The 115,343-nt window shown below is 37.8% G+C and carries 108 protein-coding genes, 1 pseudogene and 1 riboswitch (1 of these 110 only partly in view); of the genes and pseudogenes, 52 read left to right on the forward strand and 57 right to left on the reverse strand.

The window, feature by feature from the left end; genetic code table 11:
- Nucleotides 1–70 precede the first annotated feature (70 nt).
- The 10 genes from OK18_RS06185 (at nucleotide 71) to OK18_RS06230 (ending at nucleotide 7,375) form a co-directional block, all read left to right on the forward strand.
- Nucleotides 71–328: a phosphopantetheine-binding protein gene (locus OK18_RS06185; RefSeq protein ID WP_050019739.1), complete on the forward strand. Its 258-nt coding sequence runs from the start codon at nucleotides 71–73 to the stop codon at nucleotides 326–328.
- A gap of 97 nt (nucleotides 329–425) precedes the next feature.
- Nucleotides 426–1,625: a beta-ketoacyl-[acyl-carrier-protein] synthase family protein gene (locus tag OK18_RS06190; RefSeq protein WP_050019740.1), complete on the forward strand. Its 1,200-nt coding sequence runs from the start codon at nucleotides 426–428 to the stop codon at nucleotides 1,623–1,625.
- The gene (locus OK18_RS06195; protein WP_053327460.1) at nucleotides 1,622–2,683 is read left to right on the forward strand and encodes a beta-ketoacyl synthase N-terminal-like domain-containing protein; all 1,062 of its coding nucleotides are present in this window, start codon (nucleotides 1,622–1,624) and stop codon (nucleotides 2,681–2,683) included. The genes OK18_RS06190 and OK18_RS06195 overlap by 4 nt, the downstream gene beginning before the upstream one ends.
- 69 nt (nucleotides 2,684–2,752) lie before the next feature.
- Nucleotides 2,753–3,505: a polysaccharide deacetylase family protein gene (locus OK18_RS06200; RefSeq protein WP_050019742.1), complete on the forward strand. Its 753-nt coding sequence runs from the start codon at nucleotides 2,753–2,755 to the stop codon at nucleotides 3,503–3,505.
- On the forward strand, nucleotides 3,502–4,128 hold the full coding sequence (locus tag OK18_RS06205; RefSeq protein WP_050019743.1) for a LolA family protein: 627 nt from the start codon (nucleotides 3,502–3,504) through the stop codon (nucleotides 4,126–4,128). Before OK18_RS06200 ends, OK18_RS06205 begins: the two co-directional genes overlap by 4 nt.
- Complete coding sequence (locus OK18_RS06210) at nucleotides 4,094–4,732, forward strand: hypothetical protein (RefSeq protein ID WP_053327461.1); 639 nt, start codon at nucleotides 4,094–4,096, stop codon at nucleotides 4,730–4,732. The genes OK18_RS06205 and OK18_RS06210 overlap by 35 nt, the downstream gene beginning before the upstream one ends.
- A gap of 9 nt (nucleotides 4,733–4,741) precedes the next feature.
- Nucleotides 4,742–5,341: an outer membrane beta-barrel protein gene (locus OK18_RS06215; protein WP_053327462.1), complete on the forward strand. Its 600-nt coding sequence runs from the start codon at nucleotides 4,742–4,744 to the stop codon at nucleotides 5,339–5,341.
- Nucleotides 5,342–5,345: 4 nt separating this feature from the next.
- Complete coding sequence (locus OK18_RS06220) at nucleotides 5,346–5,717, forward strand: hotdog family protein (RefSeq protein ID WP_082129150.1); 372 nt, start codon at nucleotides 5,346–5,348, stop codon at nucleotides 5,715–5,717.
- Between the two features lie 4 nt (nucleotides 5,718–5,721).
- Nucleotides 5,722–6,198 carry a hypothetical protein gene (locus tag OK18_RS06225; RefSeq protein ID WP_050019745.1) on the forward strand — a complete coding sequence of 159 codons (477 nt, stop codon included), beginning with the start codon at nucleotides 5,722–5,724 and terminating at the stop codon, nucleotides 6,196–6,198.
- 4 nt (nucleotides 6,199–6,202) lie between these two features.
- Nucleotides 6,203–7,375, forward strand: a complete 1,173-nt coding sequence (locus OK18_RS06230; protein WP_053327463.1) for a DUF2062 domain-containing protein — start codon at nucleotides 6,203–6,205, stop codon at nucleotides 7,373–7,375.
- Between the two features lie 53 nt (nucleotides 7,376–7,428).
- Here OK18_RS06230 and OK18_RS06235 read toward each other — a convergent pair whose 3' ends face one another.
- The 9 genes and pseudogenes from OK18_RS06235 to OK18_RS06275 all read right to left on the reverse strand — a co-directional run bounded on the left by OK18_RS06235 (nucleotide 7,429) and on the right by OK18_RS06275 (nucleotide 17,324).
- The gene (locus OK18_RS06235; protein WP_228377703.1) at nucleotides 7,429–8,682 is read right to left on the reverse strand and encodes an alpha/beta hydrolase; all 1,254 of its coding nucleotides are present in this window, start codon (nucleotides 8,680–8,682) and stop codon (nucleotides 7,429–7,431) included.
- A 6-nt stretch (nucleotides 8,683–8,688) separates the two neighbouring features.
- The gene (locus OK18_RS06240; protein WP_053327465.1) at nucleotides 8,689–9,054 is read right to left on the reverse strand and encodes a DUF1648 domain-containing protein; all 366 of its coding nucleotides are present in this window, start codon (nucleotides 9,052–9,054) and stop codon (nucleotides 8,689–8,691) included.
- Nucleotides 9,051–10,736, reverse strand: coding sequence for a C45 family autoproteolytic acyltransferase/hydolase (locus OK18_RS06245; RefSeq protein ID WP_082129151.1), 1,686 nt, complete (start codon nucleotides 10,734–10,736; stop codon nucleotides 9,051–9,053). The genes OK18_RS06240 and OK18_RS06245 overlap by 4 nt, the downstream gene beginning before the upstream one ends.
- Before the next feature lie 12 nt (nucleotides 10,737–10,748).
- Nucleotides 10,749–12,266 (reverse strand): phytoene desaturase family protein, encoded by a 1,518-nt coding sequence (locus OK18_RS06250; RefSeq protein WP_053327466.1) that lies wholly within the window; start codon nucleotides 12,264–12,266, stop codon nucleotides 10,749–10,751.
- Nucleotides 12,267–12,431: 165 nt separating this feature from the next.
- Nucleotides 12,432–13,316 carry an LpxL/LpxP family acyltransferase gene (locus tag OK18_RS06255; RefSeq protein WP_053327467.1) on the reverse strand — a complete coding sequence of 295 codons (885 nt, stop codon included), beginning with the start codon at nucleotides 13,314–13,316 and terminating at the stop codon, nucleotides 12,432–12,434.
- 99 nt (nucleotides 13,317–13,415) lie between these two features.
- Nucleotides 13,416–13,670 carry an acyl carrier protein gene (locus OK18_RS06260; protein WP_053327468.1) on the reverse strand — a complete coding sequence of 85 codons (255 nt, stop codon included), beginning with the start codon at nucleotides 13,668–13,670 and terminating at the stop codon, nucleotides 13,416–13,418.
- Nucleotides 13,671–13,675: 5 nt separating this feature from the next.
- The gene (locus OK18_RS06265; RefSeq protein ID WP_050019749.1) at nucleotides 13,676–14,896 is read right to left on the reverse strand and encodes a beta-ketoacyl-[acyl-carrier-protein] synthase family protein; all 1,221 of its coding nucleotides are present in this window, start codon (nucleotides 14,894–14,896) and stop codon (nucleotides 13,676–13,678) included.
- Nucleotides 14,897–14,998: 102 nt separating this feature from the next.
- Nucleotides 14,999–15,729 (reverse strand): annotated as a pseudogene (gene fabG / locus OK18_RS06270) (3-oxoacyl-ACP reductase FabG).
- Nucleotides 15,730–15,803: 74 nt separating this feature from the next.
- Entirely contained in the window at nucleotides 15,804–17,324 is a 1,521-nt protein-coding gene (locus tag OK18_RS06275; RefSeq protein WP_050019751.1) for an HAL/PAL/TAL family ammonia-lyase, read from the reverse strand.
- Between the two features lie 98 nt (nucleotides 17,325–17,422).
- Here OK18_RS06275 and OK18_RS06280 point away from each other — a divergent pair, with 98 nt between their 5' ends.
- Nucleotides 17,423–18,679, forward strand: coding sequence for an NAD(P)/FAD-dependent oxidoreductase (locus OK18_RS06280; RefSeq protein ID WP_053327469.1), 1,257 nt, complete (start codon nucleotides 17,423–17,425; stop codon nucleotides 18,677–18,679).
- 46 nt (nucleotides 18,680–18,725) lie between these two features.
- Here the strand turns inward: OK18_RS06280 and OK18_RS06285 are convergent, their stop codons facing one another.
- Together OK18_RS06285 and OK18_RS21890 are read right to left on the reverse strand one after the other, a co-directional pair.
- Nucleotides 18,726–20,018: a phenylacetate--CoA ligase family protein gene (locus OK18_RS06285; RefSeq protein ID WP_053327470.1), complete on the reverse strand. Its 1,293-nt coding sequence runs from the start codon at nucleotides 20,016–20,018 to the stop codon at nucleotides 18,726–18,728.
- Nucleotides 20,019–20,102: 84 nt separating this feature from the next.
- Nucleotides 20,103–21,791 carry a M23 family metallopeptidase gene (locus OK18_RS21890; RefSeq protein WP_053327471.1) on the reverse strand — a complete coding sequence of 563 codons (1,689 nt, stop codon included), beginning with the start codon at nucleotides 21,789–21,791 and terminating at the stop codon, nucleotides 20,103–20,105.
- Nucleotides 21,792–22,215: 424 nt separating this feature from the next.
- Between OK18_RS21890 and ileS the strand changes: the two genes are divergently transcribed.
- The 7 genes from ileS (at nucleotide 22,216) to trpS (ending at nucleotide 29,081) form a co-directional block, all read left to right on the forward strand.
- Complete coding sequence (ileS, locus tag OK18_RS06295; RefSeq protein ID WP_053327472.1) at nucleotides 22,216–25,611, forward strand: isoleucine--tRNA ligase; 3,396 nt, start codon at nucleotides 22,216–22,218, stop codon at nucleotides 25,609–25,611.
- 58 nt (nucleotides 25,612–25,669) lie between these two features.
- Complete coding sequence (locus tag OK18_RS06300; protein WP_050019754.1) at nucleotides 25,670–26,050, forward strand: TraR/DksA family transcriptional regulator; 381 nt, start codon at nucleotides 25,670–25,672, stop codon at nucleotides 26,048–26,050.
- Between the two features lie 78 nt (nucleotides 26,051–26,128).
- A complete protein-coding gene (locus OK18_RS06305) occupies nucleotides 26,129–26,374 on the forward strand; it encodes a DUF6576 domain-containing protein (RefSeq protein WP_050019755.1) in 246 nt (81 codons plus the stop codon).
- 16 nt (nucleotides 26,375–26,390) lie between these two features.
- Nucleotides 26,391–26,585, forward strand: coding sequence for a DUF2683 family protein (locus OK18_RS06310; protein WP_053327473.1), 195 nt, complete (start codon nucleotides 26,391–26,393; stop codon nucleotides 26,583–26,585).
- Nucleotides 26,585–27,223, forward strand: a complete 639-nt coding sequence (locus OK18_RS06315; RefSeq protein WP_050019757.1) for a lipoprotein signal peptidase — start codon at nucleotides 26,585–26,587, stop codon at nucleotides 27,221–27,223. The genes OK18_RS06310 and OK18_RS06315 overlap by 1 nt, the downstream gene beginning before the upstream one ends.
- A 10-nt stretch (nucleotides 27,224–27,233) precedes the next feature.
- A complete protein-coding gene (locus OK18_RS06320; protein ID WP_053327474.1) occupies nucleotides 27,234–27,878 on the forward strand; it encodes a SanA/YdcF family protein in 645 nt (214 codons plus the stop codon).
- Between the two features lie 234 nt (nucleotides 27,879–28,112).
- The gene (gene trpS / locus OK18_RS06325) at nucleotides 28,113–29,081 is read left to right on the forward strand and encodes a tryptophan--tRNA ligase (RefSeq protein WP_050019758.1); all 969 of its coding nucleotides are present in this window, start codon (nucleotides 28,113–28,115) and stop codon (nucleotides 29,079–29,081) included.
- Between the two features lie 88 nt (nucleotides 29,082–29,169).
- Here trpS and porY read toward each other — a convergent pair whose 3' ends face one another.
- The 8 genes from porY to OK18_RS06365 all read right to left on the reverse strand — a co-directional run bounded on the left by porY (nucleotide 29,170) and on the right by OK18_RS06365 (nucleotide 37,134).
- Complete coding sequence (gene porY, locus OK18_RS06330) at nucleotides 29,170–30,453, reverse strand: sensor histidine kinase (RefSeq protein ID WP_053327475.1); 1,284 nt, start codon at nucleotides 30,451–30,453, stop codon at nucleotides 29,170–29,172.
- Complete coding sequence (locus OK18_RS06335; RefSeq protein WP_053327476.1) at nucleotides 30,453–31,124, reverse strand: response regulator transcription factor; 672 nt, start codon at nucleotides 31,122–31,124, stop codon at nucleotides 30,453–30,455. Before OK18_RS06335 ends, porY begins: the two co-directional genes overlap by 1 nt.
- 428 nt (nucleotides 31,125–31,552) lie before the next feature.
- Nucleotides 31,553–32,002 (reverse strand): PepSY-like domain-containing protein, encoded by a 450-nt coding sequence (locus OK18_RS06340; RefSeq protein WP_050019762.1) that lies wholly within the window; start codon nucleotides 32,000–32,002, stop codon nucleotides 31,553–31,555.
- Between the two features lie 414 nt (nucleotides 32,003–32,416).
- Nucleotides 32,417–33,112 carry a YjjG family noncanonical pyrimidine nucleotidase gene (locus tag OK18_RS06345; RefSeq protein ID WP_050019763.1) on the reverse strand — a complete coding sequence of 232 codons (696 nt, stop codon included), beginning with the start codon at nucleotides 33,110–33,112 and terminating at the stop codon, nucleotides 32,417–32,419.
- A 202-nt stretch (nucleotides 33,113–33,314) separates the two neighbouring features.
- Nucleotides 33,315–33,905 carry an RNA polymerase sigma factor gene (locus OK18_RS06350; protein ID WP_053327477.1) on the reverse strand — a complete coding sequence of 197 codons (591 nt, stop codon included), beginning with the start codon at nucleotides 33,903–33,905 and terminating at the stop codon, nucleotides 33,315–33,317.
- A gap of 191 nt (nucleotides 33,906–34,096) precedes the next feature.
- A complete protein-coding gene (locus OK18_RS06355; RefSeq protein WP_082129152.1) occupies nucleotides 34,097–34,588 on the reverse strand; it encodes a hypothetical protein in 492 nt (163 codons plus the stop codon).
- Nucleotides 34,589–34,669: 81 nt separating this feature from the next.
- Complete coding sequence (metK, locus tag OK18_RS06360; RefSeq protein WP_053327478.1) at nucleotides 34,670–35,950, reverse strand: methionine adenosyltransferase; 1,281 nt, start codon at nucleotides 35,948–35,950, stop codon at nucleotides 34,670–34,672.
- 233 nt (nucleotides 35,951–36,183) lie between these two features.
- Entirely contained in the window at nucleotides 36,184–37,134 is a 951-nt protein-coding gene (locus OK18_RS06365; RefSeq protein WP_050019765.1) for a LysR substrate-binding domain-containing protein, read from the reverse strand.
- A 133-nt stretch (nucleotides 37,135–37,267) separates the two neighbouring features.
- On the opposite strand from OK18_RS06365, the gene OK18_RS06370 reads away from it, so the two are divergent.
- The 5 genes from OK18_RS06370 to OK18_RS06390 all read left to right on the forward strand — a co-directional run bounded on the left by OK18_RS06370 (nucleotide 37,268) and on the right by OK18_RS06390 (nucleotide 41,529).
- Nucleotides 37,268–38,755, forward strand: a complete 1,488-nt coding sequence (locus OK18_RS06370) for a catalase (RefSeq protein WP_053327479.1) — start codon at nucleotides 37,268–37,270, stop codon at nucleotides 38,753–38,755.
- Nucleotides 38,756–38,860: 105 nt separating this feature from the next.
- Nucleotides 38,861–39,628 (forward strand): enoyl-CoA hydratase-related protein, encoded by a 768-nt coding sequence (locus OK18_RS06375; RefSeq protein WP_053327480.1) that lies wholly within the window; start codon nucleotides 38,861–38,863, stop codon nucleotides 39,626–39,628.
- 48 nt (nucleotides 39,629–39,676) lie between these two features.
- Nucleotides 39,677–40,099, forward strand: coding sequence for a deoxycytidylate deaminase (locus OK18_RS06380; RefSeq protein ID WP_053327481.1), 423 nt, complete (start codon nucleotides 39,677–39,679; stop codon nucleotides 40,097–40,099).
- Nucleotides 40,100–40,105: 6 nt separating this feature from the next.
- Nucleotides 40,106–41,020, forward strand: a complete 915-nt coding sequence (gene xerD, locus OK18_RS06385) for a site-specific tyrosine recombinase XerD (protein ID WP_050019767.1) — start codon at nucleotides 40,106–40,108, stop codon at nucleotides 41,018–41,020.
- Nucleotides 41,017–41,529, forward strand: coding sequence for an NUDIX hydrolase (locus tag OK18_RS06390; protein WP_053327482.1), 513 nt, complete (start codon nucleotides 41,017–41,019; stop codon nucleotides 41,527–41,529). Before xerD ends, OK18_RS06390 begins: the two co-directional genes overlap by 4 nt.
- Nucleotides 41,530–41,657: 128 nt before the next feature.
- Here OK18_RS06390 and OK18_RS06395 read toward each other — a convergent pair whose 3' ends face one another.
- From OK18_RS06395 to OK18_RS06430, 8 genes are all read right to left on the reverse strand, one after another.
- Nucleotides 41,658–42,116, reverse strand: coding sequence for a heme-binding domain-containing protein (locus OK18_RS06395; protein ID WP_053327483.1), 459 nt, complete (start codon nucleotides 42,114–42,116; stop codon nucleotides 41,658–41,660).
- 4 nt (nucleotides 42,117–42,120) lie between these two features.
- Nucleotides 42,121–43,896 (reverse strand): Ig-like domain-containing protein, encoded by a 1,776-nt coding sequence (locus OK18_RS06400; RefSeq protein ID WP_053327484.1) that lies wholly within the window; start codon nucleotides 43,894–43,896, stop codon nucleotides 42,121–42,123.
- Between the two features lie 25 nt (nucleotides 43,897–43,921).
- Nucleotides 43,922–45,184 (reverse strand): serine hydrolase domain-containing protein, encoded by a 1,263-nt coding sequence (locus tag OK18_RS06405; RefSeq protein WP_053327485.1) that lies wholly within the window; start codon nucleotides 45,182–45,184, stop codon nucleotides 43,922–43,924.
- Between the two features lie 224 nt (nucleotides 45,185–45,408).
- Nucleotides 45,409–46,338 carry a 2-hydroxyacid dehydrogenase gene (locus tag OK18_RS06410; protein ID WP_053327486.1) on the reverse strand — a complete coding sequence of 310 codons (930 nt, stop codon included), beginning with the start codon at nucleotides 46,336–46,338 and terminating at the stop codon, nucleotides 45,409–45,411.
- Between the two features lie 140 nt (nucleotides 46,339–46,478).
- Nucleotides 46,479–47,021, reverse strand: coding sequence for an acyl-CoA thioesterase (locus tag OK18_RS06415; protein ID WP_050019772.1), 543 nt, complete (start codon nucleotides 47,019–47,021; stop codon nucleotides 46,479–46,481).
- On the reverse strand, nucleotides 47,009–47,749 hold the full coding sequence (locus OK18_RS06420; protein WP_050019773.1) for a hypothetical protein: 741 nt from the start codon (nucleotides 47,747–47,749) through the stop codon (nucleotides 47,009–47,011). The genes OK18_RS06415 and OK18_RS06420 overlap by 13 nt, the downstream gene beginning before the upstream one ends.
- Before the next feature lie 191 nt (nucleotides 47,750–47,940).
- Entirely contained in the window at nucleotides 47,941–50,061 is a 2,121-nt protein-coding gene (locus OK18_RS06425; protein ID WP_053327487.1) for a TonB-dependent receptor, read from the reverse strand.
- 299 nt (nucleotides 50,062–50,360) lie between these two features.
- Nucleotides 50,361–51,131, reverse strand: coding sequence for a WG repeat-containing protein (locus OK18_RS06430; RefSeq protein ID WP_050019818.1), 771 nt, complete (start codon nucleotides 51,129–51,131; stop codon nucleotides 50,361–50,363).
- Nucleotides 51,132–51,440: 309 nt separating this feature from the next.
- On the opposite strand from OK18_RS06430, the gene OK18_RS06435 reads away from it, so the two are divergent.
- The 3 genes from OK18_RS06435 to OK18_RS06445 all read left to right on the forward strand — a co-directional run bounded on the left by OK18_RS06435 (nucleotide 51,441) and on the right by OK18_RS06445 (nucleotide 58,972).
- Nucleotides 51,441–54,221: a bifunctional aconitate hydratase 2/2-methylisocitrate dehydratase gene (locus tag OK18_RS06435; protein ID WP_053327488.1), complete on the forward strand. Its 2,781-nt coding sequence runs from the start codon at nucleotides 51,441–51,443 to the stop codon at nucleotides 54,219–54,221.
- Nucleotides 54,222–54,269: 48 nt separating this feature from the next.
- Nucleotides 54,270–56,537: an aconitate hydratase gene (locus OK18_RS06440; protein ID WP_053327489.1), complete on the forward strand. Its 2,268-nt coding sequence runs from the start codon at nucleotides 54,270–54,272 to the stop codon at nucleotides 56,535–56,537.
- A 221-nt stretch (nucleotides 56,538–56,758) separates the two neighbouring features.
- Nucleotides 56,759–58,972 (forward strand): outer membrane beta-barrel protein, encoded by a 2,214-nt coding sequence (locus OK18_RS06445; RefSeq protein WP_053327490.1) that lies wholly within the window; start codon nucleotides 56,759–56,761, stop codon nucleotides 58,970–58,972.
- Nucleotides 58,973–59,111: 139 nt separating this feature from the next.
- Here OK18_RS06445 and OK18_RS06450 read toward each other — a convergent pair whose 3' ends face one another.
- From OK18_RS06450 to OK18_RS06500, 11 genes are all read right to left on the reverse strand, one after another.
- The gene (locus OK18_RS06450) at nucleotides 59,112–59,822 is read right to left on the reverse strand and encodes a HesA/MoeB/ThiF family protein (RefSeq protein WP_050019777.1); all 711 of its coding nucleotides are present in this window, start codon (nucleotides 59,820–59,822) and stop codon (nucleotides 59,112–59,114) included.
- 50 nt (nucleotides 59,823–59,872) lie between these two features.
- Entirely contained in the window at nucleotides 59,873–60,991 is a 1,119-nt protein-coding gene (gene thiH, locus OK18_RS06455; RefSeq protein WP_053327491.1) for a 2-iminoacetate synthase ThiH, read from the reverse strand.
- Between the two features lie 10 nt (nucleotides 60,992–61,001).
- Entirely contained in the window at nucleotides 61,002–61,778 is a 777-nt protein-coding gene (locus tag OK18_RS06460; protein ID WP_050019778.1) for a thiazole synthase, read from the reverse strand.
- On the reverse strand, nucleotides 61,775–62,389 hold the full coding sequence (gene thiE, locus OK18_RS06465; protein ID WP_053327492.1) for a thiamine phosphate synthase: 615 nt from the start codon (nucleotides 62,387–62,389) through the stop codon (nucleotides 61,775–61,777). The genes OK18_RS06460 and thiE overlap by 4 nt, the downstream gene beginning before the upstream one ends.
- Before the next feature lie 20 nt (nucleotides 62,390–62,409).
- Entirely contained in the window at nucleotides 62,410–62,997 is a 588-nt protein-coding gene (locus OK18_RS06470; protein WP_053327493.1) for a thiamine phosphate synthase, read from the reverse strand.
- Nucleotides 62,994–64,805, reverse strand: a complete 1,812-nt coding sequence (thiC, locus tag OK18_RS06475) for a phosphomethylpyrimidine synthase ThiC (RefSeq protein WP_053327494.1) — start codon at nucleotides 64,803–64,805, stop codon at nucleotides 62,994–62,996. Before thiC ends, OK18_RS06470 begins: the two co-directional genes overlap by 4 nt.
- 25 nt (nucleotides 64,806–64,830) lie before the next feature.
- Nucleotides 64,831–65,037: a sulfur carrier protein ThiS gene (gene thiS / locus OK18_RS06480; protein WP_053327495.1), complete on the reverse strand. Its 207-nt coding sequence runs from the start codon at nucleotides 65,035–65,037 to the stop codon at nucleotides 64,831–64,833.
- A 57-nt stretch (nucleotides 65,038–65,094) separates the two neighbouring features.
- A riboswitch (TPP riboswitch) is annotated at nucleotides 65,095–65,190 on the reverse strand.
- A 319-nt stretch (nucleotides 65,191–65,509) separates the two neighbouring features.
- Nucleotides 65,510–66,187 (reverse strand): RluA family pseudouridine synthase, encoded by a 678-nt coding sequence (locus tag OK18_RS06485; RefSeq protein WP_053327496.1) that lies wholly within the window; start codon nucleotides 66,185–66,187, stop codon nucleotides 65,510–65,512.
- A 9-nt stretch (nucleotides 66,188–66,196) separates the two neighbouring features.
- Nucleotides 66,197–66,514, reverse strand: coding sequence for a hypothetical protein (locus tag OK18_RS06490; protein WP_053327497.1), 318 nt, complete (start codon nucleotides 66,512–66,514; stop codon nucleotides 66,197–66,199).
- Between the two features lie 3 nt (nucleotides 66,515–66,517).
- Nucleotides 66,518–67,333 (reverse strand): 3-methyl-2-oxobutanoate hydroxymethyltransferase, encoded by an 816-nt coding sequence (panB, locus tag OK18_RS06495; protein WP_050019784.1) that lies wholly within the window; start codon nucleotides 67,331–67,333, stop codon nucleotides 66,518–66,520.
- A 62-nt stretch (nucleotides 67,334–67,395) separates the two neighbouring features.
- Complete coding sequence (locus OK18_RS06500) at nucleotides 67,396–68,109, reverse strand: Crp/Fnr family transcriptional regulator (protein WP_050019785.1); 714 nt, start codon at nucleotides 68,107–68,109, stop codon at nucleotides 67,396–67,398.
- Nucleotides 68,110–68,198: 89 nt separating this feature from the next.
- On the opposite strand from OK18_RS06500, the gene OK18_RS06505 reads away from it, so the two are divergent.
- The 10 genes from OK18_RS06505 (at nucleotide 68,199) to OK18_RS21845 (ending at nucleotide 77,825) form a co-directional block, all read left to right on the forward strand.
- Complete coding sequence (locus OK18_RS06505) at nucleotides 68,199–70,577, forward strand: heavy metal translocating P-type ATPase (RefSeq protein WP_053329306.1); 2,379 nt, start codon at nucleotides 68,199–68,201, stop codon at nucleotides 70,575–70,577.
- 109 nt (nucleotides 70,578–70,686) lie between these two features.
- The gene (ccoS, locus tag OK18_RS06510; protein WP_050019786.1) at nucleotides 70,687–70,899 is read left to right on the forward strand and encodes a cbb3-type cytochrome oxidase assembly protein CcoS; all 213 of its coding nucleotides are present in this window, start codon (nucleotides 70,687–70,689) and stop codon (nucleotides 70,897–70,899) included.
- 21 nt (nucleotides 70,900–70,920) lie between these two features.
- Nucleotides 70,921–73,182: a cytochrome-c oxidase, cbb3-type subunit I gene (gene ccoN / locus OK18_RS06515; protein WP_050019787.1), complete on the forward strand. Its 2,262-nt coding sequence runs from the start codon at nucleotides 70,921–70,923 to the stop codon at nucleotides 73,180–73,182.
- A gap of 19 nt (nucleotides 73,183–73,201) precedes the next feature.
- Nucleotides 73,202–73,402, forward strand: coding sequence for a cbb3-type cytochrome oxidase subunit 3 (locus OK18_RS06520; protein ID WP_027373015.1), 201 nt, complete (start codon nucleotides 73,202–73,204; stop codon nucleotides 73,400–73,402).
- A gap of 8 nt (nucleotides 73,403–73,410) precedes the next feature.
- Complete coding sequence (locus OK18_RS06525) at nucleotides 73,411–74,292, forward strand: cbb3-type cytochrome c oxidase N-terminal domain-containing protein (RefSeq protein WP_050019788.1); 882 nt, start codon at nucleotides 73,411–73,413, stop codon at nucleotides 74,290–74,292.
- Nucleotides 74,293–74,388: 96 nt separating this feature from the next.
- Nucleotides 74,389–75,843, forward strand: a complete 1,455-nt coding sequence (gene ccoG, locus OK18_RS06530; RefSeq protein WP_053327498.1) for a cytochrome c oxidase accessory protein CcoG — start codon at nucleotides 74,389–74,391, stop codon at nucleotides 75,841–75,843.
- 67 nt (nucleotides 75,844–75,910) lie between these two features.
- Nucleotides 75,911–76,363, forward strand: coding sequence for a FixH family protein (locus tag OK18_RS06535; protein WP_050019789.1), 453 nt, complete (start codon nucleotides 75,911–75,913; stop codon nucleotides 76,361–76,363).
- Nucleotides 76,354–77,079, forward strand: a complete 726-nt coding sequence (locus OK18_RS06540; protein ID WP_050019790.1) for a sulfite exporter TauE/SafE family protein — start codon at nucleotides 76,354–76,356, stop codon at nucleotides 77,077–77,079. The genes OK18_RS06535 and OK18_RS06540 overlap by 10 nt, the downstream gene beginning before the upstream one ends.
- 309 nt (nucleotides 77,080–77,388) lie before the next feature.
- Nucleotides 77,389–77,715, forward strand: coding sequence for a hypothetical protein (locus OK18_RS21680; protein WP_228377704.1), 327 nt, complete (start codon nucleotides 77,389–77,391; stop codon nucleotides 77,713–77,715).
- Nucleotides 77,700–77,825 (forward strand): hypothetical protein, encoded by a 126-nt coding sequence (locus tag OK18_RS21845; RefSeq protein WP_262483474.1) that lies wholly within the window; start codon nucleotides 77,700–77,702, stop codon nucleotides 77,823–77,825. The genes OK18_RS21680 and OK18_RS21845 overlap by 16 nt, the downstream gene beginning before the upstream one ends.
- Nucleotides 77,826–77,899: 74 nt before the next feature.
- Here OK18_RS21845 and serS read toward each other — a convergent pair whose 3' ends face one another.
- From serS to OK18_RS06600, 11 genes are all read right to left on the reverse strand, one after another.
- Nucleotides 77,900–79,168 (reverse strand): serine--tRNA ligase, encoded by a 1,269-nt coding sequence (gene serS / locus OK18_RS06550; protein WP_053327499.1) that lies wholly within the window; start codon nucleotides 79,166–79,168, stop codon nucleotides 77,900–77,902.
- Between the two features lie 68 nt (nucleotides 79,169–79,236).
- Nucleotides 79,237–79,758 (reverse strand): hypothetical protein, encoded by a 522-nt coding sequence (locus tag OK18_RS06555; protein WP_053327500.1) that lies wholly within the window; start codon nucleotides 79,756–79,758, stop codon nucleotides 79,237–79,239.
- 39 nt (nucleotides 79,759–79,797) lie between these two features.
- Nucleotides 79,798–81,702, reverse strand: coding sequence for an asparagine synthase (glutamine-hydrolyzing) (gene asnB, locus OK18_RS06560; protein ID WP_053327501.1), 1,905 nt, complete (start codon nucleotides 81,700–81,702; stop codon nucleotides 79,798–79,800).
- A gap of 62 nt (nucleotides 81,703–81,764) precedes the next feature.
- Entirely contained in the window at nucleotides 81,765–83,018 is a 1,254-nt protein-coding gene (locus tag OK18_RS06565) for an MATE family efflux transporter (protein ID WP_053327502.1), read from the reverse strand.
- 4 nt (nucleotides 83,019–83,022) lie between these two features.
- Complete coding sequence (locus OK18_RS06570; protein WP_050019793.1) at nucleotides 83,023–84,159, reverse strand: glycosyltransferase; 1,137 nt, start codon at nucleotides 84,157–84,159, stop codon at nucleotides 83,023–83,025.
- A gap of 96 nt (nucleotides 84,160–84,255) precedes the next feature.
- The gene (locus OK18_RS06575; protein WP_050019794.1) at nucleotides 84,256–84,744 is read right to left on the reverse strand and encodes a hypothetical protein; all 489 of its coding nucleotides are present in this window, start codon (nucleotides 84,742–84,744) and stop codon (nucleotides 84,256–84,258) included.
- A gap of 105 nt (nucleotides 84,745–84,849) precedes the next feature.
- Entirely contained in the window at nucleotides 84,850–85,986 is a 1,137-nt protein-coding gene (locus OK18_RS06580; protein WP_053327503.1) for a hypothetical protein, read from the reverse strand.
- Between the two features lie 12 nt (nucleotides 85,987–85,998).
- Nucleotides 85,999–86,784 (reverse strand): (Fe-S)-binding protein, encoded by a 786-nt coding sequence (locus OK18_RS06585; RefSeq protein WP_053327504.1) that lies wholly within the window; start codon nucleotides 86,782–86,784, stop codon nucleotides 85,999–86,001.
- 77 nt (nucleotides 86,785–86,861) lie between these two features.
- Entirely contained in the window at nucleotides 86,862–88,190 is a 1,329-nt protein-coding gene (locus OK18_RS06590) for a (Fe-S)-binding protein (protein WP_053327505.1), read from the reverse strand.
- A gap of 8 nt (nucleotides 88,191–88,198) precedes the next feature.
- A complete protein-coding gene (locus OK18_RS06595) occupies nucleotides 88,199–89,149 on the reverse strand; it encodes an MlaD family protein (protein WP_050019797.1) in 951 nt (316 codons plus the stop codon).
- Nucleotides 89,150–89,280: 131 nt separating this feature from the next.
- A complete protein-coding gene (locus tag OK18_RS06600; protein WP_053327506.1) occupies nucleotides 89,281–91,431 on the reverse strand; it encodes a peptidylprolyl isomerase in 2,151 nt (716 codons plus the stop codon).
- 260 nt (nucleotides 91,432–91,691) lie between these two features.
- Between OK18_RS06600 and lon the strand changes: the two genes are divergently transcribed.
- The 3 genes from lon to OK18_RS06615 all read left to right on the forward strand — a co-directional run bounded on the left by lon (nucleotide 91,692) and on the right by OK18_RS06615 (nucleotide 95,901).
- Nucleotides 91,692–94,097, forward strand: a complete 2,406-nt coding sequence (gene lon / locus OK18_RS06605; RefSeq protein WP_050019798.1) for an endopeptidase La — start codon at nucleotides 91,692–91,694, stop codon at nucleotides 94,095–94,097.
- Between the two features lie 214 nt (nucleotides 94,098–94,311).
- Nucleotides 94,312–95,424, forward strand: coding sequence for an AI-2E family transporter (locus OK18_RS06610; RefSeq protein WP_053327507.1), 1,113 nt, complete (start codon nucleotides 94,312–94,314; stop codon nucleotides 95,422–95,424).
- 99 nt (nucleotides 95,425–95,523) lie between these two features.
- Entirely contained in the window at nucleotides 95,524–95,901 is a 378-nt protein-coding gene (locus OK18_RS06615; RefSeq protein WP_053327508.1) for a DoxX family protein, read from the forward strand.
- A 105-nt stretch (nucleotides 95,902–96,006) separates the two neighbouring features.
- Here OK18_RS06615 and OK18_RS06620 read toward each other — a convergent pair whose 3' ends face one another.
- Complete coding sequence (locus OK18_RS06620; protein ID WP_053327509.1) at nucleotides 96,007–97,365, reverse strand: acyl-CoA dehydrogenase family protein; 1,359 nt, start codon at nucleotides 97,363–97,365, stop codon at nucleotides 96,007–96,009.
- 206 nt (nucleotides 97,366–97,571) lie between these two features.
- On the opposite strand from OK18_RS06620, the gene OK18_RS06625 reads away from it, so the two are divergent.
- The 9 genes from OK18_RS06625 to OK18_RS06665 all read left to right on the forward strand — a co-directional run bounded on the left by OK18_RS06625 (nucleotide 97,572) and on the right by OK18_RS06665 (nucleotide 106,499).
- Entirely contained in the window at nucleotides 97,572–98,483 is a 912-nt protein-coding gene (locus tag OK18_RS06625) for a DUF4349 domain-containing protein (RefSeq protein WP_053327510.1), read from the forward strand.
- A gap of 325 nt (nucleotides 98,484–98,808) precedes the next feature.
- Entirely contained in the window at nucleotides 98,809–100,449 is a 1,641-nt protein-coding gene (gene pgi, locus OK18_RS06630; RefSeq protein WP_053327511.1) for a glucose-6-phosphate isomerase, read from the forward strand.
- 3 nt (nucleotides 100,450–100,452) lie between these two features.
- Nucleotides 100,453–101,277: a class I SAM-dependent methyltransferase gene (locus tag OK18_RS06635; protein WP_053327512.1), complete on the forward strand. Its 825-nt coding sequence runs from the start codon at nucleotides 100,453–100,455 to the stop codon at nucleotides 101,275–101,277.
- A gap of 21 nt (nucleotides 101,278–101,298) precedes the next feature.
- On the forward strand, nucleotides 101,299–102,183 hold the full coding sequence (locus OK18_RS06640) for a bifunctional 5,10-methylenetetrahydrofolate dehydrogenase/5,10-methenyltetrahydrofolate cyclohydrolase (RefSeq protein ID WP_050019805.1): 885 nt from the start codon (nucleotides 101,299–101,301) through the stop codon (nucleotides 102,181–102,183).
- A 7-nt stretch (nucleotides 102,184–102,190) separates the two neighbouring features.
- Nucleotides 102,191–102,820 carry a 7-carboxy-7-deazaguanine synthase QueE gene (locus OK18_RS06645; RefSeq protein WP_050019806.1) on the forward strand — a complete coding sequence of 210 codons (630 nt, stop codon included), beginning with the start codon at nucleotides 102,191–102,193 and terminating at the stop codon, nucleotides 102,818–102,820.
- Between the two features lie 39 nt (nucleotides 102,821–102,859).
- Nucleotides 102,860–104,230: an exopolysaccharide biosynthesis polyprenyl glycosylphosphotransferase gene (locus tag OK18_RS06650; protein ID WP_053327513.1), complete on the forward strand. Its 1,371-nt coding sequence runs from the start codon at nucleotides 102,860–102,862 to the stop codon at nucleotides 104,228–104,230.
- 106 nt (nucleotides 104,231–104,336) lie between these two features.
- Nucleotides 104,337–105,089 (forward strand): MlaE family ABC transporter permease, encoded by a 753-nt coding sequence (locus OK18_RS06655; RefSeq protein WP_050019807.1) that lies wholly within the window; start codon nucleotides 104,337–104,339, stop codon nucleotides 105,087–105,089.
- The gene (locus OK18_RS06660) at nucleotides 105,089–105,904 is read left to right on the forward strand and encodes an ABC transporter ATP-binding protein (protein ID WP_053327514.1); all 816 of its coding nucleotides are present in this window, start codon (nucleotides 105,089–105,091) and stop codon (nucleotides 105,902–105,904) included. Before OK18_RS06655 ends, OK18_RS06660 begins: the two co-directional genes overlap by 1 nt.
- Nucleotides 105,888–106,499: an outer membrane beta-barrel protein gene (locus OK18_RS06665; RefSeq protein ID WP_053327515.1), complete on the forward strand. Its 612-nt coding sequence runs from the start codon at nucleotides 105,888–105,890 to the stop codon at nucleotides 106,497–106,499. The genes OK18_RS06660 and OK18_RS06665 overlap by 17 nt, the downstream gene beginning before the upstream one ends.
- Before the next feature lie 35 nt (nucleotides 106,500–106,534).
- Here OK18_RS06665 and OK18_RS06670 read toward each other — a convergent pair whose 3' ends face one another.
- A complete protein-coding gene (locus OK18_RS06670; RefSeq protein ID WP_050019810.1) occupies nucleotides 106,535–106,846 on the reverse strand; it encodes a hypothetical protein in 312 nt (103 codons plus the stop codon).
- Between the two features lie 91 nt (nucleotides 106,847–106,937).
- The gene (locus tag OK18_RS06675; RefSeq protein WP_053327516.1) at nucleotides 106,938–107,744 is read right to left on the reverse strand and encodes a M48 family metallopeptidase; all 807 of its coding nucleotides are present in this window, start codon (nucleotides 107,742–107,744) and stop codon (nucleotides 106,938–106,940) included.
- Nucleotides 107,745–107,849: 105 nt separating this feature from the next.
- On the opposite strand from OK18_RS06675, the gene OK18_RS06680 reads away from it, so the two are divergent.
- Complete coding sequence (locus OK18_RS06680; RefSeq protein ID WP_050019811.1) at nucleotides 107,850–108,398, forward strand: DUF4251 domain-containing protein; 549 nt, start codon at nucleotides 107,850–107,852, stop codon at nucleotides 108,396–108,398.
- Here OK18_RS06680 and meaB read toward each other — a convergent pair.
- Entirely contained in the window at nucleotides 108,395–109,387 is a 993-nt protein-coding gene (meaB, locus tag OK18_RS06685; RefSeq protein WP_053327517.1) for a methylmalonyl Co-A mutase-associated GTPase MeaB, read from the reverse strand. The genes OK18_RS06680 and meaB overlap by 4 nt on opposite strands.
- Nucleotides 109,388–109,575: 188 nt before the next feature.
- Between meaB and OK18_RS06690 the strand changes: the two genes are divergently transcribed.
- Both OK18_RS06690 and OK18_RS06695 read left to right on the forward strand, forming a co-directional pair.
- Nucleotides 109,576–109,869 (forward strand): c-type cytochrome, encoded by a 294-nt coding sequence (locus OK18_RS06690; protein WP_050019812.1) that lies wholly within the window; start codon nucleotides 109,576–109,578, stop codon nucleotides 109,867–109,869.
- 19 nt (nucleotides 109,870–109,888) lie between these two features.
- On the forward strand, nucleotides 109,889–110,176 hold the full coding sequence (locus tag OK18_RS06695) for a c-type cytochrome (protein WP_050019821.1): 288 nt from the start codon (nucleotides 109,889–109,891) through the stop codon (nucleotides 110,174–110,176).
- 42 nt (nucleotides 110,177–110,218) lie between these two features.
- Here OK18_RS06695 and OK18_RS06700 read toward each other — a convergent pair whose 3' ends face one another.
- Nucleotides 110,219–112,780 (reverse strand): T9SS-dependent M36 family metallopeptidase, encoded by a 2,562-nt coding sequence (locus tag OK18_RS06700; protein WP_053327518.1) that lies wholly within the window; start codon nucleotides 112,778–112,780, stop codon nucleotides 110,219–110,221.
- Nucleotides 112,781–113,011: 231 nt separating this feature from the next.
- Nucleotides 113,012–113,470, reverse strand: coding sequence for an Lrp/AsnC family transcriptional regulator (locus OK18_RS06705; protein WP_050021878.1), 459 nt, complete (start codon nucleotides 113,468–113,470; stop codon nucleotides 113,012–113,014).
- Nucleotides 113,471–113,569: 99 nt separating this feature from the next.
- Here OK18_RS06705 and OK18_RS06710 point away from each other — a divergent pair, with 99 nt between their 5' ends.
- Nucleotides 113,570–114,451, forward strand: coding sequence for a DMT family transporter (locus OK18_RS06710; RefSeq protein WP_053327519.1), 882 nt, complete (start codon nucleotides 113,570–113,572; stop codon nucleotides 114,449–114,451).
- Between the two features lie 129 nt (nucleotides 114,452–114,580).
- On the opposite strand, the gene OK18_RS06715 is transcribed toward OK18_RS06710, so the two are convergent.
- Together OK18_RS06715 and prfH are read right to left on the reverse strand one after the other, a co-directional pair.
- Nucleotides 114,581–115,087 carry a tetratricopeptide repeat protein gene (locus OK18_RS06715; RefSeq protein ID WP_053327520.1) on the reverse strand — a complete coding sequence of 169 codons (507 nt, stop codon included), beginning with the start codon at nucleotides 115,085–115,087 and terminating at the stop codon, nucleotides 114,581–114,583.
- Nucleotides 115,074–115,343 carry the final stretch of a peptide chain release factor H gene (gene prfH / locus OK18_RS06720; RefSeq protein WP_053327521.1) on the reverse strand. The gene runs 429 nt beyond the window's last position, so only the last 270 of its 699 coding nucleotides appear in the window; the start codon falls outside the window, past its right edge; its stop codon occupies nucleotides 115,074–115,076. The genes OK18_RS06715 and prfH overlap by 14 nt, the downstream gene beginning before the upstream one ends.

Genomic DNA, 115,343 nt, shown 5'->3' on the forward strand with positions numbered 1-115,343 from the left:
GTACCAGTACTACAGTAACAATGCCTGGTAAATTGGTACATTCATATATTGTTACATTAAAATAATATTTATGGAAAATTTAAAAACTGAACTAAAGCACAAAATTATTGATGTCCTTAACCTTGAAGACGTTTCTGTAGAAGAAATCAAAGATACAGATCCTTTATTCGGAGGCGGATTGGGACTTGATTCTATTGATGCCCTGGAACTAATCGTTCTTCTTGATAAAGATTATGGAATAAAATTAGCCGATCCTAAAAAAGGAAAGGAAATTTTTCAATCTATCGACACGATGGCTAAATTCATCGAAGACAACAGAACAAAATAAAATTAATATAACAGTGTACCAATTTAATAATGTACCAATGCTAAAGGAATAATCATTGTAAATAGTACATCGTTAAATTGGCACATTATATAATACCATGAGCCAGAAAATTGCCATAACAGGAATGGGTATCATCTCCTCCATAGGAAACAATGTGGAGGAAAATTTTATTTCACTACAGTCCGGAAAGCATGGAATTTCAGAGATCAACATGTTTGAAACCCGCCATAGAGGATCTATTAAAACAGGTGAAATAAAGTTATCCAATGAAGAACTTGTAGAAAAACTTCAGCTTGATGAAGACAACAACGCTACAAGAACCTCTTTATTAGGAATGATTGCCGCAAAGGAAGCAGTAGAAAATGCCGGAATTCCGGATATCAACCAATACAGGACCGGCCTGATCTCTTCTACCAGTGTAGGAGGAATGGATGTTACCGAAAAATATTTCTACTCCTATGAAGACTTTCCTGAGAAGCAAAAATATATTGATGCTCATGATGCCGGTAATTCTTCTTTAGCCATTGCAGATTATCTGGGGTTAAAAGGAATGGTTTCTACGATCAGCACTGCCTGTTCATCAGCCGCCAATGCCATTATGATGGGAGCCAAACTGATTAAAAACGGCGTTTTAGATCGCGTTATCGTTGGCGGAACAGATTCCCTGTCCAAATTTACCCTGAACGGATTCAATACCCTGATGATTCTTACGGATTCCTATAACACGCCTTTTGACAATGACCGGAAAGGTTTAAATTTAGGAGAAGCCGCCGCTTTTTTAGTTATGGAATCTGAGGAAATTGTGACAAAGGAAAACAAGCCTGTTTTAGCCTATCTTTCCGGATATGGAAATGCGAATGATGCTCATCATCAGACGGCTTCTTCGGAGAATGGGCAGGGTGCTTTTCTCGCGATGCAGCAGGCTTTGAAAATATCCGGTTTAGCCAGGGAAAAAATCGATTATATTAATGTTCATGGAACAGCTACTCCCAATAATGATTTGTCTGAAGGTATTGCCATGATCCGTATTTTCGGGGAAAACCAGGTACCGGAATTCAGCTCTACGAAGGCCTTTACGGGGCATACTCTGGCAGCCGCCGCCGGAATTGAAGCGGTGTTTTCAATTTTAGCTATGCAGCATAATCTCATTTTTCCCAATCTTAATTTCAAAACCAAAATGGAAGAATTTGATCTGGTTCCTGTTACTGAACTAAAGAAAAAAGATATCAGGCATGTACTTTCCAATTCATTCGGATTCGGAGGAAATTGTTCAACGTTAATATTCTCAAAACCATGAGTGCAGTATACATCAACAGTGCATCCTGTATCTCAGCCCAGGACACATTGAAGGAAAATATTTTCCAGAACCTGGTTCCTGAAAATACAGTACAGATTGTAAAAGCTATAGAACCCAAATACAAAGAATTCATTCCTGCTGCTATGATCAGGAGAATGTCTAAAACCGTAAAAATGAGTTCCGTAGCATCACATTACGCACTTCAGGAAGCAGGAATTTCACAGCCGGATGCCATTATTGTAGGAACCGGTATGGGCTGTTCCCAGGATTCTGAAAAGTTCCTGAAAAATGTAATTGACAATCATGAAGAGTTTTTAACACCTACATTTTTTATCCAGTCTACACATAATACCGTTGCCGGGCAGATTGCCCTGGCCTTGCAATGTCATGCTTATAACTTCACTTATGTAAATACTTCTTCTTCACTGGAATTTTCGTTACTGGATGCCCAACTCCAGATCAGTGACGGTGAGGCAGAAAATATTCTTGTAGGATCTACTGATGAGCAGACGGACAGAACCATGGAGCTTTATTGCTTACACAATACGATCAAAAAAGAAAGAGATTTACCCGCAGATTATCTGACTTCTACGACTAACGGTGTCATCTGGGGCGAAGGAGCAAGTTTCTTCGTGGTCGGAAAAAACAAGACCGAAAACACCTACGCAAAGCTCAGCAATATTGAAATTAAAAACAGGATAGAAATCAATGAAGTACAAGATTTTATCCAGGATTTTTTAACCAGAAACAATTTTCAGTCGCAGGATATCGATGCAGTTATTCTGGGGTTTAGCGGAGATGCAGCTTCTGATGGATATTATAATGAAGCCATGAAACTGTTTCCGGAATCATCTTTATTATATTATAAGCATCTTAGCGGAGAATTTAATACAGCGAGTGGCTTTTCTGTTTTTATGGCCTGTCATATTCTGAAGGAACAGAAGATCCCGGAGGTAATGATGATCAATCCTGAGAAAAAAGAAGAGGTAAAAAACATACTTCTTTACAATCATCTGGCTGGCTGTGATCATAGTCTGGTTTTGTTGGAAAGAGCATAACGGAACAAAAATAAAAAGGATGGTTAACAAATTTGCTTTTGCTTATCAACCAATAAACGATACACAACAATGAAACATTACCCATTCGTTTTATTCTATCTTTTTTGCAACGTTTTTATTTATGCGTTTCAAGGAAGTTTTTGGGTATATCTGGCCTGTTTTCTTGCTTTTTCTGCTGTTATCATTTGGGGATCTTTCGATATAGGACTTGGCTATTTTGTCAACAGCATTACTCATAAACGCACAAAAATCAAAGAGGTGGCACTTACTTTTGATGATGGTCCCACTGAGTTTACGCCTCAATTTCTGGATCTTTTGAGGGAGCACCGGGTAAAGGCAACCTTCTTTTGTATCGGAAAACAAATCGAAAAATATCCTGAAACCTTCCAGAGAATTATTGCTGACGGACATACAGTCGGAAATCATACTTTATCTCATTCTCATTCCACAGGCTTTTTATCTACAGCTAAAATGACGGAAGAAATAAAGCAATGTGATGAAGTAATACAGCGGTATGGCAATATAACTACTCCATTATACCGTCCTCCTTTCGGGGTTACCAATCCTAATATTGCCAAAGCCATTAAGAACACTCGTAAAAAAAGCATTGGCTGGAATGTGCGTTCTCTGGATACCATCATCAATGATGAACGGAAAATCTACAGAAAAGTCACCAGAAACCTGAAAAAAGGAAGTATCATCCTTCTTCATGATACTTCGGAAAAAACATATCGTGTCCTGGTAGATTTATTAGTATTTTTGGAGGATAAAAAGTATTCAACATTCACCGTTGATTCCATTACAAATTCAAAGAAAAAATGATTAAAAATATTGCTTTAGGAGCATTTTTATTGGTATCAGGGTTCTTTTTCGCCCAAAATACAGCAATGAGCGGAGCGGAGGCGAAGGCTTTCGTAACAAAAGTTTCTTCTGAAACAAAGGAAATCAAAACGCTGCAAAGTGACTTTACCCAAACGAAAAAAATGGATTTCCTGGATAAAAGTATTGTTACCCACGGGAAAATGTCATTACAAACTCCTAATATGTTGAGCTGGAGGTACACAAAACCTTATCAGTACAGTATTGTTTTTAAAAATAACAAAATTTTCATCAATGACCAGGGAAAAAAATCTTCAGTAGATGCCAAAAGCAAAACCTTTGAAAAGATCAATAAGCTTATCGTAGGAAGTTCAAACGGCACCATGTTCAATGACCCGGAGTTTACCGTAACTTACTTCAAAAGCGGAAATTACAATATTGCCAGGTTTATTCCGAAAACAAGCCAGCTCCTGAAATATATCAAACAGGTTGAGCTTTATTTTCCAAAAAACCAATCTACGGTTTCCCAGGTTAATATGACAGAAGCCTCCGGGGATACTACCAATATTGTTTTCAAAAACACCAAGATCAATGCTTCAATTCCTGCGTCAGAATTTAGTTTATAGCAGTCTTATTTTAGTATTGGCTACTTCCTGCAAAACATATACACTTGCTGATGTAAAGCCTGTTTCAACAGCTGAAAAAGTAGTGGAGAATCTGTATTTCTCTTCTAACGGGGATTATGTGTATAAATGCCAGATTGATATTTATAAAAATCATGTAAGCGGTATCCTGATCATCAAAAAACTGAATGAAACCACTCACCGGGTGGTATTGACGTCAGACTTCGGAAATAAACTGATTGATTTTGAAATTGCAGATAATGACTTCAAACTCAATTACGTGCTTCCCGACCTGGATAAAAAGATTGTTATCAACTTCCTTAAAAATGATTTCCGGCAACTTTTAAGGAAGCAATATCCTGTGAGTGAAAGCTTTGTGAACGACCATTCCAGAATCTATCTTTCCAGAATTGACAACAAAAGCTATTATTTATTCTTTAACAAGGACAACGGCCTGCTGAAACAGATCATCTACACCCGAAATAGCAGGGAAAAAATCGATTTTACTTTTGAGGCAAAAAAACCTATCTTCGCGGACAGTTTAAACCTTCATCACAAGGATTTTAAGATTAATATAAAACTAGTTCAAATAACCGAAACTGAATAATCTATACACATGAAAAAATTATTCCTCCTTTTAATTCTACTGATCTCCGGACTGTCTTTTGCACAGGTAACTTTTAATCCCGGAATAAGATTGGGAGCTAATATTTCCCATTTTTCCAATGGACCGGCTTATGATTATTGGTATTATAATGACAACCAGGGTTACCATTATGGAAGTAATGTATTTGACGTACAGTCAAAGGTCGATTTTTATATAGGCTTCCAGGCGAATATCCGATTTGCTAAATTCTATGCTCTTCAGCCTGAAATCTACTATACCCGCCAGGGAGCAAAATATGAAAGCCAAAATCCGGCAGTAGCTTCCAAAACAGTAACGGTTTCTTATGTGGGAGCAGCAGTAGTGAATAAATTTTATTTTAACCAGTTTAATATCCACTTTGGTCCGACTTTGGAACTCCTTAGTGACCACAAAAATATTCAGTCACCTTCTTCGGCAGATTTAGGAGTATTGCTGGGAGCAGGGTATGACATTACAAAAAATATTGGAGTAGAAGCCAGAATTAAAAAAGGCTTTGTACACATCACCAGCGAACATACGAATGTAACCTTCCAGGCAGGAGTTTATTATACGTTCAATCTTAAAAAATAAGATCATGCAAACCATTCTTACAGACTTTTACACTTTAGAATCTCACGAAAAAACAGACGATGGCATTTTTATTGCCCATATCCGGTTAAATAAAGATCATGATATTTTTAAAGGTCACTTTCCGGGAAATCCGGTAACTCCGGGAGTCTGTATGATGCAGATTGTGAAAGAACTCACTGAAGAATTTACAGGGGCAAAATTATTTTTAAAAACAGCTTCAAATGTTAAGTTTATGGCAATTATCAACCCGTTTGAAACCCCTGACCTGAAGCTCCAGCTTGATATTTCCGAAAACGGAGAAGATGTTAAAGTGAAGAATACCACTTCATTTGGCGAGACTATTGCATTAAAAATGTCAGTAAGCTATAAAAAATAATGTCATGAAACTTATCTTATCATTCGTAGCAGCTTTTCTTTTTTTCTTCCAGTCTGACCTTGAAACGCTAAGAAGCAGCTATGCTAAAGCCAACGATTCCAGTACCAACACGCAAAGCTTTATTGATGCAGCAGAAAAGCAGCCCGGTTCTGATCCTGTTACCCTGGGCTATAAAGCGGCTGCAAAAATCATGGAAGCGAAGGTTACCAAAGGAAACAGAAAAGCACTGGTAAAAACAGGAGCTACAAGCCTTGAAAGTATTATCAAAAGCAATCCGAATAATGCGGAACTGCGACTGATCAGACTGAGTGTTCAGGAAAATATTCCGAAAATAGTAGGATACAGGGGAAGCATGAAAGATGATAAGGCATTTCTTCTGAACAATTACAACAAACAGAATGCAGCGTTAAAAAACTATATCAAAAGGTTTGCGATGCAATCTAAAACCATTACAGAGGCGGAAAGAGCCACTTTAAAATAAAACCATGTCCTTTGCTGAAGTACAGAATGCAATTTCTGAAAAGAAGATCTGCGTTGTAATCCCTACCTATAATAACGAAAAAACTCTGAAAAGAGTCATTGACGGTGTTTTAGACTATACCGAAAGTATTATTGTGGTTAACGACGGTTCTACCGATTCCACTCCGCATATTCTTTCACAATATCCTCACATTACAGTTATTAGCCTTCCTGAAAACAAAGGCAAAGGAAACGGCTTAGAAACGGGCTTCAGAAAAGCAAAGGAATCAGGATATGATTATGCAATCACCATTGATTCAGACGGGCAGCATTATCCGGATGATATCCCTGTATTTGTAAAAGCCTTGATAGAGGAAAAAGAGGATGTCCTCTTGATAGGAAACAGAAATATGTCCCAGGATGGCATTCCTAAAAAAAGCAGCTTCGGAAACCGTTTTTCCAATTTCTGGTTCTGGTTTGAAACCGGAATCAGACTGGAAGATACTCAATCCGGCTACAGGCTTTATCCTCTCCGCAAAATCCCGAAGAAATTCTTTACACCTAAATTTGAATTTGAAATCGAAATTATTGTAAGGACAGCCTGGAGGCATGTTCCTGTAAAGAATGTTCCCATAAAAGTTTTGTATGATCCCGCAGAAAGGGTTTCCCATTTCAGGCCCTTCAAAGATTTCACAAGGATCAGTATTCTGAATACAATTCTGGTGACTATCACTTTATTTTATATTATTCCGAGAAATTTTGTGAATAATTTCAAAAAAAAAAGCTTTAAAAGATTCATAAAAGAAGATGTGCTGGAAAGTGACGGAAGCAACCGTACAAAGGCCTTTTCTATTGCATTGGGGGTCTTTATCGGGCTTTCTCCGTTTTGGGGTTTTCAAACACTGCTTGTCATCAGTCTATCCGTCCTTTTTAAATTGAATAAAGTCCTTGCATTTGTAGCTTCCAATATAAGTCTTCCTCCTTTCATTCCTTTCATCATTGCAGCTTCTTTATTCCTGGGCGGTCCTTTTGTAGAGGGTGAAAGTAATGTTCTCAGCCAAGACCTGAATTTTGACCTTATCAGGAATAACCTGCTTCAGTATGTGATTGGTAGTTTTATCCTGAGCACTACAGTATCATGTCTTACAGGTGTAGCCACTTTTTTGTTTCTGAACAAACTGACCCCGGAGAATAATTAATCTTTACAAAACATTTCCGTCAATCTTCGTTTACTTTTTCAACAATGGTAAGTCTACTTTACAATGAACTGAACCAGATCTTTTAAAAACTGCTCATCCACCTTACCTTTGATTTCATAATCCTTTGGGGAAGGTGTTCCGGAAACCGGAATAAACAAGTGACTCAAATCAGGGTAAAATCTGAATACGGCATTTTTATCATTTTTCAACTCGTTTTTCCAAAGGTTAAAGTCCTTTTCTGTTACCTGGTAATCTTTACCTCCTTGTGCAAAAAACATCGGGGCTTTTATTTTCTTAACTTCATCCAATTGATGATATTCTTTTAAATATTTCCAGTATGCGGCAGATTGCCCCATCGGAAGATCTGAAGCCTGTGAATTTAAGTTGAATTGTGACGAATTTAAAAAGGCAACCTGCTTTTTTATATCCTGAACAGCTTCGGCGGAAACTTTAGTGGGATCAATGCGGTGGATGTACTCAAACTGTTCAACCAATAAGTCCTGTAAAGGTCTTGCATTTCCCGCCATGAAAATATATTTTGAAGCTTGTGCACGCGCTGCAATCTTTGGCATCATATAAGCTCCCTGACTATGCCCCAGCAGGATAATCTGATATCCCTGGTAATCCTTGTTACTTTTGAAATAAAGAGCAGCATTTACGGCGTCATTTACTGTCTCCTGCTCTGCTGTAGACTGTTCATTAAAAGTCTCCGGATTGGAATACGTTCTTTTATCATATCTGTAAGAGGCAATTCCATTCGCAAAGAGGTATTCTGCAATATCTTTAAAGGGTTTGTTTTCTCCAACAGTTTCATCCCTGTCAGAAGCTCCGGATCCATGAACAAAAATCACCAGCTTCTTTTTATTATCGGAAGGAGGGATCAGCACTGTTCCATTCAACTCGATATCATCACTTTTTATTCTAAGAGTGGTTTTTTCGTCTCTTTTTTCAAATGTTCTATGGGGAACTAAAAAGAATCCAATCAGTTTATGATCATCTCCAAAAGTCAGTTGAACATCCAGTTTAGATTTTTCAAATTCAGAATAGTAATAATAAAGATTTCCTTCATTGTTGACTTCGAGAATTTTCTTCAGGCTTCCTAGCTGAGTCTGAAGTTGTTCTGTAAGAGATTTAAGCTGATCCACCGGAATTTCATTGGCAACCGAAGAATCAAAAAACGAATGTGCTTTCTCAGCATTTTTGTCAACAAATAAAGTATTGATAAAAGTTTTTCCAATCTCCTTTCTATCCTGGGAGAATGAGAATAATGATGATACAATTAAAAAGAAGGTTACTAGTTTTTTCATAATCAATTATTTATAAACAACATCAGAAAATGACAAAGGGCCCATCATAATGGTCACGAATATAGCAATAATTACCAGGGCCAATTGGGTTGTATGATATACTTTCGTTCTATCGTTTGCACTTATTTCAAAGGTAAATTTAATTTTATCCGGCCTGCTGATAATTCTCCAGACCAGTATAAGAACCACAATATTCAGCAGTACCGGTAAAAAGAGAAATATTTTATGACCATAGTTATCGGGATTATTTCCATAGCTGTGAATCGGTATGGTTTCCGGAACCGAGCCATATACGGTGCATAAGTAAATGGTATAACACAGAAGCACTGCAATAGGAATACAGAACAATAATTTTATATATCTCGGGATCATTTCAACTTCTTTACGGCTTTTTTCAAATATTTCTCAACTTCTCTCTGATCAGGAACCGTTGTAATTTCCTTATTCATTGCTTTTTCAAGCTCACTCTTTGCTTTTGAATATTCTTTCCGGTAAAAATAGTATTTCCCTGCCAGATAATAGACTTTCCAGAAGTCAGGATTTAAGGATTGATAGTAGTTGATAAAAGAATCAGTGAGAATTTCTTTTTTGTGAAGTGCATCATTGAGCTGTACCGTTAAAGTTCTGTACTCTTCGTAATTTTTAAATTCCCCGGAATCAGCAAACGGATCGCGGGCAATATTCAATGTTGATTTTGAAAGATTGTGTCTCAGGAGACCATTGTCAGAAAATATTTCATTGAGGTCATAACATACAAATTCTCCCAGTTGGTAAGGGTTTGATGATACCCAGGCTAATCTTTTCTGGGGAGAAAATATAACGGCATGATGGGCTAAAAGCTGGTTCAGCGCTTTTTCGTTGCCATACCCTATTTTTTTATCCTTCAATCCTGATCTGTCTCTTAAAATAGCCGCCATTTTTTCAGGAGTGAGCTTCTCATCTTTTTCTAAATGCTCCTGAAGCTTTTCATAACGGTATACCGAGTGGCTTTCTTCAATCTGCTTCCGGTTTCTTGGATCATCTTTATAAACATCTGACTGAAAGTGATTGGTGCAAAGAACTTTGTTTGTATTCCGGACTTTATAAACCCCTGTTTTTTTCGGTGAGACTTCAATGATTACAGCATTTTTATCTTCTGCACTTCCTACCAGAATGGATTCTGAAACAAAAACTTTTCTCTTGCGGGCAATGGCAATTGCTTCATCAATATTTTGGGCATATTGTAAAATCTCCCTGGTCACCAAAGAAATCGGCGTTTTGGCCGTCAACGGGATTTTTGATTTTCCGGCATTGATGGTAACCGTTATTCCTTTTTTATTCATACCGGAAACCACGCCGATCATTCCCGGCCAGCTTACAGACATATAAGGAATTCCGTCTTCCGGTTGTACAAACTCTACCAGTTTATTTTTAGCAAAGTCATCGCCTACATAGAAGTCAAAATTTCTCCCGATCAGCAAGTCACCGTCTTCCGTATTTTCGTTCCATACAGCCAGAGAAGTACAGCCTACCATAGCCAAGTCCTGTAAAGCGTGCCCGATATCATGGGCTCCGTGCAGGTAAAGATTTCTTAAATACCTCGGAGCTATAAAATCATACCGGTCAGAAGAATATTGCGATAATCCGTATAGCTCAGTCTGGTAATCTTCCCGGACATTCAGATACATTTTCCTTCCGTACCATTTTAAAAAGCCGTTCAATAATTTCTGTTTGAATCTGGACGGAACAAATGCTTCTATTTTTGAAAAGAAAATTTCTTCCTGTTCCTGCATTAATTTTTGTGTTAATGCACCATTGTTATACCCTAGTTGCAAAGGATTTCCTTTGATATAAAGCTCCCACAGCTGCTGTTTATTTTTAGTCAGAAAATTTTGATTGTAACTAAAAGTCGTGTCATTGATTTGAGTAACTTTTGGGATCTCCAGTGAATATCCGCTTACATCGGGAAGATGATGAATAGACTTTGATATCCCGCATGAAACAGGAATAAAAGCTAAAATAAAGTAAAGAAGCAGCCTCTTGGAAGAAAGGTAAATGGTAATAGTTTTTTTCACGGTTAGTCTTAATTAGGTCATTTGCCTGAGGCGCTTATCAATCTTATCTTTTCCCAAAATTTCAGAGCACGTGTTAAAAGCTCCGATCGTTACTCCCAGAATCCCGTGCATATTTACAGACTGGCCCGTCAAAAAAAGATTATCAATTTTAGTGCGGGGGGAAACCATTGTTTTCAGGGGATTATCTGAGCTTTTCATGTATCCGTACATGTTTCCTTCAAAACTGCCGATGTAATCGCGATAAGACAATGGTGAGGAAGTATATATTTTTTTGATGGAATGCCTGAGGCCGGGAATCTTTTTTTCCAGTGCATTAAGCATTTTTTCAGTTCTGTCCAGCTTAAACTTCTCATACGCTTCTCCTCTTTCATGCTCGTCTGCTACAGTATTGAAAGTATGGCTCCATTCTTTCACCTCATCAAAATCCATATATGAAATGGCTGTCAGGCTTTCAGCAAATTCAGCATGGGTCTTCGAGGGTGTAGATGAAAGCATATACGTTTCCGGCCATGCGTCCTTTTGATAATGAAAGGCATTCCAAACCAGGTCTTCTGATGAATAATGATAGATGTTGTAATTAAAATTCGGAATAGAATGAGGTTTTAATACCAGATAAACACTAAAGCACGAAGAAACCGGCTCCCAGCTCAAAACCCTGTTTAAAAAAGACTTCTTTAATCTTTCTTCTCCAATGAGTTTTATGGTAGAACGAATTTCAATATTAGAAATAAACTGCCGGGCATTGTATACCTTTCCGTCCCGTGTTTTTACCGAAGCAAGCACATTATTTTCATTGAATATAAATTCTGAAACTTCAGCATGTTTGTGGATTTCCGCACCATATTGCCGGAGCTTTCTGATCAGCAGTTTTGAAATCTGGCTTCCTCCTTTTACACATTTGTAAGCACTCTGGATATAAGAATTCACAGTAAGGGCATGTACGTAAAAAGGAATATTCTCAGAATCACCGGCATATAAAAAGTTAGATCCCAGTAATACAGCCTGAAGTTTTCTATTGGGGGTAACCGATTCAATGAACCTTTTGGTATTCAGGTGCAGAATTTCCTCATTATAGCTTTCTCTTCCTACAACATGATATCTTGGAAACTGGCTGCAGACATATTGGATTTCTTCACAATAATTTTCAAGGTTTTCTCTTTCTTCAGGAAAATATCTGGATAATTGCTCTACAAAATTCTGATAGCCTTGTGCATGTGGATATTCAAAGTCCTCTTCTCCAAAAGAAATTCTGTCATATCCGTCTTCATCCATCTTCTGAAGCTCCAGTTCATCCATGATTTCCAGATAGGAAAAGAACCTGTTCAGATTCTGTCCTTTTGAAAGCCCACCTAAATAATGCACACCGGTATCAAAAATCAGTTTATCCCTTGAAAAAGTCTGCAAATTTCCTCCATATTGATTATTTTTCTCCAAAACACAAACCTTTAGACCTTCTTTCGCCAAAACAAGAGCCGAAACAAGGCCTCCCAATCCGCTTCCGATTACAAGTATGTCATATTCTTTCTTCAAAGGAGCATGTGTTTTTTAATTAAGAGTTGAGGAAATTAAGAAGATTCTGAGATTTTATTATGCAAAGAAACCTTATTGGTGTAACAGCATGTAACGATCTTAAATTCCCAATAAGTCTCAATAGTTTTTAGTTTTTTATTAATTTATGTGGTAAAAATAGAAAAATTAATCAACATCATCCCAAAAATCGAAATAATTAAACCATTGTAAAGGATATTTTTTTACCATCGTTTCAAGATTTTGAACATAAGAATTCAAAAGTCCCTGGGAATCGCGGTTTTTAATATTCTGAGCGACTCTGGCATACAGATGATAATGAAGGTTTTCTTCTTTCATCACATACACATACACTACAGGAACTGCCAACCGGGATGCAATGAGAAAAGGTCCGGCCGGAAATTTTGCACTTTTCCCCAAAAGCTCGGCTTCCAGGTATTTTGATCCTTCAAAATAGCGGTCTCCTGTGAAGCAAATCAGCTCATTATTGGATAAAGCCTGATTAATTTCAAAAATATGAGACATATCTTCCTTGACATAGATAAATTTGATATTGCTCTTTTTTACGGCAACACTTTCAAGGTATTCTTTGATCACTGTAACCTCCTGATCTGTAGTCACCAGATTGATCCGGCAATCAAAATCAATATCGGCAAAAAAATGCTCCGCTACTTCAAAATTTCCGATGTGGGCACTGATCAGTACGCCTCCTTTTTTTGCTGCCAGCAGATTTCTGAGGTTCTCAATTCCATCAAATTCATACGTATACTTCTCTCTCAGTCCTGCAGAAATCGCAGTCTTGTCAATCAATACCTTCCCAAAGGTAAAATAGCTTTTAAATATGGAAAATCTGGACTTCCAATATCCGTAATTGAGCCTCTTCCGGAAATAATAAAGAATATGCAGGTTGCTTTTTTTCTGAAATATAAAATAGTAGGCCGCAACAAAATAAAGCACGAAATATGAACTTCTGATCCCGATATTTCTAATACACCAGACAAATATTTGGTACCCCAAAACCGTCCCTTTAGATTTACCTTTCCACTTGTTCATATGTATAATTTACCGATATAACAGTATACCAATGTATCAATACCATTCGGTATGATTAACAGATTGCTATAGCATTACATTGGTCATTTTAATGTATAATTAAGCGTTCTTTTCCGCAATCTTTGTCTCAATCGTCGTATAGAAATCATCAAATGTCACCATTTTTTTAAAATCGGCTTCTCCTAATTTCACCCCGAAATTAGATTCTATCACAACGACCATATCAATATAATCCAGGCTGTCTAAGCCCAGTGTATTTTTAAGATTGGCATCGTTACTGATTTCGTCCCCGTCTACCTCGAATTCATTTACCAAAAAATCATTAACGATGGCAACAATTTTCTCCCTTTCCATGTTTTTTAATCAAATTTTTTAACTATTAGTGCAGAATTGGTTCCCCCAAACCCGAAAGAATTCGACAAAAATACGTCAATTTTTTGATTTTTTGTTTTGGAGACTAAATTTATCTTTTGCGCCTCATTATCAGGGTTTTCCAGATTGATATTAGGAGCAATAAAATCATTCTGCATCATCAGGATAGAGTAAATAACTTCACTTGCCCCCGCCATCCAGCACTCATGTCCCGTCATCGATTTGGTGGAACTTACCGGAACTTCGCTTCCGAAGATCTCATAAATAGCCTTCGCTTCATTGGCATCTCCAATCGGGGTAGAAGTAGCGTGAGCATTAATATAATCAATATCAGAAGCCTGTAACCCGGATTGTTTCAGGGCCCTGTCCATTGCCAAAGCAGGTCCGTCCACGTTCGGAGTTGAAATATGACCACCGTTCGAAGAGAAACCATAGCCTATAATTTCAGCAATGATGGGAACACCTCTCCTTTGAGCAGATTCCAGGCTTTCCACGATCAAAGTGGCAGCTCCTCCACTTGGGATTAAGCCGTCTCTTCCGGCATCGAAAGGTCTTGAGGCTTTTGCCGGCTCATCTTCTCGCACGGAGAAAACTCCTAAGCCATCAAAACTTGCCATAGAATATTTGTTGGTTTCCTGGGCGCCTCCGCAGATAATCATATCCTGGAAACCATTTTTTATCATCATATAGGCAAGGCCCAAAGAATGTGATCCGCTGGCACATGCCGCACTGATGGTAAGATTGATCCCTTTCAGCTTAAAAATAGTGGAAAGGTTCATCGTCACCGTTGAGTTCATTGATTTAAAGATCGCGCCCGACCCCATCAATGTAGTATCTTTCTTTTCCCTTGCAATATCGATAGATTCTACTACCGCCTGGGAAACACTGTCATTTCCGTATAAAATTCCCACTTCATGGGTGTCCAGAAAAGTTTCATCAAGATTGGCCTGTTTCAGGGCATCCATTGTTGCAAGATAAGCATACTCACTCTCCTCTCCCATACTGACACGCTGACGCCTGTTAAGAAGGTTTTTCAGGTCCGGTTTGGGAACTACTCCGGTAAGTCCCGATCTGAATCCGAATTCTTTTCTTTCTTTGTCTAAAACAATTCCTGATTTTCCTTGATATAGGGATTCCCTGACCTCTTCTAAAGACGTCCCGATGCAGGAATAAATTCCCATTCCGGTAATTACAACCCTATTTTCCATATGTTCCTATTGAATTTAGCAATGTATCATCTGGTAAGTAGCCCTATCTGTTGAGATTAATCAACATCGGCACACTGGTACATTGGTATATTGTTATATTATTTATGAGTAAATCCCTCCGTTAATATTAATTACTTCTCCGGTAATGTATGAAGATTTCTTAGAAGCTAAAAATGCTACTAAATCTGCGACTTCTTCTGCTTCTCCAAACCTGTTGGCAGGAATCATTGCCTTCAGTTCGTCCTCATTAAAATCCTGGGTCATATCTGTTTTAATAAAACCGGGAGCAACAGCATTTACCGTAACGTTTCTTTTAGCTACTTCCTGGGCAAGGGCTTTAGTGGCTCCTACCAGAGCTCCTTTGGCAGCTGAATAGTTCGTCTGGCCGGCAGTTCCTTTTACTCCGGAAACAGAGACCATATTGATGATCCGTCCATATTTATTACGGAGAAGTTTCTGAATAAAGAAATGGGTTACATTGAAAAATCCGTTAAGACTTGTATTGACTACGCTGTTCCAGTCCTCTTTCTGCATCCACATAAATAAGCCGTCCCTGGTAATACCTGCGTTATTGACTATAACTTCTACTACAGCATCGGCATTTCTTTCCTGCCATGCAGTAAGAACATCTTTTGTTTCCTCAGCATTCCCCACATCAAACTTAAGTATTTCTCCTGTAGCCCCAGTTCTTCCACTCTGGACAGGGTTTCTTTTGCTGCGGCTTCATTAGAAGCGTAGTTGATCAGTATATGATAGTTGTTATCTTCAGCCAGTTTTATACAGATTGCTCTTCCGATACCTCTGGAGCCTCCTGTTACGATTGCACATTTCATGCGTTAGTGTTTATGTTGTTGTTAGTTTTTTTAAGTTAGCTTTATTTGCAAAGACAATTAATCTCATTCAGAAATTACACGGTCTTCAAATATTTCTTTACTTCTTCCAGATAGGGATACATCACCATATCATCAGAGAAAGCAGGAATAATTTTTCTGATTTCATCATATAGCTCCTTTGTAGAAGATGAAACCTTATCCTGAAAATCAAGATATTCAATAGCCTGAACGATTGTAATTGCTTCAATTGCCAATACTTCGAAGGCATTTTCAATCACTTTTCTGCAGATAACCGCAGCATTTGTTCCCATACTTACGATATCCTGGTTATCGTTATTATTAGGAATACTGTGAACATACATGGAATTCGACAGCATCTGGCTTTCTGCCGTAGTAGATGTTGCTGTAAACTGGACTCCCTGCATCCCGAAATTGAAACCTAATTTACCTAAATTTACAAAAGGAGGCAAGATTTCATTGATTTTAGCATTTAAAAGATAATTTAATTGTCTCTCCGCAAGCATTGTCAGCTTGGTTACCACAATCTTAAGCTTGTCCATTTCCAGAGAAATATAATCTCCATGGAAATTTCCTCCATGGTAAACATGTTGGTCTTCTACATTGATAATCGGATTATCATTGGCAGAGTTAATTTCATTTTCAAGAACTTTCTCCGTATACTCCAATGTATCCAGTACAGGTCCCAAAATCTGCGGAACACAACGTAAAGAATAATATTCCTGAACTTTTTCTTTAAATACTTTTTCCTGTTCCTCAAAGTGAGTGTAAAGATGATCTGCTCTTTTTCTGATCAGCTTGCTGTCTGCCAGATGCGCCCTCATTTTTTCTGCAACTTTCTGTTGCCCGTAGTGTTTCTTGGTTCCGTTTAAAACTTCTGATAAATGATCGTCATAAGCCTGGACAATCTCATTGATTGCGCAGGACAGTTTAATGGAAATATCTGTTAACTGATTGGCTTTATAAGCATTCACAATACCAATTCCTGACATTACGGAAGTCCCGTTCATTAAGGCAAGGCCTTCTCTGATTTCAACTTTGATAGGCTCCAATCCTTCCAATTGAAAAACTTCAGGGGTTGATTTTCTTTCTCCTTTATAAAAAACTTCTCCTTCTCCGATCAGCACCAGAGCCAGGTGAGCCAGCTGAACCAGGTCTCCACTTGCTCCTACTCCTCCATGTTCAAAAATTAAGGGAACAATATCCCTGTTGATCAGCTCTTTAAGAAGATAAATAACAGACTCATGCACTCCTGAATTCCCTAAAGACAGCGTATTCAATCTTGCCAGCATACAGGCTTTCACTTCCTGTGCAGGTAAAGGATTGCCGATTCCTGAAGAGTGGCTTCTGATCAGGTTGTATTGAAGCTGATGGGTATCTTCGTCACTGATCTTGAATTGGGCCATCGGCCCAAAACCGGTATTCACACCATATATTACTTTATTTTTTGAAAATTCCTTTAAAAACTGAAAACTTGCATTCACTCTTGATAAAAGTGATTCATTCAGTTCGATTTTCTCATTCCCAATGATAATTTTTTGAAAGTCTTTCAGTCCTAAAAAGTTATTTATTTTCATTAATCAAAAGTAATAGTTGATAATTTTGTAAAATATTAATTATTTGTCACTAATTTTGCGGCAAAGATAGAAGTTATTATTAAAATAAAAAATCAAAGATGAGCAAAGAATTTGTTGACGTTCTCGTAATCGGAGCCGGGCCTTCGGGATGCGTATCTTCTTCATATCTAAAGAAGAATAATGTCAACGTAAAAGTTGTCGAAAAGGCAAAATTCCCCAGACTTGTTGTTGGGGAAAGCTTAATTCCAAGAGTAATGGACCACTTTGATGAAGCAGGACTTTTTCCGGCATTGGACAAGATGGGCTTTGAAAAAAAACTAGGAGCACGTTTTCTCCGCGGCGATGAAGTCTGCATTTTTGATTTCAGTAATAAGTTCGGCGAAGGATGGGATTGGACCTGGCAGGTTCCCAGGGCTGATTTTGACAATACACTGGCACAGGAAGTCATTAATAAAGGAATCGATCTTGAATTTGAGACAGAAGTTATTGATATCAGGTTTGACGGAACAGATTCTGTGACCACCGTTAAAAATAAAAATGGGGAAACCAAAGAAATCCATGCCAAATTTGTAATTGACTCAAGTGGCTATGGAAGAGTTCTTCCCAGACTGCTAGACCTGGAAAAACCTTCAAAACTCTCTCCACATTCCGCTATCTTTTCTCATGTAAAAGACATCAACAGAGAAGAAGGAGAAGAGGGAACTTTAATTTCTTTTGATATCATTGAAACGGAAGTATGGCTTTGGGTTATTCCTTTTTCCAATGGGAATACCAGCCTGGGAATTGTAGGCCCTACTGATTATATTGATAAGCTGTCCACCAATGGTGATACTGCTGAAGCCTTAAGAAAAGCCATTTCCCTTTCAGATTATTATGTAAAACGCTTTGGTGATGTAGAATTTTTGTTTGAGCCAAGACACCTGAAAGATTATTCATGTTCTGTAAAAAAATTATTTGGGGACGGATTTGCCCTAACCGGGAATGCTTCTGAATTCCTTGACCCTGTTTTCTCATCGGGAATGGCTTTCGCTACGGAATCAGGGATGCTTGCTGCAAAACTGGCTTTAAGACAATTAAATGGTGAGAAAATTAACTGGCAAACGGAATATACCGATTATATTCTATATGGCGTGGATGTTTTCACTACCTATGTAAAGGAGTGGTACACCGGAAATCTTCAGGAATTATTCTTCCACCAGCCGGAAAATCCGGATGTAAAGAAAAAAATATGTGCTGTATTGGCAGGCTATGTCTGGAATAAAGATAATCCTTTTGTAAAAAAGCATGATACAGTGATTAAAAATCTTGCTAACCTGATCAAATCAGAAAAACAGGAGCAGCAAAGTCAACAATAAAAAAAACGGTCTGAAATTCAGGCCGTTTTTTTATGCTTCTGTTCATTTATCTTAAATCAATAAAAGTAATGGGTTTTCTGCTATTGGGATTGAAAACAACCTTGGAAAGAATATCAAAGTCCACCATTTCAATTTTCGGGCTCACTCTCAGCTTGGCACGGAAATGATCCCTTACTTCATTTACAAAAACTTCACTTTCTTCTTCCGTACTCAATTTGATGATAATCTCATCAAGCCCTATTTCATTAGACCGGATCACAATCTGATAACATAAGATAGTATTGAAATCGTTCAGAATATCATTCATTGCCGGTGGATACAATGTGGTACCCTTATATTTGATCATTTGCTGCTTCCTTCCAATCACGGGGCCGAGCCTCATTGTATTTCTTCCACATTCGCAAGGTTCGTAGTGTGCTTTTACAATGTCCCCGGTTTTAAACCTCAATAAAGGAAGAGCTTCTACTCCCAGCGTGGTGACGGTTAATTCTCCACTCTCTCCTTCTTTTACAGGATTACCTTCATCATCCAAAATTTCTGTGATAATAAGCTCGGGATGATGATGCCCCCCTACCTGATATTCACATTCCGTAAAGGCTGTACTCATTTCAGTGGATGCATAGGTTGAGAACAATCTGATGTCCCATTTTTCTTTGATCTTCTGTGAAAGGATATTATCAGTAAAGTCCTGGTTTTTGATGCTTTCTCCTATACAAACAGCTCCGTATACACTTGAATTTTTATAGTCGATACCATGCTTTTCTGCATAATCAATCATTTTTAGCAGAAAGGAAGGAACTGTGATTAAATATTTGGGCTTATATCTGAAAATGGAGTCCCATTGCAGCTCAGGAATCCCCGGTCCCATCCTGACAACACTGGCTCCCATTTTTCTTAAACCTAAAAAATAAGCAAGCCCTGCCATAAACCTCTTATCTATGGTTGTAATCATCTGTACAACATCTCCTTTTCGGATACCGGCACAAGCAAAGGATATGGCTTCATTATAGGCCAGTCTTTCAAGATCATTATCAGATAATCCAAAAGTAACAGGATCGCCCAACGTTCCGGAAGTAGTACTATAATCTACAATTTTATCCGGTGGAATACAGAAAAAATCGTGGTTGTTCTGCTGCAGATCATTTTTAGTAGTCGTAGGTATTTTCTGCAGATCTTCCAATGTTCTGATTTCTTCAATATTGATTTTGTTTTCTTTGAACAGCTGCTGATAAAACGGAGAATGAGTATCAAGATAGATCAACAGTTCGCGGAGCTTTTCCTCCTGAAAACGTTTGATTTCCTGAATGCCGGATTTTTCGATGGGTGGATAGAATTCCAATGGTGTTTATTTTTAAAGGACAAATTTATCTAAAATTAAAGGATTGAAGTAGTAAAAGATGAAAAGATACTCTTCTTTGTTTATTTATCTCTGAAAGGTAAAAGTTTGTACATTGGTATTCCCTGCTGTATTGATGGTGGTAACTTTTAAGGTATGCAAACCTGAACCTTTCGGGCATTTTTCATCAAAAATATATACAAAATCATTCTTCACCCTGGCGAAACGAAGCCATTTGCCGTCCAGTTCCGCCCGGAATGAAGTGATGTCCCCCACTTTTGTACTGCCTTTCAACCGTAAGGAACTGCTATTGACAACGGATCCTTCCTTCCAGCCCGAAAGAACATACGGCAAAGTATTATCCAAAACCAATCTGACGGTTCCCAGCCTGTTAAACTGTCCTTCCACCCAATCACCATTCCATTTTCCTTTTACGGCATCCGTATCGCTTCCATAATCAAACAAAACGACTATTTTTTCTTTTTCTTCCCTGCTTAATTTCTTATTGGGTTTAATTTTTATCGTATAATTATCATGAACGGGAATATAAGGACTATGTAAAACAACCGTATTGGAGATCACATTAATATCGGATACCTGTTCTTCATAGGCATTAAAATTGACAGCGTCATAAAACGCATTTTTACTGAAACTGATCTCAGAATTCTGTGTAGTGATTATTTTGGATTCATTGGGTTGCACCATATTCCCTGTCGGGTTAATTTTATTTACTGGTGTGCCAAGCTGGACTTTTGTTGTTAACCGGCTTGTATTTCCTTTAACATCTTTTAAAATAATTTCAATCTGATGAACCTCATTATCCTGAAGGTTAATAATCCCAGATAAACCTGGATTACTATAGTTCTGCAATCTCGTTCCCGGCAAGACTGACAGATGTTGAATACTTATTTTATCTCTGGAAAATTTAGTATAATCAATACATCCGTTCTCATAACGGGTGTCACCATAACTCACTTTATCAATAGAAAAACTATAGATTGATTTACCATCCATTATTAATTCCGCCTGATAAACTCCAAGATTGAATCCCTTATTCGCCTTATCCACAGCTTTGATTGCAAAACTTATCAGAGGTGAATTGACTCTGACCACATCAGCAGTATAAGCATTTCCTGCTTTTTTAACAGCAACACTGTTTGCTCCCGGCTCATAGGTACTGAACCTCCGGTCATACCAATACAGCCCGCTGATAATCGGGGCAACATTATCAGGAATCGCAAAGCCAAAGAGCAAGGGATTAAGACATTCTTCCGTTTTTGTATCCCGGATTTCAAAATGCAGATGTGGACCTGCTGATCCGCCGGTATTTCCGCTCAAAGCAATGAGCTGGCCTTTTGTAACCGGAAATTGTCCTGGCTGAAAGGTGATATCCTGTTCCCATTTTTCGTCTTTATATTGTCTTTCTTTTACATACGCGTCAAGTTGATCAAAATATTTGTTCAGATGAGCATAAACAGTTGTATATCCATTGGGATGGGTAATGTATATTGCATTTCCAAAGCCGTATCGTTCCACTTTTATTCTGCTTACATAGCCATCTGCTGCTGCAAGTACAGACAGGTTTTCCTGACTGTTAGTCCGAAGGTCCAGTCCCATATGGAAATGATTGGTTCTTACTGTCCCGAAATTGGCAGCCAGCTGCATGGGAATATTCAGTGGATTGCGGAAATAATTTTGGGGATAGTTATTTTGGGCTTGTGTGATGATTGTATAGATAAAACAGGTCGCAATCATCAGTTTAGAGAAGATTTTCATACAGCATTTGGGTTTAGTTCTTAAATATATGAGATTTCAAGCAATGATCGTGCTATATTGCTTTAGCTGGTTTTATTTTTCCCACAGATCAAACAGATTTTCATAGATGGTTATGGATAAATCTGCGAAATCTGTTTGAGCTGCGAGAAATTATATTTAAGTTTGAGCTAAAGCCAATGGATTGGTTTAATTTTAAGAGGGCTAAAGCCCACTTCTATTGAATAAACAGGCTTCTAAAGCTATTAAAACCTATATTGAAAATCCACTTATTTATCATCATCATTCACTTTTTCCTCTTCTTTTTACTTATATTTCTGAAATTGAACTTTTTAATAGAAATTACCTAAATAAAACATATATTATAAACCGACAAAAATCACTAAATTTGCAGACTTAATTAATCAACGATATTGAGATCTATACAATGAGCCAATTTAAAGAATACAAAAACCTCAACCTTATTGACGTAGCAGAGAATGTAGCAGAATTTTGGAAACAAAATAAAACTTTCAATAAAAGTGTTGAGATCCGTCAGGGAAATCCTGAGTTTGTTTTTTATGAGGGTCCGCCTTCAGCAAACGGTATGCCTGGAATTCACCACGTAATGGCAAGAGCATTAAAGGATATTTTTTGTCGTTTCCAGACTCAGAACGGAAAGCAGGTTTTCCGTAAAGCGGGTTGGGATACACATGGACTTCCTGTTGAGCTTGGAGTGGAAAAAGAATTAGGAATCACCAAGGAAGATATTGGCAAAAAAATCTCTATTGAAGACTATAACAAAGCTTGTCGTGAAGCGGTAATGCGTTATACTGACGTATGGAATAACCTTACTGAAAAAATCGGATATTGGGTAGATCTTGATGATCCGTATATCACGTACAAGTCAAAATACATGGAAACCGTCTGGTGGCTGTTGAAGCAATTATACGACAAAAATTTGTTGTATAAAGGCTACACCATCCAGCCTTATTCTCCAAAAGCGGGAACAGGACTTTCTTCCCATGAACTGAACCAGCCTGGAACCTATCGTGATGTTTCCGATACAACGGTTGTAGCTCAGTTTAAAGTGAAAAAAGATTCTTCCGTTTTGTTTAACGATGTTGACGGAGACGTTCATATCCTTGCATGGACAACCACTCCATGGACGCTACCATCCAATACAGCGCTTACCGTGGGAAGAGATATCGAATATGTATTGGTTAAAACATTCAACCAATACACCTTTGAACCGGTAACAGTTGTATTATCCAGCGTTCTTTTACCTAAAGTATTCGGTAAGAAATATGCGGAAGGCACTGATGAAGATTTTGCCAGCTATACTCCGGAAACCAAAGTAATTCCATACAGGATTTTAAAAGAGTTTACCGGAGAAAAACTTGTTGACACAAGATATGAGCAATTGGTTCCTTGGTTTACACCAAACGATAATCCTGAAAATGCATTCAGAGTGATCTTAGGTGATTTTGTAACTACTGAGGATGGTACAGGTATTGTGCATACAGCTCCTACTTTTGGTGCTGATGATGCTAGAGTTGCTAAAATGGCTCAGCCTGAGATCCCGCCCATGTTGGTAAAAGATGAAAATGACAATCTTGTTCCATTGGTAGATTTACAGGGTAAATTCATTCAGGGAGAAAATGTCCCTAAAGTATTTTCAGGAAAATATATCAAAAATGAATACTACGATGAAGGAACTGCTCCTGAAAAATCCTGGGATGTAGAACTTGCAATCTTGTTGAAAACAGAGAACAAAGCCTTCAAAGTAGAAAAATATGTTCACTCTTATCCACACTGCTGGAGAACAGATAAGCCTGTATTGTACTATCCGCTGGATTCCTGGTTTGTAAAAATGACTGCTGTAAAGGACAGACTGGTTAACTTAAACAAAGAAATCAACTGGAAGCCTAAAGCGACAGGTGAGGGACGTTTTGCCAACTGGCTGGAAAATGTAAATGACTGGAACTTATCCCGTTCAAGATATTGGGGAATTCCGTTACCAATCTGGAGAACGGATGACCTGAAAGAAGAAAAGATCATAGGTTCTGTAGAGGAGCTTTACAACGAAATTGAAAAGTCCGTTGCAGCAGGATACATGAAAGAAAACCCGTTCAAAGGTTTCATTATCGGAAATATGTCTGAATCTAACTATGAGCTGGTTGATCTTCACAAAAATGTAGTAGACAAAGTAATTCTTGTTTCCGATTCAGGAAAAGCAATGAAGCGTGAAAGCGATCTGATTGACGTTTGGTTCGATTCAGGTTCTATGCCATATGCTCAGTTGCACTATCCTTTTGAAAATAAAGAGTTAATCGACAACAATAAAGCATTCCCGGCTGACTTCATCGCAGAGGGTGTAGACCAGACCCGTGGCTGGTTCTATACATTACACGCTATCGGTACAGCTGTTTTTGATTCTGTTGCTTATAAAAATGTAATGAGTAACGGTCTTGTTCTGGATAAAAACGGACAAAAAATGTCAAAACGTTTAGGAAATGCGGTAGATCCGTTCGAAACACTATCTGTTTACGGACCTGATGCCACCCGTTGGTATATGATCTCTAATGCCAACCCATGGGAAAACCTGAAGTTTGACATTGAAGGAATTGATGAGGTGAGAAGAAAGTTCTTCGGAACCCTTTATAACACCTATTCATTCTTTGCATTGTATGCCAACGTTGATGGGTTCAACTATTCAGAGAAAGAAATAGAAAATCGTCCTGAAATTGACAGATGGATACTTTCTGAGCTGAACTTATTAATCAAAGAAGTAAAAGCATTCTATGAAGATTACGAACCAACAAGAGTTGCCAGGGCCATCAGCACATTTGTGAATGATAACCTGAGTAACTGGTATGTAAGATTGTGCAGAAGACGTTTCTGGAAAGGAGATTATTCGGATGATAAGATCTCTGCGTACCAGACTTTGTACACCTGTCTTGAAGTAGTGGCTAAATTATCCGCCCCTATTGCGCCGTTCTTTATGGATCAGTTGTATCAGGATTTAAATAAAGTGACAGGTAAGGAAAATTGTGAGTCTGTACATCTTACCGACTTCCCGGTAGCTGATGAAAGTTTAATCGATCAGGATCTGGTTGAAAAAACCCACCTGGCACAGAATATCACCAGTATGGTTTTCTCTCTCAGAAAGAAAGAAAACGTAAAGGTACGTCAGCCCCTGCAAAAAGTATTGATTCCTGTACTGGATGCTAAAACGGAAGCACAGATTCTTGCTATGGCAGACCTTATCAAACAGGAAGTAAATGTTAAAGAATTACAATTGATCAATGCGGAGGAAGCCGCTCACTTAATTGTAAAACAAATAAAGCCTAATTTCAAAGCTCTGGGTCCTAAACTAGGAAAGGATATGAAGGTAGTAGGAACTGAGATCAGCAATCTTACCCCAGAACAGATTACCGTTCTTGAAAAAGAAGGAAAGCTAGATATCCAGGGATATGAGATCACCCTTGATGATGTGGAAATTTCTACAAAAGACATCCCGGGATGGACGGTAACTACTGATGGAAAAACAACTGTGGCATTAGATTTGACGTTAACAGATGAGTTAAAATCTGAAGGTATTGCAAGAGAATTTATTAACAGAGTTCAAAACCTGAGAAAAGATAAAGATTTTGAGCTGACAGACAGAATTACAATCTTCCTTGAAGAAAATTCACCATTCATGGAAGATATTAAGAAAAATGAGGAATATATTTCTTCTGAAGTCTTGTCAAATAAAATAGAAATTGTATCTTCACTTTTAAATTTTAACGAAATCGAGATAGATGAGGTTAATTTTAAGATAAATATTGAAAAAAATTAACATGTAGTTATTGTATTTCAAATTCCATTTCATAATTTTATTAAAAAAGAGAAAGAATATGTCAGACGAAAGAGTTAGATACAGCGATGCTGATTTGCAGGAATTTAAAGCAGTTATTAAAGAAAAAATAGAAAAAGCAGAAAAAGATCTTCAACTGATCAGAGAAAGTTTCATCAATGATCAAAATAATGGTACAGATGATACTTCTCCTACCTTCAAAGCTTTTGAAGAAGGCGCAGAAACCTTGAGTAAGGAGCAGAATTCTATTTTGGCAGGAAGACAGGAAAAATTCGTGCGTGACCTTAAGAATGCTTTAATCAGAATCGAAAATAAAACGTATGGTGTCTGCAGAGTAACAGGAAAACTGATTCCTAAGGAAAGATTATTAGCTGTTCCTCATGCCACGTTGAGCATCGAAGCGAAAAATATGCAGAAATAGCCGAAAGATTTGTAAAATAATATTGGGTTTATATCGTATTCATGGATACTTTATAAACCTAATTTTTAATGTATACCCATGAACGAAGTATTAATTTTGGTGATCATTGTGGCGGCAGCGTTGGCTTTTTTCAACAGGGAATGGATCAGAAGCAGATTTTTCCCGAAAAAACACACTTACTACACCATTGATGATCAGTTTAACTCTGATAAACGCGAACGGGAGAAGGAAATCGACAAGCTATTGGGTAAGATGGGCAAAAACGGAGTCAATGACCTGTCTGCAAAAGACAGAAAAAGACTTGAAGAATTGTCTAAAATGTAACAATTAAATATAAGAAATGGAATCTATCATAGTACATCCGAAAAATTCTATGGAGCTCAACGCATTGAAAAGCGTTTTGAAAGAAATGAACATCAAGTTTGAAAAGGCTCATGCTAAAAGTTCCTTTAACGGACAAAAAGTAATCAAGAAAGCCAGCGACAATAAAAATGGTAAAGCGTCTACAAAACCCTCTAAACCTAAAGGACAGTAATGAAAAAGATTTTAGCGATAACATTTTTAGTATTATTGATTGACCAGGCTTCAAAAATTTATATTAAAACGCATTTCAACCTGGATGACAGTGTTTCTGTTTTTCCGGGATTTAAGCTCACCTTTGTGGAAAATCCGGGAATGGCTTACGGCCTTCATTTCGGAGGGGTTATCGGAAAATACTTTCTGGTCATCTTAAGACTTTTTCTGATCGGAGGAATGGTTTACATGTTCAGAAAATGGTTGCAGCAAGGCGCTTCCAACTACCTTTTAATTCCAATGTCCATTATTTTTGCAGGAGCAATAGGAAACATTATTGACGGAATGTTCTACGGGATGATCTTCGACAGCGGAACGGTATATGATCCAAGCATAGACCGATGGATCGGCTATGGCGGTATTTCCAAATTTGTTCCGTTCGGACAAGGGTATTCCACCTTCATGAAAGGCTGTGTAGTAGATATGCTTCACTTCCCGCTGGTAGACTGGTATGTTCCTGATAACTGGCCTATCATCGGAGGTAAACATCTTGAATTCTTTAAATATATTTTCAATGTAGCAGACTCTGCTATTACCGTAGGTGCTGCTTTATTACTTATTTTCAGAAAAAAAGCATTCCCGAACGGTCTTGAATTTTAAGAAATATTGAATGAAAAGAATATTCCTAAATATTTTAAAAATTTTCCTGCTTCTTTTTGTAGCAGGAATTATTTTTATTGCCTGGGCTAATTATAGCATTAAAAAAGAAAGCGAGACCTCTGTATCCTATAACATCGCCGATGTTCCTGAAACTAAAACGGCCCTGTTATTGGGAACCGGAAAAACGTTAAATAACGGGATGCCCAACGCCTATTTTTATAATAGAATTAAAGCGGCTGCAGATTTGTACAAGAGTGGAAAAGTAAAATACATCATTGTAAGTGGTGATAACAGCACTAAGGATTATAATGAACCTGAAGACATGCAGCTTGCATTGATCCAACAAGATGTTCCTCAAGATAAGATTATTTTGGATCATGCCGGATTCAGGACGCTGGATTCTGTAGTAAGAGCTAAAGATATCTTTGGGCAAACCAAATTGGTGATTATCTCTCAGAAATTCCATAACGAAAGAGCCGTTTTTTTAGCCCAACAAAATGGAATAGATGCATTCGGGTATAATGCAGAAGATGTGAATAAATATGCAGGGTTAAAAACCAATTTAAGGGAATACCTTGCCAAAGCCAAGGTGTATTGGGATCTTATCTTTGGTGTACAACCTAAGTTTGGTGGTAATAAGATTATAATTCCTTAATTTTTTTGACTGCAGATGATACGGATTTTACAGATGTCCGGAAAAGATTGATCGTTTTTGCTATGTTTTAGCTAAAGCCAATGAAAAAGGTTCTGTATGATGAGGTGGAAAGCTCACCCTATTGATGCAGCTATTGAAATTTAGTCCATAATCTTTTGATCTTTTCAATCATTATTACCATCAAACCTCGTAAATTTGCAATTCATTAATTTTTAAAATATAAATTGTAAACAAATGTCAAGAATTCTTACCGGCATTCAAGCCACCGGAACTCCCCATCTTGGAAATTTACTTGGGGCGATTATTCCTGCTATTGAATTATCCAAGCAGGAAGGAAATGAATCATTTTTATTTATTGCAAATCTTCACACTCTTACCCAGATTAAGGATGCGCAGACTTTAAGACAAAATACCTACGAAATTGCTGCGGCTTGGCTTGCTTGTGGGTTAGATACCGAAAAAACATATTTTTACAGACAAAGTGATATTCCTGAAACCTGTGAACTATCTTGGCATTTATCATGTTTTTTTCCTTATCAAAGATTAACATTGGCTCACTCATTTAAGGATAAGGCAGACCGTCTTCAGGATGTGAACGCCGGTTTGTTTACCTATCCTATTTTGATGGCTGCCGACATTTTATTGTATGACGCAGAGATTGTCCCTGTAGGAAAAGATCAGCTTCAGCACCTGGAATTTGCCAGGGATGTTGCCTCAAGATTCAACAATCAGATGGGAGAGATTCTTGTGCTGCCACAATCTGAGCTTCAGGAAGACACGAAGTATGTTCCGGGAACAGATGGCCAGAAAATGTCAAAATCAAGAGGGAATATCATCAATATTTTCTTACCGGAGAAAGAGCTTAAAAAACAGGTTATGAGTATTGAAACCGATTCCAGGTCTCTGGAAGAACCAAAAGATCCGGAAACAGACAAGGTGTTTGCTATTTATCAGCTGATTGCTACACCGGAGCAAACTGAGGAATTAAGGGCTAAATATCTTGCGGGGAACTTTGGATACGGTCATGCTAAAAAAGAATTGCTGGACCTTATCCTGGTACGTTTTGCTAAAGAAAGGGAAACGTTCGACTATTATATGAACAACCTTGACGAACTGGAAGCAAAACTACAGCAAGGCGCTGAAAAAACAAGACCTATTGCTCATGAAACTTTAAAAAGAGTAAGAACAAGCTTAGGGTTTTAATTCCAAGCTTCAGTTTCAACTATAAGAAATCGGCGGGCTCACTTCGTGAGCCCGCCGATCCTTTTAACACATTTATTTATTCTTACGTTCAGACTTTATTTTTTACCAAGATAAAATAGTGCATATTATCTTCAAACTCATAGGTAACATCCCAGCCGGGATATTGTCTGATAATCGTCTTAATGATAGATAATCCCAGACCGGTGGAACTATGATCAGTTCCCTGCTTGTAAAAACGATTGAAGATTTTGGATTTGTCCAGGGGAGTTTCAGCTCCACTGTTTTGAAACGTGATTCTGTTATTTTCTATAATGATGTTTAAAGTTCCTTCTTCGTGATTATATTTAATGGCATTTTTCAGAAGATTGGAAAGCATAATATCGGCAAGATCCTGATTAAAATCGGCTTCGAAATGTCCCTGTTCAATAATACTGACATTTACTTTTTTAAAATCTATAAAATCCTCATAATTATGAACAAGCTTACTGATAAGGGCATTGAAATCGACGCCGGAGGTTTTATTGAACTGGCTGTTCTCTATTTTAGAAAGCATTAATAAAGATTTATTCAACCCTACCATTCTTCTCAGATCGTTCTTCACTTCAATCAGAAAGTTGAGATTTTTTTTGTCAAGATCATCATTCTGAATAAGGAGGTCTATCTTATTGATAACAATAGCCAATGGAGTCTGAAGTTCATGGGATGCATTTTCAATAAACTGTTTCTGTTGATAAAAAACCAATTCATTCCGGTCGATCATTTCATCAATTTCTATATTCAGTTCTTCAAATTCTTTGATGGGATACTCCTGCTTTTCCTGAGAGAAAGGAATTCCAAACTGGTATTTCTTCAGCTTTTCCAGAATTGAATAGAACGGGCGCATCGCCTTATTAAGCAAATAAGCATTTACTCCCACAATACTTATGACAAGAAGAATATAAAGTACAATCAGGGCTGTGGTCAGATCGTATATCAACTCATCTTCCTCCACGGTAGAAGTTCTTATAACAAGTCGCTGATGGTTCTTGTACTGGTCAATAAAATCAGCTTCAAGTACCCGGTAAGGCTGGTCCTTATCATCATACTCCATATAGTACATTTTATTATAGAGCCTGCTTCTGTTTTTGTATTCTGCTGCCGTTATAGGATTAATTTTAAATTCATTAAATCCGAATTCGTTATTCTTCAGCAACTGCGGATTCAAATAAACCGCTTTGATAATCTGTATCTTCCTATCTCTTAAGCCATCGTCTACATTATCATGTACTTCATCCAGGATATAGGCATAAAATAACCCTGCCCACACTGCAATAACCAGCAGGAGGATCATAATCAGGTATTTTATGGTAAAATATTTTAACGAAACTTTCATCAGACAAATTTATAACCTATTCCGTATACAGCCTGAAAGTCCGCTTCTGCATGAAGTGCTTTTAATTTTTTCCGCAGGTTCTTAATCTGGGAATAAATAAAATCCAGGCTATCCGCCTGATCGATGTAGTCCCCCCAGATCGCTTCTGCTAATGTTGTTTTCTGTAATGTTTTTTCAGGGTGAATAACAAAATAATACAGGAGATCATATTCTTTACGGTTAAGCACCAATTCTTCATCTCCTACCTTTACTTTCCGGATTTCCGGATCTATCACTATGTTCTTATATTGAATCGTATGCTCTCCATCCTGGTGATTTCTTCTGATAACAGACTTAATCCTTGCCATGAGTTCTGCAAGGTGAAAAGGCTTTGCGAGATAATCATCTGCACCAATCTCCAAACCGGTTACTTTATCATCTACCGAATCCTTGGCAGAAAGAATAATCACCGGGTCTTTCTTGTGCATTTTTTTAATTTCTTTCAGCAGATCTATTCCACTTCCATCGGGCAGCATTATATCCAGAAGAATACAATCATATTCATAAGAAATAATCTTTTCCAAACCTGAATTGTAATTGTCTGCCTGTTCCACGATAAAATGCTCTGCTTCCAGAAATTTCCGTACAGTATCTCTTAATTCAGGTTCATCTTCTATTAGTAGGATCTTCATACTTGCTGCTTATTATCTGCTACATGGGCTAGCGTATATCAAATATATAAAATAATGGATTTGTAAGAAAACCGGAGATTCAGGAAAATAGAATCAATAAGAGAGTAATGTGATAGACAATACACAAAAGGTCAATTATCAGTAAATAATCTCCGGTTTTGTTCTCCTGATATTCTTTCATAAGGCTATTAACTGCTTTTTACATAACGGCCGTTGGCGTCAAAAATAAGACACAGCCCATTCAGAAGACGAATTTTATAGGCACTATATTTTTGTTCAATAGAATGAACTACACTGCATGGATAATGCTTTGTCATGAAAAAGACTATGTTTTTTCTAATCGTATGTGAAGAGGCCTTTCCGTTAGCTCTGATTAAATTCCAGTTAACCATAATACTCAATTTATTGTTAAACATTAATCCTCAGAATTAGTCATCAATTCTTTTAAAGTTCCCGTTTCTGTCAAATTCGAGTTCCAATCCGTTAGAAAGATCCGCTTTATAAGACCATCTTTTCTTTTCAATTTTGGTAATATAGGTATTGGGGAAATTACGGGTGCTATAATTTTTAATAGATACGGGAATAAAGCCATAAGGCAGCTTCTGATGCTTCCCATCTGCTTCTTTCCAGTTTCCGTTACTATCAAATTCTATTTTCATTCCGTTACTCAGATACACCTTATATTCATCCACACCATAAATTTCTCTGTCTTCAATAGCGGATGTGACAGGTATTCCTTTAAAATGAGCAGACAGAAAGTTCTTGGCAGTTTTGGGCAACTGATTAGGATGTATTGCCCTGTCCTGTGCAGAAATCAATCCTCCTATTACCATAAAAAATAAAATAAATACCCCTGTGATTTTCTTTACATTTTTCATAATATTAAATTTTTATGTTATGATTATAAGGCAAAGTTCTGAATCAATTTGGGAAAGAATTGGGAATAACTTCATTTGCTAAAACGGATGTTTATATTTTTGAGATGAATGAATACATGATAGTGTATGTCGATAGGTTTTGGCTAAATCCGATGGATGGGTTATATTTTTTGTTTAAGCGGGCTAAAGCCCGCTATTGATGAAACCTAAAATTATTGTGTTTTTCAAGGACATGAGCATTGTCATATTGGATTAGACTAAAGACAAAGAAAATTTAATATCATTTGAGTGGGCTAAAGCCCACCTAAATAATGTTGTATCATAACCCTAGCTGAGATTTAGAAATAATATCTCGATAATAAAAAACCAGTAAGAATTGCGGCTTACTGGTTTTCTATTGTATGGTATTGAATATTATAAGTATTCTTTAATCTGCTGAAGATGGGTGATGGCTTTTAAGCCTTCTTCTTTTCTCCCTTCTTTATAAACATCGAAAAAAATAGCTTCCATTCCGAAGTCTCTTGCTCCCATGGCATCAGCAATCCAGTCATCCCCAATCAGGATGCTTTCTTCCTTTTTTGCTTCAGAAAGACTCAAAGAATATTCAAAAATTCTTGGGTTAGGTTTTCTTACTCCAATAGAATCTGCACTGGTAATGGTTTCAAAATAAGGGGCAATTCCGGATAAGGTACACTTTCTTTCTGTTACTTCCTGGAAACCATTGGAAATAATATGTAACGTATAATTCTTTGCCTTTAAATATTCAAGGACATCTTCTGCACCTTCTACCAGTTCGTTATAGCCGACAATATTATCAAGGAAATTTTCTTCAAAATAATGAGCCAGCTCTTTATCTTCTACACCGAAATGTCTGAATGCATCATAAAAACGGTGTTCTCTCAAATACTCTTTACCTATAATTCCATCTCTGATTTTTTCCCACAAATCTTCATTAATCTCATGGTAAACAGCATGAAATTCTTCAAAGTCAATACTATACTTCGAAGTAATTTCCTGTTTTTCAAATAAATCCTTGATGGTCAGATAGGCATTTTTGCGATGATCCCAGAGCGTATTGTCCAGATCAAAAAATATGTGCTGCATCTTCATACAGCACAAAGTTAATCATTTTAATTTTTCGAAACAGGATAATTCTTGCTCCTGGATTTTACAATTTCCAGGCTTTTAGAAAAATTAAGTAAAAAATCAATGGTTTGTTTCTTAGGTTTCAAAGTTTTCACTTTTAAGGAGTCATTTTTTTTCATAAGCGAAGTATGTTTTCCTTAAAACGTGAAATTTTACTAAATATTATCTATCTGGTTAATATTATATTGTTTTCATCCATGATTTTTCTCAGGTTTATCAGTGCATATCTTACTCTCCCCAATGTTGTATTAATACTCATATCCGTATGATCTGCAATTTCTTTAAAACTCAGTCCGTCAAAAAACCTTAATTTGATTACTTCCTGCTGATTCAATGGAAGGAATTGCAGCATTTTTAATAAGTCTTCCTGAATCTGGTTAGACACAAGCTGGTCTTCAATATTTTCAGAAGGCTCCCTGATTAAATCAAAAATAGAATACTCATCCGTTTCAAAAGTGGTTTCTGAAACTTTGATATTTTTAGATTTGGCTCTGAAATGGTCGATAATTAAATTGTGAGCGATTCTCTTAGCCCACAGAATAAATTTGCCTTCTTCGTTATAGCGTCCTTCTTTCAGCATTACAATAATCTTCATGAATGTATCCTGAAAAATATCGTTGGCTAAATCTTCATCATTAATTTTGTAAAAAATGAATGTAAACAATTCTCTCTGATGGCGATGAATAAGGGTTGATAAAGCCTCTTCCCTTCCTTTCTGGTAAAGCGAAATTAGTAAACTATCCGATTTTGATTCCATAACTCTTCTCAATATAAATTTGCAGACAGGTATTCCTCCAGATTGTCATCTGGTCTTTGCTGTAAATACAAAACAGTTTTAGAGTAAAGTCTCTTCAATAGGCAGTACAATTATATTATGGTGTAAATATAATAATTTTTTAATAACTGTTAAGCAAATATTAATTTTTCATAGAAAAAAAATAAAAAAAATCACTTAAACATGTCATGAATAAAGACTGTAGGGATATTTAATGTAAAATTAATATTCAGCCCTTTCATTTCCTTACCATTCAATAGGGTATCCCCGATAGGAAAAGCATAGCCACCCGTAAGATCTAATAAACCAAATAAGGTAACTCCTATTTTCGGTGCAATATATTTATTAGTACCTTCTGCCCCCGCTAAAAAGTAAAAAGAATGATAAAAATCCACATCCTTCTGAAAATTCAGCAAGACATCGGCCTGTATTTTTGGCATAATGGCAAATTTTGAATCTACGCCTCCCATCATAGCAGAACCTCCCAGCCTGTAAATCACATCATCATTTTTAAGGAAAAGCAATTTACCGCCCACTTCGCCAAAACTCTGATTCTGATAAGTATACCCCACACTGATCATTTTATGCATAGTATATTGTGCTTTTACCAGTGTACCCATAATAAGCACGGACAGGATAGCGATTGCAATTCTAAAATTCATCATCTTTCAATTATTAAGCTGTAAAATTAAAAAAAACTGCCTTATCCAAAGATAAAGCAGTCTATTTATTCTGTAAAGAAAAAATTAAATACCAAAAGCAGCTTTAATTTCTTCTACTTTGTCTAGTTTTTCCCAGGTAAAGAATTCAAGATTCTTCAGGGTAAGTTCATTTTTCTGACCTTTATTGAAGGTCTTATCAGCAATATAATGCTCTTTACCCATGTGGCCGTAAGAAGCCGTTTCCTGGTAAATAGGATTTCTCAGCTTCAGGTTCTGTTCGATAGCATAAGGTCTCAGATCGAATATTGTAGAAACCTTTTTAGCGATATCTCCATCATGAAGATCCACTTTTGCTGTTCCATAAGTATTGATGTATAAACCACATGGTTCAGCAACCCCGATGGCATAAGAAACCTGTACCAACACTTCATCTGCAATTCCTGCAGCAACTAAATTTTTAGCAATATGTCTTGTCGCATAAGCCGCACTTCTGTCTACTTTGGAAGGATCTTTTCCTGAGAATGCACCACCACCGTGAGCCCCTTTACCTCCATACGTATCCACGATAATCTTTCTGCCTGTAAGGCCGGTATCTCCGTGAGGACCTCCGATGACGAATTTACCCGTCGGATTGATATGATATTTAATCTGATCGTTAAATAATGCCTTAATTTCTTCTGTTTGTTGTGCAACTACTCTGGGAACAAGGATATTTTTGATATCCTCACGGATTTTATTCAGCATTTCTTCTTCTGTCCCGAAATCATCATGCTGCGTAGAAACTACAATAGAATCGATTCTGATAGGCTTATGATCATCAGAATACTCAATGGTTACCTGGCTTTTCGCATCAGGACGCAAATAGGTAATTTCCTTATTTTCTCTCCTGATAGCAGAAAGTTCCTTAAGGATCGTATGGGCAAGATCTAAAGCAAGAGGCATATAATTCGCCGTCTCGTTAGTTGCATATCCGAACATCATTCCCTGATCACCTGCACCCTGCGCATTTGCTTTTGCTTCAAAGGACTCATCATTTACCGCCCTGTCAACACCCTGGTTGATATCAGGAGACTGCTCATGAATAGCAGAAATTACCCCACAAGAATCTCCATTGAACATATATTCTCCTTTAGTATATCCGATCCCGTTGATTACTTCCCTGGCAATCGTCTGTACGTCAAGATAGGCATCAGACTTCACCTCTCCGGCCAATACAACCTGTCCCGTTGTTACAAGCGTTTCACATGCTACTTTTGAGCTTTTATCATAGGCCAAAAAATGGTCGATTAATGCATCTGAGATTTGATCGGCAATTTTATCCGGATGTCCTTCTGAAACTGATTCAGACGTAAATAAATAAGACATATTATTCTTTGTTTTTTAGATTAAAAATATTGACGAAGAAAAATAAGAATAAAATTGCCCAGAAAAAAGAATACTGTTTTAGCATTTTTTTATAGAGGTTGCAATCAGGTCAAATTTTTCCTCGTTGTAAACGTCAGCAAATTTAAGCACTATTTTCGTAATACTCAAAAAATTTGTTTACTAATTATAAATTTCTTTAAATTAATGATTTATATCACTTTAAAGCCTTTTAATTACTGTGGCTTTATGCTTACAAATTCTTTCGGACTTTCGTGATAATTCAGCTTAAGTTCCAATGAAGTTTTGATGGAATGTGATAATTCATCAATAATTTTTTGTTTAAAAGTAGGCTTATAATAAATAATACTGATCTCTCTGTACGGGAAAGGTTTTTTGAACCTGAACACATTTTTCTTCTGTTCTTCTGAAAGCTGGCTTAAAGCCAGTTCCGGCAGTATACTGATTCCTCCTACTTTATCTACCATATGCACCAGGGTCTGGATATTGGAAGCTAAAAAGTCCAGGTTTTTAGGTTTCAGTGTATTTTCTTTCAGATGGCAGATGTTTTCAAACTGGTTTCTAAGGCAGTTACCCTCTTCCAGTAACCATACTTTTTCTACGTTCAGTTCTTCCGGGATAATGTAAGAGTTCTTTTTGTTGGCTTCCGTATTGGAGCTGTAGATCATCAGTTCTTCATTGAACAGGAAGTCCTGATAAAACTCGTCAGCAGTATCATAAGGTGTTGAGATAATTCCCGCGTCCAGTTCTCCGGCTTTTAACGCCTTAATAATATTATCCGTTGTCATTTCTTTTACATTCATCTGGATCTTCGGGTTGTCTTCAAGGAATTTAAAGATTTCCGTAGGCAGGATAAAAGAAGAAACAGTAGGAATGATTCCCAGATTGATTGTACCTCCTAAAATATTATTCAAAAGGTTTGCTTTATTTTTCAGCTCATTGACAGATTCTATGATTACTTTCGCCTGATCAATAATCTGAAGTCCTACATCCGTGGTACGGATCGGGTGTGTAGTCCGGTCAAAAACCTTCACATCCAATTCATCCTCAAATTTCTGTATCATGGCACTTAAGGTAGGCTGGGTAATGAAGCAGGCCTGGGCTGCTTTTCCAAAATGTTTATACTTATCAACGGCGATAAGATACTCCAGTTGCTGAATGTTCATTTGATTAATATTATCTATTACAAAGATATGATGTTTTTGCTATTAGCAATTAAAAATTCAAGTAAATTTGATATTCACTACCTTTACACATCGATTTAGAAAGTAAAAAAACAATTATTCAAATCATCAATATATGGATTCTAAAAAATTAACGTTAAGTAACGGCACGCCTTATTTTGAACATCAGGATTCACAGACAGTAGGACCAAGAGGGCCGGTATTGCTGCAAGACTTTGTTCTTCAGGAAAACCTTGCCCATTTCGTTAGGGAAAGAATTCCTGAAAGAATTGTTCATGCCAAAGGAAGCGGCGCTTACGGCACCTTTACTGTAACACATGACATCAGCCAATATACAAAAGCAAAACTGTTTTCAAAAGTAGGAAATTCATGCAGGATGTTTGCCCGCTTCTCTACCGTTGGAGGCGAAAAGGGAAGTGCAGATACGGCAAGAGATCCTAGAGGGTTTGCTTTGAAATTTTATACAGAAGACGGAAACTGGGATCTTGTGGGAAATAATACACCCGTGTTTTTTATTAAAGACGCCAAAAAATTTCCGGATTTTATTCATACACAAAAAAGAGTACCTAAAACCAATTTAAAAAGCGCCACAATGATGTGGGACTTCTGGAGCTTAAATCCCGAATCACTACATCAGGTCCTTATTTTAATGTCAGACCGGGGAACTCCTTATGGATATAGACATATGCATGGGTTTGGGTCCCATACTTTCTCTATGATTAATGAGAAAAATGAAAGGGTATGGGTAAAATTCCATTTTAAAACGAAGCAGGGAATAAAAAACTTCTCCGATGAAGAAGCCGTAAAAATGGCAGGAGAAAATCCGGATTTCGCACAGGAGGACCTTTGCAATGCCATTGAAAATGGTGATTTCCCAAAATGGACCATGTATATCCAGGTAATGACTGAAGAGCAGGCCAAAGATTTCAGATGGAATCCTTTTGACGTGACTAAAGTATGGTTTCATGATGATTTCCCTTTGATCGAAGTAGGAGAAATGGAACTTAATGAAGTTCCTGTTAACTATTTTGCACACGTTGAACAATCTACCTTTTCGCCAAGCAGCCTGATCAATGGAATCAGTTTTTCTCCGGATAAAATGTTGCAGGGAAGATTATTTTCTTATCCTGATGCGCACCGTTACAGAGTGGGAGTCAATTCGCATCAGCTTGAGGTGAACCGATGTCCTTTTGCCGTCAACAATTACCAGAGGGACGGATATATGGCAGATTCCAGCCAATACCAGGACAAGCCTAATTATTTCCCTAACAGCTTTGATGATATCCAGCCTGATCCATCCTACAAGAGTTATGAATATGAACTGGATAGCGCCCATGTTGCCCATTACAACAGGAATGAAAATGACAGCGATCATTATACTCAGCCTGGTCTCCTTTACTCAAAAGCCATGAATGAAGAAGACAGGGATCATCTTGTCAAAAATATTGTAGGAAGTATGAAAGGAATCACCGGGCCAAAAAAGGATGAGATCATCAACCGCCAGCTATGCCACTTTTTTAGGGCAAATATTGAACTTGGCATGAAAGTGGCTTCTCAACTAAATGTTAATATTGATGCAAATATGATGAATCATTCCAAATAATCATATTGAATAATAAATTTAAAAAAAGGAAAAAAAAATAATATTTTTTCCTTTTTTTTGCAAAAAATTCATAATTTGCGAGGGATGATATTTTAAAGTGGAAAAATGAGTTACGAAAATATATTATTAAAAAAGGAAGATAATTTATCTATCATTACAATAAATAGACCTGAGAGTTTAAATGCTTTGAATGCAAAAACTATTCAGGAAATCAGTTCAGTACTGGATGAGCTTGATTCTGATCTGTCTTGTAGGGTTATTATTCTTACAGGAAGTGGAGAAAAGTCTTTTGTAGCAGGTGCTGATATCAAAGAATTCAGTGATTTTGGACAGGAGAGAGCTGAAGAATTAGCCAGAAATGGACAAAACATCCTGTTCAATAAAATTGAAAATATGTCAAAGCCTGTCATTGCAGCCGTAAACGGTTTTGCATTGGGAGGCGGTTTGGAGCTTGCTATGGCATGCCACATCAGATATGCATCGGAAAACGCCCGATTGGGGCTTCCTGAAGTAACCTTGGGATTGATTCCCGGATACGGAGGAACCCAGAGGCTTCCAAAACTTGTCGGAAAAGGTATTGCCAACGAAATGATCTTCTCGGCTAAAATGATCCCTGCCCAAAAAGCAAAAGAGATCGGACTGGTGAATGAAGTATACCCTATTGAAGAATTATTAACCAAAACGAAAGAATTAGCGAGTACTATTGCCCACAATTCACCCATGGCAATATCTAAGGCGATAAGCGCCGTGAATCTATCGGACACAGAAAAAGGCTTTGAAACTGAAATCAGATATTTCGGAGAGCTTTTTGAAATGGACGATAAGAAAGAAGGAGTGACTGCTTTCCTTGAGAAAAGAAAGCCGAACTTCTAACTTTCAAGACTTTTAATCCAAATTATTTCGAAAAACTAATGCTGCGGTATGAATAAGTTTGATAAAGCTTATCTAAAAATGGCCCAGGAATGGGCAAAACTCTCCTACTGTAAGAGAAAACAGGTAGGAGCTCTTATCGTAAAAGATAGGATGATTATTTCAGATGGTTACAACGGAACTCCTTCGGGATTTGAAAACTGCTGTGAAGATGAAGAGGGAAAAACGCACTGGTATGTATTGCACGCCGAAGCCAATGCCATATTGAAACTGGCTGCTTCTACCCAATCTGCAAAGGGAGCAACGTTGTATTTAACGCTGTCGCCCTGCAAAGAATGTAGCAAGCTGATTCTGCAGGCAGGAATTGCAAGACTGGTGTATATCAATGAGTATTCGGACGACGATGGTATATCGTTCCTGAGAAACCATAACATTGAAATAGAACAAATATCGGACTGTGAACTAAAAAAATAAGCACAAATGACTTGGGATGAAAAGATCAAAGATTTTGAAATATTTCTTCGTTTCGAAAGAAATTTTTCAGAAAATACTCTCGACGCTTATGTTCGGGACATTAAAAAGTTAAAAGATTACGCAGAAGAAGATCTGGCAAACGTCGGCCCAGATACTATCGGCTACGAAAACCTGCAGGAATACATTTTCAATCTGTCTAAACAGAAATTCAGCGAGAGATCTCAGGCACGATGGATATCTTCCATAAAAGCCTTCTTTAAGTTTCTGCTTGAAGATGAATTTCGGGAAGACAACCCTGCAGCGTTACTTGAAGGCCCTAAATTGGGGCTATACCTACCGGACACCTTAAGCCTTCCGGACATCAACAGAATTATTGCTGCTATTGAAGTCAATACCGATTTAGGAAAAAGAAACCATTGTATCATTGAGGTACTGTATGGATGCGGGCTTCGCGTTTCCGAATTGATTGACCTGAAAATATCAAATATCAATTTTAAGGAACAATACATTAAAGTGCACGGAAAGGGAAATAAAACCCGTTTCGTTCCTTTGGCTGATTATACAGCAGAATTATTGGACAGTTATATCAAGGAAGTACGTTCTAAAGGAAAAATCAATAAGAAATATGAAGACACCCTGTTTTTAAACAGCCGTGGAACATCTATGTCCCGGGTAATTGTATTTCTTATTATCAAAGAACTTACAGATAAAGCCGGGGTAAACAAAAAAATTTCTCCACACACCTTCAGGCATTCTTTTGCAACGCATTTGCTGCAAAACGGTGCAGATCTGCGCTACATCCAGGAGATGCTGGGACATTCCAGCATTACCACTACGGAAATCTATACGCATTTGAAAACAGAAGAATTAAGGGATGTTATTTTAAGTTATCACCCGAGAAATATTAATATTACTCAATGAAATTATTGAAATATTGCCCAAGCTGCGGCAAAGAATCTTTACATTGGGACGGCGAAAAAAAATGGAGCTGTCCCAATTGTGGTTTTACACTTTATAATAATGTTGCAGGCGCTGTAGCGGTTGTGATCAGATGTGGAGACGAAGTTTATCTTACCAGGAGAAACAGAGATCCTAAAAAAGGAAAACTTGATCTGGCCGGAGGATTCGTTGATCCTAAAGAAAGTGCAGAAGAAACCTGTAAAAGAGAACTTTTTGAAGAGCTTCAGCTGGACATTGATATTTCAAACCTGAAATACCTTACAAGCCTCCCAAACGTGTATCAGTATAAAGAAATTGATTATAATACAATTGATCTTTTTTATGAGTATAATGTTTCGGAAAAGTTTGAGGTAAATCTTGAAACTTCGGAAATTTCAGAGGCAGTATGGATTCCTTTACAGGAACTTAACCTGGAAGATATTGCTTTCGATTCCCAGAAGAAATTTTTTGAAGGTTATAAAAAGAAATAGATTCTCCTATCTGGTATATGCTCTCGCAGATTCTGCAGTCCGGCAGTTGATTATGATTTATAACCTGCTTGATTTGCAAAATCTGCGAGATTTTTTTTTTATTAAAAACAGCTTTAAAATTCTCAGTATTAATAAGTCTTTGACTTCAGCATTCCTTCAAAATACTGAACCAGCAATGATCTTTCCGCTTCAGAAAGATTAGCTTCTTTATGATAAACAATATAGCCCGGCATCGGCATTGTCTTACCCTGGATCGTCTGAACAGATTTAGTAAGCATATTGGCCTTTAAATCTTTGTTATAAGTTTCCCACACAGAGAAATTAAGATGTTCCCTTCCTTCATTGACGTGACTTTTCACAGACCAGGATATTGGAGCAATAAAGGCATACTTGGGATATACCGTTTCATTGGAATGACAGTCGTAACAAGCATTTTTCAGCAATGTTTTAATCTTCTCCGGGGATTTCTTAGCATCAACAAAATTAACAGTATGATCTACCGGTTTATTAATCCTGTCTATAGGAACAAATTGAATCAAGGCAAAACCTACCAATACCCAAAAAATCACTTTTTTTACCGTCTTCATGAGCTTATTTTACCGGTGTTAAAATTGCATTATCAGATTTCAGCTCCTTTTTTACTTCCTGCTTCACCTCATCTTTCTGACCGGTGGCAGGGATTGCCGGTGGCGGTGTTGCAGGTAAAGTCCCTTTAGGGTTATCCAATGTCCTGGTATCATTCAGATCCCATTCTTCATTGGTTTCCCACAATCCCCTCACTATTACTTTTTTATAGAAAATATAAGCATCTTCAGCAAACGTTTCATTGACAAAGTCTGCCTCATCCCAATATTTATTCCCATTATTATCAACCAGTATTCTGACAATATATTCTTCCGGTTTCAGGATATCAAATTTCACACTGTCTCCTTCCGTATATTTCTGATAAATCACTTTTCCTGAAGAATCAAGCAGCTGTATCCAGTATTTGGCAACAGGAGCATTTTGAAGCTTGAACGCAAGGCTGCCAAATTCGTCAATTTTGGCTACATCGAAATCAAAACGATGAGGAGCCGAGGTTTTTTCATAAAAAGAAGAAACCGTTTTACTCGGAACTAAAAGCTGATAATTTTTCCCTGAAACAAAATCAGACTGTACCAGTATCTGATAAGGATTGGTCTCTGAAATTTTCGCTGTAAACGGTATAGTTGTCAAACTATCTCCTTTTACCGTTAATCTCCAGCTTGCAGGGTCTATTTTATCAATGAAATAATTGGAAGTAATTTTAAAATCGGATTTCGGGGCCAGTGAACCTCCTCCATTATCACTGCTGATGGTCATCGTGTTTTTCTTATTGTATTTATAGAAAAGAGAAACACTATACACCGTATCTTTTTTCGGACCAATATTGTGGCTGAAAACCAGTTTTTCCGCAGACTCCTGCCCTACATTATTTTTCACTGCATCAAACCAGATTCTTACTGAATCGGATTTTGGGGTATGGGTTACTTTGATATCTTTGAGCTTGTCATTTAATGATTCTACCTTTACTTCAGAAGGATTCCCTTCGAATGTCATCAGGACTCCCCCGGCTATTTCCTTCATTTCTGCATACTTCAAAGGCTTTTTGGACGGATAAACTTTCAAGTTCAGTCCCGAAATAGATTTCTCCACATCTATCGGCTCTTTTTTAAATCCTATTTTTTCCTTTCCCGGATCATAGATGGAATTTCCGTTTTCATCTTCAAAGGCGATGATTTTATATTTTCCCGGTGTAAGGTAGTTCATTTCATAATACCCGTCATCATCCACCTTAGTGATATAATAAGGCTTTTGTTTATAGTTTATGGTATCTTTTGCCTGATACAGGCCCACCACCAGTTTGTTGTCTGTGGTTCCGGTTTTGCTTTTAATATCTAAGACATCTTTCACTTCACCGCTGATGTACAGATCATCTAATTTCTCTCCTGTAGAAAATGCAAAATTGAAATACCGCAACGGGTTAGACTCATTGTTATCCACTATTGAGTTTCCGAAGTTGAAATTGTATGTTGTGTTTGCCTGTAAGGTATCCGTCCACTGAATCAATACGAATTTGTTGGCAATCCCTGACGGAAGAATCCTTTTGATATTTTTGATCGGCGGGGATATGATCAGGTTTTTATTGATATCCTTCAAGGTAACATATTCATCAAAATCCAGCCGGAGTTCGCGGATATCTCTTTTTACATTGACCCTGGTGGTGTCAATATTAGAACTTAAAAATCTTGGAGCTAATGTATCTTTCGGACCTCCTACAGGAGAGCCTACTCTCGCACAGGAATGCACAAGAAAACAGATAACCAGTAATAAAAGAAACCTTTTCATGAAAATGTTTGAACAAAAGTAAACATTATTCTCCAAAAACTTCGTGTCCTGAATTCAAAGTATCTTTATTGTCATTCATCACGGAATGAAGTTTTTCTTTTTGTAAAGGGAAATCTTCAAACAATCCGGACAAAGCAAGGGCTGTATATACTTTGTTGGAATATTTGTTTCCAATGGCAACAATCGTCACTTTTGATTTTAGAAGGTGTGCAAATACTGAATTGGTCCCGTGCCACCATCCGTTATGATAGGTCAGCTTTTCACCGTTATCAAATATTTTCATTCTAAACCCTAATCCATAATTGTTCATACCGGCTTTTTCATTACTATAAGGGGTAAATACCATCTGCATCAGTTCCGGCTTTAAGAAATCCTTTGAAAACATAGCCTTTGAAAAATTGTATAAATCCCTGGGGGTTGTATACACATTTTTATCCCCGTAAATAAGATCCAATCTGTCCAGCGGATATAACCTGTTCCCACCATAATAAAATGACTGTGAAGCTGTCGGAATATCCTTTTCCTGAAAGATGTAACTGTTGTTCATTTTCAGCGGAGTAAAGATCATTTCCTTCATAGCTTGTGGAAAAGGGATCTTTGTTATTTTTTCAATCAACAACGCCAGCAGGGCAAAATTGGTATTACAGTACATAAATCCTGTGTCTGTATCTCTTGCCAGGTCAGGCTTATATTGAATGATCATATTCAGGATATCCTGATTGGTAATAAAAGGCTTGGCAAGTTCTGCAGGTGCAGGCTGTATTTTGGTAATAAAATATTCGTATTTCGGAAGTCCACTCCTTTGATCCAATAAAGTCTGAACCGTCACATTAGGATAAGGAAATCCGGGAAAATATTGCGTAAGCGGATCAGAGAGTTTAACTTTTCCGGCTTCTACCAGCTTCATCATCGCCATTGCTGTTAATGTTTTCGATACAGAAGCTACATGTAACGGTGTATTTTTATCAATCGGCATTTGGTTTCCTTCTCTTCCAAAGCCTCTATAGTTTTCAAACAAAATATCGTCTCCTTTAGCAACCAGTATTCCTCCGCTCAGATCTCCTCCTTCCCAGATTTTCGTATAATACTGGTCAATATACCTTACCATTGATTGTTTATCTGAAAGATATCCGTCAGCTTTCGTAAACACGTTTCCCAGATCTACATTTCCATAATTGGGAAGAGTGGTAGTATTTTCAGCTGAAACTTCTTTAGCTTCAGATTTTTTTTTGCAGGAAAAAAGGGATAAAAAAACAGTTACAATGAGTACAAAATTACGCGTCGTCATGAGATTCAAAAATGAGCGGCAATTTAATAAAACTCAAAAATAAATAGTAAATATGAGAGGGATATTATGAATTATTTAACACAAAAAGGCGAAAAGGCGAAATTGCAAAAGGGAAAGACACAAGAAACGCCTGGAAGAAAATGGACTAAACAAAAAAGCCAGAAAGATATCATTAATTTTTCTGGCTCTATTTCGTCAATTATTTTATACAGCTTAGTATTTATCTAGCAGTAAGAGGCTACAATTTTATCTACAATAAACTGAGCCAGTTTTTCTTTACTCTGATGTGTCCAGCCGGCAATATGGGGTGTTACAATTGTTTTTTCAGAATGCAGCAAATAATTCAGGTCTTCATTTTCTGTTTCAAGATTTTCAAAGGAAGATTTTTCATATTCAAGTACATCCAGACAGGCTCCTCTTACCTTTCCTGATTTCAACGCGTTAACTAAACTTTTAGTTTCAACATTTTTCCCTCTTGCTGTATTAATGAAATAAAAGTCTCTTTTCATCCCATTAATAAAAGCTTCATCAATAAGGTAGTGGGTTTCCGGAGTTAAAGGAATATGTAAACTCAGAATGTCTGCAGACCTTTTCAATTCTTCTACACTGACCTGGGTAGCAAATTCATCAGAAAGCCCTGGAAGAATATCGTGGAAAATCACTTTACACCCGAAACCAGAAAATCGTTTTGCAGTAGCTTTTCCCATATTTCCATACCCAATCAGTCCTACGGTTTTTCCCAGTAATTCATCTCCCCTGTTTTCCTCCCGTTTCCAGATACCGTTCTTTACTTCCTGGGAAGCAATAAAAAGCCTGTTCATGATCACCAGCAGCATTCCCAATACATGTTCTGCCACAGAATCTCTATTTCCTTCAGGAGAATTAATCAGTTGAATGCCCAGCTTTTCAGCTACAGGAATATCAATATTCTCCATTCCGGCCCCTACTCTGGCAATAAATTTCAGGTTTCTTCCCTTTTCGAGAAAGTTTTTATCTAAAGGGATTCTGCTTCTGATGATAACGCCATCATAATTTTGAATCTTATGACAAACCTCATCGTAAGAAGACGTGAAATCTTCCTCCAAAATAAAGTTTTTTGCTAAAAGCTGTTCGGTAATAAGGGGATGGTTTTTATCTAAAAGAAGGATTTTCATTTCTGTTTAAATTTTGAAATTGAATAATTGTGATTATTGCAACACGATTCTCCCACAGATTTATAAATAAAATGCTTTTAAGCTCGCGGAGGTATTAACACTCAGCAAAGTTAAAAGCATTTATTCTTATACAATAATTTTTACTTTTTGTCTTTCTTAGACTCCTGTGGTTCCTGAAAAAGCTTCTTAAGCTCTACAGATTCCAGCGGCTTCATCCTTCCGGAAAGAATTAATGAGAGTTCTTTTCTACGGAATGCTGCTGCATAGCGTTCTTTTTCTTCTTCAGTTTCGGGAATCATTTCAGGAATAGGAATCGGACGGTTGAATTCATCTACCGCAACGAACGTATAGATTCCGGAATTCGTATGAATTTTCTTCTGATTGATCGGATCGTCTGACCAAACATCCACATATACTTCCATAGAGGTGGAAAATGCTCTGGAAACTTTAGATTCCAAAACGACAACTCCTCCTTCCGGAATCGGATGATTAAAAGAAACGTGATTTACAGACGCGGTTACCACCCTTCTTTCACAGTGCCTTGCCGCAGAAATAGACGCACAACGATCCATTTTTGCTAATAGTTCACCGCCAAAAAGGTTTCTTAAAGAATTCGTTTCGTTCGGAAGAACGATATTGGTCATGATAGTCAGTGATTCTGACGCTTTTTTTACTTTTGCCATTTATTCTTAGTGTTGTTTGGGACAGCCGGACCTGTTTTCTTTTGTTGTACAGCCGGCTTTACTAATGAATCTTTTTTCAGAGAATCTGAAACAGGGGTTTCATGCACCATTACTTTGATGGTATCCTTTTCAATTCTGTGAGTAGAAGTTTGCACAGCATTAAAGGATTTCTTTCCAAAAAGGGTTTCTTTCTGAGTAAAAACAAAGTACAGAATTCCTAAAACAGGAATTATTAAAAGGAATATCCACAGAATCGATTTATTGAGCTTATAATCTTTTTCACGGTTTTCCGAAGTATTTACTTTTTCCCCGTTATTGATATCCGAAAACCGGATCTCTTCCAGCCCGTAAAAATCAGGACGGCCCGATTCTACCCTTTTTCCTTTAAAATGGGAATGCCCTTCCTCCATGAAAATGGTTCCAAGATTCTGAATTTCCAGAACCTGTTCTGCCTGCAGTTTTTTCTTCCAGAAATCAGTCTGAATTTTCAGATCACTTCGGGAAGCTTCTAAAGACATTTGCTTTTGACCTGCAATGAAGGCCGTCAGTTCTTCTGATTTCACTTCATAATCAATTGTAAAATCGATCTCACTTGCGGGAGGCAGAATACTTCCGTTTTCAGAGTTAATAATTGCCTTGGAATTTTTCAGGGAAAACACACCAAAACCTGGAACTGTGGCAGTTCCAAATTGTTTCAAGTATTCTAAAATGTATGCTGAAATATTCATTTGGTGGCAAATTTATAACTTTTTCATGACTTTTAAGATATTTAACCTTTATAAAAAAAGACTGCCGGAACAGTCTTTTGATGATTCCGAATAAAAACAGGAATCCATTTGTTTAAACTTCTTTTAAGCTTAGCGACAAGTGCAGGTTTGTAAACCAGCTTTTTGTATCTTCTGCATTTTACCGTTGCCAATTATTGGATCTTCCAGCTGATTCCAAACATAAAGTTAGTTCCTGCTTGTGAAAAATAGTAAGGAGCTCCGTCATAAACCGCTCCATTATTGACATACTTTTTATTGAACAGGTTATTCACCAGCAACTTCAGTGCAATATCATTATTGGCTATTTTAAATTGGTACTGGGCATTAAAATCGGTGAGAAAATAATCTTTAAGCTGAAGGTTTTTATCTTCGGTATTGTCCAGATACTGCTTACCTACGTATTGATTCATCAGGGCAAACTGGAAGCTCTCCGAAGGACTGAATCTTACTCCCAGGTTGGCAATCACATCCGGAGAAAATGAAATCTGGGTATTTCCAAGATTTTTAATCTCCTTCTTGTTATTAATATTAAAATCCAGATTCCTGTTCTGACTTACACTCAGGTTTCCGGACAACTCCCATTGTTTTGAAAGTTTTGCCAATGCCCCAATTTCAACTCCTCTTCTGTAGCTTTTACCGGAATTTGTCCGGATGAACGCTCCCACGTTATTAAGCTCACCATTTAAAACCAGCTGATTAACGTAATACATATAGTATACATTCGCTGTTACGGACAATATTCCGAACTGCTTTTCAATACCCGCTTCAAAGTCATGGAGTTTTTCCGCTTTTACATTATTATCACTCATGAGGTCATCCCTGTTTGGCTCCCTCTGTGCATGGGCATAAGAAAGGAAAATTTTCCCACTTCCTATTTTATAGTTAATTCCTGCTTTCGGGTTGAAAAACAGCCAGTTTTTATCAAGGTTCCCTCCTTCCCCATCGCCTTCGGTAAGGATCTTTGTATCATAGTCTATATTTCTGATCTGAAGATCCCCAAACAATTCAAAACGGTCGCCTACTCTCCATAAAGCTTTTGCAAAAGCAGCCAATTCATTTTTTACAGAGCGGTTTCTGTAATATTCATGCTCATCAATTTGTGGAAAAAACACGCCGGTAACATTTCCGAAATGCCTTCCATAGTATTGATTGGCAACCACACCAAAATTAAGGTCAACGGATTCAAGTTTACCATAAAGAGTGGAAACAATTCCGTAAAAATCGTTATTCAGCCATTTTTTCCTGATAAAATCAGATGATTTGGTCATCTGCCCATTGACATTTATATCGGGTAAATTATACCTGGCAAAGGGATCATCCTGTTTATAATTTTCGTAATATCCTTTCCCTTTGGTGTAATGCAGAGTAGTTTCCAGGCTCCATTTATCGTTGAAACCTTGTTCCCAAAGCAACTGATAATGGTTTTGCCTGTAATTATCCGTTTCATTATTGTAAAATCCTATAATATTCTTCCAGTCTGCATCATAAATTGCTCCTGAATAATTAAACTTCGGATCTGTCTCCCATGTTTTCCGGTCAATTCCATTCCAGGCCTGATAAGTCTTTTCCTTACCTCCAAAAGCCATAAACCGGATTTTCGTTCTCTTTTCTTCAAATAAGGCAGTGAAATTATAAGAGTTCAGTCTTGAGGAGGCCCTGTCAATATATCCGTCCGATTGAATATGGGTATACCGTCCCATTACTGAAAGCCTGTTTTTCCAGAACTTACCGCTTCCCATCTCAGCAGAGTATTTGTAGGTATTGAAAGACCCATAGCTGTCATCAGTTTTGAAATACATTTTCTCTTCGGGCTCTTTAGAAATCACATTGATACTTGCTCCAAAAGCAGAAACTCCGTTGTTGGAAGTCCCTACCCCTCGCTGAATCACAATTTGTGATGCCGAGCTGGTAAGGTCCGGAACATTGACAAAAAATGTTCCCTGGCTCTCAGAATCATTGTAGGGAACACCATTCATCATTACATTGATGCCCCTTCCGGCTACTCCACGAATTCTGAATCCTGTATATCCCACCCCATTTCCAGCGTCTGAAGTAGAAATAACTGATGTCTGATTTTTTAATAAAACAGGAAGATCCTGCCCAAGATTTCTACTGTCTAAATCTTTCTGAACATTGATGACTTCTTTAGCCACCGGAAGCCTTTTGGTAAAATTGACCGTTTCAATTTCCCTGATGCTTAACGAATCTTTATTTTGAGCCTGGATAAAAGCTACAGAACCTACACTAAGTCCTAAAAAAAATAAACCTTTCATTCTATAAATTTTAAAATTTAATGAATAAAAGGGGTGATTATGAATATAATTGATACATGATGAATGATAATTGATGCACTGATCTTTTATCGCGATCTATCAGTTATTTTTAAATATGTCCCTAAACAGCATTACCCGTTCCAGGTTCATTGGGTATAATCTCAGCCTGTTAAAGCACCCCTTTATTTCAGCCGCAAAATTACAAAAAATATGTGAGATATCGGGGCTGAATTCGGTCGCCAATAAGACAAAAACCTGATATTAAAATATGAGTTATTAATCATAACCCGTATTTACCTTTAATAGGTTTTATTATTCGCGTCAATATAGTAGTAGTTTGTTCCGTCTTTTGTGACTTCAAACATTTTACCTAATTTCCAGCTGAAATTTCTTTTAATATTGGAATATTCAAAAGGAATGATAATCTTGTTATTCACATCAATCACTCCGAATTTATCATTGTTGGAAGCTACAATCATGGGATCTGTGACATCGTCTCCCTCCATAATGTATAAGTACTGATATTGAGGATAGATCTGATATTGCCTGTAATCTGCAGCATTCACAAATTTTGATTTTTCGATAATCCCGTAAAAACCATTCAAAATATAAGCCTGGAACGGTTGCTGTTTGTATTCTTCAAACTTGCATTTCCCTAAATCAGAGTCTTTGAACTGATATACTCTTTTTCCGGCATGATCAATCCGGTATGAAATCATATCTTTTTCCACCGTTGCATATTCTTTCGTCCCGAATTTTCTTATTTTTTCATTCGGAGAATTCAGGAGATTACAATCTTCATAAAAAAATACGGCAATATGATATTCCGGTTGAATAATGAATTTTCCTCTTTGATTCACATACCCGAATTTCCCATCTTTTTTCTTTGGAATCAGCACCGGAAGATCTTTGTTGATTATTACCAGATCAGGGTTTGCCTTAGGAGCCACGGTCCCTTTTTTCACTGTAGTTTTGGTTGTATTTTTAACCGTTATTTTTTTCACAGATCTGGTCTGTGAGAAAACGAAAACCGGAATAAAAACGCATAAAACTTTCAGGATATTTTTCATATTCATCATTTGCCTGCAAAATTACGGCCAAAAATAGAAATTATCAAATACATATTTATAAAGAATCTAAATAATTTCACTCTTATAAAATAGTAAAATTTCGTAATTTTGGGGAACATTTCGAATTGTTTAATAAATTTAAAACTTTTAAAAAAGTGTAGATTATACAGCCTTTACCCCGGTTTATTATCACATTACAGGATGTGGGAATAAGCGCCGGCAGTTGCCCATTTGTACAGCCGGTAAAGAGTAAAATAAAAAACAACAACTGCTTTATAGATCTACCTTTAAGAGAGAAAGACTTCTATTATGAATATTTATAAGGATTACATCAAAGAGATTGAAGAAAGAAAAAACCAGGGGCTTCATCCAAAGCCAATTGATGGTGCTGAATTGCTAAGCGAAATCATCGCGCAGATTAAAGATTCAGGAAATGCAGACCGATCAGATTCTCTTAAATTCTTCATTTATAACACGCTGCCGGGAACAACAAGTGCAGCAGGTGTAAAAGCTAAATTTTTAAAAGAGATCATTCTGGGTGAATCCGTAGTAGAAGAAATATCTCCTGCTTTTGCCTTCGAATTATTATCCCATATGAAAGGGGGGCCTTCCATCGAAGTATTGTTGGATCTTGCTTTGGGTAACGATCCTGCCATTGCTCAGGAAGCGGCAAAAGTTCTTAAGACACAGGTATTCCTTTATGAAGCAGATACCAACCGTTTGAAAGAAGCTTTCAACAGTGGTAACGAAATCGCAAAAGAGATCCTTGAAAGTTATGCAAAGGCTGAGTTTTTCACGAAACTTCCTGAAGTAGCTGAAGAGATTAAAGTCGTAACATATATCGCAGGTGAAGGAGACATCTCCACAGATTTACTTTCTCCCGGCAATCAGGCTCACTCAAGATCTGACCGTGAGCTTCACGGTAAATGTATGATTACGCCTCAGGCACAGGAAGAAATCAAAGCTTTACAGGTGCAACATCCTGATGCAAGCGTTATGCTTATTGCTGAAAAAGGTACGATGGGTGTAGGTTCATCCAGAATGTCAGGAGTAAACAATGTAGCTTTATGGACCGGTAAACAAGCCAGCCCATATGTACCATTCGTTAATATTGCTCCGATCGTAGGAGGTACCAACGGTATTTCGCCGATTTTCCTTACAACAGTTGATGTTACCGGAGGTATCGGTATTGATCTTAAAAACTGGGTAAAGAAAGTAGATGAAACCGGAAACCCGGTTCTTAATGAAAACGGGGATCCGGTTCTTGAACAGGTTTATTCTGTAGCTACAGGAACTGTCTTAACGATCAATACTAAAAAGAAGAAATTATATAACGGGGATAAAGAATTAATCGACCTTACGAAATCTTTTACTCCTCAAAAGATGGAATTCATCAGAGCCGGCGGATCTTACGCCATCGTATTTGGTAAAAAACTCCAAACCTTTGCTGCTCAGGTTCTGGGCATTGAGGCTCCGGCTGTTTTTGCTCCGTCAAAAGAAATTTCCCACGAAGGGCAAGGTCTTACAGCTGTAGAAAAAATCTTTAACAGGAATGCTGTTGGTATAACACCAGGAAAAGTATTACATGCCGGTTCTGACGTCCGTGTAAAAGTCAATATCGTAGGTTCACAGGACACTACAGGTCTTATGACGGCTCAAGAACTTGAATCAATGGCAGCTACAGTAATTTCTCCAACCGTTGACGGTGCTTACCAGTCAGGATGTCACACGGCTTCTGTCTGGGATAAAAAAGCTCAGGCCAATATTCCTAAGCTTATGAAATTCATGAACGATTTCGGTCTGATCACAGCGCGTGACCCGAAAGGAGAATATCATTCCATGACGGATGTTATCCACAAAGTTCTTAACGATATCACGGTAGACGAATGGGCAATCATCATTGGTGGTGACTCCCATACAAGAATGTCTAAAGGAGTAGCTTTCGGAGCTGACTCCGGGACGGTAGCCCTTGCATTAGCTACAGGAGAGGCTTCTATGCCAATTCCTGAATCTGTAAAAGTAACCTTCAAAGGGGAGATGAAGCCACACATGGATTTCCGTGATGTAGTTCATGCTACCCAGGCTCAGATGCTAAAACAATTTGGAGGAGAAAATGTATTCCAGGGAAGGATCATTGAGGTTCATATCGGAACACTTCCTGCGGACCAGGCATTTACCTTTACAGACTGGACAGCGGAAATGAAGGCAAAAGCTTCTATCAACATTTCTGAAGATAACACCTTGATCGAATCATTGGAGATCGCAAAAAGCAGAATCCAGATTATGATCGACAAGGGCATGGATAACAAAAACCAGGTTCTTAAAGGGCTTATTGAAAAAGCCGATAAGAGAATTGCTGAAATCAGATCTGGCGAAAAACCGGCTCTTACTCCGGATGCTAACGCCAAATATTATGCTGAAGTAGTAGTAGACCTTGACGCTATCATAGAACCTATGATTGCTGACCCGGATGTAAACAACGAAGATGTTTCCAAAAGATATACCCACGATACCATCAGGGATCTTTCTTACTATGGTGGTGAGAAAAAAGTAGATCTTGGGTTTGTAGGATCATGTATGGTTCACAAAGGAGACCTTAAGATTGTTTCCCAAATGCTTAGAAACCTTGAAAAACAACAAGGAAAAGTAGAATTCAGTGCTCCGCTTGTAGTAGCTGCCCCAACCTACAACATCATCGATGAACTAAAGGCTGAAGGAGATTGGGAATTGCTAGAAAAATATTCCGGTTTTGAATTTGATGACAATGCTCCTAAAGGTGAAGCCCGCACAGAATACAAAAATGTAATGTATCTTGAGCGTCCCGGATGCAACCTTTGTATGGGTAACCAGGAAAAAGCAGCCAAGGGAGATACGGTATTGGCAACTTCAACCCGCCTTTTCCAGGGCAGAGTTGTTGAAGATTCCGAACGTAAAAAAGGAGAGTCTTTATTAGCTTCAACGCCGGTAGTTGTTTTATCAGCTATTATCGGGCGTATTCCTAATATTGATGAATATAAAGCAGCCGTTGAAGGGATTGACCTAACAAAATTTGCACCTCCTATTAAAGAGCTTGTGCAGGTAGGCCACTAATATTCAACTGCGATAAACATAAATGTATAAACATTAATTCTAAGAGATATGACTTTTGATATTGATATGATCAAAAAAGTGTATGAGCGCTACCCTGAAAGAATTGCTGCGGCAAGACAAATCGTGGGAAAACCTCTTACCCTTTCAGAAAAAATCCTTTACACCCACCTTTGGGAAGGAAATGCTACACAAGCACATGAAAGAGGAAACTCTTACGTAGATTTTGCACCGGACAGGGTTGCCATGCAGGATGCAACAGCACAAATGGCACTTTTGCAATTTATGCAGGCAGGAAAAGCTAAAGTAGCTGTTCCTTCTACCGCTCATGCTGATCACCTGATCCAGGCAAAAGTAGGTGCTGATAAAGATTTACAGGAAGGTATCAACAAAAATTCTGAGGTTTTCAACTTCCTGAGTTCTGTATGTGATAAATACGGAATCGGATTCTGGAAGCCGGGAGCGGGTATCATCCATCAGGTTGTATTGGAAAATTATGCTTTCCCGGGTGGAATGATGATCGGTACTGACTCTCACACCGTAAATGCCGGCGGACTGGGAATGGTGGCTATTGGTGTAGGAGGTGCTGATGCAGTAGATGTAATGGCAGGAATGCCCTGGGAGCTCAAAATGCCTAAGCTTATCGGGGTTAAATTAACCGGTAAAATGAACGGATGGACTTCTGCTAAAGATGTTATTTTAAAAGTAGCAGGAATCCTTACGGTAAAAGGCGGTACAGGATGCATCGTAGAATATTTCGGGGAAGGGGCAGAATCTCTTTCTGCAACCGGTAAAGGTACCATTTGTAATATGGGTGCTGAGATCGGGGCTACCACCTCTACTTTCGGATATGATGATTCTATGAGAAGGTATTTATCTGCAACGGGAAGACAGGATGTGGTAGATGCTGCTGATAAAATTGCCGAACATTTAACAGGTGACCCTGAAGTATATGCCAACCCTGAACAATATTTTGATCAATTAATTGAGATTAATCTTTCTGAACTGACTCCGCACTTAAACGGACCTTTTACTCCGGACCTGGCAACACCGGTTGCTGAGTTCAGGGCTAAAGCTGAAGCTAACGGATGGCCGTTAGAAGTGGAATGGGCCCTTATCGGTTCTTGTACCAACTCTTCTTATGAGGATTTATCAAGAGCTGCTTCTATTGTAGAAGATGCGGTATCAAAAGGTGTAAAACCTAAAGCAATTTTAGGAATCAACCCGGGTTCTGAGCAGGTGAAATTCACTGCAGAAAGAGACGGTTTCCTGAATTCTTTCAGAAAATTTGAAAACGCAAGAATCTTTACCAATGCTTGTGGACCATGTATCGGACAATGGGACAGAGAGGGTGCAGAAAAAGGAGAGAAAAACTCTATTATCCACTCCTTCAACAGAAACTTTGCCAAAAGAGCAGATGGTAACCCGAATACCCATGCATTCGTGGCATCTCCTGAAATGGTAGCTGCTGTGGCAATCTCCGGCAGATTAGATTTCAACCCGATCACAGATACATTAACCAACGAAGCTGGTGAACAGGTAAAACTTGACGAGCCTAAAGGGTTCGAGCTTCCTGCAAAAGGATTTGCTGTAGATGATAACGGATATCAGGCTCCATCTGAGGACGGTTCCAATGTTGTTGTGAACGTAAGCCCTACTTCAGACAGACTTCAGTTATTAGAAGAATTCCCGGCCTGGGATGGCAAAAACATTACAGGAGCAAGAGTATTGATTAAAGCTTTCGGAAAATGTACTACCGACCATATTTCTATGGCAGGACCATGGTTGAAATACAGAGGTCATTTAGATAATATTTCAAACAACATGTTGATCGGGGCAGTAAATGCCTACAACATGGAAACCAATAAAGTTAAAAATGAATTAACCGGTGAATACGGTGAAGTTCCTGCTGTACAAAGAGCTTATAAAGCCGCAGGTATTCCTACTATCGTTGTGGGAGACCAAAATTATGGTGAAGGTTCTTCAAGAGAACATGCTGCTATGGAACCAAGACATCTTGGTGTAAAAGCTGTATTGGTAAAATCATTTGCAAGAATCCATGAAACCAACCTTAAAAAGCAAGGGATGTTGGGAATCACATTTGCAAATGAGGCAGATTATGACAAAATTCAGGAAGATGACATAGTGAACTTCCTTGATCTTGACCAGTTTGCTCCTGGAAAACAACTGACTTTAGAATTCATTCATACAGACGGGACCAGAGATATCATCATGGCCAACCATACTTATAATGATCAGCAAATTGACTGGTTCAAAGCAGGTTCTGCACTGAACTTGATTAAACAACAGGAAAAATAAGATTAATTGTTAGATCGATTAATATAAAGGCGGCTTCAATTGAAGTCGTCTTTTTTAAATTCAATAGGAGTGGGCTTTAGTCCACTTTACTTTCATAATCATTCCAAGACTTTAGCGAAAACCTGATTTTATAGAATTTCCATCAATGAAAGAATAAATTACACCTTTTTTTGTAACAAAGTTTCTTTTTTGGCGTCTAACCGGATATCAGTAAAAACATTATGAAAAAAACTATATTCGCTTTGTCACTCTTGAGTTCTGTATTTGCTTTTTCACAGAAAAAAGAGGACAATACGTCTAAAGAGAAACAAATTGAAGGTGTAGTCATCACCAAAACTAAAAAAGCCGTTGAACAAAAAGCAGATCGTACTATTTTTGATTTCTCTGAACAGCCTCAACTTAATAACGGCAATGTTCTGGAAGGGATCAAAAAGCTTCCCGGGCTTGTCGCTACAGATATTGCCGGGATGATGTATCAGGGAAAGATGCTGGATGTTTATCTCAACGGAAGACCTTTAAATATCACTTCCAATGAGCTGAACTCTTTTCTTGAAGGAATGCCGGCCAACTCCGTAGAAAGGATTGAAGTGATTACCCAGCCAGGAGCAGAATTTCCTGCAACATCCGGAGGAGCCATTATGAATATCATTACGAATAAAAACGCCAATAAATATTTAACGGCTACTTATTCCGGGAATTATTCGTTTAGCAACTATGATAAGTACAGAAGCAGAACAACCAATTCCATTAATTTGAATGCCAGGAATAAATATTTTGGATGGCAGCTGAATGTGGGACAGAATTATCGTGAAAGCATGATGAATACCCAGCAGGATAATCTGTTGGAAAGCAATACGGATCGTTACGGGAGAGGTTATTTTGCAAAATCAGGGATCACTTTTGAACTTGGTCAGGACAGATTACTATTGAACTACGATATTTATCACAATAATAATGACAACTATACTTCAAGTAATGGGATAGCAGATATTCTTGTAGCTCCTCCAAAAACGTATAGGGAAGCTCAATTTGAATCTTTTGATGCTGCCCGTACCAATTCTCTCAGACAGGAAGCTGTGGTAACCTATCAGAAGCGATTTGCAGACAAATCTCAAAAACTGGATTTTCAACTGGGCTATACAAAATCCAACAGCAGGTTTTCCCAGGATAACTTCTATCGTTCAGGATATTATACAGATGGTGGGGATGTATTTTTCCAACCCGGGATAAACGGACTTCTGAGCAATGAATCGGATATGAGGGTGGCTAACTTTAAAGTAGACTATTCACAGCCGATAAAACTGCTCGATGGAGGTAAAGTAAGTGCCGGAGGTTTATATGAAAGGCAGGATTATGATACGGAAAGCAAGGGACTTACCAACCTGGAATACCACAGACAGACGGCTTCCACCTATCTGGAATTCCAGGCAAAATTGAAGAAATTTGATTTTACTTTAGGAGCCAGAGCAGAAAACTATGATATTTATGGTATTACCAGAAAGGATAGTTTAGGTACTGTTGTACAAAAAGATCTTATCCCTTTTAATAAATTCAAATTATTTCCCAATGCAAGTGTACAGTATAACCTGATGAACCAGGTATATGTTGCTGCCAACTATAACAGGAAGATCAGCTTACCAAGCATTTCAGCCTTAAACCCGAATAATACTACTTTTGCAGGTCCTAACACCCAGATCAGTGGTAACCCGAATCTTCAGCCCACTATTTTTGATAATTACGAGCTGAAAGTTTCCGCTTTTGATTACGCATTTATCGGATATAGTGTAAGTTCTGCCAATAACCAGGTGGCGCAGCTCATCAGAAGAGATGGTAAGAATCTTTACAACGAGCAGATTAACATTTCCAATATGCGAATTCATAATTTCAATGTTGGATTACCTGTTCCGTTTTTGATTTTCACCAAATCCATAAGTGAAATCATGAAGTCAAACTTCAATCCTGATAAGATGAATTTTATGTACATCTATGCAGGATATCAGAAACACGAAATTGATAACCTCAACAATAAAGGGTTCTGGATTTTCAATATCATGACTCAATTGCTTCTTCCAAAAGATATCAAGCTGACGGCTAATTACAGTTATCTTACTCCTAAAGCAGGCTACTTTTATTTTACAGCAGAAAAACCGTTCAATAATAATTTAGACATTACATTGACGAAGAAATTTATGAACAATCGCCTTACAGTATCTGTTTTTGCTAATGATATTTTCAACGGACAGGTCATGCAGGTACGTTCTAATCCCCCTTCAGGAGAAAGTGTGATGCTAAGGTCCAAATATGATTCAAGAAACTTCGGAATTTCCATCAATTATAAAATTCCTACCAAGAATAAACTGGCTAAGGAAGATCCAAATATCTTAAACCAGACGAAGAAAGAGGATAACGGAGGAGTAATGCAACAAGGACAATAATGTAAAATACAAGGCAGTAATAATTTTTTACTGCCTTCTTTTATTCTGAAAAATTGAAAACATTTTTTGGCTAAAGCCAATGGAATATTTTTATAAGGAGGAAACGGGCTAAAGCCCGTTGTATTAATAATCATTTCTATTAAAAATCCAGCGTCTGGAATCTCCAATCCAGAGTATCCATAAGGGTAATCTGATTAGGTTTCACCGGAAGCCCTGCAATAACCTTTAAGGTTTGAAGCGCCATCATACTGCCAATTATTCCCGGTAAAGCTCCCAAAACACCAAGACTGTCACAATCCGGTAGGTCTTCATCAAAAGGAGGTTCGGGGAATATGTCTCTTAAATTTTTACTACCTTTATGATTGAAGATGGCAATCTGACCCGAGAATCCTGAAATGCTTCCGTAGATTAAAGTCTTTTCCAATTTAACACACGTATCATTTACTAAATATCTGGTTGAAAAGTTATCAGAACCGTCAACAATTACATCATAAGGCCGCAGAATCTCCTCCACATTATCCGGATCAATCTTCTCTTCAATTCCGATATAGTTTACCTGATGATTCAGGTTTTGGACAAAAAGCCCGGCGCTCTTTATTTTTAAAGTTCCAACACTATTTTCATTATGAATAATCTGACGGTTTAAGTTATGAATTTCCACATGGTCAAAATCTGCCACGGCCAAAGTTCCTATTCCGGCGGCTGCCAGATATTGAACCACCGGACTTCCCAGACCTCCGGCACCTACAACAAGCACTTTGGCAGACAGTATTTTTTTCTGTCCTTCCATTCCTATTTCTTCAATAAATATCTGACGGCTGTATCTTTCAAAAATATCCTCTTTTTTCATGGTATATTATAGGCCAATAACAATGGCATTAATCTCTTTAAGATTAAAATTTAAAACCCGCTATACACTGACTCCCAATCTTTCATTACCGGGTCATAGCCTGCTTTTTTAATCATACTTCTGATCTCATCCATACTCCGCTCATCGCTTGTTTCAAATTGCTCCAAAGATTCTTTATCTACAGAATATCCGCCGGGATTGGTTTTGGAACCCGCACTCATGGTTGTTGCTCCTAATCTTACAACATGATCCCGGAATACTTCACTTTCTCTTGTAGAAATTGAAATTTCCAGATCTTCATTCCAAATTCTGTAAGCACAGATTAATTGCAGCAAATCTTTATCTTCCATAATAAAATTGGGTTCAATAATCCCTTCCGCAGGTCTGAGCCTTGGAAATGAAACCGAAAACCTGCTTTTCCAGTATTGTTTCTGAAGATAGTCTATATGAAGGGCATTAAAGAAGCTGTCTACACGCCAGTCTTCCAATCCTAAAAGAACACCTGAACCTATTTTATGAACGCCTGCTCTTCCAATTCTGTCCGGTGTGTCCAACCTATAATGAAAATTCGATTTTTTTCCTTTCGGATGGTATTCTTTGTAAACCTCCTGATGATATGTTTCCTGATATACCAGCACGGAATGCACCCCTTCCTCGTGGAGCAACCTGTATTCATCTTCTTCCAATGGCTGTACTTCAATAGAAATATGGGCAAAATGAGGCCTCAGCAACCGGACAGCATTCTGGAAATAGGGAACCCCCACTATTTTATTAGCCTCTCCGCTTACCAGCAATATATGATTCACTCCCATCGATTTCAGGACAGAGGCTTCCACCATCAGCTCGGTATCAGAGAGGGTTTTTCTTTTTAAATGATTATCTAAACTAAAACCGCAGTAGGTACAGATATTCTGGCATTCATTACTAAGGTATAAAGGGGCGTACAGCTGAATGATTTTTCCGAAACGTTTCTGTGTAAGCGTTTGCGTCATTCTGGCCATTAGCTCCAGTTCCCCTGATGCAGCCCGTGAAAGCAGGACCAGAAAGTCATCAATAGTTTTGTTTTTTTTCTGAAGACTATTTCTGACATCCGACAGGGACACTTTTTCAAGTCTGGCTTTTACTTCATCCCATTGATACTGTTCAAAAACCTCTTTAAAGCTTTTCATGAACCTGATTTTATTCAAATAAAAATGATGTTAAAGGACTTGAAGCTTGAGCATGGCTGGTAACAGCTCCCAATTCTGATTCAAAAGCCCTTCTTCCTGCAATGACTCCTTCTTTAAAAGCCAAAGCCATATTCACCGGATTTCCCGCTACCGCAATAGCGGTATTGACTAGTACGGCATCTGCTCCCATTTCCATAGCCTTTGCGGCATCTGAAGGAGCACCTATGCCTGCATCTACCACCACCGGAACATTGCTCTGGCTAATGATAATTTCTAAAAAATCCAGAGTTTTTAACCCTTTGTTGGTTCCTATGGGGGCTCCCAGAGGCATTACCACAGCTGTTCCGGCATCTTCAAGCCGTTTACAAAGAACAGGATCTGCATGAATGTATGGCATTACAACGAATCCCAGTTTCGCAAGTTCTTCAGTAGCATATAATGTTTCGATCGGATCAGGCAACAAATATTTCGGATCCGGATGAATTTCCAGTTTTACCCAGTTTGTTTCCAGCGCTTCCCTGGCTAATTGTGCAGCCAATACCGCTTCTTTAGCCGTTCTTGCCCCTGATGTATTCGGTAACAGATGGACATGTGTTTCTCTTAATGAATCGAGTAAGTTATCTTCTGCAAATCCGGAATCAATTCTTTTCAATGCCATCGTTACCATATCCGTTTCTGAAGCAACTACTGATGCTGCCATATCCCTGATACTTCCGAATTTTCCCGTCCCCAGGAACAATCTGGATTCAAAGGTCCTGTCTGCTATTATTAATTTCTGATTGTTCATATCATTGCTTTTTTAAATTCATTAATGATGGATGGTTGTTTTGTGATCTGTGCTGAAACGGAGACTCCATAAATACCTGATTGTTGTAAAGGCTGAATATCCTCAAGCGTAACACCACCAATGGCAAATATTTTCGGGGCTTCTATTGATTGGTCACGTAGAGTTTCAATCATTTTCTGATATCCTTCAAAACCAAGGACGGGGCTCAGCTGCTCTTTGGTAGGAGTAAATCTTAACGGTCCTAATCCTATATAGTCACAGCCCTCTTGTATTCTTTGCAGTACATCCGGAATCGTATTCGCTGTTCCACCAATTATTTTTTGATCCCCTAATATCAATCTTGCCTCTTCTACAGAACTATCGTTTAATCCAAGATGAACTCCATCTGCATCTACTTCATGTGCTAACAGTACATGATCATTGATGATACAAACAGCCTTATAGTCCGCACATGCTGTTCTGGAAATCTCACACAGCTTTATTAATTCATTTCCGGGAGCATTTTTCCAACGAACCTGAATCCATTTTATCCCATTATCCAGTGCCCTGGTAATATTTAATTTCTGTTCATGCAGAGTATTTCCCTGTGAAATGTATTGTAGTTTTTCCATTGATTACATCTGAAATATTATTAAAAAATAGTCTTTTTGCATTTTTTAAATGCTTCTAACGGCTGATCATTTTCCCAAACGGCTCCTAATAAGGCCACACCGTCTACTCCCTTCTCCAAAACAGATGGAATGGTATCTGCATTAATTCCACCTAAAGCAATCATCTTTACATCCCGATTCTTTCGCATTCCGATCTCCTGCATGACTGTTGAATCTTTTCCATACCCTTTTTTAGAGATACTCGAAAAGAACGGACTTATAAAAGCATAAGCCCATTCTCCTTTTAACATATTATAGGTAGTGATGTCATGTACCGAAGTGGAAATAATAGTATTTCCGTCAAGAAATGGCTTATACATTTCCTTCTGCCGGTCTGCTTCCCTGAAATGCAACCTTGAAACAGGATAATCTTTTCCCAGGTCATAATGGGTATGCAGAACCAGCTGGGAATAAAAGGATGGATTAATACAATCAATCAGGTCTGCCACTTCTTTCCGGTTAAAAAAAGGTTTTCTGATATGCAGCAGATCTAATCCTTCATCAAACATCCGGTTAATCATTTCTGCTTCATTCCGAACGGCTTTTTCAGGGGTGATAACCAGGATCATATGTATATTTCTTTTCCTCTTTCAATAAATTCCTGAGACTTATCCAGCATTCCCTTTTCAGCAGATTCACGGATTTCCTGAGTAATCTTCATAGAACAGAATTTAGGTCCGCACATAGAACAGAAATGGGCAATCTTAGCACCGTCAGCAGGGAGGGTTTCATCATGATAAGACCTGGCTGTATCAGGATCCAGGGAAAGATTGAACTGATCTTCCCATCTGAATTCAAATCTGGCTTTACTTAATGCGTTATCTCTATATTGTGCTCCTGGATGTCCTTTTGCCAAGTCTGCGGCATGGGCGGCCAGTTTATAAGTTATCACCCCAACTTTTACATCTTCTTTGTTCGGAAGTCCTAAATGTTCTTTTGGAGTTACATAGCAAAGCATCGCACACCCGAACCATCCGATCATTGCCGCACCGATTCCTGAAGTAATATGGTCATACCCTGGTGCAATATCTGTTGTCAAAGGGCCTAATGTATAAAACGGAGCTTCATGGCACTCTTTAAGCTGCTTATCCATATTCTCTTTGATCATATGCATCGGAACGTGGCCCGGGCCTTCGATCATTACCTGTACATTATGTTTCCATGCTATTTTTGTAAGCTCTCCCAAAGTTTCCAGTTCTGCAAACTGAGCGGCATCATTGGCATCAGCAATAGAACCCGGGCGCAGGCCATCTCCTAAAGAAAAAGCCACATCATATTTCTTCATGATCTCGCAGATCTCCTCAAAATGAGTATATAAGAAATTTTCCTTATGATGATAAAGACACCATTTCGCCATAATAGATCCTCCTCTGGATACGATTCCGGTTACTCTTTTTGCTGTAAGATGAATATATCTTAATAAAACTCCTGCATGAATGGTAAAATAAGAAACTCCCTGTTCTGCCTGTTCAATCAAAGTATCTTTGAAAATTTCCCATGTTAAATCCTCGGGTACTCCCTTTACTTTTTCAAGCGCCTGATAAATAGGGACAGTACCGATAGGAACCGGACTGTTCCTGATAATCCATTCTCTTGTTTCATGAATATTTTTCCCCGTTGAAAGGTCCATTATGGTATCTGCTCCCCAACGGCAGGCCCACACTGCTTTTTCTACTTCTTCTTCAATACTGGATGAAACAGCACTGTTCCCGATATTGGCATTGATTTTCACCAAAAAATTCCGTCCGATAATCATCGGCTCACTTTCGGGGTGATTGATATTATTGGGGATAATCGCCCGACCTGCAGCAATTTCGTCTCTCACAAACTCCGGGGTAATTTTATTTTTGGGAGTATGAGCACCGAAGCTGTTTCCCGGATGTTGGAAAGCCATCTGTTCAGAAACTGTTTCAAGCTGTTCTATACGCTGGTTTTCCCTGATCGCCACATATTCCATTTCTGGAGTGATGATTCCCTGTTTTGCATAATACAATTGGGTAATTTCTTTTCCCTCTTTGGCCACTTTAGGTTTATGATCGTAAGAAAAGCGAAGTTCATCAAGTCGGGAATCTGCCAAACGCGCTTTCCCATATTCTGAAGTAATTCCATCCAGGATGTCTACGTCATTCCTGTCCAGAATCCATTGTTCTCTTATTCTCGGAAGTCCCTTCTGAATATCAATACTTGCATTTTCATCCGTATAGGGACCTGATGTATCGTATACCGTTACGGGAGCATTATGCTCCAGAGTACCATTGGAAAGCTTAGTCGGGCTAAGTTGTATTTCACGCATTGCTACATTGATAGGGTATATTTTTCCTTCAACATAAATCTTTTTTGAGTTCGGAAATGGTGAACATGTAATAGAGTGAGCCATGATTTTGGGTATTTAAATATGAAAACTAACCGCCCTGAGTGGCAGTGATAATTAAAACTGAATCTTTGTCTCTGAGAAATGTTTCTGGCCAGGCGGCCAGTGGAATAATACGATTGTTGAGCGCTACAGCAATCCCTTTTTTCTTTCCGGGTAATTCCATAGCCAGTAATGCTTCCAGATTTTCGGGAAGTACATCAAATGTTTTTCGGGTGTGGTTGATGATAAGTTCCATTCCTAATAATTTTAAATACACTTTAGGAATGGCTATGATTGTACAATAGAATGTACAGCAAAGTCATCTACTTTTCCCTACGCTGGTATGATCCAGATCAGGTTCAAAGGGTAAAGTCTCAGTCTGTAAACACAGACACCCCTAAAGTATGGGACGAAGTTAGGTATTTTTTGAGAATGGACAAAATTTTTGTAGTGATGGAAGCGGGATGATGGAAGCATGAAGTTTAAAATGGTGAAAACATTTTTATTATAGATTCAAGATGGCTTCGGATTAGGGGAATTAGTATAAACACTGGAAGAAAGGAGTTAGAAAATCCTTTCGGTTTAACTACTAATGACTAATGATACAATTATTTTTTTAATTTAAAAAAGATAAAAATTGTCCTTGCGGCCTTTATTATTTCAAGCTCCCCGCTTCCAGCTTCACGCCATGATTAAGCCCAATATTTATCCCGAACAGACTTTCTTTTTTATTCTTCACATGCTCTCCATACAGGATCATTTTGTGGTACAGGAGCTACGATTTCAATTTTTTCTTTAGTAACGGGATGAATAAATTCCAGTTTTCTTGCATGAAGATTGATTCCTCCATCCGGATTGGAACGTGGTGATCCATATTTTAAGTCTCCTTTAATCGGAACCCCTGTTTTAGATAACTGAGCACGAATCTGGTGATGTCTTCCGGTTTCAAGGTCAACTTCCAAAAGCAGGTAATTATCCAGGGCTTTGATTACATGGTATGTCAGAATTGCTTCTTTTGCCCCTTCTGTAGCTTTGGGAAAAACAATCGCTTTATTATTCTTTTCGTTTTTCTTTAAGTAATGAACCAACCTTTGACTTTGCGGAATCATTTCTTTTGCTACCACAGCCCAATACGTCTTTTTAATCTCACGGTTTTTCACCATCTGGGTCAGCCGGGAAAGCGCTTTGGATGTTTTAGCATAAATCACCAGACCCGAAGTAGGACGGTCTATACGATGAACCAGGCCGAGAAAAACATTTCCCGGCTTAGCATCTCTTATTTTTATATAATTTTTTATAGTTTCTAATAGCGATTCATCGCCGGTTTTATCACCTTGTACAAGCTGACCGACTTTTTTGTTGACTACCAGAAGATGGTTGTCTTCATAGACAATTTGTTCCTTCATTTTATCCGTTTATCTTCTTCTGTTCGTTAATGAAAGGATAATCCCGGCAAGAAGCCCGATGGTTTTCAGGCTGGATAATCCTGAACTTTCAGGAAGAAATGCTCCTATCACGCATATCGCTGCTGCAGAATACATGGCATAAACAAAATTTTTATTGATAAGCAGGGGGGCCTGGATAAAAAAGCTTGCTCCAATTAGTACATAAAAGACTTTTCTGGAAAGAAGATGATTGATTTCAGGAGAAAATAAATTAAACCATCCTATAGCAAGACAAACCAATGCTGCAATAGATAATATTCCCTGAATAGATTGTTGTTGATTTTGCATTAATTAGTAGCTTTCGTTTTCATTTGGAAATTCCACATTTTTTACATCTTTCACATATTGAGATACAGCTCCTGTAATTTCTGTATAAAGGTCAAGATACCTTCTTAAGAATTTAGGACTGAAGCCTTTATTCATCCCTACCATATCATGATATACAAGCACCTGTCCGTCGCAGTGAGATCCGGCACCAATCCCGATGGTTGGGATGGAAATGCTTTCCGTTACTTTCTTAGCCAGTTCAGCCGGAATTTTCTCCAAAACAATAGAAAAGCACCCTAATTCTTCCAAAAGCTGCGCATCGGCAACCAGTTTTTCTGCTTCCGCTTCTTCTTTTGCCCTTACTTTATAGGTCCCGAATTTGTAAATTGACTGGGGAGTTAATCCCAAATGTCCCATTACAGGAATTCCGGCATTGATAATCTTTTTAATAGATTTTGAAATCTCTTTTCCTCCTTCAATTTTTACGGCATGGGCACCTCCCTCTTTCATCATTCTTACTGCAGATTCCAAAGCTTTTTCGGGGTTGCTCTGATAAGTTCCGAATGGCAGGTCTGCTACCACCAAAGCTCTGTCGGTACCTCTTACCACACTTTGAGCATGATAGATCATCTGATCTAATGTGATGGGCAATGTAGTTTCAAAACCAGCCATTACATTTGCTGCAGAATCACCAATTAAAATAGCATCTACTCCTCCTGCATCTACCATCTTTGCCGTGGTAAAATCGTAAGCGGTAAGCATTGTTATTTTTTCCTTGTCGAATTTCATTTTACGCAAGGTTTCAGTCGTAACTTTTTTAATTTCAGAGTGAACAGACATAATTTATCTATTTTTAAAAGTTAAAAAGTCGGCCTTGAGCCGACTTAAGTTTTGTATAATTTTTATAAAACTACGTGACCGAGTTTCATGAGTTTGTCGTGATTGAGAATTTTAATATTTCTTCCATCCACTTCAATCAGGTTATCCTGTTTAAATTCGGAGATCAAACGGATGGCACTTTCTGTAGCAGTACCGATAATGTTGGCAATTTCTTCCCTTGTTAAGGAGATTTTAATAAATCCTTCGGGATCTACTCCTAATTTCTGTTCCAGGAGCAATAAAATTTCCGCTAATCTTTCTCTTACTGTTTTCTGTGCAAGGAAGGTAATGGTATTGGAGGATTCTCCAAGTTCATAAGAAATTTTCTGAAGCATTACGAAAGACAGCTGCGGATCTACTTCCAGCAGATACATAAAAATATCTGCAGGTAAGAATACACATTCAATGTCTGTCATCGCTTCGGCTTTTGCCTGGAAGTTTTCCCCGCAAAGCAGGGAACGATAGCCGATGATATCTCCTTCTTTGATAAATCTTAAAATCTGGTCTTTCCCGAACGCCCCGGATTTAGAAAGTTTGGCAGCACCTTTCTCCAGAACAAATACTCCTTTGGGAGTTTCTCCGTCCTCAAAGATGGTATCATGTTTCTGAAAACTCAGTTTCTTTTTGCCATTAATGTATTTTTCAAAATCTGCGCTAGAAAGTCTTTCCTTAAATGATTTATCATTAAAAACTCTGGCGAACCTCTCTTCAATTGCTATCTGTTGTTCCTGCGGCATTTTATATGATATTTATCACAAAAATAGAACTTTTTAACTCGATAAACAAAAAAAATTGTTATAATTTTGTACTTCAATATTTTAGGGTGGTGAGCGAGAACTGTTTTCATTGTGGTCAAGGTATAGAAAAGGAAAGAATTTTGTTTGATGAAAAGACTTTCTGCTGCAACGGCTGTAAGTCTGTTTATGAGATTCTGAATACAAATAATTTAAGCAATTTCTACGAACTGAATAAGGGAGCCGGAATCCGGCCAAGTGATGACAGCTCCGGGCAGTTTGACTACCTGGATACCCCCGAAATTTTTGAGAAAATAACAGACTTCTCGGAAGGAAACACCAGTCTTGTCACATTTAAAATCCCTGTAATCCATTGTTCTTCATGCATCTGGCTTTTGGAAAGCCTTCATACACTGAACAAACATATCAAATATTCCCAGGTCAATTTCACCAGAAAGACCTTACAGATTTCTTTCAATCATAACGATTTAAAATTAAGCGAATTAGCTAATTTCCTAACGAATTTAGGATACAAACCGGTGATCAGCCTTGAAACCGCTGAAAAAAATGTGGATCATCTTGACAAATCTCTTCTTGTAAAGTTTGCCATTGCAGGATTTGCTTTCGGTAATGGGATGTTCCTTGCTTTTCCTGAATATGTGGGCGGAGAAGACTACTGGATGGAACATTATAAAGGCCTTTTCAGGGTGCTGATGTTTTTACTGGCATGTCCTGTTGTGTTTTATTCCGCCTCAGATTACTATAAATCTGCATGGTACGGTTTAAAAAACAAGATTGTGAATATTGATGTTCCTATCGTATTGGGAATCTTTGTCCTTTTCGGAAGGAGTATTTATGAAGTGGCAACCGATTATGGCCCCGGATATTTCGATACCCTTTGTGGCCTTTTATTCTTTATGCTGATGGGTAAACTCTTCCAGAAAAGAACCTACAGCGCTCTTTCTTATGACAGAGATTATAAATCCTTCTACCCCATTGCTGTAACAAAGGTAGACTTTGACGGAAAACAGGAAAACATCCTTCTTTCAGAGATAAAGGTAGGAGACAGGATTTTAGTTAGAAACCAGGAAATCATCCCGGTAGATGCGATTCTGATCAATGGGCAAGGAAATATCGACAATAGCTTTATCACCGGAGAAAGTGAAAGCATCAGCAAACAGCCGGGAGACAAAATTTTCGCCGGAGGTAAACAAATAGGTTCTTCTTTAGAGCTGGAAGTTATTAAAGATGTTGACCAGAGTTACCTTACCCAGCTCTGGAATAAGGAAGCCTTTAAAAAGCATGAAACAGGACTCGATACATTAACCAACAGTATCAGTAAATACTTCACCTTCATTATTTTAGGTATCGCATTAATTTCAGGGATTTACTGGGCATTTATCGATCTTGAAAAAATGTTCCAGGTTATTTCCGCTATTCTGATTATTGCCTGCCCATGTGCTCTTGCCCTGTCTGCACCATTCACTTTCGGGCATATTATGAGGATTTTAGGGCGAAATAAATTTTATGTAAAGGACACTTTAACAATAGAAAAAATTGCAAAACTGGATACTATTGTTTTTGATAAGACAGGGACTATTACGCACAGAAAAAAATCAAACATCAGGTATGAAGGTACCGAGATTAAGGAATTTGATTTATTGAATATTAAGACTTTACTGAAAAATTCAAACCACCCTCTTTCAAAATCCCTATACGAGTTTATTGAGGTAAATGATGACTACTTCCCTGTTGAAAAGTTTGAAGAAATCTCCGGAAAAGGATACGAAGCCCATATCAGGGGGAACATTTACAAAATAGGTTCCGCCCGTTACAACAATCAGGAGCCTAAAAACCTGGAAACAGCCGTATACATTAGCAAAAACAACCAGTTTTTGGGTAAATTCATTTTTAAAAATGAATACCGTCCGAAGCTGAAAGACCTGTTTAAAAAGCTTACTCCATACAAAATATTCATTCTGAGCGGGGACAATTCCTCCGAAGAAAGCCAGCTGAAAGAGCTTATTCCTAATTACCAGGGAATGGCTTTTAATCAAAGCCCGGAAGACAAATTGAACTATATCAAAAACCTTCAGGATCAGCATATGAAAGTAGCAATGCTTGGTGATGGTCTTAATGATGCCGGGGCATTGAAGCAGAGTAACGTAGGAATCGCTATTGCTGATGACACCAACAGCTTTACTCCTTCTTCCGATGTTATTATGAACGGTGAAAAAGTTGTTAGCCTGGATAACTACCTGAACGTCTGCAAAGGCTCTATAACAATTGTGAAAATGACATTCATAATTAGTTTTTTATACAATATTGTCGGGTTAAGTTACGCAGTCACAGGACATATGCATCCGCTTTTCGCTGCTATCATCATGCCAATCAGCTCGATTACGGTGGTTACCTTTACGACACTTTCAACCTGGATTTTAGGTCGGAAATATTTTAAAAAACAGGCCTGAAAGCCCTTATTTAGACTGATTTTAAATTAGCTGAAATCGGCATTTCGTGATGAATGTCATTATTTTTCACTAAATTTGAACCCCGAAAATAGGTTAATTTTGTTGTCCAATGGATATTCTATATTTAATGATCGTCTGCAGTGTTTCTTTGGCTGCGATCTTCCTGGTCGTATTTATAGTGTATGCCAAAAAAGGGCAGTTTGAAGATGATGAATCTCCGGCTGTCAGAATCCTTTTCGATGATGAAACTATCAAAGAAAATGATGAAACTGGCAACAAAGATAAAGACGAAAAAGAAATAGGAGAAAATAATAAAAATTGAGAAAAATAGTGAATAGTTGATATGGAAACACAAAAGTTTAGTTATGACAACAGTATTGTCCGTGCGTTCCTCTATGCGACCATCATCTTTGGTTTCATAGGATTTACGTTCGGGCTTACGGCGGCATTAATGCTTTTCTACCCTGAATTACCTGAATTCTTATTCGGTACAGATGATACAACCATCAGAAGTTTATCATCAGGTAATATTCAAGGGTTAATAAACACTCATGGTGCATTTGGTTTTGGTAGAATCAGAATGTTGCACACCAATACCGTAATCTTTGCATTTGTATGTAATATCGTATATGTTGGGGTATACTACTCCACACAAAGATTATTAAAAACAAGAATGTATAGTGATACATTATCTTGGATTCATTTCTGGACTTGGCAGTTTATGATTGTTGCTACGTTCATTACGTTCTTTATGGGAATCAATACTTCAAAAGAATATGCTGAACATGAATGGCCGATCGATATATTAATCGCTATTTCTTGGATTATTTTCGGGGTGAATATGATCATGACTATTGCAAAAAGAAGGGTAAGACACCTTTATGTAGCTATTTGGTTCTATTTAGGAACCTGGGTGGCAGTAGCAATGCTTCATATTTTCAACAACCTTGAAGTTCCATTATCTTTCTCAGGCTGGAAATCTTATTCTGCATATGCAGGAGCAAAAGACGCTATCGTACAATGGTGGTATGGTCACAATGCGGTAGCATTCGTATTGACAACTCCGGTTCTGGGTTTAATGTATTACTTCTTACCAAAAGCTGCAGACAGACCGGTTTTCTCATATAAACTGTCTATTATTCACTTTTGGTCACTTATCTTCGTATATATCTGGGCGGGACCTCACCACCTTCAGTATACCGCTCTTCCGGCATGGGCACAGGCAGTAGGAACAGGTTTCTCTATTATGCTTATCGCACCATCCTGGGGAGGAATGTTAAATGGTCTTCTTACGTTAAGAGGAGCCTGGGATAAAGTAAGAGAAAATCCTATCCTGAAGTTCTTCGTGGTAGCTGTTACCTGTTATGGTATGGCAACATTTGAAGGGCCATTATTGGCAACTAAAAACATCAACAAAATTGGTCACTTTACAGACTGGGTTATCGGTCACGTACACTTAGGAGCTCTTGGATGGAATGGTTTCATGGCCTTCGGAGTTATTTATTACCTGGTACCAATTATGTGGAGAACAAAACTTTGGTCTGTAAAATTAGCTAACTGGCATTTCTGGTTAGGTACTTTAGGAATCATTTTCTATGCAGTGCCAATGTATATTTCCGGATTCACACAAGGATTAATGTGGAAACAGTTCAACCCGGACGGAACCTTATTATGGAAAAACTGGCTGGATACAGTAACGGCTATTATTCCTTACTTTAAAATGAGATTCGTAGGAGGTTTATTCTATATTTCCGGAGCGATCCTGATGATTGTTAACGTTATTGCTACGGTAAGAAAAGGATCATTCCAGAAAGAAGTTCCTGCTGAAGCACCTGCGCTGGCAAATATCGGAAACAAACGTAAAGAAGGAGAAGGATTCCACCTTTGGCTGGAAAGAATGCCGATGCTTTTAACAGTATTGTCATTATTCACGATCTCAATCGGAAGTATGGTAGAAATTATTCCTACACTGTCCCTTAAAAAAAGTGTACCTACCATTTCAGCAGTGAAGCCTTATTCTCCGCTTGAGTTAGAAGGTAGAGATATCTATATCCGTGAAGGATGTAACGCATGTCACTCTCAGATGATCAGACCGTTCAGAGATGAGATCGTAAGATTCAACGGTAAAAACGGACAATACTCCAAAGCTGGAGAATTCGTATACGACAGACCATTCTTATGGGGTTCCAAGAGAACAGGACCGGATTTGCATAGAGAAGGAGGTAAAAATCCAAGTTCTTGGCATTACAAACACATGTATAACCCAAGATCTACTTCTGCAGGTTCCATCATGCCTCGCTACCCTTGGTTAATCGCTAATAACTTAGACAGGTCTAAAATGGTAGACAAAATGAAGCTGATGAAGAATACATTTGATGTACCTTATACTAAGGCACAGATTGATTCTGCAGATAAATGGGCAGACAACCAGTCGGCAAAAATTGTAAAAGATATCTTCTCTGAAGCAAATGACCTGAAAGAGGCTTATGCTAAGAGACCTCAGGGAGAATTAGAGAAAAAAGAAATCGTAGCACTTATTTCTTATCTTCAGAGACTGGGAACTGATATCAAAACAACGGAAATCAAAACAGCAAGTAATAACTAAAAAACATTAAAAGGTTCATATGATTCCTCAGAACTTTAAAGATATATTATCCAATACAGAAAACGCTGGTTTCTACCAGACGCTGGCTCTGATTTTCTTTATGCTGTTCTTCGTTGCTTTGATAATCTATGTTTTTAGCAAGCCTAAAAAATATTACAAAGAGGAAGAAGAAGCACCTCTTGGGGATGATGAAGATGACGATTTTAATTTAAAAAATTAGACTATTTTATGAAACAAAGAACACCTGTTGTCGTAAACATCTTAATAATAATCGGACTTTTAATCGTTTTTTATTATTTGTTCGTACAAAGTTATGCGTTCCTGGGTTCGCCATACTTCTGGGGAACTGTGGTGATCGCTGGTATCCTGGCTTATATTCACAATGCTATTGGAGATTTGATTGAAAACAATAAATTCAAAAAATTATCTCCTGAAGAAAAAGCGGCTTATCTGGCTGAAAAGAAAATTCCTTTTTTCAAAAGAATGTATGCTGCAGCATTCAAAAAGCAATCTGATACTGAAGAAAAAGATATCCTTATCGACCATGGTTTCGATGGAATCATGGAATTGGATAACCAATTACCAAAATGGTGGGTAGGTTTATTCTATTTTGGGACTGCTTTTTGTATTGTATACATCGCAGCTTACGCTTTCACAGATTTCGCACACCCGCTAAGCGAATATGAGAAAGAATATAAAGAACAGATGGCAAGCATAGCAATATATGAAGCAAGCCAGCCTCCTGTAACCATTGAAACAGCAAAATATTCAGCGGATAATATTGCAGAAGGTAAAGAATTATTCAAAACAAACTGTGCATCTTGTCACAAAGAAGACGGTAGTGGAGGTATCGGACCAAACCTTACTGATAACTACTGGATCAACCAGCCGGAAAAGACGTTATTTAAAAACGTATTCCATATGGACTGGAACGGTTCCCCTACCAACCCTGCGATGAGAGCATTCGGTAAAAACGGAGAAGTTTCCGGTGCTGAAATTGAAAAGATTGCAGCCTATGTATATCACATCAACCAGGAACTTCCACCAGTAACTCCGGCTCAGGGAGGAGCTGCTCCTCAAGGAACTGAAGCACACTGGGAAAAAGAGTAATTAAAAAATTAGAAACATATGAAAAAAACATAATTTGTTATTAGATCAAAAATAGTAACGAATTATGTTTTTTCTTTTTTTAAAACATATTACAACATGTCAGACATAGAAGAAATAGAAGTACGAGGCGGACAGGGACAGGTTCTGGACCCTGAAACTTACAGGGATTCTATAGGCACGATGGACCAATCCGGTAAAAGGAAATGGGTATTCCCAAGAAAACCTAAAGGAAAATACACCAACTATAGAAATCTTGTAAGCTATGCATTATTAATCATTTATTTTACATTACCGTTCATCAAAGTCAATGGTAACCCATTGCTGATGTTCAACGTAATAGACAGGGAGTTTTTTATTTTCGGACAACCTTTCTATCCACAAGACTTTTTTATCCTGACTTTAGGTGCTATTGCATCCTTGATCTTTATTATTGTTTTTACGATTGCATTCGGAAGAATTTTCTGCGGGTGGATATGCCCTCAGACAATTTTTATGGAATCGATTTTCCGTAAAATCGAATATCTGATCGAAGGGGACCGAAACAAGCAGATGAAGCTGGACAGACAGGAGTGGAACAGTGAGAAAATCTGGAAAAGGAGTTTGAAATGGTCTGTTTATATCGTTATCTCTCTGATCATCACTCACTTCATGTTCATGTATATCGTAGGGTATGAAGAGGTATTAAGAATCGTATCTGAAGGGCCTTTTGCCCATCCTACCAATTTTATAGTGATGATCCTGCTTACCGCTGCATTTTATTTTGTATTTGCATGGTTCAGAGAGCAGGTATGTACATTAGTTTGTCCTTACGGAAGACTTCAGGGAGTCCTGATTGATAAAGATACAATCAATGTTTTCTATGATTTCAAAAGAGGGGAAAACAGATCAAAATGGAGAAAAGGTGAAGACAGGAAAGCTGCTGGTAAAGGAGACTGTATTGACTGTCACCAGTGCGTCGTGGTATGTCCTACCGGAATTGATATCAGGGACGGGCAACAGCTGGAATGCATCAACTGTACAGCCTGCATAGATGCCTGTGATGAAGTGATGGACAAAGTAGGTCTTCCAAAAGGATTGATCCGATATGCTTCTGAAAACGAAATTGAAAAGCAGACTCCGTTTAAGTTTACAGGAAGAATGAAAGGGTTCACAGTGTTTCTTCTCCTTCTGGTAGGATTCCTGGGCTATCTTCTTTACAGCCGTGGTGAAATGGAGGCTAAATTCATCAAGCCTGCCGGAAGCACATTCTTTGTAAGAGACGGTAAGATAACCAATACGTATAATTATACTTTCCTTAATAAGACCAATGATAAAAAAATCGTTACGATCAAAGTCATTGATCCTGCTCATGGAGAGATCACTTATAGTGCTTCAAGCAAAATTCAGGTAGACAGAGATAAAATTTCAAAAGGAACAATCAATATCAGCTTCCCTGAAGATGAAATGAAACTTTCCAAGCAGAATATCACGATTGGCGTTTACGATATGAAGGGCAAACTTATAGATTCTTATCAGACCTATTTCGAAGGGCCGTTCAAACTACAATTTTAATTTTAAAAAAGAAATCTCCGTGGTCACCATCACGGAGGTTTTAAACCATAAATAAAATCAGGAAGAAATGAAGAACTTTAGTTGGGGACACGGTGTTGTAATTGCGTTGTTTGCATTCATCGCTTTTATATTATCCATGATGTTTCTTTTCCCGAACGGGCAGAAGAATTCTGAAATGGTAACAGATAATTATTATGAAGAGGAGCTGAAGTACCAGGATGTCATTGATGCCAAAAAAAGGGCGGACGATCTGCAGGAAAAACCTGTATACAATCAGGACAGCAGGGGAATTACAATTACTTTTCCAAAAGATTATAATAACTCAAATACTACAGTAAAGTTTGTTTTAAACAGGACTGACGACCAGAATTTAGATATTAAAAAGTCTGTACAGCTTGACGCCAACCAGTCTTTCACCATTCCGGCACAAGTATTGAAAATGGGAAATTATACATTAAGACTGAACTGGACAAAAGACAAAACAGACTACAGAATGGATTATGACCTGATATGGAAATAGGACTTGTAATATCAGCAATAGCCTTAGGCTTTGCTTCCGGTTTTCATTGTATCGGAATGTGCGGGCCTATTGCCTTATCGATGGGACTAACCAAAAAACAGGCGGCTAATTTCTATCTTCAGAATCTCACCTATCAATTCGGAAGGATTTTCACTTATTCTTTACTGGGTGCCCTTCTGGGTATTGTAGGCCAGGGTTTTGAGATGGCTGGTTTTCAGAAATACCTTACTATTACAGCAGGTATATTATTGATTGTCATGGCTGTATTCTCATTTGGCGGAAAAGATTTTGCTTCGAAAATTCCTTTCCTTTCCAGATTTTTATATTCTGTGAAGTCCAATTTAGGAAGGCTCCTTCAGAAAGCAGATTACCGTTCACGATTTACTACGGGGATTCTTAACGGATTCCTGCCATGCGGAATGGTTTATATGGCCCTTACGGCCAGTCTCGCAGGTGGAGGAATATGGCAGGGAGCTTTATATATGGCCTTATTCGGATTGGGAACCCTTCCATTTATGTTTGCCATTGTTTTGGCCGGAAACCTTATGAATCAGGCTTTCAGGATAAAAGTTTTAAAAGCAGTTCCTGTTATTATGATCATTTTAGGAGGGCTATTTATTCTCAGAGGCTTAGAATTGGGAATACCTTACGTTTCTCCAAAAGCTGAGGCCATGACTATTTCTAAAGATCATAACGAAGCGGTTAATTGCCATTAATCAGAGCTTATACTCTCATGAAGAAAACCTTTGTTTTATTTCTGATAAGCATGTTGATGCTTTAATCATGTAATGTCAACTCTGAGATATCTATCACAAGGATGCTGCTATTACTTCGGTTACCGATATTGATAACAGGGCATTTATGACAGAAATGAAAGCAATGACGCCGGACTCGTTAAAACAGGATGAGTTTGCAGAAATGGAAAAGCTTTCCACTGCCTGGACAAGTATATATGAATTGGAAAAAAAGGAAGAGAGCTAAAAACCCAGAATCCCGATTCCATTAAAATCATAAAGAAGATTTTTATGAAATCCGGAAAGGAAAACAATAAAGCGGTTGGCTTTGCTTTTAAACTGGAACATTTCACTTCCGATGATTATCAGGTCCTGAAAAGCTTCACAAAAAACGAAAAACTGCCACTGGACCAGAATATCTTTAATAACTGGAACGGGAAAACCCTGATGATCAATACGGAAAATTTCAACCTTAAAAATCTGGAAGAAGCACTTCGTACGAAAAGCTCAAAAGAAGAGGCAGAAAAGATGGAAGGAATGATGACCATGTTTTTTAAAAAGATTGAAACTCTGAAATTTGAAAACAAAATCAAATCTGTTACGTGCACAATTGGCTAAGTCAGATAGATGATTATTCGGTAAAAATAGAATATGATCTGAAAGCTTTATATGATAAAGAAGCAGTATTTGAGAATCCTGATAAAGAAATTACTATCGTGACTGAATAAAAAGTAACTTATTCTTATTTCATAAAAAAGAGGTTGAACACGTGTACAACCTCTTTTTATTTTTTAGATCAGATTTAGTTAATTAAATCAAATCTTGCATATTCTGCAACTTTCTTAGGAAGCTTAATACCTTCCGCAGTCTGATTATTCTCAAGCAAAGCTGCCATAATTCTTGGTAAAGCCATTGCGGATCCGTTTAGGGTATGAACCAACTGAGACTTACCGTCTGCTTTGTAACGGCACTTTAATCTGTTTGCCTGGAATGTTTCAAAGTTAGAAACAGAACTTACTTCCAGCCACATTTCCTGTGCTGCACTCCATACCTCAAAGTCATACGTCATTGCAGATGCAAAGCCTGTATCTCCACCACAAAGTCTTAATACTCTGAATGGAAGTTCAAGATCTGTAAGGATCTCTTTGATATGCTCTACCATTTCTTCCAAAACAGCATAAGAATTTTCAGGTTTTTCAATTCTTACAATTTCTACTTTTTCAAACTGGTGAAGACGGTTCAGTCCTCTTACATGTGCCCCGTAGCTTCCTGCTTCTCTTCTGTAACATTGAGAAAAAGCCGTATTTTTAATTGGAAGGTCTTTTTCGTCCAACAACACATCACGGTAAAGGTTCGTCACAGGAACCTCCGCTGTTGGAATCAGGTACAATTTATCTTCGTTGATATAGTACATTTGTCCTTCTTTATCCGGTAACTGCCCTGTTCCAAAACCAGAGGCTTCATTCACTACATGAGGAGGGTTCACTTCTGTATACCCTTTCTCTACGTTTTTATCAAGGAAATACTGAACCAAAGCTCTCTGTAATCTCGCTCCTTTTCCTAAGTACACCGGGAAGCCTGCTCCTGCAATTTTTACTCCTAATTCAAAATCAATAAGGTTATACTTCTTTGCCAGTTCCCAATGCGGAATGGCACCTTCACCAAGTCCTTCTACCGGGTGTGACTGGAAAATAATTTCATTGTCATCAGCAGATGCACCGCTTTTTACCAATTCGTTAGGAATATTCGGGATCTGGTACAGAATTTCCAGTAAGGCCTTTTCCTGTACTTCCAGCTGGGATTTCAATTCTGAACTCGACTCTTTGTACTGTGCTGTTTTAGATTTTGCAGATTCCGCCTCTTCTTTCTTTCCTTCTTTCATTAAAAGTCCGATTTCCTTGGAAATTTTATTGATCTCGGAAAGCTGGGAATCTAATTCAAACTGGATTCTTTTTCTTTCTTCGTCAGCAGCGATAGCCTCGTCTACCAACTCAAGATTCTTGAATTGTCTTTTTTTAAGACCTTCTAAAACGCGTTCCTTATTGTCGCGTAAAAAATTGACTTGTAACATTTTATTGAGATGTTAAATATTAGAAAGTTAGTTTTTATATACACTAACGATTGTACAAATTTAAAAAATTATTTTTCGATAATTACGGTATTGATCGAATTGGGAGCATCAGCACTTTTTGAAAATACTTCCTTGCTGTTATAAAGAACCTTCGAGACCTGAAATAAGGTAGGACTCATACGATATTGAATTTCCAGGGTATCAACAATCGTATCCGTCACATTATTTACAGTAGTTCTAAGGGCCAATGTCATTTTGGAATGAAAAGATGTTCCTGTTCCCGGGCTGGCAGGACTTACAGAGTCTAACCTTCTTCTTTTGGCTCCGGCAATATATTCCATATAAAACAGGGAATCCGAAGTCATTCTAAGGGGAACATTCACCGGGGAAACATCTCTGTTTCCAAACATATCATTTACAGAAAATCCACTGTATGATCCTGCTTTTTTACTGTTCAACAGATCCGGATTAGTATTACTTTTCATATAGATATTCAGGATCTGATCAATTCTTTGCAAAGATTCATCGTCACTTTTACAGCTTAAAAGTGCACATCCTAATATCAGTATTCCAAAAACAATATTTCTCATTCACAGCAAAGATAAAATATTAATCTTTAGGCGCCTTCTTTATTTTTCAAAATATTTCTGATACCATAGCTCAAAAGTAACCAGTTGCCATATTTTTACCCAATCATACTCATTTTCGAGATGATTCCACCATTCATCCATTACTTCCGGCTTGAAAAATTCCCGTTTTTTTAAACTTTCCAAGGCTTCAGTAATGAAGGCCTGCATCTTTTTTTCATTTTTAATAAAATAATTGAGCGGAAAAGAAAATCCTCTTTTGGACATCTTTAAAATTCCGGAAGGAAGATATTTTTCAGCCACTTTCCGGAGTAAGGGCTTGTTCTGAACTCCATTGAACCTAAAGGTTTCGGGTAAAGAAGCGACGTAGTCTATTAAATCATTACTCAGATAAGGATAACGAAATTCCACTCCATATTTCATCGCGCTCAGATCATCCCGGAAAACATGGTGAGAAGACAGGGAATATTTCATATCATATTCAAAATATCCTTTATAATCCTTGGAATCCGAAAGGTGATATCCTGAAAGGTCAGTATTTATTTTTTGAAAGATATCATCACTGATAATACGCTTTACCTCACCGGGTGTCATACTTACCTGGCTTTGACGGAAAAAATCAAACATATCATCCTGGGAAAAATAATTTTTCACCCTTGCAGAGAATGAATCATTGGTAAAAATCAAATGCCTTATTGCGTTAAAGTTCCTCATGAAAAGCCACTTTTTAAGCTTCATTGTGTGGGAATAGCCTGCAAAAAGTTCATCGGCACCGTTGCCACTGAGAACGACCTTAAATCCTTTCTCATGAGCATATTTTGCAGCATTAATCAAAACTTCAAGGCTGCTGTAAGGTTCTTCAAAGTGTTGTATATTCTCTTTAAGTTCTTCTAAAACTTCTTCATCATTTACGTGGGAGATATCATGGGAAACTCCAAAATGAGATGCTGCCAGAGAAGCATTCTCTACTTCTTCTTCAGAAAAAGCATAAGAAACAGTATAAGTATTTATATTGCCGTTAAACGGTTTTGATTTGGAAGCAATCAAAGTGGAATCTATTCCTCCACTCATCATAACAGCAACCGGAACATCAGCATATAGCTGCTCTGAGATGCTTTCAGATAATAATTCATCTATTTCTTTAACTGCCTCAGCCTCAATAATCTTTTCATCCGTTTTTAGAGACAGATTCCAGAATTTTTCATTGGTTATAGTCTGGTTTGTTAGGTCTACAATCATTAACGAAGCCGGTTCCAGGGAAAAAATATTGTTAAAACAGGTCTCCGGAGCCAAAGTGGTCTGAAAAAGGAAATTGGTATACACTCCATTCCAGTTAATTTCAGCCTTTACCAATTCATTCTTTAACAAACCTTTTATTTCTGAAGCCCAGACCAGCCCCTGCCCGCTTCGGTGATAGAATAGAGGTTTCATTCCTACCCTGTCTCTTCCCAGAATAATTTTCTGCCGGGCAAGATCTGCAATACAAATGGCAAACATTCCATCCAGCCTGGCAAACATTGAGTTTCCCCATTCCTGATACGATTTCAGGATAACTTCAGTATCAGAAGAACTCCTGAACAAGTGGCCCAGTTTTTCAAGCTCCCGCTTTATTTTTTTAAAATTGTAAATTTCTCCATTGAAAGTGATGATAACCTGTTCATCCTCAGAAAGCATAGGCTGATGCCCTCTTTCAGAAAGATCTATGATAGAAAGCCTGCGAAACCCTAATGCAATCTCTGAATATTCATCTTTTAAAAGCGGAAACTGCACTTTTACCGGTTCTGTAGAATCATCTCCTGAAAAAGATTGACTCTTTTTTTTATCTTTCTCATATAGCCAGAATCCTTCATCATCCGGACCACGATGTCTGATCGCCTGATTCATTTCCACAATATTTTTAGAGGAAATACTTTTATGAAATGAATAATATCCGCTGATTCCGCACATAGTAAGACTTAATAGGTTTGTAAAAATAAGGAAATGACTTGGTTCATAAAGACCTTAAGGAGTTATTTCCGAAGGAATTTTTCTTGTAAAATCCTAATTTCTTCTTTTGTGATCATATAGTCTTTCCATTGAAATTCAACTGAACGATAAAACTTCCGGAATAGAAATGCTGCTGAAATCAGATAGGAAATCGTTGTGGCAAAGCAGGCTCCCCAAATTCCCCATTCAGGAATCGCTACCCCCGACAAGCCAATAGTCGCCAGCAACCCTGCAATGGATTTGATATTCAATATCTTCAGTTCTTTAATCCCAGAAAAATAATATCCCACCATATCACTTACGGCAATGGCAAAAATCCCGGGTGATAAAAAAAGCATAATAAGTTTTGTATCCCTGAATTCTTTTCCAAAGATCAACTCATAAACCTGTGAAGGAATCATAATAATTCCTGCTATAAACACCAGCATTAAGAGAAAGGTTAATTTAAGCGAAGATTTTGTTTTCAGCACAGATTCTTCTCTGCTTTTACTATTGACAACATCAGAATACAGAACGACAGCTATACTGCGTGTAATAGTCCATATGGCCTCCGAGAAGGTAACCCCGATAGAAAAAATTCCCACGCTCGAAATACCATCAAAATATTCCAGGAAATAAAAGGAAAGCCTGTAATTAAGGAACTGGATAAAAGCGCTCAGCTGAGTTTTCCAGCCATACTCAAACATATCCCTGGCTACTACCCCTGAAAATGATATTGCTGAAATTTTACATTTCCTGATAATCTGAAAGAAACTGGTAAAAAATAATAGGGCAAGACATCCAATCTGCGCCATAAAATAAACAGAAACATCCTTTTGGTTAAAAACATAAACAAGAATACCGATGAATATAAGGTGTACCAGCTGCTGCAGAACAGTATAAATATTAAACCTTTTAATGTTCTGAGTCCCGATGAACAGATTAATATTGGTAGATAATAAGGACGAAAAAACCGAAATCCCGATAAGATAGATAAGATATTCACTTTGAATGGAGGCAAAACTGAATAAAAAAGGGATCAAAATACCGATCAGCAGAGACCATACATAAGCGTATAATAAAACCTGCTCTATTTTAAACCTTGAAGCAAAATAAGAAGTACTGCTCCCGGAAAATATACTGCTAAAAAAACTTACTGCCGCCACGTTGGCAATCACGATAGAAATAGTACCCTTTCCTTCACTGCCCCACATATTGGTAGAATAAATCACCAGTCCGAAACTCAGGATAAGAATCAGAAAACGGGAGATAAAAGTTTTAATGACAGACAGCTGCATGGGATCAGTTTTTATCTATGGACCTTTTTACAAAATCAACAAAGGAATCACTTATCATTTTCCAATTGTATCTGTTCATAAACTCTTTTCTTGCATTGGATGCATGTATATCATATAATTCCGGATTTTCAATATAACTGATGATAATATCAGAGATTTGTCCAGCATTTCCCGGATCTACAAGATGCCCGAAGGTGAGGCTTCCCATATGTTCCCGGATGCCTTTTAAATTGGAATAAATAACCGGTTTCCCCGCTCCCATAAAATAAAACAGCTTTATAGGAAGTGAATGGTGATTTTCAAAATTAAATTCCCGCAGATCAAAACAAATATCTGCTTTGGCAAACGTTTCTGTAAAATGTTCAAAGGGAACCGGTTTTACTATTTCAATGCCCTCAAAAGCATATTGTGAAAGTAATTTGGAGAAATACAATTCATCACTTTCTTTCCGTGTGGCTCCTACCAGTAAGATTGTAAGATTAAGCCCGGGAAGTTTCTTCCGGACATTATCTACTGCTTTGAAAAAATTTCCGATCCCTTTATCTTCAGAAATCATGCCCGTATAGCAAAGTGTGAGGGTATCAGGCTGTAATGTTTTTATACTTTCCTTAATATAACCAGGGTCCGGATAATAAGGCAATATCATCTGTTTTTTAAACCAAAACAAATAGGCTAAAGGAAACTTTTTTGTGGTTTCGCCAAAAATAAAATGAGTACTTAAAAATCCTGCATACAGCTGGATCAGGAAGAATTTTACGGCATGGAATAGTTTAGACGGATAGGGATACACTTCTAACATCGACATTGCTGGATACCATTCGGTAACGTCATAGATACAGCTTACTTTCCTTTCTTTTACATACCTTTTTACCGCTACTACTGCTAAAGGTTCGGAGCAGATAATAGTATCAGGTTCAAATAAATAGCATACCTTCCGGAACGTCTCCATTTTTGTTTCTATGCTTTCACTCAAAACAGAATAGGCTTCCACTTCAATCCCTTCAATAACCCCCTTATAATCTGCATATAAGCTACAAATCTTAACTTCGAACCCCTGAGCTCTGAGGGTCTTCGCCTGATGATAGAAGATCCTGTCGTCATCATAGCTGTGGGAAGTGGTTAAGAAAAGTATTTTAGGCATTAATTTTTTCTGAGGTTCCTACAAAGATACATTAAAACAAAAAAGTGGAAAACACGTTCCACTTTATGATGTATAGCAATCCCTGACGGAGTTTACTTATTTTATTGAAGCTGCCCAGCTCTTCTCTAATGGAAGAAGAAAGTGGCTTAAAAAGTCCAGATAGGTATTTTTTGAAAAATCAAACACCTGGATATCTTCTGAAAGCTCTCCATTTCTAAGTTTGCTTTTAAAGTCCATCAGTTTCAGTGTTTTCACTTCTCCGTTCTCCACAAAGCTGGCTTTCATCCTGTCAAAAAGTCCTAATTGATATTCTTCGTCAATTTCCCTCATCACTTTCCCTAAGGCGTCAATACTACACCCTGAGGCCATCTCTTTTTCTTCATCCACGCATACCACTATAAATTGATTTTTTTCAATTTTAAAAGAAGAAGAAAGTGGTTTTCCGTGCGCAGCCCACGTAGCCAGGAAGTCAAATAATTTCTCAGTAATGGCTTTTGCCTCTTTTGTTTCAAAAGGCCTTGATGCCGGATATATAATAACCCGGTAATCATTGGTTTCTACTATATTAGATTCTTCGATTTTCATAAAACAAATATTTTATAAGGTCATGATAGTCAACTATCTTCATCTATTTGATCATTCAGAATTTTAATAGTGTGTTTTCGTGTCCTTTCAGTTCAAAGAACAAAATTACGTAATTTTCGTGAGTTTAAGATTATTGTATTTTTGACTTAACACATACAACATCATGATGAAAAGCGGAAAAATAAACGGAAAGAAAAAACGTAATGCCGCCGACTGTGGGAAGAAAAAGAATTTAATGTATACATTTACCAGAAACAGGACCGAAATAAGTCTTACCCAGACGTCTTTTGATTTCCAGAAAATTACTGTTATCATGATGGCAACAGAAAGGGTTACTTTTTTAAAATAAATAATTTTGATGTATATAACCTGTAAATAAGCGTATAGGGTTAAATTCACCGGCTGTGTGGAAATGATAGGCCTCCTGTCTATAAATGAATCATAAAAAAGATCTGTCCAGCCCGGATAGTGATAAAACTTCATGATGAATATATACATCAACAGAATGACAACACCTTGTATGACTAGTGAAAAATCAATAGTCTTTTCATTAAAATAATTTAATAGGAATACAGCTCCAAGGTAAGACAGTGTAAAGGTGGCATAGTCAGGCCGTATAAAAGTAATCCCTAAAAGGAGTAAAAATATTGTCCATTTACTCCAGTTTTTTAGTAAACCTATCACGAAGATGAGGATAAACTGGAAAATGAACATATCCGGAGTGGAAACCCTGGCCATATAAGTCATTGGAGGTAACAGCATCGATGCTATTGTCAGCAGAACCGCAAGTCCATATTTTTCGGGAAACAGGATTTTTAAGATATAAAAGATCAGTAATCCTGAAAAAAAATAGGAGATAAGGCTTACACCCAATACCGACATGGGTGGTGTAAGTCCCAGCTTAAAAAAAAGTGCAATGACAAGAATATAGCCTATTTTTATTTGAAAGTAAGGCAGTTGTTCTGTAAAAGACTGAGTATTCTGAGCAAAATACTGCCTCGGAATATCCCAGGGTTTTGTTCCGATAAGGTCTGTATAATGATCTGAAGGGGCCTCTTCTTTTATGGTTGAATATGTAATTTCCCGCACTTTATCGGGTGAATCAGGGAATTCCCATGTATATACGCTCCCCAGATATCCCGGCATATCCCAATCATAGACCCTGTTGTTATAATTCCAATACGTAAGAAAAGCAAGTACGGCGATTATAAACAGGAAGGACATCCTCCATTTTACCTTCATAGAACAAAAATATTACAAGTCTTCTGCTTCAGCAAGAAGTTCAACAATATCTTTTACGGCAACCTCAGTATTTCTGTTAAAGTGCTTCACGCCATCCGTCATCATGGTATTGCAGAAAGGACAGCCTGTAGCAATCACTTTAGGTTCAACAGATAAAGCTTCCTCAGTTCTTTCGATATTGATATCTTTATTTCCTTTTTCGGGTTCTTTGAACATCTGTGCACCTCCTGCTCCGCAGCAAAGACCATTTGTCCTGCAACGCTTCATTTCAACAAGCTCAGCATCCAGTTTTTCAAGTAAAACCCTTGGTGCTTCATATTCATCATTACCACGTCCCAAATAACATGGATCATGAAAGGTAATTTTCTTTCCTTTGAAAGCTCCGCCTTCAATCTTCAGCCTTCCTTCTTCCATTAATGATTTAAGGAACTGGGTATGGTGCACTACATCGAAATGCCCTCCCAGGCTTGGGTATTCATTTTTAAGGGTATTGAAACAGTGCGGACATGCCGTTACAATTTTCTTTACCTCATAGGCATTCAGAACTTCAATGTTCGTAAGCGCCATCATCTGGAAAACAAATTCATTTCCGGCTCTTTTTGCAGGATCTCCGGTACAGCTTTCTTCCTGTCCCAGGACCGCAAATTCAACCCCTATTTTATTTAATATTTTGCAAAATGCCTTTGTAATTTTTTTCGCACGGTCATCAAAACTTCCGGCACATCCAACCCAGAATAAGACTTCCGGAGATTTTCCTTCGGCAGCATATTCTGCCATTGTTTTTATATTGAAATCCATTTCTTCAAAATTAAATAATGTAACAATCTAGCAATATATCAATGTCCCAATTTGAAATTGTTACATTGGTACATGTATTAATCATTTGCCCAGTTCAAACGGTCTGCTTGATTATATTGCCAAGGAGCGGCATTGTTTTCCACATTCGTCATCATCAGATTCAGTTCCTGCGGAGCAGCAGACTGTTCCATTACCAGGAATCTTCTCATCTCAAAAATGATAGAGAGTGGATCAAGCAGCACAGGGCAGGCTTCCGTACAGGCATTACACGTAGTACAAGCCCAAAGTTCTTCTTTTGTAATATAATCGTTTAACAGTTTTTTGCCGTCATCAACAAATTTCCCATTTTTATCAATATTTCTGCCCACTTCTTCAAGCCTGTCTCTGGTTTTCATCAGAATCAATCTCGGAGAAAGCTTCTTACCTGTAATATTGGCAGGGCATACGGAGGTACATCGTCCACATTCTGTACAGGAATAGGCATTCAGTAATTGTACCTGGTTCAGATCAAATACATCTTCCGCACCAAATTTAGAGGGAGCAGCATCACCTTCTCCTTCTGCCGGAGCTGCATAAGGGTCTGCATTGGGATCCATCATCAATTTAATTTCCTTGGTCACAGAATCAAGATTATTGAATTTGCCTTTTTTATCAAGATTGGCGTACCATGTGCTTGGGAAAGCAAGGATAATATGAAGGTGTTTGGAATAATAAAGATAATTCATGAAGAAAAGGATTCCTACAAAATGGAACCACCAGGCTCCTTTTTCGGTAAAGTGTAAAAACCCGTCACTGAAATTACTGAACAAAGGTCCTAAAACAGTAGAGCTGATAGGAAAGCTTCCAAGCTCCGGTAATACGTTTCTTTGTTGTAAAACCCAGTCTGCGGCATTCATTTTGAAAAACGCCATCATTAGGGCAAATTCTATAATAAGAATCCAGTTTGCATCATGTTTCGGCCATCCGAACAGCTCTTTCATGGTTAATCTTTTAACCCCGTAAAAGTTTCTTCTGATGAAAAATATAACAACCCCGATGACTACAAGAAGTGCCAGGATTTCTAATGTTGCCGTAAAGAAGCTGTAGAAGCTGTTCCCAAAAACAGAGGCCAGAAAACGGTGAGTTCCGAAAATTCCGTCTACAATGATTTCAACAAGCTCTATGTTAATAATGATAAAACCTACGTACACAAAAACGTGAAGTATTCCGGCAACAGGACGTTTTACCATTTTGCTTTGTCCCATCGCCACTCTCGCCATGGTACTCCAGCGTTCGGATTTTCTGTCATTTCTGTTGATTTCATGGCCCAGCCTGATATTTCTGTATATCTTTTGGAGGCTTTTGGCAAATAAACCAAATCCGGCTACTAATAAAATCAGGAAAATAATGTTATCGATGTACTCCATAGGGCATATTAGTCTTTATTATTCTTACCAAAAACAGAGAAATTGATATATCTCTTAGGGTGCGCTTTCATATCTTCAATCAGTGAATTCAAATTGGAAGAAGCAGAATTCAGGTTATTATAAAGTTGTTCATCCTTCATCAGTTTACCTAAGCTTCCTTCTCCTTTATCTATTCCGCCAATTACCTGGTTCAGCCTTCCTACTGTGGCATCCAGGTTCGCGATAGCAGCATTCAACTGTTTGGTATCAATACTTTGAGCAAGATTACCATATTTATCCAGGGTTACCTTTCCGCTCTGCATTGTAAGACTTGCATCATCCAATACTTTCTGAAGTTTAGGATCATTATGCCCTACCAGGTTGTTTACACTGGCTGCAGTAGTTTGTAATGCTCCTACCGTTTTGTTAAGGTTTGACAATAAAGCTTTGATTTCAGCCCTATTCTGTGCATCCACGATCTGATTGGCATTGGCCATCAAAGAGTCTACTCTGTGCAGCACTACCTGGAGCTGATCTTTTACAGGACCTACCTGTGATGAAAGGCTTCCCAGGGTTCCCAGTTTGAAAGCTCCCTGTAATGTATCTCCATCTTTTGCAGTAGCTCCGCCATAGACAAGATTTACTCTCATTTCCTTACCGGACATTAATCCCGGTTCAAAGATTTCCAGAGTAGAGTTTTTGGAAAATTCAAATTTGTTATCAACCGTAACTTTTACCACAAAACTGATCTTACCGTCTTTAGAGGTTTTAGGAATAATTTTATCCACCTGCCCTACTTTCAGACCATTAATAGATACTGCGGAAGACTGTGCCAGACCTTCTACATTATCGTATTTTGCGTAAAATATATTATCGGTAGTAAAAAGGCTTTTCCCTTTCATAAATTGAAACAACACCACAAAGCCTACGACAGCCAGAAGTGCAATCACACCAGCTTTTAATTCTTTACTGAACTTCACTTGCTAATTTTTTTCTAATAAGCAAATATAATACATTTTAAATAAATCTTTTCCTTTATTATTCTGCGTTAAATACAAAAAAAAGCGACAAAAAAATTTGTCGCTTTATATCTGTAAAAATTAATTTCTTACTATTGTTGATTTCCCAGCTTATTCCAGATTTCAATTCTATAATCTTTGATGTCAGCATTGTCCTGAAGACTCTTCATCCAGGCCTGCCCGAACATTCCTGCATTTCTCTGGGTAATAGATTCCGTAAACTGTTTAAGATCACCAGGTTGTTTGTTTACCGTTTCTGATTTTTTGATCAGAACATAAACTCCTGTTCCGCCTTCAACCGGGTTGGATAGTTTTCCTTTTGCTACTCCAAATGCAGCTCCTGCAACTTTAGGCTCCATAGATCCGGCTACTGAAGGGTTCAGTAGATTCACCTGAGCCGTCTGTTTTGAAGTAGCGAATAATTTAGCAATCTGGTCTAAGTTTGAAGCTTTAGCTGCTGCAATCTTATCTGAAATTTGTTTTGCGGCTAATTTATTCTTCACAATAACTTCAATCTGATCTCTTACTGATTCAGGATCAGCAAGACCGGCTTCTTGTTTTCCGTTCAGATACACTACAATTTTATCTCCTGTTCCGTCTACGGTAAAGAATTCCGTATCTCCTTTAGATCTCTTCTTATCAAAAGCCCAGGCAAGGATTTCAGCATCTTTGTCTGTTCCTAATCCCTGAAGCTGACCGTCAAATCTCTTCGCCGTTTTAGGATTAGAGAATTGGTAGTTACCTTTCTTAGCAATGTTCACGAAATCGTTGAAAGATTTCCCTTGAACCTGCTGAATGAATTTTCTTGCTTTCTTATCAGTTTCTGCTTCTGTAGCGTCCGAAGGCTTAATTTCTTTGGTAAGGTTAGCAACCTTATATCCCATTGAACCTGTCTTTTTATCTTCAATATTGATGATATGGTATCCAAACTGGGTTTCCACTACTCCTGTAGCTCCCTTAGGATTATTTGCAAGATAAGTTAGGAATTCAGGTACAAAAGGAGTTTCCGGAGTTGTCCATCCTAAGCTCCCCCCTTGTGCGGCAGAATTCGGATCATTGGATAACTTAAGGAATTCTGTAAATTTGGCAGGTGTTGCTTTTACGATTGCCCCGATAGAATCCGCTAATTTTTTAGCCTGTTCTTTCGTTCTTGACACTCCTTCTCCTGCAGGACTTCCCTTGAAAGCAATAAGGATGTGTCTGGATAAAGTAGAATCTGAAGTCTTTTTACCTACAAGTTTAGAAAGAACATAGAAGTTTTGTTCTTTATAAGGTCCGAAAACCTGTCCTACCGCAGCAGTAGTGATCTGACCCTGTATGGTTGCAGGCAATTGCTTAGGTGTCACATACTGAGGATTAAACGGGGTATCTGAATTCGCCATAACAAACATAGAGTCGTTTTTCGTATTCTGGAAATTCTCCGTACCACCGCTTGCATCGGTACCTCCTGAATATAATTTTGTAATTTCTTTCATTGCCGCGGCATCATCAGCTGCACTTGGCTTGGAAGGGAAATATACAATTCCGATATTCCGGCTTGGCTCCGCTTTGAACATTACAGGATGTTGCTTGATGTAATTTGCAAGATCTTCTGTACTAACGTTGATTTTAGTTTTCTGAAGATAGGCAGCATAATCCACTTTTACAAAATCGATGTCAGCAAGCTGATCTCTCTGCTTCATCAATTCTTCAGCTTCTTTTTTCCCTGTAGTGATACCTGCTGAAATATTGGTAAACACCTGTCTTGCCATCAGTCTGTACTCAATAGTCTTTCTTGTTTTCAACCACTGAGTATATCCCTGAGGGTTAGTGTTTTTTAATGTTTCAATTTCTTTTTTAAGCTCTTGAGTTTTAAAATTACCTTTCTCATCAAAGAACTGTTGATTTTGGGCAAACATCTGATCGTACTGGATCTGATTCCAGAAATAGTCATCAGTCATTTCAAAGCCCAATTTCTCAAACTGCTGCTTGATAAGTTTGGATTGTACAAGTAACTGCCATGCCTGCTCTTCAAGACCATTCTTTGGGCGGCCTTGTTGTTCAGCCTGCTGCTGCAGCACGAAAAGCTGATCATTGAACTCTTCGCGGGTGATTTTCTCACCGTTTACTTTTCCTAAAACATCAGGATTTTTACCAAAAACCTTGTCGATGCTTTCCGGGTTCACCAAGAATGCTAAAAGCGCCAGTGCTATTACTCCCATCAAAAGCCAAGGTCTACTCCTAATCTGTCCTAAAATTGCCATTTTATAAATTATAGTTTTTTATCAGTTTGCGAAAATACACATTTTTAAGAAATTACAGAAGCGGAAGTTCTTTATTTTACTTTTTAATTGGAAAGATTATGGAAATAAGGAAATTTTGACCATATTTTTTAGTAAAAAATGAATGGCATAAGTATTGTGCATTCTAGTATATTATAATATGCCACACGTTTTCAGAGCGTATTATAAAAAATCTCTTTAACGATTAAAAACGAAAATGACAATTTGTCATGCGATCCATTATGACAGAATTTGAAGATATTAGTTTAGAAGAAATGATCAGCGACGGATTTGATATTGTAGCTGAAGAAATCAATCTTTCCGATTTTTCGGAGACTGATAAAAATTCCGAACAAAAAATAATCCCGATACTTCCCGTAAGAAATATGGTGATGTTCCCTAATGTAGTCATTCCTATTACAGCCGGGAGAAAAACATCTATACAGCTCCTTGAAGAAGCCCAGAAAAACGGAGATTTTATCGGAATTGTAAGCCAGAAAAATTCAGATCTTGAACAGCCTACCGAAAAAGATATTTATCTTACGGGAACATTGGCAAAGATCATTAAAATTATAAAGCTTCCTGAAGGCAATATTACTGCAATCACCAAAGGATTTCACAGGTTCAAGATCAAGAAGATCGTTGAAAATAAACCTTATTTCAGAGCGGAAATATCAAAACTAAAGGATACGAGACCTAAAAACCAGGAGGAGTATGATGCCCTGTTAGAAAATATTAAAGACCTTGCTTTAAAAATTATAGAGCTGGATCCTAATATTCCTAACGCAGCTAATTTTGCTATCAAAAACATCAACAATAACGATGACCTTCTGAATTTCATCTGCACAAACGCAAATTTCCCATCAGTAGAAAAACAAAGACTGCTTGAGGAAAAAAGCGTTATGGAAAGAGCAAACAAATGCTATGAAATGATGCATGAGGATTTCAGAAAGCTGGAATTAAGAAACCAGATCCACCAGAAAACGTCAAAAGATCTTGATAAACAACAGAGAGAATACTTTTTGAATCAGCAGATCAGAACGATTCAGGAAGAACTGGGAGGAGGACCCGAAAGCGATGTGGAAGATCTTATCGCCAAGGCTAAAACAAAGAAATGGAGTAAAGAAGTAGAAGAACATTTCCAAAAGGAAATCAACAGGCTACAACGCCAAAACCCCAATTCTCCGGATTATAACGTTCAGAGAAATTATTTGGATTTCTTTACTGATCTTCCATGGGAAACGTATACTAAAGATGTTTTTGATATTGCCAAAGCTGAAAAAGTTCTGGATAAAGCCCATTTTGGCCTGGAAGATATTAAAAAGAGAATCCTGGAACACATGGCTGTTTTAAAATTAAAAAACAACATGAAGTCTCCCATCCTGTTATTGGTGGGTCCTCCGGGAGTAGGAAAAACCTCTTTAGGAAAATCTGTTGCAGATGCTTTAGGAAGAAAATATGTAAGGTTATCATTAGGAGGCCTTCACGACGAAAGCGAAATCCGTGGTCACAGAAAGACCTACATCGGAGCTATGGCGGGCCGTATTTTGCAGTCTATCAAGAAATCAGGCACGTCCAATCCGGTTATTGTCCTTGACGAGATTGACAAGATCGGGCAGGGACTTCATGGAGATCCGAGCTCAGCATTATTAGAAGTTCTTGATCCTGAACAAAATAAGTCATTCTATGACAATTTCCTTGAAATGGGATACGACCTGTCAAAGGTAATGTTTATTGCTACAGCCAATTCGCTATCTACCATACAGACTCCGCTTTTAGACAGAACTGAGATCATTCAGATTGCCGGGTATACCCTGGAAGAAAAGATTGAAATTGCCAAAAGACACCTGATCAAAAAGCAACAGGAAGAAAATGGTCTGGATACCAAATCATTTAAGCTTGGAAATGCTGAGCTTAAACATATTATTGAAGCTCATACTTCAGAAAGCGGCGTCAGAACACTGGAAAAGAGAATTGCTGCTATCGCAAGATGGGTAGCTTTACAGACCGCTTTGGTCAAAGAATATGACCCTAAAATTTCTGTTGAAAAAGTAGATGAGATTCTCGGAGTACCAAGACCGAAAAGCTTATCAGAGATCACAGGTGTTCCGGGAGTGGTAACCGGCCTGGCCTGGACAAGCGTAGGCGGAGACATTCTGTATATTGAGAGCATTTTAAGCAACGGGAAAGGAACATTAACGATGACGGGAAACCTTGGTACTGTCATGAAAGAATCTGCAACCATTGCTTTAGAATACATCAAAGCCAAGCATGATGAGCTCGGAATTCCACAGGAAGATCTGGACAAGAAAAACATCCACGTCCATGTTCCGGAAGGAGCAACCCCGAAAGACGGACCTTCAGCAGGTATTGCCATGCTTACCTCAATGGTCTCTTCTTTTAAAAATAAAAAAATAAGGCCTCACCTTGCAATGACGGGAGAAATTACCCTGAGAGGGAAAGTACTTCCGGTGGGAGGAATTAAGGAAAAGCTCCTCGCTGCCACCAGAGCCGGCGTTAAAGACGTTATCCTTTGTGAAGCAAACCGTAAAGATGTAGAAGAGATCAAGAAGGATTATTTAAAAAACCTGAAGGTTCACTATGTCAACAGAATGGAGGAAGTCATCGACATCGCCATTGAAAAATAAAACAACTTATATAACATATCAACTTCTCAATAAAGAAACACGTTCCGCTACCGGGGCGTGTTTCTGTTATTCAGAAAAGTATTGTATCTCTTTATTATTCATTAATCAGTGGAATAAAATTTGCTTCGCTACAGTAAATACAAATGAATTGAATAAAAAATTCTTCAATTCATAGGGTTTTCTTATATTTATTTCACACAGCAGATTTTAAATTATGAATTTTCTTAGACTACCTTTCCTTGTCAAGCTCACCCTTGTGGTTATTTCCATCATTGGAATCGGCTATCTTCTAGCATTGGGACAAAGCATTTTGGCTCCGTTCTTTCTTGCATTCCTTATGGCAATGCTTTTCTTACCGGCAGCCACTTTTATGGAAAGAAAATTAAGGTTCCCCAGATCCTTATCTACGATGACCTCAGTATTTACCATGCTGATCATCCTGGGAGGAATTATTTATTTTTTCAGCACCCAACTTTCAGATTTCAGTAAAGACCTGCCTCACTTAAGGGAGCAATTTACTACCGTGTTCAACAATATCCAGCATTGGGTATCCAAAACATTTAACGTGAAAGTGGATGAGCAGGTAGACTATATCAACCAGGGGCTGAACAAGCTTCTCTCTTCCTCAGGAGCTATTCTGGGCTTTACTTTCGGAATATTTTCTACAGGATTCGGGTTTATTATATTCTTTACCCTATTTTTTATTTTCATCTTAAATTACAGAAGAATTTTAAACAATTTTATTGTTACTGTTTTTAGCGAAAGGCATAAAGCAAGTGTACAACAAGCTGTTACCGAGATCCGTATCATGACCAAAAAGTATATTTTCGGGCTTTTCCTTCAGGTTATTATCGTTTCTGTTCTTACTTCTATCTTACTTACTATTTTAGGTGTAAAATATGCCATTCTCCTGGCAGTTTTAACGGGCTTACTGAACGTGATTCCCTATCTGGGAATTTTTATTTCCCTTTTAATTTCCTGTTTTATTGCATTTGCTACTGCGAGTCCCTCAACATGTATCTATGTAGCATTGGGATATATTGGCATTCATGCTATTGACGGGAATATTGTCCTTCCGTTTGTTGTAGGATCAAAGGTGAAAATCAACGCTTTATTTTCTTTTATCGGAATTCTTTTAGGGGAACATCTTTGGGGAATTGCGGGCATGTTCCTTTGTATTCCGGCTATTGCTATTATAAAAATCATTTGTGAAAAGGTAGATGATTTAAAACCTTGGGGAAGATTATTAGGTGAGGAACAAAAGCCTAATAAAAAGAAAAAAAGCTATAAAATCTCAAAGAACATTACCCTGAAAGAAATGGATTAATCATCAATAAGCCGTAATTGGTACTTTATTTTAAATTTTTATCAAAAACCAATACAAACAATCTGTTTTTATTATACATTTGATATAAAATTTCCAATCATGAAAATAATAAAATTCATTCTTTGCCTATTATTCGGAATCATGTTTCTTAATGCAGGATTAGATAAATTCTTTCATTATAATCCTGCTCCAAAATTAACTGATGCACAAATGAAAGTGTATGCAGCTTTTGGAGAAATAGGCTGGCTGTTACCCTTAGTCGGGGCCGTTGAAATAATAGGAGGGCTCTTGTTTATCTTTCCTAAAACAAGAGCATTAGGAGCTATTGTTATTTTGCCGGTAATGGTCGGAATCCTGAGTCACAACCTTTTCAAAGATCCTTCACCAACAGGTATTGCCATTTCCGGCATATTGTTCCTGATCAATATTGGAATTATTATCGATAACCGGGAAAAATATAAAGCACTGGTAAGCTGATGCTCCGATAATGGTCAATAGTAATCCATCGCTTGACGATTTTTATAAATTCAATGCAAACAAATTCACCATTGGCTATTGACCATTCATTTATCTGCCAAATATCTATACAAAAGCACTGAAGCCTGTAATTGATCGCCCTACAATGAGCGAGTTGATTTCTTTTGTTCCTTCATAAGAATAAATGGCTTCAGCATCTGCTACAAACCTTGCCACATCATATTCCAGCAGGATACCGTTTCCGCCCATGACCTCCCTGGCTCTGGAAACAATATCTCTAGTCCTTAAAGTACAGAAAACTTTAGCTAAAGAAGCATGTTCATCTTTCAAAATACCTTCATCCTGCATTTCAGAGAGCCTGAAAACCATCGTCTGCATTGCTGTAAGGTTAGACAACATCTCTACCAGGTGTCCCTGGATCATTTGAAATGAAGCAATAGGCTTCCCGAACTGCTCCCTTTTCCGGGTATAATCCAATGCACTTTCATAAGCTCCCCTGGCACAGCCGGTCGCCATCCAGGCTACTCCTGCTCTTGTCATCCGCAGCACTTTTCCGGTATCTTTAAATGAGTTGGCATTCTGCAAACGGTTTTCTTCAGTCACGAGACAGTCTTTTAAAGTGATCAACCCGTTCTGAACAATTCGGAGCGCCATTTTTCCTTTAATCTTTTCTACAGAATATCCGGGATTATCCTTTTCTACGATAAATCCTTTTACTTCACCGCTATCCAGATCCCTAGCCCAGATGATCACCAGATCAGCAAAAGTGGCATTTCCGATCCATTTTTTCTGGCCATTAAGCACCCACCCTTCCTCTGTTTTTTTACAAGTGACGGTGAGACCTCCCGCTGCCCCGGAGCCTACCTCGGGTTCTGTCAGTCCAAAGGCACCAATTTTTTCAAATTTCTGCATCTGAGGAAGCCATTTCTGTTTTTGTTCTTCGGAACCACAAATGTAGATAGACCCCATCGCCAATCCGGACTGTACTCCAAAAAAGGTAGCAATGGAAGCGTCAATTCTCGCCATTTCCATGGCAATAACCCCTTCCATCAAAAAGGGCATTCCCGGACAGCCATATCCTTCGTAGGTAACCCCACAAATATTAAGCTCGCGGAACTTCGGTATCAATTCAAAAGGGAATTCATCTCTAAGCCAGTAATGATTAACCAGAGGTTTTACTTCTTTTTCCATAAAAGCTCTTACTTTAAGCTGAATTTCTCTTTGGTCCGGGTTTAATGTATGGTAGATATCATAGAAATCTCCATCAATAGGAGGAAGCTCTTTCTTTTTCTTATTCGGATCAAGCATTTTCATGAGTCCTGAGAGCTGCCTGTCATCCAATTTGGAAAAATTATGCATCAATTTAGGTAAATCAACTTTTTCTGAGATTGCACTTAACTGATCAAAATCTATGGATGTAAATAATTCAATTGCATTTCTGATTTTAGAGAAAGTATTTGACATAATGATATATTGTGGTTTGATTTGTAAAAGATAAGCAAAAATTACTCCATAAACAATCGAAAACCCTTTTGCTTATTTTACAAAACATTAAAAATCAAAACATTAAAGCGACATTTTTTCTTTACAAACTTTTTACTTCCGATTTTCAAAGGTTACAAAAGAATCCTTCTGAACTTTGACCTAAGCAAACCATTAAAATCCACGTTATGAAATCTACCTACATCAAACTATCTTTATCAGCAGTAATTTTACTGGGCGTGTATTCATGCAAAAAAGGAGAAGCCTCCGCAAGCGACCTTGAAGCATATTCCAATACAGAGCCGGCAAGCAAGATGATATCAGACAGTGTTTCTTCAGCCGCTACAATGAAAATAAAAGATAAGCAGTTCATTAAAACGGCAGATGTCAATATGGAAGTAAAAGACGTATACAATGCCACCATTTCCATTGAAAAATCCGTTCAGGATCTAGGAGGATTTGTTACACATAGCAATCTGCGAAGTAATGTTGTTTCCGAAAACACCTATAACACTTCTGATGAGGATGCCATGCTGATCAAAAAATACCAGACTGAAAATGCAATGCAGGTCCGTGTGCCTACAGCAAAGCTTGGCGAGTTTCTTACAGTAATCAATAATGATAAACTGTTCCTCAATTCCCGTTCTATCAACGCTGAAGATATGACTTCCAGCATCAGATATGCAGAAATGGAAAGCCAGCGCAACAAAAAAACAGCTGAAAACATCAGCCAGCTTAAAACAAATAAAGATAAAGTAAGGCTGGATGACATCAATATGACAGAGGGCAATCTGCAGAAGCTCTCAGGTATGGATATTGCAGACAATCTGAAATACAGCACCGTAGACATTTACATCAAAGAACCTAAGCTCCGGATTGCTGAAATTGCCGTTACCAACACCACCCGTATTGATAATAAATACAAATTCAATTTTATTTATGATGCAAAAGATGGTTTGGTATATGGATTTTACCTGATCCAGAAAATCATTGTTTCGCTTATTAATATCTGGCCATTATTATTAATTGCTGCCTGTGTAATCTATTTTGTAAGAAAAAGAAAGGGGGCAAAACCTGAACAAAGCAAAATTCCTGATTAAAGCTATCCTAACCGATAAGGTTATCATCATAATTTTAGATTTTACAGCCTCCTTTTCAGGAGGTTTTTCTGTTTAAAGCGGTAACGGCTTTCATACCGTCATAATACTATCAGAAAACTACAATTAAAAATATCTTCAAAGTATGTAAAAAAGCAAGCCTCAGGTCATTCCTGTGATTTTGTTTTTTTAAAAAATCGTTATTTATCGTCTCCAAATTTATTTGAGGTTTTATTTTTCCTTAAATTTGCCAATCAGAAATAAAGTATGGTAAATTTTTATGGATTTTACCCTTTAATTAATTTCTGAGCTATATAAATTCCTAAATATGTTATCAAAAATAAATCCTATACAAACCAATAGCTGGAAGGCACTTGATGAACATTTCGGCGAAAATGATTTTGACCTGAGAAGTCTTTTTCAGTACAATCCTGACCGTTTTGCAGAATTTTCTTTACAGAAAGAAAATTATCTTTTTGATTATTCTAAAAACCTGATTGATTCAAAAACGAAAGAGCTTTTATTGAGTCTCGCAGAAGAATGTCAGCTAAAAGATGCCATTTCTAAAATGTTCTCCGGTGATAAAATCAACGAAACAGAAGGAAGAGCAGTTCTTCATACTGCTTTAAGGGATTTTTCCGGTAAAGAAATTCTTGTGGATGGCGAGAATATCAAACCACACATTAAAAGGGTACTTGATCATATGAAAGCGTTCTCCGAAAAAATTATTTCAGGAGAGCATAAAGGTTTTAGCGGAAAAGAAATTACTGATGTTGTCAACATCGGAATCGGAGGTTCAGATTTGGGACCCGTGATGGTTTGTTCAGCTTTAAAACATTTTAAAACAAGGTTAAATGTACATTTTGTTTCCAATGTAGACGGAAATCATATTGCAGAAGTTGTCAAAAGCCTAAATCCTGAAACAACTTTGTTTATCATTGCTTCTAAAACATTCACGACACAGGAAACGATGACCAATGCCAACTCGGCAAAAGACTGGTTCCTGAAAGCGGGAAAACAGGAGGATGTGGCCAAACATTTTGTTGCCTTGTCTACTAATATTGAGGAAGTTAAAAAATTCGGAATTGCAGAAGAAAATATTTTTGAATTCTGGGACTGGGTAGGCGGAAGATATTCTCTATGGAGTGCTATCGGACTAAGTATTGTATTGGCTGTAGGCTATGAAGACTTCGAGCAGCTTTTAAGAGGCGCCTATGATACCGACCTGCATTTCCAGACTGCTGATTTTTCTGAAAATGTTCCTGTCTTAATGGGGCTTTTAGGAATCTGGTACCGTAACTTTTATGCAGCAACCAGTTATGCTATTCTTCCTTACTCGCAGTATCTGGACAGATTTGCCGCTTATCTGCAGCAGGGAGATATGGAAAGCAACGGAAAATGTGTAGACCGCAATGGTGAATTTGTGGAATATGAAACCGGTCCTATTATTTGGGGCGAGCCCGGAACAAACGGGCAGCATGCATTTTATCAGCTGATCCACCAGGGCACGGAATTGATTCCTGCAGATTTTATTGCCTATGTAAAAAGTCCGAATACTATTTCCGACCATCAGGAAAAGTTATTGGCCAATTTCTTTGCACAAACTGAAGCACTTGCCTTTGGAAAGACTGAGGAAGAAGCTGAGGAAGAACTGAGGAACTCCGGAAAATCTGAGGAAGAAACAGACCGTTTAGTACCTTATAAAGTCTTCCACGGAAACACGCCTACCAACTCTATACTATTCAAGGAATTAACTCCATTTTCATTGGGACAGCTGATCGCAATGTATGAGCATAAAATCTTTGTTCAGGGCGTTATCTGGAATATTTTCAGTTTCGACCAGTTTGGAGTGGAATTAGGAAAAGTTTTAGCCAATAAAATCCTTCCCGAGCTTGAAAACAATGAGCCGGTAAACTCACACGACAGCTCTACCAACGGACTGATTAATTATTATAAAGGAAATAAATAGCAGATGTCTGCCTTACGATCATATTATTATAAGCTCCCTCCAGGCCTTAGATTATTAGGAAGAAAAATTTATTATTTTCCTATTGATCTGTATGAAGGGCTTACCGGGAAAAGAGCTGAAAATGAGCCTAAAAAAGGAGATATTTATGTAGGCAGCAGTGATTTTATCCCCCACGGAATCCGCCAGATGAATGTTTTAAAGAAATATATTGCTTTAAAAAATTCTGACCACGTGCTTGATATAGGATGTGGAATCGGGAGAACGGCTGTCGCTTTAAGCGGATTTATAGATAAAGGAACATATGACGGGTTTGACGCTGTAGAAAAGGGAATCATATGGTGTAATAAGCATATTCATTCAAAATATCCCCATTTCAATTTTAAATTCACACCCATCTATAACGATCTGTATAATACTTACAGTCAAAAGGCTGAAGACTTTACATTTCCTTATGAAAATGGCCGGTTTGATAAGGCTTTTCTCTTTTCCGTATTCACGCATATGCAGATTCCTGAAATCAGAAGATACCTGCAGGAGATCAGCAGGGTACTGAAAAAAGACGGGCAATGCCTGGCAACTTTTTTCCTGTATGATGATTCCGGAAATGAAAGCGGAACAATGGATTTCCCTTATCAGTATGATGGTTACAGGCTGATGGATGACAAAGTAACTGCGGCCAATATAGCCGTGAGCATCCCATTATTAAATCAAATGGCTTACGACGCAGGACTGAAAGTAACGACTATAAAAGAAGGCTTCTGGAGAAATGATGTGGAAAAAGAAGGTGCTGATGAATTCCAGGATATTGTAGTATTCAATAAAATCTAAATAAAAGTAAAAAAAGTAAAAATGGCAGAAATTCTTGACGGACTTAAAGTATCCAAAGAAATAAAAGCAGAGATCAAAGCTGAAGTGGAGAAGATCCTTCAAAGCAAAAGAAGGGCACCACATTTGGTGGCAATTCTTGTAGGAAACAACGGGGCAAGCAAAGCCTATGTAAATGCTAAAGTAAAAGATTGTGAAGAAGTAGGCTTTCAATCCAGCTTAATTAAATTCCCAAGCACCGTTTCCGAATCAGAATTATTGGAAAAGATTGAAGAACTGAATAAATCTAAAGCTGTTGACGGATTTATCGTTCAGCTTCCTTTACCGGACCAGATTGATCAGGAAAAAATCATCAATGCAATCGATCCTAGGAAAGATGTGGATGGCTTCCATCCTGAAAACTTCGGAAAAATGGCACTCGAAATGGATACTTTCTTACCTGCCACTCCTTTTGGAATTCTGACATTGTTAGAAAGATACAATATTGAAACCAAAGGAAAAGATTGTGTGATCATAGGAAGAAGTAAAATTGTAGGAAGACCGATGAGTATCCTGATGGGAAGAAAAGATTTTCCCGGGAATTCTACGGTTACCCTTACCCATTCTTATACTAAAGATATTGAAGAATATACTAAAAAGGCAGACATCGTTATTACCGCCCTGGGAGACCCTCATTTCCTGAAAGGTGAAATGATCAAAGAAGGAGCAGTAATTGTTGATGTAGGGATTACAAGAGTAGATAATGATTCTCCAAAAGGATATTACCTGGCGGGTGATGTAGATTTTGACAGCTGTGCCGCAAAAGCAAGCTGGATCACCCCTGTACCCGGAGGAGTAGGCCCAATGACAAGAGCAATGCTGATGAAAAATACCATCATTGCTTACAAAACTTCGGTCTATAACGACTAATTTTACAATGAATAAAGAACAAGATATTTTATTAAAAGAAGGTAAAATGCTCCCTGTAATGGAGCATTTTTACACTTTACAAGGAGAAGGAGCCCACACCGGAAAAGCCGCTTATTTCATCAGATTAGGAGGATGTGATGTGGGATGCCACTGGTGTGATGTAAAAGAAAGCTGGGATCCGGATCTTCATCCGTTAATGGATGCTACAGCAATTGCAGAAACAGCTGCTAAACATTGTAAAACGATTGTTCTCACCGGAGGGGAACCCCTGATGTGGAATCTGGATATCCTTACATCCAGATTGAAGGAACTGGGATGCAGTATTCATATCGAAACTTCCGGAGCCTATCCGATGAGTGGCCAGCTGGACTGGATTACCCTTTCGCCCAAGAAAACCGGATTGCCTAAAGAGGAGATTTACCAGAAAGCCAATGAGCTTAAGGTAATCATCTTTAACAATCATGATTTTACATTCGCACAAGAACAGGCTGCCAGGGTTTCTGAAAACTGCAAGCTGTATCTTCAGAGTGAGTGGAGCAAGAGAAATGATATGTATCCTAAGATTACAGATTTTATTCTGGAACATCCTGAATGGCAGGCTTCTGTTCAGACCCACAAATATCTGAATATCCCATAAAAATATGTAAATTAGCTGCTATTCCGATAATACCGATAGATGCAGAGAATTCGATACTCTAGATACCTGAAATCGATCATTATTTTGCTTGACCTCATGGTTATTGCATCTATCTTCATATTCTTTTTCATAAGCAGAAATGAAAGCTTAAAGTTCCACAAGGAAACCTGGTATCAGAATGTGTTTTCGTTGATTTTGCTGTTTTTGTTCTGGATGCTCCTGAGTGGTAGAACAAAAATATACAATATCCCGAGGAACCTGACGTATACTCTTTTTCTTGAGCGCCTGCTGATCCATTTCCTTTTTTTTATCCTGGGGGTTCTGCTTATCGGTAAGGTGAGTAAAAATGTTTTTTTTAATTCGGATATTTATTGGCTCTCTCTTTACCTGTTGGTTTTTATTTTTCTGGCGAAGTCTATTATTTTCTTTGCCATCAAATACCTCCGGTCTCTGGGGGCCAATTACAGAAATGTCATGTTTCTGGGCGACAGTGGGTCTACGGAGATCTTGAAAAATATATTTGAAGACCGGAAAGATTACGGATACCGGATATTTGAGTACGAAAAGGCAGAAATTAAAGCTTATGAATTAGTCGAATTTTGGAAAAAAAACGGAATTCATACTTTATTCTTATCCACAGAAAATTCATTTTCGGAAGATACCGAAGCTCAGATTTTTAAAATGGCTGAGGAAAATAAGGTTCACATTTCATTAATCCCGAGTATTACACAAAGTGATTTTTTCCTTTATGATCTGGGATATATCCAGACCCAGCCGGTGCTTAACCAGGCCCGGTATCCATTAGATTATTATGCTAATTTTCTGATGAAAAGGGCCTTTGATATTATTTTTTCCCTGGTCATCCTTATTTTTATTTGCTCCTGGGTATTTCCGATTATTGCCCTACTCATAAAAACAACCTCAAAAGGACCGGTTTTTTTCCTGCAAAAACGATACGGATTCCATGAAGAAGTTTTTAACTGTATTAAATTCAGGACCATGGTCATCAATGATGAATCTACTACCAAAACCACACAGGTGAATGATTCCAGAATCACCAGGGTAGGCAAGTTTTTGAGGAAAACCAGCCTGGATGAGCTCCCGCAGTTCATTAATGTATTAAAAGGAGAGATGTCTGTTGTAGGGCCCCGTCCTCATATGCTGGCTGTAGATAATTATTACAAACCTAAAATAGGAAGATACAGCCTGCGCAGCATGGTAAGTCCCGGAATCACGGGATTGTCACAGGTAAGCGGCCTTAGAGGGGATTTCGGAGATATAGAAGTGGAAATGAAAAAACGGATTCTGGCTGACGCCTTTTATGTCAGGAACTGGAGTTTTGTGTTGGACCTTGTCATTATATTAAAAACCGTTTTATTAGTGATAGGTGGAGATAAAAATGCAAAATAAGGAATCCATGGGATTAAAATCGCTTTAAAATAACTTTAACACTAAACCGGGCCTGGCGTTACCTTGAACTCTGGCCTAATTAAATAAAAAAGTCTAATTTAGCAGCATGTTAAAAAAGTTTTTCACAGCAGTAGGGGAATATATGCTCCTTCTAGGAAAATCCTTACAGAAGCCTCAGAAAATGAGGGTTTTCTGGAAGCTGTTCATGAGAGAAATTAATGATTTGGGAGTCAATTCATTTGGATTGGTTGTCTTTACATCTATATTCGTAGGAGCGGTAGTCGCCATTCAGATGTTCAATAACTTTGATGCTTCGTCGTTTCCTATTCCCACTTCTTTCGTTGGATATGCTACGAAAGCTGTTTTAGTGCTTGAGTTCTCCCCTACCATTATCAGTCTGATTCTGGCAGGAAAAGTGGGATCTTATATTGCATCCAGCATCGGAACGATGAGGGTTTCTGAGCAGATTGATGCATTGGATATTATGGGAGTAAATTCCCCTAATTTTCTGATATTCCCTAAAATTATTGCCTGTGTCCTTTTTAATCCCCTTCTTATTGCTATCAGTATTGTATTCGGTATTGGCGGTGGTTATGTTGCCGGGATTTTAACCGGAAACTGGACAGAAAATGACTATATCGTCGGAATTCAGATGTATATGCCTAACCTGTTTATTTATTATGCCTTTATTAAAACCATTGTTTTTGCTTTTATCATTGCCACCGTTCCTTCCTATTTCGGATACAATGTAAAAGGCGGATCTTTGGAAGTAGGTAGAGCTAGTACACAGGCTGTAGTCTGGACCATGGTATTCATTATCATTTCCGAATTAATTTTAACCCAATTAATATTAAGCTAATGATTGAGGTAAAAGATCTTAAGAAAAGTTTTGGTGATGTTGAAGTACTTAAGGGAATTTCAACTTCATTTGATAAAGGAAAGGTAAACCTGATCATTGGGCAGAGTGGTTCCGGGAAGACAGTATTCCTTAAAAGTTTACTGAATGTATATATGCCGTCTTCGGGAGAAATCTTATTCGACGGTAAGGATATCAACACCATGACAAGAGATGAGAAACAGCATCTCCGCTCGGAAATCGGAACTGTATTCCAGGGAAGTGCATTATTTGACTCTTTAACGGTGGAAGAAAATATTATGTTTCCACTGGATATGTTTACCAATCTTACCTACAGGGAAAAAAAGAAAAGAGTTTTTGAAGTAATCGGAAGAGTACACCTTGATAAAGCTGATAAAAAATACCCTTCTGAAATTTCGGGAGGAATGCAAAAAAGGGTGGCCATTGCCAGGGCAATTGTGAACAATCCTAAATATCTGTTCTGTGATGAGCCCAATTCAGGACTGGATCCTTATACTTCCAAAGTCATTGATGATCTTCTTTACGAAATTACAAAGGAATACAACACCACCACTATCATCAATACCCATGATATGAACTCTGTAATGACGATTGGTGAGAAAATTGTATATCTGAGGTTAGGTATCAAAGAATGGGAGGGTAATAAGAATATTCTGATTACCGCAGGCAATAAAAATCTGATTGACTTCGTTTATTCTTCAGAGCTGTTTAAGGAGCTGAGAGAATATTTGCTTGAAAATAATAAAACAATTGAAAATACAATTACAAAAATAGATGATAATGAAAAAGGTACTTAGTATAGCGTTAATAGGGTTTTCAATGTTGGCTTCCGCACAGATCTCCCTGGCAGGTAAAGCCAATTTAATCTTTCCTACAGGCTCACCTTCATGGTCCAACATTAAAGGAACTGTGAATGATGCTATTGAGGGAACAGGAAAAAACAATGTAGGATTCAACGTGGGACTTTCCATGAAAATAGGATTGCCTACTTCATTGTTTGTGATGCCGGAAATCTATTATACCCATTTCAAAAATGAGTTCACTACAGAAAACACTACTTTTGATGTAAAAAGCAACCGTATTGATGTTCCGGTTCTTCTGGGATATAATCTTTTAGGTAATATGCTAGGTGTATTTGTAGGACCTGTTGGAAGCTTCAATCTAAACAAAGACAATACGTACAATGATTTTAAAGAAAATGCCAAAAATGATTTTACAGTAGGATATCAGTTTGGAGCACAGCTTGAAATCAAAAAACTTATTGTGAATGCAAGATATGAAGGTGCTTTCAGCAAAGACCAAAGAAACTTTATCAACAGGGTTTCCGGCTCGGAAATCAGATATGACAACAGACCCAACTTATTTATGGTTGGTTTAGGATACAAATTTTAATCATTTCGAAAATAACAACTGTAAAACCCTCAGATTCAGATCTGGGGGTTTCTATTTTGATTATCAAGCTCTGCCTGGCGCTTTGCAATATCTGCCGCTTGCTTTTCCAGCTCCTCTTTTTCTTTCTGCAGTTGCTTAAATTCTTTTTTCTTTTGCTCTGCCTTCATAGCGCTTCCTTTACTTACATACCCTACCATTCCACCGATAATGAGCCCTATACCTACTCCCGCCATCATACCCATAACGTGGGAAATTTTAATTTGTTCTACAGCAAAATCAGTAGTAAGATAAAAAAGTAAGGCAGAAACAGCCAAAAGAATAAGTCCGGTAATTGATAAACTCTTCATAATATTGTGTTTAGGTGTTTACATTAAAAAGCCTTACCAAATTTACTAAAAATTTAATAAGGCTTATTCAAGATTAAAATTTTATACTAGCTTATATTTTTCCTCCTGCTGCCTTATAATATTCCAATGCTTTAGGAAGATCTTTATTGATATCAGAAATTCTTGTTTCCGGATTCGGGTGGGTAGATAAAAACTCCGGTTGTCTGGAGCCTGTAGATGCCGCCTCCATCCTGTTCCAGAAAGGAATAGCTGCTCTAGGATCATATCCTGCCATAGACATCAGGTAAAGTCCCATTTCATCAGCTTCAGATTCCTGATTTCTTCCGTATTTCAATAAAGCAACCTGTGAGCCTATCGGGTATACTTTCTGGAATATACTGGCCCATTGTGCATTGGAAATTGTACCTCCAAGGATAGCCCCTCCGTATTGAGCTACCATCGCCTGGGAAATTCTTTCATTACCATGGCCAGCCAATGCATGGGAAACCTCATGTCCCATTACCACGGCAAGCCCGTTGTCATCTTTAGTTATTGGTAAAATCCCTGTATAAACAGCTACTTTACCTCCCGGCATACACCATGCATTCAGCTCGTTGCTTTGCAGAAGATTAAATTCCCAGCTGTAATTCGCAAGATCTGCTGATCTTCCTATACTCTGGTAATATCTTTCTGCCGCATTTTTTATTCTGCTTCCAACATTTGCCACTCTTTTTGCATCTGCCGTACCGGTAATCACTTTTCCTTTAGACAATGTCGTTCTATATTCCTGGGCAGACATTGTTAAAATTTCTGAATTATTGGCCAGCTGTAAAGAAGATCTCCCTGTAATCGGGTTGGTAGTACAGGCAAGAGCCGACAGAGCAATAGCTCCTATTCCTAATAGATGTGTAACTTTCATAGTTTGAGTGTTAATAATTCAACTTTAACAATTTTTATTCCAAAATATTCCGGATCATATATATTTGCATACATTTTGCTATTTAAATGTAATAATTATCTCATTATGAAAAAGTATATTTCTCTTCTGTTTATTTTTGGATTTTTGTTCTTTTTCCAAAGCTGTGCTTCACAAGGTTCATTAGATTCAAAAACAGTAGATGCATTAGTCGAATCACAGGAGTTCACATTTAATGCCCAGAGAGCAAATCCTACCAATTATGATGTAATCAACATCATGAATTCGATGCCTAATGCTACAGCAACAAGAATGTTAAATCTTAATGGAGATTATACTATTGAATTAAGGAAAGGAAATCTGGAAGTTGTTCTTCCTTATTTCGGAAGATTATTTAATCCTACTTATGGTAGTGCCAGTGATAACAGCTATAGATTCACATCAAAAGACTTTACCATCACGAAGGAGCAGAATAAGAAAGGGAAATGGACATTAAAGATCAAGCCTAACGATGTAAAAAATGTAAGCGAGATCAATATCGAAGTCTTTAAAACCGGTAAGGCTTTTGTTTCTATGAGAAGTAACGACAGGCAGCCTATCACTTACGACGGATACATTTCAAAAAATGAAGTGAATCAGGAAAAAGCTAAGCTTTAATCCCTGTTTTCTCCGGATAAAAATTTTTCAACAAATAATTTAGCTTCAGTACTTGGATTCGAAACCAGTTCTGAAGCATTTTTTTTGTGTATGCGATAGGCCTCTTCTACAGCATTACTTTTTTTCATCAAAGCCAGGATATATTCCTGAACCCAATATTCAAAGCGTTTTTCGGCCTGCCGGGTACGGACTTCCTCAAAACGTCCTGTTTTCTTTTTCAGGTTTATAAATTCGGCAATCTTATTATAGACCTCATTCAGTCCTTCATTATGTAGTGCTGAGCCTAATAAAACAGGAATTTTCCAGTCTTTTTCTTTAGGGGGAATAAAATCGAGTGCCCTTTTCAGCTCCAGTCTTGTATTTTTTGCTTTCTGAAGATTATCCTGGTCAACTTTATTAATGAAAATAAGGTCTACCATTTCCATTATTCCTCTTTTTATTCCCTGGAGCTCATCCCCTCCTCCGATAATTTTAAGAAATAAGAAAACATCAGTAATATCAGCTACCAGAACCTCCGATTGTCCTACGCCGACAGTTTCGATTAAGATATAATCGTAGCCTGCTGCTTCGCAGATCAACATCGTTTCAAAGGTGGTATTGGCTACTCCTCCTAAAAATCCCGAACTTGGGGAAGGACGTATAAATGCATTTTCTTCTTTAGCCAGTTCCTCCATCCTGGTCTTATCTCCTAAAATACTTCCTTTATTGATAGAAGAGCTTGGATCAATGGCGAGAACAGCTACTTTTTTCCCCTGAGCAATGACCAGCCTGCCGAAATTTTCAATAAAAGTGGATTTTCCTGCACCAGGCACTCCGGTTACTCCTACCCTGACGGAATTCCCCGTAAAGGGCATTATTTTTTTCAAAAGTTCTTCTGCCTGTATCCTGTGTTCTGCTTTTTTACTTTCAACCAGCGTAATGGCTTTTGCAATCAGGCGTTTGTTTCCTGATTGTATCCCTTCTATTAGCTCTTCTGTAGAAAATTTCATTGATTCAAAAATAATAATTAAAAGTGAATGATCAATGCTTAATGGCCAAGTAAAAAGGCGAAGTGCTGTGTTTTATTTTTATGATTGCAGGCATATTCAATTTTTATTTCTTCTAAATTAAAACTATAAAACACTGTAACAACGGCCTAGGGAATTTATTACATTTGTTATCTATCAAAATAAGAAACATGAAAAAACTCATCGCTGCAGCATTTCTTACTGCTATCCTGGTAACCTCTTGTACTCCAAAAGCTTCAACGGCAACAGCTACTGCAGGAACCGCGACCTCTACAGCTGAACAAATTGCCCAGGGGAAAACCATTTTTGAGAATTCATGCGGAAGATGCCACAAGTTACCGGATCCCGCCTCACATAATCCTGTACAATGGGTAGGAATTATGAATTCAATGGCTCCAAAAGCAAAACTGACAGATGAGCAGCATCAATGGGTTTACGATTACATCGTTTCAGTAAAAAAATAATCATTAAACAAATATGGATATGAAAAAATTGATTGTAAGCAGTATTGCAGGCTCAGCACTGTTGCTATCCTGCGGACCTAAGAGCGTTGCTGTAACCGGGCCCAAGTATACCTCATCTGAACAATTGGCTCAGGGAAAGACTATTTTTGAAAATGCCTGTTCAAAATGTCATAAATTACCTGATCCTGCAAAACATGATGACCAGGGCTGGATCAAAACGTTAAGCAGAATGGCCCCAAAAGCCAAGCTTAGTGATGATCAGCATCAAATGGTATATGATTACCTGATTTCAGTAAATAAAAAATAAGCTTTCCGTTGAAAGCTTATTTTTTTGCCTGCGTTAACAAATTTATCTTACAATAAGTTTTTCAACCTGTATTTTATCTCCTTGCCGGATATGAACCATATACACTCCTTTTTGCAGCTCTTTGGTAGAAATTGCTTTTTTAGAAGCAGCTTCCCTGGAATCAGAAAACACTAATTTCCCGGACATATCAAACATGGTAATTTTAACTTCTTTATTAGATTTGTCGATATTTCCTACAAAGAATTCATCATAAGTAGGATTAGGGAATATAACAAACTTATTATCTGTTAATTTAACATCCTGGGTAGCTAAAGCCGAATTACATTCCTGTGGTACCGTAAAATCCTCAACCTGATCGTTGGCTACAGATTTAACTCCTGCAGAAGCATTAACTCCTAATCCTCTTTTAGCGAAAGCAGCCCAGATCATACATTTATCAGCTCCTGCATTTTTAACAGCATCGGCCTGAAGAATAGCATCTCTCCCATCAATAAAAGTAGGATTACACGCCTGAAGTTTAAGCGCATCCACTACTATTTGCAGCACCCTGGCATTTCCGGATGTAGCACTTGCCAGAACATCACTATTATAACCATACTTTTCAATATACTTCCAGGTAAGATCCCATAACATTGTTGCCCAAATGAATCCTATTCGGTGAGCCCCTGAAACCGTATTTGTTCTTATATAGGTATAATTGTTCACAGAAAAATCAGGGGAATATTTAGCAAGTCTGATTCCTCCTCCATCTGTTGGTTGATTTTTAACATAGGTTCCGATTCCCCTTGCTAAAGACGAAGTATCCCCAGGCCTGGTTGTCAGCATTAATGCAAAATAATCTGACCATCCTTCTCCCATCTGTTCTGCAGAAACAGAGATCTTAAGACAGCCATACCCTGGTCCTGTTAATCTGTTTGAAATACCGTGTCCATATTCATGAGCAATAATACCATTATCAAAACTTGAATGCTTAAAGCCGTTATAATCAAAATTCAAGGTAGTATTGACTACTGTTCCTCCGTTAATCTGATTCACAAGGTATTCTCCTTCTGCTTTACCCATCATAATAGAAGGGATGGTTACATCGTACACAGTATCATCATCACCCATGGGTACAGGATCCGCATTCACCGGATCATAAATAATGGCTCCTACCGCTCCGGCCGTCTGCATATTTTTAACTTTCGTTTTAAAGCTGCATGCCCCTCTTCGGGCAACACCTATTTTTCCTGTCAAGCTTCCTGCAGCCAGCGCAGTACAAGCATTATTGGGAATAGAAATACCAAGATCGCCGGTTACAGACTGTCCACCAAATAAAAGAGATCCGAACACGGCTCCTCCTGTTGCTACTTTAGGGCGGTTAACAATTGAAGCAGGAGCATTATACTGATACCTTATCACCGGATCATTGGCTGTTTCTACTCTATCCCAGAGATACATTTGCATTCTCGGCTCCGCCAGATAAGTTTGTCCGGAAATTACGGTTTCATATCCCGGATTAAAGTTTGCGTTATTAAGTCCGCTTCCATCAAAAGCCTCAGCTCTTACGGCATCTCCTTCCAACCCTCCTTTACCAAAATTGTTGTCTTGATAATTTCTTGCGGTCTCCGTAAATCCAAATTTGTAGAAGATGTCATGTATCTTGTTATTCATATAAAACAAATTTGTAATGGAAGCATCTTTATACATGAAAGGGTTGTCGTATCTTCCATCTGCAAAAGGGAAATCAAAATTACGTGAGCTTCCTCCATCCGGGGAATATCCTGGGGCATCCATATCATCCTGATCGGAGTAAGCGTATACATTATTGCCTCTGGTATTGGTATACGTATTTGTTCCATCGGAATGCCATCCTTCAGGGGAAGCTGTAAGATCCCAAGGATTATTGACCACCGACCGGGAGCCAAATGTGGGAGCTTCAACAGGCAAAGCAAAAACATTATAGGAAGCATTACCCGGTACAAGCAGATTTGTTGTTTTGCTTTGAATCTTTTTTCCGGAATGATCTTCTGCTGTTTTTCCGGCTCCGTTGCCCGGGTGTGAAATACTTTCAAAATTACAGCTCAAGGTTGTATTGCTTTTGTGAAGTATCTCCCCGCTGTTTGCATCAGCAATAACATGCCATATATCAGAAGAGTTTTGATCTGATATAAACATTTCCTTAGCAAGAATATAAATCCCGTTTTTTTCAAAATATACATCCGGAAAATAGTCTGTTTTAGAGGTTTCACTGACTGCCAGTTTCCGTTTAACAAGATCTTCCGGAAACATTTCTTTAACTTTTTTCTGATCAGATACTACAATATTCTGTTTAAATTCATTCTTTTCAGAAACAATTTTTCCGTCCTTAATAAGCACCTTACCTAAAGCATTAAAAACTCTAAGCCCGTTATAAGTTTGCTGTACGTTGACAATATTAACCCCAAGACTTTGAGAATGATCTTCATTTAAAATAAGGATTCCTGTTTTATCACTGCCATTAGTGAGTAATTCATTTTTTTTGTAATACTCCTGAATAATGATGTTAGAGTTTTGTGCGCTGATGTCACCAAAAGCTAAAAAAGCAGCCACAGTAACCGTTGTTAAAAATAGTTTTTTATTCATCTTACATGTTTTTAGACAAGCAATTTATGCTTTATAGACATAAAAACATTGTAATAATTATTAAATTCAAAATAAAACAGGCAATTCGTTGAATTTACCGTTTTTTAATTATTTTTATTCGTGCTTTTATAACTTATATTTTAATAATTTCACATTACCTCTTTATTAAACGCCCCATAAGCTTGCCGTTGCAAGCTTATGGGGTGTTCATATAGGAAGATAGTTTTATTGTTATGACTTGGGATTATTTTTGCCCAGTTCAACACAGTCCCTTTCTAAAGGAAAGGCCAGAATTCTAAAGGTAGAAGTATTCCCATGTTTGCTGAAGCGGGTAATGATTTCTTCCAGCTCGGAAACCTTTTTGGCTACCAAATGTACAATGAGGCAAAAATCTCCTGTGGATTTCATCACTTTAAGAATGCCGTTTATGTTTTCAATCTCCTTTAAAAAGGGAGGGATATCGCAATACGGAATATCAATTCCTATGATTACATTTTCGTTAAACCCTAGCTGTTCATAATCCAGATTAACAGTAAATGATTTTATAACCCTGGCTTCTTCCATCTTCCGGATTCTTTCTGCCACGGCAGGAGCAGTGAGACCAATTTTTCTTCCAATATCTGTGTTAGATAATCGGGAATTCTTCTGCAGTTCATTTAAAATGGCATAATGTAATTGATCTAGCTGCATAATTATTTAGAAATGAAAGTTTTTTTATTTAAATCTTTAGTTACAAAAGTAATGGGTTTTCTGCAAATACGGAGATTTGCAATATAAAAAAACAATCTGATGAAATCTAATATCAATATAATTTTGGCCTTTTTAGCGGTCATGAGCCTGGCTACCGGCGGAATTTTTGTAAAACTGAGCAGTTTACCTCCCATCAATACAGCTTTATACAGGATTTTATTTTCATTGGTTTTTCTGTTTCCATTTGTTTATAAGAAGATACGGGCTATTGATAAAAAATCATGGGTTATCATTTTGTTCAGCGGAATTTTCCTGGCGATAGATCTTATTCTCTGGAATACTTCTTTCCATTATACATCCGTAGCCAATGCCAATCTCTTCGTCAATCTGGTTCCTTTTACTACCGTTCCGTTATCTTATTTCTTATTTAAAGAAAAACCGGGAAAAAATTTCCTGATAGGTTTATCCGTTTCTGTCATAGGGATTATGGTCCTGATGTGGGGAAAGTTTAATATTTCCGGAAATGGCAGCTATAAAGGGGATCTTTTAGCTTTTTTAGCATCTGTTTTTTACGGATTATTCCTGCTAAGTGTGTATAAGGTAAGAGCAAAGGCAGATGCTGCTACTATTATGTTTATCAGCGGATTGGGATCTATTCCGGTATTGTTTCTTACGGCGGGAGTAACAGAAGGGATTATGATTCCACAGACTTCGAGGGAAATAGGGATTTTATTAGGACTTGCATTATGTTCTCAAATATTGGGACAGGGGTTGTTAAGCTACTGTTTAGGGAAAATAAGCATTCTTCTTTCTTCAGTTATCATTCTCAGCCAGCCTGTATTTGCTGCCATCTATGCCTACTTTCTTTTCTCTGAAATATTGACAATTAAAGAAATCCTGGGAATTATTATCATCCTGACCGGTGTATACTATGCCAAAAAGCAGCCTGAACCATCTGTTACATCATGTCCACAAGTATGATAAAGTAAGAAAAAACACAAATTCAATATAGGAAGCTTATTATTTTATTTAAGCTGAAAAGAGAGACCTTTCCCTGGTCTCTCTTTATGTACAATATACAATCTATGGATAACCAGCAGTTCTATACGGTTATTCAGCTACTTCTTCTTTTTTGCTTTCAGGCATTTTGTCGTGAATAAGTTTTTCCCTGTCCTCCAGGATATCCATCATGTTTCTGCAATAGCTGAATTTTCTGGCTTCCCTGATCTGTTCCAATGCAGTATCATAATCTCCTTTCCGTTCAAACAAAAGAGATTTCCCCAAAAGAATTTCTGCCTTGTCGATACCTTTCATCTTCAAAGCATAATTGATAAGTCTTTCGGCTTCCTCGTAATCTTCATTACTTAAAAGGCATTCAATGTAATATTTAGGAGTATTCACGTTTCCTATATTGCTTTGCATTGCTTCTTCGAAGTATTTTTTTGCTGTTTCATAATCTTTCAGGACCTCTGAATGTATCCTACCCATCAGACACAAGCTATCTGCATCCTCTGGTTCATAGGAAAGGGCATAATTCAGGGCGTCCAGGCAATCGGACATATTATAAGGAAAGTGATCCAACGCTTCAAAATAGTATTTATTTTTAGTTAAGGTCATTGCTATCATTTTTTAATTCATGTTTAAGGATATTCCTTTGCTTTTTATAGGACTTATCCTGATAATTATTTTTAAAATCTGTTCCGGAAAATGTACGTACCGGGTTTCCACGCTGTACCTGCAGATGATTATTCCATGTTTCCTGCATTTTCTTTTCCAATTGCTGAATATGAAGTCCCATAACCTTTTCTTTTAACCTTATCACCGACAGTTTCTTATTCTCTAATTGTGAGCGTGTATACTGCACAAATACAGA

Origin of the sequence: Chryseobacterium gallinarum (assembly GCF_001021975.1) — a bacterium.
Classification (GTDB): Bacteria; Bacteroidota; Bacteroidia; order Flavobacteriales; family Weeksellaceae; genus Chryseobacterium; species Chryseobacterium gallinarum.

Bases quoted from the DNA above. Each gene is read 5' to 3' on its own strand.
- OK18_RS06185 (WP_050019739.1), top strand. From the start codon at position 71: ATGGAAAATTTAAAAACTGAACTAAAGCACAAAATTATTGATGTCCTT.
- OK18_RS06190 (WP_050019740.1), top strand. From the start codon at position 426: ATGAGCCAGAAAATTGCCATAACAGGAATGGGTATCATCTCCTCCATA.
- OK18_RS06195 (WP_053327460.1), top strand. From the start codon at position 1,622: ATGAGTGCAGTATACATCAACAGTGCATCCTGTATCTCAGCCCAGGAC.
- OK18_RS06200 (WP_050019742.1), top strand. From the start codon at position 2,753: ATGAAACATTACCCATTCGTTTTATTCTATCTTTTTTGCAACGTTTTT.
- OK18_RS06205 (WP_050019743.1), top strand. From the start codon at position 3,502: ATGATTAAAAATATTGCTTTAGGAGCATTTTTATTGGTATCAGGGTTC.
- OK18_RS06210 (WP_053327461.1), top strand. From the start codon at position 4,094: ATGCTTCAATTCCTGCGTCAGAATTTAGTTTATAGCAGTCTTATTTTA.
- OK18_RS06215 (WP_053327462.1), top strand. From the start codon at position 4,742: ATGAAAAAATTATTCCTCCTTTTAATTCTACTGATCTCCGGACTGTCT.
- OK18_RS06220 (WP_082129150.1), top strand. From the start codon at position 5,346: ATGCAAACCATTCTTACAGACTTTTACACTTTAGAATCTCACGAAAAA.
- OK18_RS06225 (WP_050019745.1), top strand. From the start codon at position 5,722: ATGAAACTTATCTTATCATTCGTAGCAGCTTTTCTTTTTTTCTTCCAG.
- OK18_RS06230 (WP_053327463.1), top strand. From the start codon at position 6,203: ATGTCCTTTGCTGAAGTACAGAATGCAATTTCTGAAAAGAAGATCTGC.
- OK18_RS06235 (WP_228377703.1), bottom strand. From the start codon at position 8,682: ATGAAAAAACTAGTAACCTTCTTTTTAATTGTATCATCATTATTCTCA.
- OK18_RS06240 (WP_053327465.1), bottom strand. From the start codon at position 9,054: ATGATCCCGAGATATATAAAATTATTGTTCTGTATTCCTATTGCAGTG.
- OK18_RS06255 (WP_053327467.1), bottom strand. From the start codon at position 13,316: ATGAACAAGTGGAAAGGTAAATCTAAAGGGACGGTTTTGGGGTACCAA.
- OK18_RS06260 (WP_053327468.1), bottom strand. From the start codon at position 13,670: ATGGAAAGGGAGAAAATTGTTGCCATCGTTAATGATTTTTTGGTAAAT.
- OK18_RS06265 (WP_050019749.1), bottom strand. From the start codon at position 14,896: ATGGAAAATAGGGTTGTAATTACCGGAATGGGAATTTATTCCTGCATC.
- OK18_RS06275 (WP_050019751.1), bottom strand. From the start codon at position 17,324: ATGAAAATAAATAACTTTTTAGGACTGAAAGACTTTCAAAAAATTATC.
- OK18_RS06280 (WP_053327469.1), top strand. From the start codon at position 17,423: ATGAGCAAAGAATTTGTTGACGTTCTCGTAATCGGAGCCGGGCCTTCG.
- OK18_RS21890 (WP_053327471.1), bottom strand. From the start codon at position 21,791: ATGAAAATCTTCTCTAAACTGATGATTGCGACCTGTTTTATCTATACA.
- ileS (WP_053327472.1), top strand. From the start codon at position 22,216: ATGAGCCAATTTAAAGAATACAAAAACCTCAACCTTATTGACGTAGCA.
- OK18_RS06300 (WP_050019754.1), top strand. From the start codon at position 25,670: ATGTCAGACGAAAGAGTTAGATACAGCGATGCTGATTTGCAGGAATTT.
- OK18_RS06305 (WP_050019755.1), top strand. From the start codon at position 26,129: ATGAACGAAGTATTAATTTTGGTGATCATTGTGGCGGCAGCGTTGGCT.
- OK18_RS06310 (WP_053327473.1), top strand. From the start codon at position 26,391: ATGGAATCTATCATAGTACATCCGAAAAATTCTATGGAGCTCAACGCA.
- OK18_RS06315 (WP_050019757.1), top strand. From the start codon at position 26,585: ATGAAAAAGATTTTAGCGATAACATTTTTAGTATTATTGATTGACCAG.
- OK18_RS06320 (WP_053327474.1), top strand. From the start codon at position 27,234: ATGAAAAGAATATTCCTAAATATTTTAAAAATTTTCCTGCTTCTTTTT.
- trpS (WP_050019758.1), top strand. From the start codon at position 28,113: ATGTCAAGAATTCTTACCGGCATTCAAGCCACCGGAACTCCCCATCTT.
- porY (WP_053327475.1), bottom strand. From the start codon at position 30,453: ATGAAAGTTTCGTTAAAATATTTTACCATAAAATACCTGATTATGATC.
- OK18_RS06335 (WP_053327476.1), bottom strand. From the start codon at position 31,124: ATGAAGATCCTACTAATAGAAGATGAACCTGAATTAAGAGATACTGTA.
- OK18_RS06340 (WP_050019762.1), bottom strand. From the start codon at position 32,002: ATGAAAAATGTAAAGAAAATCACAGGGGTATTTATTTTATTTTTTATG.
- OK18_RS06345 (WP_050019763.1), bottom strand. From the start codon at position 33,112: ATGAAGATGCAGCACATATTTTTTGATCTGGACAATACGCTCTGGGAT.
- OK18_RS06350 (WP_053327477.1), bottom strand. From the start codon at position 33,905: ATGGAATCAAAATCGGATAGTTTACTAATTTCGCTTTACCAGAAAGGA.
- OK18_RS06355 (WP_082129152.1), bottom strand. From the start codon at position 34,588: ATGATGAATTTTAGAATTGCAATCGCTATCCTGTCCGTGCTTATTATG.
- metK (WP_053327478.1), bottom strand. From the start codon at position 35,950: ATGTCTTATTTATTTACGTCTGAATCAGTTTCAGAAGGACATCCGGAT.
- OK18_RS06365 (WP_050019765.1), bottom strand. From the start codon at position 37,134: ATGAACATTCAGCAACTGGAGTATCTTATCGCCGTTGATAAGTATAAA.
- OK18_RS06370 (WP_053327479.1), top strand. From the start codon at position 37,268: ATGGATTCTAAAAAATTAACGTTAAGTAACGGCACGCCTTATTTTGAA.
- OK18_RS06375 (WP_053327480.1), top strand. From the start codon at position 38,861: ATGAGTTACGAAAATATATTATTAAAAAAGGAAGATAATTTATCTATC.
- OK18_RS06380 (WP_053327481.1), top strand. From the start codon at position 39,677: ATGAATAAGTTTGATAAAGCTTATCTAAAAATGGCCCAGGAATGGGCA.
- xerD (WP_050019767.1), top strand. From the start codon at position 40,106: ATGACTTGGGATGAAAAGATCAAAGATTTTGAAATATTTCTTCGTTTC.
- OK18_RS06390 (WP_053327482.1), top strand. From the start codon at position 41,017: ATGAAATTATTGAAATATTGCCCAAGCTGCGGCAAAGAATCTTTACAT.
- OK18_RS06395 (WP_053327483.1), bottom strand. From the start codon at position 42,116: ATGAAGACGGTAAAAAAAGTGATTTTTTGGGTATTGGTAGGTTTTGCC.
- OK18_RS06400 (WP_053327484.1), bottom strand. From the start codon at position 43,896: ATGAAAAGGTTTCTTTTATTACTGGTTATCTGTTTTCTTGTGCATTCC.
- OK18_RS06405 (WP_053327485.1), bottom strand. From the start codon at position 45,184: ATGACGACGCGTAATTTTGTACTCATTGTAACTGTTTTTTTATCCCTT.
- OK18_RS06410 (WP_053327486.1), bottom strand. From the start codon at position 46,338: ATGAAAATCCTTCTTTTAGATAAAAACCATCCCCTTATTACCGAACAG.
- OK18_RS06415 (WP_050019772.1), bottom strand. From the start codon at position 47,021: ATGGCAAAAGTAAAAAAAGCGTCAGAATCACTGACTATCATGACCAAT.
- OK18_RS06420 (WP_050019773.1), bottom strand. From the start codon at position 47,749: ATGAATATTTCAGCATACATTTTAGAATACTTGAAACAATTTGGAACT.
- OK18_RS06425 (WP_053327487.1), bottom strand. From the start codon at position 50,061: ATGAAAGGTTTATTTTTTTTAGGACTTAGTGTAGGTTCTGTAGCTTTT.
- OK18_RS06430 (WP_050019818.1), bottom strand. From the start codon at position 51,131: ATGAAAAATATCCTGAAAGTTTTATGCGTTTTTATTCCGGTTTTCGTT.
- OK18_RS06435 (WP_053327488.1), top strand. From the start codon at position 51,441: ATGAATATTTATAAGGATTACATCAAAGAGATTGAAGAAAGAAAAAAC.
- OK18_RS06440 (WP_053327489.1), top strand. From the start codon at position 54,270: ATGACTTTTGATATTGATATGATCAAAAAAGTGTATGAGCGCTACCCT.
- OK18_RS06445 (WP_053327490.1), top strand. From the start codon at position 56,759: ATGAAAAAAACTATATTCGCTTTGTCACTCTTGAGTTCTGTATTTGCT.
- OK18_RS06450 (WP_050019777.1), bottom strand. From the start codon at position 59,822: ATGAAAAAAGAGGATATTTTTGAAAGATACAGCCGTCAGATATTTATT.
- thiH (WP_053327491.1), bottom strand. From the start codon at position 60,991: ATGAAAAGCTTTAAAGAGGTTTTTGAACAGTATCAATGGGATGAAGTA.
- OK18_RS06460 (WP_050019778.1), bottom strand. From the start codon at position 61,778: ATGAACAATCAGAAATTAATAATAGCAGACAGGACCTTTGAATCCAGA.
- thiE (WP_053327492.1), bottom strand. From the start codon at position 62,389: ATGGAAAAACTACAATACATTTCACAGGGAAATACTCTGCATGAACAG.
- OK18_RS06470 (WP_053327493.1), bottom strand. From the start codon at position 62,997: ATGATCCTGGTTATCACCCCTGAAAAAGCCGTTCGGAATGAAGCAGAA.
- thiC (WP_053327494.1), bottom strand. From the start codon at position 64,805: ATGGCTCACTCTATTACATGTTCACCATTTCCGAACTCAAAAAAGATT.
- thiS (WP_053327495.1), bottom strand. From the start codon at position 65,037: ATGGAACTTATCATCAACCACACCCGAAAAACATTTGATGTACTTCCC.
- OK18_RS06485 (WP_053327496.1), bottom strand. From the start codon at position 66,187: ATGAAGGAACAAATTGTCTATGAAGACAACCATCTTCTGGTAGTCAAC.
- OK18_RS06490 (WP_053327497.1), bottom strand. From the start codon at position 66,514: ATGCAAAATCAACAACAATCTATTCAGGGAATATTATCTATTGCAGCA.
- panB (WP_050019784.1), bottom strand. From the start codon at position 67,333: ATGTCTGTTCACTCTGAAATTAAAAAAGTTACGACTGAAACCTTGCGT.
- OK18_RS06500 (WP_050019785.1), bottom strand. From the start codon at position 68,109: ATGCCGCAGGAACAACAGATAGCAATTGAAGAGAGGTTCGCCAGAGTT.
- ccoS (WP_050019786.1), top strand. From the start codon at position 70,687: ATGGATATTCTATATTTAATGATCGTCTGCAGTGTTTCTTTGGCTGCG.
- ccoN (WP_050019787.1), top strand. From the start codon at position 70,921: ATGGAAACACAAAAGTTTAGTTATGACAACAGTATTGTCCGTGCGTTC.
- OK18_RS06520 (WP_027373015.1), top strand. From the start codon at position 73,202: ATGATTCCTCAGAACTTTAAAGATATATTATCCAATACAGAAAACGCT.
- OK18_RS06525 (WP_050019788.1), top strand. From the start codon at position 73,411: ATGAAACAAAGAACACCTGTTGTCGTAAACATCTTAATAATAATCGGA.
- ccoG (WP_053327498.1), top strand. From the start codon at position 74,389: ATGTCAGACATAGAAGAAATAGAAGTACGAGGCGGACAGGGACAGGTT.
- OK18_RS06535 (WP_050019789.1), top strand. From the start codon at position 75,911: ATGAAGAACTTTAGTTGGGGACACGGTGTTGTAATTGCGTTGTTTGCA.
- OK18_RS06540 (WP_050019790.1), top strand. From the start codon at position 76,354: ATGGAAATAGGACTTGTAATATCAGCAATAGCCTTAGGCTTTGCTTCC.
- OK18_RS21680 (WP_228377704.1), top strand. From the start codon at position 77,389: ATGAAATCCGGAAAGGAAAACAATAAAGCGGTTGGCTTTGCTTTTAAA.
- serS (WP_053327499.1), bottom strand. From the start codon at position 79,168: ATGTTACAAGTCAATTTTTTACGCGACAATAAGGAACGCGTTTTAGAA.
- OK18_RS06555 (WP_053327500.1), bottom strand. From the start codon at position 79,758: ATGAGAAATATTGTTTTTGGAATACTGATATTAGGATGTGCACTTTTA.
- asnB (WP_053327501.1), bottom strand. From the start codon at position 81,702: ATGTGCGGAATCAGCGGATATTATTCATTTCATAAAAGTATTTCCTCT.
- OK18_RS06565 (WP_053327502.1), bottom strand. From the start codon at position 83,018: ATGCAGCTGTCTGTCATTAAAACTTTTATCTCCCGTTTTCTGATTCTT.
- OK18_RS06570 (WP_050019793.1), bottom strand. From the start codon at position 84,159: ATGCCTAAAATACTTTTCTTAACCACTTCCCACAGCTATGATGACGAC.
- OK18_RS06575 (WP_050019794.1), bottom strand. From the start codon at position 84,744: ATGAAAATCGAAGAATCTAATATAGTAGAAACCAATGATTACCGGGTT.
- OK18_RS06580 (WP_053327503.1), bottom strand. From the start codon at position 85,986: ATGAAGGTAAAATGGAGGATGTCCTTCCTGTTTATAATCGCCGTACTT.
- OK18_RS06585 (WP_053327504.1), bottom strand. From the start codon at position 86,784: ATGGATTTCAATATAAAAACAATGGCAGAATATGCTGCCGAAGGAAAA.
- OK18_RS06590 (WP_053327505.1), bottom strand. From the start codon at position 88,190: ATGGAGTACATCGATAACATTATTTTCCTGATTTTATTAGTAGCCGGA.
- OK18_RS06600 (WP_053327506.1), bottom strand. From the start codon at position 91,431: ATGGCAATTTTAGGACAGATTAGGAGTAGACCTTGGCTTTTGATGGGA.
- lon (WP_050019798.1), top strand. From the start codon at position 91,692: ATGACAGAATTTGAAGATATTAGTTTAGAAGAAATGATCAGCGACGGA.
- OK18_RS06610 (WP_053327507.1), top strand. From the start codon at position 94,312: ATGAATTTTCTTAGACTACCTTTCCTTGTCAAGCTCACCCTTGTGGTT.
- OK18_RS06615 (WP_053327508.1), top strand. From the start codon at position 95,524: ATGAAAATAATAAAATTCATTCTTTGCCTATTATTCGGAATCATGTTT.
- OK18_RS06620 (WP_053327509.1), bottom strand. From the start codon at position 97,365: ATGTCAAATACTTTCTCTAAAATCAGAAATGCAATTGAATTATTTACA.
- OK18_RS06625 (WP_053327510.1), top strand. From the start codon at position 97,572: ATGAAATCTACCTACATCAAACTATCTTTATCAGCAGTAATTTTACTG.
- pgi (WP_053327511.1), top strand. From the start codon at position 98,809: ATGTTATCAAAAATAAATCCTATACAAACCAATAGCTGGAAGGCACTT.
- OK18_RS06635 (WP_053327512.1), top strand. From the start codon at position 100,453: ATGTCTGCCTTACGATCATATTATTATAAGCTCCCTCCAGGCCTTAGA.
- OK18_RS06640 (WP_050019805.1), top strand. From the start codon at position 101,299: ATGGCAGAAATTCTTGACGGACTTAAAGTATCCAAAGAAATAAAAGCA.
- OK18_RS06645 (WP_050019806.1), top strand. From the start codon at position 102,191: ATGAATAAAGAACAAGATATTTTATTAAAAGAAGGTAAAATGCTCCCT.
- OK18_RS06650 (WP_053327513.1), top strand. From the start codon at position 102,860: ATGCAGAGAATTCGATACTCTAGATACCTGAAATCGATCATTATTTTG.
- OK18_RS06655 (WP_050019807.1), top strand. From the start codon at position 104,337: ATGTTAAAAAAGTTTTTCACAGCAGTAGGGGAATATATGCTCCTTCTA.
- OK18_RS06660 (WP_053327514.1), top strand. From the start codon at position 105,089: ATGATTGAGGTAAAAGATCTTAAGAAAAGTTTTGGTGATGTTGAAGTA.
- OK18_RS06665 (WP_053327515.1), top strand. From the start codon at position 105,888: ATGAAAAAGGTACTTAGTATAGCGTTAATAGGGTTTTCAATGTTGGCT.
- OK18_RS06670 (WP_050019810.1), bottom strand. From the start codon at position 106,846: ATGAAGAGTTTATCAATTACCGGACTTATTCTTTTGGCTGTTTCTGCC.
- OK18_RS06675 (WP_053327516.1), bottom strand. From the start codon at position 107,744: ATGAAAGTTACACATCTATTAGGAATAGGAGCTATTGCTCTGTCGGCT.
- OK18_RS06680 (WP_050019811.1), top strand. From the start codon at position 107,850: ATGAAAAAGTATATTTCTCTTCTGTTTATTTTTGGATTTTTGTTCTTT.
- meaB (WP_053327517.1), bottom strand. From the start codon at position 109,387: ATGAAATTTTCTACAGAAGAGCTAATAGAAGGGATACAATCAGGAAAC.
- OK18_RS06690 (WP_050019812.1), top strand. From the start codon at position 109,576: ATGAAAAAACTCATCGCTGCAGCATTTCTTACTGCTATCCTGGTAACC.
- OK18_RS06695 (WP_050019821.1), top strand. From the start codon at position 109,889: ATGAAAAAATTGATTGTAAGCAGTATTGCAGGCTCAGCACTGTTGCTA.
- OK18_RS06700 (WP_053327518.1), bottom strand. From the start codon at position 112,780: ATGAATAAAAAACTATTTTTAACAACGGTTACTGTGGCTGCTTTTTTA.
- OK18_RS06705 (WP_050021878.1), bottom strand. From the start codon at position 113,470: ATGCAGCTAGATCAATTACATTATGCCATTTTAAATGAACTGCAGAAG.
- OK18_RS06710 (WP_053327519.1), top strand. From the start codon at position 113,570: ATGAAATCTAATATCAATATAATTTTGGCCTTTTTAGCGGTCATGAGC.
- OK18_RS06715 (WP_053327520.1), bottom strand. From the start codon at position 115,087: ATGACCTTAACTAAAAATAAATACTATTTTGAAGCGTTGGATCACTTT.